Raw genomic sequence first — 101,576 nt, 5'->3', positions numbered from 1 at the left:
GCGCTACCTGACGAACTACTACAACCATCAGCGACCACACAGTTACAACGGATACAGAACGCCAGCGCAAGCCGAATCGCTGGCCGGATAAACCTAAACCAGTGTCCAGATTTTGTTGACCACTACAGTGCGGTACGCGGCGGTACGGCGGTGCGGCGGTGCGGCGGTGCGGCGATGCGGCGATGCGGCGCCCGGGCGCATGGGCACGTGGGGCGACGGTGGCTTTTCGTAGGAGCCCGCTTGCGGGCGATGGGGTTCGGTGCTGAGCCAAACCGCCCAGCGGGCGATGGGGTTCGCTGCTGGGCAAGCGCCTTCCAGCACTTGCGGTAGGCAGCGAATGCCGTGACTCAGCCCTCGCTGCCTATCAGGGCAGGCAGCTGCTCGGCGAGCTTCTCGTTGTTCAGCGGGGCGCGGATGAAGCCGCGCTGGCGGCCGTCCGGGCCGATGATGACGAGGTTGCCGCTGTGGTCGACGGTGTAGTTTTCCTGCGAGGTGTCGGCCGGAATGAAGGGGATGCCGACCGAGTTGGCGAGCGTCTGGATGGCGTCCAGCTCACCGGTCAGCCCGACAAATTCCGGCCCGAAGAAGCCGAGGTAGCGCTTGAGCTGCTCGGGCGTGTCGCGGTTCGGGTCGACCGACACCAGCACCGGTTGCAGCGCGTCGCGCGCTTGCTCCGGGAGCATGCCGCGCAGTTGGCGCAGCTCGGCCAGGGTCGCCGGGCAGATGTCCGGGCAGAAGGTGTAGCCGAAGAACAGCAGGCGCCAGCGGCCATCGAGTTCGTCCATCGCAACGGGTTGGCCGTCCTGGTCGACCAGCGTGACGTCCGGCACCTCGCGCGGCTGCGGCAGCAGGACGATGCCGGCATCCAGCAGCTCGGCCTGGTTCGGGCCGCGGTCGACCATCAGCACCTTGTACACCGTCAGCCCGATCACCAGCGCCACCAGCGCGGCCAGTATCAGGACGGTCTTCTGAACCTTGCTCATTGCAGCTCGCCTGTCAGAGATCGAACGGCAGATAGTGATCGACCAGCAGCGCGATGAACAGCAGGAACAGATACCAGATGCTGTACTTGAAGGTCTTGATCGCCGCATGTGGGCGGCTGTCGCGGTACAGCGCGAGCGACCAGTAGAGGAAGCGTGCGCCCAGCACCGCCGCGGCAGCGAGGTACAGCAAGCCGCTCATGTGGATGGCGAAGGGCATGAAGCTCACCGCCAGCAGCATCAGTGTGTAGAGGACGATGTGCACCTTGGTGTAATGCTCGCCGTGGGTGACCGGCAGCATGGGGATGTCCGCCTTGGCGTACTCGGCTTTGCGGTGGATGGCCAGCGCCCAGAAGTGCGGCGGCGTCCAGGCGAAGATGATCAGCACCAGCAGCAGCGGCTCGGCGGTGACGTGGCCAGTGACCGCGACCCAGCCGAGCAGCGGCGGTGCGGCGCCGGCGAGCCCGCCGATGACGATGTTCTGCGGCGTCGCGCGTTTGAGAAAGCCGGTGTAGATCACCGCGTAACCGATCAGCGAGGCCAGCGTCAGCCAGGCCGCCAGCGCGTTGGTGAAGGTCAGCATCAGCGCCATGCCGGCGATGCCCAGCACCAGCGCGAAGAGCAGCGCCGACACCGGCGCGACCCGCCCGACCGCCAGCGGCCGCTTGTGGGTGCGCGCCATGATCGCGTCGATGCGGCGGTCCACCACATGGTTGACCGCCGCCGCCGCGCCGGCGCAGAGCGCGATCCCGAGGTTGCCGAACACCAGCACCGTCCAGGGCACGCCGGCGCGGGTGGCGAGAAACATGCCGACCAGTGAGGTGATGAGCATCAGCACCACCACCCGCGGCTTGGTCAGTTCGAGGTAGTCGCGCCAGCCGGCCTGGGCCTGATGTTCGCGCAGCAGCGTGGTCATGGGCGTTACTCCTTGGTCATACCTGGGGTGCGCCCGGCGACACGGCGGTGCCGAGCCCCGTTCGCGCCGGGAGGGACGGTTGCGGCGCCGGCCGCGCGGACGTCGCCGTTCGCAGGCGGTAGTTGATCAGTACCAGGGTCAGCAGAAGCGCCGCGCCGCCCCCGTTGTGGGCCACCGCGACGGCCAGCGGCAGGTGCAGCAGGACGTTCGCCACGCCGAGGCTGAGCTGAATGCCCAGCGCCAGCAGCAGCCAGCGCGCCAGCGCGCCGCGCCCGTCGCGTTGCAGGCGCCAGGCGAGCAGCAGCAGCACGCCGGTAACCGTCAGCGCGCCGAGGCGATGGGTGACATGGATCGCGGTACGCGCCTCGCCGTCGAGCTGGCCGCCGAGGTAGTTGGGGCCGATGTGCTGGGTGAGGTTGAAGCCGCTGGCGAAGTCCATCTCCGGCCACCAGCGGCCGTGGCAGGTCGGCAGATCCAGGCAGGCGACGGCCGCGTAGTTGCTGCTGACCCAGCCGCCGAGCGCGATCTGCCCGATGACGATCAGCAGCGCGAGGCCGGCCAGCATCCGCAGGCGCCTCGGCGCCGGAATGGCGGGGCAGGGCGCATCGGCACGAGCCAGACGCAGCGTCAGCAGGAACAGCAGCGCGAGCGTGGTGAAACCGCCCAGCAGGTGCGCGGTGACGACCTGCGGCCAGAGTTGCAGCGTGACCGTCCACATGCCGAACGCGGCTTGGGCGATGACCACGGCGAGCAACAGCAGCGGCAGCTTCAACGGTTGGCCGGGGGTATGACGCCGGCGCACGGCCTGTACCGCCAATGCGAGGATGACCAGCCCGAGGGTGCCGGCGAAGTAGCGGTGCACCATCTCGTTCCAACCCTTGTGGACTTCCAGCGGCGCATCGGGGAAGCGCAGGGCCGCGAGGTTCTGCTTGTGCTCGCTCATCGGCACGCCGAGAAAGCCGTAGCAGCCCGGCCAGTCCGGACAGCCGAGGCCCGCGTGGGTCAGCCGGGTGTAGGCGCCGAGCAGCACGACCACGACCGCCAGCGCGGTGGCGATCAGCGCGAGGCGGTATCCGGGTCTGGCCATGCGCGTCTCCTTGCAATCGTTGGGAGTTAGGTGCCGATGAGCCGGCGCCGTTCCGCTTTTTTTCTCAGCCGATACGGGAAATCTTCAGCAAATGCTTGAGGTCCTCGAGGACGCCCTTGCCCGGCGTGCCGGCCGGATAGCGCAGCACCGGGTTGCCGTGCGGGTCGACGATCCACAGGTGCGGCGCGTCCGGCGTGCCGCTCTGGCGGTGGCGTTCGGCATCGAGCGGCTGCTGCAACAGCTGCGGGTATTCGCGTTGCAGCGTGCTGGCGTAGTCTCCGTCCACTGGCGCGGCGACGGCCAGCGCATGGACCACGCGATCGGCCTCGCGCCCCAGCCCGATGTTCACCTGCCGGGCGAGGTAGACCAGCCGCTGGCAGGCGTCGGCGCAGGCGTGCGGCGCGGTGACCAGCAGTTGCCAGCGATCGCTCGGCCGGTCCACGCCGAGGGCTTGCAGGCCGGTTTCGCCCGCCACCAGGGTGCCGTGATAGCTGCGCGCCTCGGGCACCCAGAAATCGAAGCGGTACATGAGCGTGGCGAGCACCATCGGGCCGACCACGACGGCGACGAGCAGCAGCAATTGCAGCCGCCCGCGGCGGCGCTCAGGTGGGGCGATGGTCGGGTTCATGGCGGTCATGTGATTTCCCCCTTGCCTGGTGCATCCCGAAGTAGACGAACAGCCCGAGCAGCGCGACGGCCAGCGCGAACCACTGCACGGCGTAGCCGACATGCTGCGCCGGGCTCATCGAGGTCACGGGCCAGTCGACGCGGTAGGCCGCCGGCCCCGGCGCCAGGCGTAGCTCATAGGCCGCGCCGTCGCGCCCGAGCAGTGCCCAGATGTCGGTGGTGTCGACGTAGTTGATCAGCTTCGGCCAGCCGTCGAGCATGCGCCGGGCCAGCACGAACGGCGCCTTGTTCGGCGCGTAGACCCAGGCGGCGAGCTTGAGCGGCTGCTCGGGCGTGTCGAAGCGCGGCGGCACGCGACGATCCGGCCAGGGAATCCAGCCGCGGTTGACCAGCACCCAGCGGCCACTCGGCCGGTCGTGAAAGGGCTGCAGCAGTTCGACGCCGACGCGCCCGTCGCGGGTGCGGCTGTCGAGCAGGAAGCTGTGCGCGGGATCGAAGGTGCCGTACAGGTTCACCCGCGCGTAGGCCGGGTCCTCGAGCGTAGCCAGCGCTGCGGGGTCGATGGCGTCGGCCTGCTGGCGCGCTTCCTGGCGGGCGAGGAGTTCGCGCTTCTGCTCGCCCCGCTCGAGCTGCCAGAACCCCAGCCACAGCAGCAACGGCACCAGCGCGAGCACCAGCAGCGTGGGCAGCATGCCCGGCTTGAAGCCGTTCACGGCCGGCCCCGAGGCGCCCGAACGCGCGGTCTATACTCCATTGGCCCCCCACCTTGCTGCTCGGAGTCGCTCATGCTCAAGGCGACGATTGTGTTGTTGTTAGTGGCCGTGATGGTCAGTCTGTTCAGTGGCCTGGTGTTCCTCGTTCGCGACGACAGCAGCCGGCGCCGTGTGCTGGCCGCGCTGACCGTGCGTGTCTCGCTGACCGCCGTGCTTGTCCTGCTGATCGGCTGGGGCTTCTACAGCGGCGAACTCAAACCCTCCTTCGCCTTCTGACAGGGCACCGCTGCGCGCCGCCTTGCGTGCCCGCGCGGCGCGGTGCGCGGCCTCCATGCGCCGTGTGCTGGTCCGGCGCCTAAAGCACATAGACGAACACGAACAGGCCGATCCAGACCACGTCGACGAAGTGCCAGTACCAGCTCGCCCCCTCGAAGCCGAAATGGTGCTCGGCGTTGAAATGCCCGCGCAGGATGCGCACCAGCATCACCGTCAGCATGATCACGCCCATCGTCACGTGCGCGCCGTGGAACCCGGTGAGCATGAAGAAGGTGGCGCCGTAGATGCCCGAGCCCAGCGTCAGGCCCAGCTCGGTGTAGGCGTGGATGTATTCCTCGGCTTGCAGCACGAGGAAGATCGCACCCAGCACCAGGGTGATCGCCAGGCCGATCTTGGTCTGCTTGCGGTTGTTCTTCTTCAGGCCGTGGTGCGCCCAGGTGAGCGTGAAGCTCGAGGTCACCAGCAGGATGGTGTTGATCAGCGGCAGGCCCCAGGCGCCGATCACGCCCTCGGGCGCCGGATACAGCTTCGGGTCGGGGTTGTTCAGCAGCGGCCAGCTGTATTCGAAGTCCGGCCAGAGCATGGCGCTGACACCCTTGGCGCCGTCGCCGTCGAGCCAGGGGCCGACCCAGAAGCGGATGTAGAACAGCGCACCGAAGAAGGCCGAGAAGAACATCACCTCCGAGAAGATGAACCAGCTCATGCCCCAGCGGAACGAGCGGTCCATCTGCGGGCTGTAGAGCCCGGCGCGGCTTTCCTTCACCACCGCGCCGAACCAGCCGAACATCATGTAGGCGATCAGCAGCGCGCCGATGAAGAAGATCAGCGGCCCGTTGGACTCGGCCCGGTCGGCCTTCAGGTCGTTGAACCAGCTGCCCAGCCCGTAGACGGTGATCAGCAGCGCCAGCGTCGCGATGATGGGCCACTTGCTTTGCGCGGGAACGTAGTACGTCTGGTGCGTTGACATGGGCAACTCCTTAGCCGCCGTTGTGGGCGAGGGCGGGCTGGCGGGACGTGATGTCGAACAGCGTGTAGGCGAGGGTCAGGTGGTGCACGTCGTCGGGCAGGTCGCGGTCGACGATGAAGCGCACCGGCATTTCGATGCGCTCGCCCGGTTGCAGCACCTGCTGGGTGAAGCAGAAACACTCGGTCTTGTGGAAATAGGCGGCGGCCTTGGATGGCGACACGCTGGGGACGGCCTGCGCGGCCATCGGCTTGTCGCTCGGGTTGTAGGCGACGAAGCGGACCTCGGTACTGGCACCGGGGTGCACCTCGATCTGGTCGGCCAGCGGTTCGAAGGTCCAGACCATCCCGGCGGCGTTGGTGGCCAGGAATTGCACGCGCACCTGGCGCGCCTCGTCGACCGTCTGCGTGCCCTCGTAGGCGCCCGCCGTCTTGCCGTTGATGCCGAAGGCCTGGCACATCACGTCGTAGATGGGCACCAGCGCGAAGCCGAAGGCGAACATCGCCGCGACCACCAGCACCAGGCGCAGCACCAGCTTGCGCAGCGGCAACTCGGCGTTCATGGACGGCCGCTCCTCATTCCAGCCCCTAGGGTGGGCTTCAGCCCACCGGCGGAGCGGCGAAGGCATTCCGGTGGGCTGAAGCCCACCCTACGCAACCGCAGGACAGCGGCGAGGCCGTTCGCCGGTATCACGGCGTGAGCTCCCCGCCGGTGCCCTTGCGGTGTTCGTGCACGTCGTTCATGTCCGGCGGCACCTGGAAGGTGTGGTACGGGGCCGGCGACGGCACGCTCCATTCCAGCCCTTCGGCACCGTCCCAGGGCTTGGCCGCAGCCGGCTCGCCGCCACGGATGCACTTGATGACGATGAACAGGAACAGGAGCTGCGTGGCGCCGAACATGAAGGCGCCAATCGACGACACCATGTTGAAGTCGGCGAATTGCAGGTTGTAATCCGGGATGCGCCGCGGCATGCCGGCCAGCCCGACGAAGTGCATCGGGAAGAACGCCAGGTTCATGCCGATGAATGAAAGCCAGAAATGCAGCTTGGCCAAGGTCTCGTCGTACATGTGGCCGGTCCACTTCGGCAGCCAGTAGTAGGCCGAGGCGAAGATGCCGAAGATCGCCCCCGGCACCAGCACGTAATGGAAATGCGCCACCACGAAGTAGGTGTCGTGGTACTGGAAGTCCGCCGGGGCGATCGCCAGCATCAGGCCCGAGAAGCCGCCGATGCTGAACAGGATCACGAAGGCCACGGCGAACAGCATCGGCGCCTCGAAGGTCAGCGACCCGCGCCACATGGTCGAGACCCAGTTGAACACCTTCACCCCGGTGGGCACGGCGATCAGCATGGTCGCGTACATGAAGAACAGTTCGCCCACCAGTGGAATGCCGACCACGAACATGTGGTGCGCCCAGACGATGAACGACAGGAAGGCGATGGCGCCGGTGGCGTAGACCATCGAGGTGTAGCCGAACAGCGGCTTGCGGCTGAACGCCGGGATGATCGAGCTGACGGCGCCGAACGCCGGCAGGATCATGATGTACACCTCGGGGTGGCCGAAGAACCAGAACACGTGCTGGAACAGCACCGGGTCGCCGCCGCCGGCCGCGCTGAAGAAGCTGGTGCCGAAGTGGATGTCCATCAGCATCATGGTCACCACGCCCGCCAGCACCGGCATCACCGCGATCAGCAGGAAGGCGGTGATCAGCCAGGTCCAGACGAACAGCGGCATCTTCATCAGCGTCATGCCCGGCGCGCGCAGGTTGAGCACTGTGGCGACCACGTTGATCGCGCCCATGATCGAGCTGATGCCCATCAGGTGGATGGCGAAGATGAAGAAGGTGACCGATTCCGGCGCGTAGGTGGTCGACAGCGGCGCGTAGAAGGTCCAGCCGAAGTTCGGCCCGCCACCCTCCATGAACAGCGTGCTGACCAGCAGGCCGAAGGCCGCCGGCAGCAGCCAGAAACTGAAGTTGTTCATCCGTGGCAGGGCCATGTCCGGCGCGCCGATCATCAGCGGGATCATCCAGTTGGCCAGCCCGACGAAGGCCGGCATCACCGCGCCGAAGACCATCACAAGCCCGTGCATGGTGGTCATCTGGTTGAAGAATTCCGGCTGCACGATCTGCAAGCCCGGCTGGAACAGCTCGGCGCGGATCACCATGGCGAAGGAGCCGCCGAGCAGGAAGGCGCAGAAGCTGAACCACAGGTACATCGAGCCGATGTCCTTGTGGTTGGTGGTCAGCAGCCAGCGCGAGAGTCCCTTGGCCGGGCCGTGGTGATGGTCATGCCCGGCATGTCCGTGGTCATCGATCACTGCACTCATCGCCGCGTCCTCTTATTGGGTGGCTTCTTCGGCCTGTTTGAAGGTGAGCACGTTCTGCGGCGTAACCATGTCGCCGAGCTTGTTGTTCCAGGCGTTGCGCTCGTAGGTCACGACGGCGGCGATGTCGACTTCCGACAGCTGTGGACCGAAGGCCGGCATCGCCGTGCCGGGCTTGCCATTGACGACGATGGCGATATGCCCCTCGAGCGGCCCGGTCGCCACGGCCGAACCGTCGAGCGCCGGGAACATCGGCGGCAGGCCCTGACCGTTGGCCTGGTGACAGGAGGCGCAGTTGGTCTGGTAGACCTGCTCGCCGCGCGCGACCAGCTCCTCGAGCGTCCACTCCTTGCTGGTCAGCTCGGCGAGCTTGGCGGCCTCGGCCTTGCGCTCGGCCATCCAGGCGGCGTAGTCCTCCGGCGACTTGACCTCGACCACGACCGGCATGAAGCCGTGGTCCTTGCCGCACAGCTCGGTGCACTGGCCGCGGTAGAGGCCGGGTTCCTCGACGCGGGTCCAGGCTTCGTTGATGAAGCCGGGGATGGCGTCCTTCTTCACGCCCAGCGAGGGCACCCACCAGGAGTGGATCACATCCGCCGCTGTGACCAAAAAGCGCACCTTGGCACCGGCCGGGATCACCAGCGGCTTGTCGACTTCGAGCAGGTAATGCTCGTCCTTCGGCGCCTCGTTGTTGATCTGCTCGCGCGGCGTGGTGAGGTTGCTGAAGAACTCGACATCCTCGCCCAGGTACTTGTAGTGCCATTTCCACTGGTAGCCGGTGATCTGGATGTCGACGTCCGACTCCTCGGCGTCGTAGATGTGGATGAGGGTGCGCGTGGCCGGCACCGCCATCGCGATGAGGATCAGCAGCGGGATGACCGTCCAGAGCACCTCGACGCGCGTGTTCTCGTGGAAGTGCGCCGGCTGCTGCCCGGTGGAACGGCGGTGCATGTACATCGACCAGATCATCACGCCGAACACCAGCAAGCCGATGACGACGCAGATCCAGAAGATGGTCATGTGAAGGTCGAATATCGACTGGCTGACGTCCGTCACGCCGGGCGTCATGTTCACTTCCCAGTCGGCGCGCGCCGCCGCGAACGGCAAGCACAATCCGAGGCCCATCCAGACACTTGGATGTCGCGACATTGCGGGTCCCCTTGTGGTTCTTGTTATCCCGCCGACTGGGTCGAGTCGTGCCGCGTGGCGCGGGCGGCCGGCGATGCCGGTCGCGACGGGCCGATTCCCTCGGTCCTGCCGCCGCTCGTCTGGTTCACGATCCGATGATCGAGGCCGGCCGCCCCCCGAAATGCCGGACGCCGGTCTCTACTGCACGCACAGTCGGACTCGATCAGGTACGCCTTACGCACTGGAGTATAGACAGCGTTCGGCACCTGGCAATTTGTCGCAGGCCGCTTCGTCGCCTCGCTGCAAGGTACGCGTTAGAGCGGCCGGGCGTCGCGCTCAGGCGAACCGGTGGTCGGCGGGCGCGGTGTTTCGCTTGGCGCGCCATCAGCGTGGTCGTTCTTGCGCAGGCCGCGGATGTTCATGGCGGCCAGGCACACCTGCAGGGTGATCAGCGCCCAGGCGCCGGCATACCAGCCCCAGATCACCCACAACAGGTTGCTCAAGAGGAAGCACCAGAAGCCGAACATGCGCCGCCCCGGGCGCAACGAGCCGATCAGCCAGGCCGCGACGACGGTCACCACCATCGCCGGCCACTGCAGCAGGTCGATCCAATCCATGTTTGTCTCCGAACCGTTCGAGAAACGGCCCGCTCGAGGCGGGCCGCGTTCGGTTCTGACAACGCCGGCGGGCGATCGCGCCGCTCCGTCGGGCGGACCGGGTTCAGCCTGCGCTGCGCGCGGTGCCGAGCCCGGCTCGTTGCCAGCCGCGACCTTCCAGCCGGCGTTGCAGCGCTCGGGGTGGAATGGTCAGGCTACCGCCGGCCAGCGTCGCCGAGCGGCCCCAGTCTTCGAGCAGCTCGAGGCAGGCATGATCGATGTAGGTCAGGCGATCGAGCGGCACGCGCAGATGGGTATCCGGAGCGATCCGCGCCAGCGTGCGGGCCAGCCGGGGGACCTGCAGGAAGGTCGCCGTGCCGGCCAGCCGCAGCTCCGCTTCACGCTCGCCGTGGAACCGCACGCTGATCTTCAGCCGCGAGGCGCCCCAGGCGAGCTTGACCAGCGTCAGCGCAAAGCCGGTCAGCACACCGGTGAGCAGGTCGGTGGCGACGATCATCAGGGTGGTGATCAGGTAGATCGCCACCGGCATCCGCCCGTAACGGCGCAGCCCGCGCAGGGCCTTCAGGTCGACCAGCTTGCAGCCGGTGAACACCAGCACCCCGGCGAGGCTGGCGATCGGGATGCTTTGCAGCACGCCCGGCAACAGCAGCACGAAGCCCAGCAGCCAGGCGCCATGTGCAACGGCGAGCCGGCCAGCCAGCCGACCACCAGGCCGCCAATGATCCCGGTGATCAGGCCCTTGGCCGGTGGCAGGCCGGAGGCGATGGCGATGCCCATGCACAGCGGCAGGGCGACGAGAAAGACGACCACCGAGGCCAGGGCGTCGCGAGGCAATGAAGCGTTCATGCGAGGTCTCCACGTTTTTCGGGGCGAGCGCGGCCTTCAGCGCGGTTTGCGCCGTCCCGGTATCTACGAGCGGGCGCGGCGACTCAGCGCGCCGCGGTGGCGGTCAGCGTGGGCTGTAGCGCGGCTTGGGCGTGGCCATCGGCAGCGGCGCGTCCTGCGAAATCGGGCGGAAGCCGCCGGTGTCCGCGTCATAGGCGCGGATCTCGCAGGTTTCGATGTCGTAGACCCAGCCGTGGATGAACAGCTGGCCGCTGGCCAGGCGTGCGGCGACGGAGGGGTGGGTGCGCAGGTGATCGAGCTGGGCGACGACGTTTTCTTCGGTCAGCACGCCGAGGGTGTCATGGGCCGCACCGCAGGGGCAGTTCTCGGCGACCACTTTCTTCGCCACTTCCGCGTGGGTCAGCCAGGCCTTGACGGTGGGCATGCGCTCCAGCGTCTCGGGATTCATCACCGCCTTCATCGCGCCGCAGTCGGAATGGCCGCAGATGATGATGTGCTGCACGCCGAGGGCCATCACCGCGAACTCGATGGCGGTGGAGACGCCACCGTTCATCTGGCCGTAGGGCGGCACCACGTTGCCCACGTTGCGGGTGACGAACAGATCGCCCGGCGAACTCTGGGTGATCAGCTCGGGAACGATGCGCGAATCGGCGCAGGTGATGAACATCGCACGCGGGTTCTGCGCATTGGCCAGGCGTTTGAACAGCGCTTCCTGGGTCGGGAAGATGTCCTGACGAAACCGCAGGAAGCCATCGACGATGTGCCGCAGGGCGGTGTCGGCGGATTCCTGGGTGTTTTCGTCAGGACCGGGCAGGGGGCCAGTGTTGGACATCGGTGTTCCTCCATCGAAGTGAGCCAGCCGACGATGCAGGGCCGTCGGCGCAGTTGTGACCCTGTGGTCACGCCGAGTTCAACCTAGTGGGCGGACATTAACCTAAGCTTACAAATGGCTCTAGGACGCGGCTTGGCGCCATCCCATGGCCAGCCCGCCTGGCCACTACAGCAGGGCCATCTGTTGGCCTGGCGGGGCGAAGCGGGAACAGTCCAGCCCGAAATGTTCTTCACGACGGTTGAAGCCCAGTCGTTTGCACGCCAGCTTGAAGCGCTGTGCCAGCAGGTCGGCGAACAACCCCTCGCCGCGCATGCGGCTGCCGAAGGTGCTGTCGTAGGCCTTGCCGCCGCGCGACTGGCGCACCAGGCTCATCACGTGCTCGGCACGCTGCGGGAAATGCTCGGCCAGCCAGCCCTCGAACAGCGGCGCCACTTCATGCGGCAATCGCAACAGCACGTAGCCGGCCGAGCGCGCGCCGGCGTCCCGCCCGGCTTGGAGCAGCGACTCGAGCTCCATGTCGTTGATCATCGGGATCATCGGCGCGCACATCACGCTCACCGGCACGCCGGACTCATGCAGCGTCTTCAGCGTGCGCAGGCGCGCCGAGGGGGAGGCGGCGCGCGGTTCCATGATGCGCTTGAGTTCGTCGTCCAGCGTGGTCAGCGACAGCGAGACGCTGACCAGCCGTTGCTCGGCCAGCGGCACCAGCAGATCGAGATCGCGCAGCACCAGCGAGCTCTTGGTGATGATGTGTACCGGGTGCCGGAAGCGCAGCAGGATGTCCAGCGCCTGGCGGGTGAGGCGCTGCTCGCGCTCGAGCGGCTGGTAGGCATCGGTGTTCACGCCCAGGGCCAGCGGTTGCGGCACATAGCCCGGTTTGGACAGCTCCTGCTCCAGGCGCTCGGCCAGGTTGGTCTTGGCGATCAGCCGCGTCTCGAAATCGATGCCCGGTGACAGGTCCCAATAGGCGTGACTCGGCCGGGCGAAGCAATAGATGCAGCCGTGCTCGCAGCCGCGGTAAGGGTTCACCGAACGGTCGAAGCCGACGTCCGGCGACTGGTTGCGGGTGAGCACCGTCTTGGCCTGTTCGAGGCGAACCTCGGTGGCGCGGGTCGGCGGCACGTCCTGTTCCCAGCCATCGTCATAGGCTTCGCTGCAGGTGGGCGCGAAGCGGTTGTGGGGGTTGGCGGCAGTCCCGCGACCGCGCGGCGTGGGGTTCTGGATGGGCATGGGCAAGGCTCGAATACTGTTCATGCGTACAGTGGTCCGATCGTCTGCGAATGACCAGCGAGCCGGATGGATGGCGGCCAGCCGGGGAATTTTTGCTCCCGATGCAGGACAAAGGGCGTACCGGAAACCAGCCGGGCCACCAGGGAACGGCCGCCGCCGCCCCGCTCGTTCGCCGCTAGGGAACACCTGCGCGAGCGACGCCACCTGCCAAGGGAGTGACAATGCACGCCACCGGATCCTTCCATACCCGCGAGAACAACTTCGACTTCCTCCGCTTCTTCGCCGCCGCACTGGTGCTCTTCGCGCATTGCTACCCGCTGGTCGGGCGCAAGATGGACGAGCCGCTGACGGTGCTCACCGGCTACGAGAAGGGTGGTGGTATCGCGGTGGGTATCTTCTTCGTGATCAGCGGCTACCTGATCACCGCCTCGTACCTGAACAGCCGCTCGCCGGGCAGCTTCCTGCTCAAGCGGGCGCTGCGCATCTTCCCCGCGCTGATCGTCGCGGTGCTGCTGTCGACCTTCGTTCTCGGGCCGCTGGTCACGACCCGGTCGCTGGACGGCTATCTCTCATCGCCCCTGACCTGGGACTATCTGAAGAACATCGCGCTGATCACCACCTACGAGCTGCCCGGCGTGTTCAGCCACAACGTCTACCCGGATGTGGTCAACGGCTCGCTGTGGACGCTGCCGCTGGAAGTGTTGATGTACATGGGCGTGATGGCGCTGGGGCTGGTGGGCTTTCTGCGGCGGGGGCTGATCTTCCTGCCGATCGTGGGGCTGGCGGTCGGGCACTTCTGGGCGCTCGATCGGTTCGGCATCGAATCCTTCTTCATCGAGCACATCTTCAAGCTGGGGCTCCTGTACTACTCGGGTGCGGCGCTTTACCTCTACCGCGACGCCATCCCGTGGCGCGGGTGGATCGCCGCGCTCCTGTTCGCCTCGCTGCTGATGACCTTTCAGACGTTCCTGGGCTCGGTGCTGTACTGCATCGCGCTGCCGTACCTGGTGATCTACCTGGCGTACGCGCCGCTGCCCTGGGTGTCCAGGTTCGGCAAGCACGGGGATTTTTCCTACGGGCTGTACATCTACGCCTTCCCGTTCCAGCAGCTGACGATGTACCTGCTGGGGCCGGATACCGGCATCGCCACGCTGGCGCTGGTGAGCTTCGTGCCGACGCTGATCCTGGCGGTGGCGTCGTGGCACCTGATCGAAGCGCCGGCGATGAAGCTCAAGCGGCTGTTCGCGGCGCCGGCGCAACCCGGGCGGGCGGCGCCAAGCTCCGAAGGCTGAGGCCTGGCGGCGGCGATCAGCCGCCGATCTGGTATTGCGAGGCGAGTTCGCGCAGCGCCGCCTCGGCGTCCAGCACCTTGGCGAGCGCCGCTTCGGCGCGTTCGCGGGGCAGCGACAGGCGATCGAACAGGGCCTGCGGAATCTCTTCCTCCGGGCCCGACCCGATGCCCGCATTGCGCAGCAGGCGCACCGCGAGGCAGACGAGGTTGGCGTAGGCCGCATGTTCGCCGGCGTAGTCCGGGTCCTGCTGGAAGCGCAGGGCGGCGGCCAGCTCCTCCGGCATGCCCCAGTAGCGCATCAGCCAGGCGCCGATCTGTTCGCGGGTGATGCCGAGCAGGTGCTGCTCCACGTGGCTGTGGTCGACGTGCGGGTTGATTTCCAGATGCCGGCAGATCAGCGAGAAGTGCGGCGGAAACACGTGCGCCAGCACCAGGTAGCCGAAGTTGTGCAGCAGGCCGGCGAGGTAGGCGAGGCCGATTTCCGGGCGCTGCTCGCGCGGAATGGCCCGCGCCAGCCCTTCGATCACCGCGGCGGTGTAGATCGCCTGCTGCCAGTAGGGCGTGGCCTGCTGGGGCTTGTCCTTGGGCAGGCTCAGCGTCTTGCCGAGGGCCAGGCCCAGCGCCAGGTTGATCACCAGGTCGAAGCCCAGCACGCGGACGATGGCGTCCTCCACCGAACGGATCTTGCCGGGTGCGGCGTAGTAGGGCGAGGCCGCCCAGCTCACCACCTGTGCGGCCAGCGCCGGGTCGGTCTCGACCACGCCGGTGATGTCCTCGACCGTCGCATCCGGGTTGACCCGCAGCTTGATGATGCGTTGCGCCGATTGCGGCAGCGGTGGAATCTCGATGGTCTCTTCCAGGCGCTGCTGGATGCGCCGCGCGGTGAAGGCCTGCACCGCCTGGGTGATTTCCGCGCGGTCATCGCCCGGGCGGTCCAGGTTCGGGCGGATCTGCGCCAGCGGCTGGGCGAACTGGCCGGCGCTGGCCTTGCTCAGCAGGCTTTTGAAGGCATCGGCGGAGATCTCCACCCAAAGGCCCGGCTGGCCCGACGCCACCAGCAGGCTGCCCTGTTGCAGCAGGTGGTCGTCGTACAGGCAGGGCGCGCTGATCAGCGGCGCCAGCCCCGGTAGAGCGCCATAGCCGTGGCTGTCGAGCATCCGATGCAGCCGCTCGGGCACGACCGCCGACAGGTCCCGGCCGGTCAGCTCGGAGAGCCGTGGCAGGCCCAGCAGCCGGTCCTGGCCGAAGAGCACCAGCAGCGGGCCGATCAGGTCGTCGAGCAGCACCGCCTGCACACGGCGGGCCGCCGGAAACGCATCGGGGGTGGTGTGCAACTGGTAGCTCAGGCCTTGCTTGTCGAGCAGTTGGGCAACGAGGGGCGGCAGCTCGGGGTGTACAGCGCTATCGGTGGCGAGATTCATCGGCGAGGGTCCGGCAGAGACGTGCCGGCAGTATAACCACAGCGCCCGCGGGGGTAGGCAACAACCGGTCGTCCCGTCAGACCTGTCCGTACTGCTGGCCGTGCCGCAGCCAGCGGTGCAGCAGCGGGCTGACGTGGTCCGGCCAGCGCGCCAGCAGCGTCTGCGCCGCGTCGCGCACGGCCGGCAGCAGGTCGGCGTCGCGCATCAGGTCGGCGACCTTGAACTGCAACAGGCCGGTCTGGCGCACGCCGAGCATCTCGCCGGGGCCGCGCAGCTCCAGGTCCTTCTCGGCGATGACGAAGCCGTCGCAGGTTTCGCGCATGATCGCCAGGCGCTCGCGGCCGATTTGCGACAGCGGCGGGTGGTAGAGCAGCACGCAGTGGCTCGCTGCGCTGCCGCGTCCGACGCGCCCGCGCAGCTGGTGCAGCTGGGCCAGGCCGAGGCGCTCGGGGTTCTCGATGATCATCAGGCTGGCGTTGGGCACGTCGACGCCGACCTCGATCACCGTGGTGGCGACCAGCAGTTGCAGCAGGCCCTCCTTGAATTCAGCCATCACCGCCGCCTTCTCGGCCGGCTTCATGCGCCCGTGGATGAGCCCGACGCGCAGCCCGACGAGGGCGGCGGAGAGGTCCTCGTAGGTGCTCTGCGCCGCCTGGCACGTCAGCTCCTCGGACTCCTCGATCAGCGTGCACACCCAGTACGCCTGCCGCCCTTCGGCGCAGGCCGAGCGCACCCGCTCGATCACCTCGAAGCGGCGGCTGTCGGCCACCAGCACGGTATTGACCGGCGTTCGTCCGGGCGGCAGTTCGTCGAGGATGGAAGTGTCGAGGTCGGCGTAGGCGCTCATGGCGAGCGTCCGGGGAATCGGCGTGGCGGTCATGATCAGCTGGTGCGGGCACAGGCGGCCGTCGATGCCTTTCTGCCGCAAGGCAAGGCGCTGCTGGACGCCGAAGCGGTGCTGCTCGTCGATGATCACCAGCGCAAGGCGGGCGAATTTCACCTCGTCCTGGAACAGCGCATGGGTACCGACCACCATCGGGCAACCGCCGGCGATCTTCTCCAGCGCCGTGGCCCGGGCCTTGCCCTTGAGCTTGCCGGCCAGCCAGGCGACCTCGATGCCGAGCGGCTCGAGCCATTTACAGAAGGTCAGGTAGTGCTGTTCGGCGAGGATCTCGGTCGGCGCCATCAGCGCGACCTGATAGCCGGCTTCCAGCGCCTGCAAGGCGGCGAGGGCGGCGACCACCGTCTTGCCGGCGCCGACGTCGCCCTGCACCAGGCGCAGCATGGGCTCGGGTTGCGACAGGTCGTAGGCGATCTCCGCGCCGACCCGCTGCTGCGCGCCGGTCGGCTGGAAACCGAGGTTGATCAGGTACTGCTGCGGCAGGCGCCTGGCGACCGGCAGGCGCGGTGCCTGCTGGCAGCGCACGCTCTCGCGCAGCTTCTGCAGCGAGAGCTGGTGCGTCAGCAGTTCTTCGAAGGCCAGCCGGTGCTGCGCCCAGTGGCGGCCTTCGGCGAGTTCGTCCAGGTCGGCGTCGGCCGGTGGGCGGTGCAGGTAGCGGATGGCGTCGTCCAGTTTGCCGAGCCGGTAGTCGCGGGCCAGCTCGGCCGGTAGCCAGTCCGGCAGGCTGTGCGGGCCGAGCCGCGCCAGCGCCTGGCTGGTGAGCTGGCGCAGGCGCTGTTGAGTCAGCCCTTCGGTGGTCGGGTAGATGGGTGTCAGCGTCTGTTCGACCGGCACGGCCTCGGTGGCGTCCAGCGCGCGGTATTCGGGGTGGTAGATCTCCAGCCCCGAGGCGCCCGGTCGCGCCTCGCCGTAGCAGCGCAACTGGGTGCCGCGCTTGAGGGCGTCCTTCTGCGCCTGGCTGAAGTGGTAGAAGCGCAGGCTCAGCGTGCCGCTGCCGTCCTGCAGCCGTACCAGCAGGCTGCGCCGCCGACCCATGACGACGTCGGCGCCGGCCACCACGCCTTCGATCACCGCGTCCTGCCCCGGTCGCAGGCTGCCGATCGGCACGATGCGGGTGCGGTCCTGGTAGCGCAACGGCAGGTGGAAGAGCACGTCTTGCAGCGTTTCCAGCCCCACCTTGGCGAGTTTCTCGGCCAGGGCGGCGCCCACGCCCTTGAGCGCGGTCACCGGGACGGCGGCCAGCTCGGTCATGCCTGGCGATTCCTGTCGGCGGTCGGCGCGGCGGTCAGTTGGGCTTGCCGACCGAGCACAGGCGGATGGAATCCGACAGCACCTCGATGGCCTTCGGCCTCGGGAAGCTGGCCCGCCAGGCGATGGCGACGGTGCGGTAGGGCGCCGGCGGCGTCAGCGGCCGCACTTCGATCACGCCGGGCGCGTAGTGATGGCTGTCGACCGCCGACAGCGGCAGGATCGACACGCCAAGGCCGGACGCGACCATGTGACGGATGGTTTCCAGTGAGCTGGACTCCACCGTGGTGTGGCTCGATGCTTCGCCGCGGCGGCTGGTGGTCGGGCAGGCCTCGAGCACCTGATCGCGGAAGCAGTGGCCTTCGCCGAGCAGCAGCAGGCTCTTGTCGTTGAGCATCTCGGTGTCGATGGTCTCGCGCTTGGTCCAAGGGTGATCGGCCGGCATCAAGGCGTAGAAGGGCTCGTCGTACAGCGGCTTGGTCAGCACGTCGGCTTCCTGGAACGGCAGCGCGACGATGATCGCGTCCAGCTCGCCGGTGCGCAGCTTGTCGCGCAGTACGTGGGTGAAGTTCTCTTCGATGTAGAGCGGCATGTCCGGCGCCACACGGTGCAGCTGCGGGATCAGGTGCGGAAAGATGTACGGCCCGACGGTATAGATGGCGCCGACCTTCAGCGGTGTGGCCAGCTGGTTCTTGCCGACCTGGGCCAGCTCGCGAATGCTCTGGGCCTGCTCCAGCACCTTCTGCGCCTGGGTGACGATGCCTTCGCCGACCGGCGTCAGGCGCACCGCGCTCTTGCTGCGCTCGAAGATCAGGATGCCAAGCTCGTCCTCGAGCTTCTTGACCCCGACCGAGAGGGTCGGTTGGCTGACGTGGCAGCGCTCGGCCGCGCGGCCGAAGTGCTGTTCCTGGGCGAGGGTGACGATATAGCGCAGTTCGGTCAGGGTCATAGCGTTTATCCATCAGACTGCTGCGAAGCATAGCCCCTGCCGACGCCTGAACCAACCGCGAAGACGATCAGGTTCGGGCTAGACTGCCAGCGCCGAACGAGAGAGGACGTGTCGATGCGAGAAAGCTGTGTGGTGATCGCCGGGTGCGGTGATCTCGGGTGCCGGCTCGGCGAGCGGTTGGCGGCGCAGGGGGCGGTGGTGCACGGGCTGCGCCGCGACGTGTCGCGGTTGCCGAAGTCCATTCGGCCGCTGCCCGGCGACCTGGGTCAGGCGCAGGCCCCGGCGGACTGGCCGCAGCGGGTCGATTTCCTGGTCTATGCCGCGTCCGCCAACCGGCATGACGAGTCCGGCTACCGCGAGGCCTATGTCGAGGGCCTCGAGCATGTGCTCGGCTGGCTCGCGCAGCGTGGTCAGCGGCCACGCCGGCTGCTGTTCGTCTCCAGCACTGGCGTCTACGGCCAGCACGAGGGCGAGTGGGTGGACGAATCGTCGCCGACCGAGCCGCGCGGCTACACCGGCCAGGTGATGCTCGAGGCCGAGCGTCGCGCGCTGGCCAGCGGCCTGCCGGCGACCGTGGTGCGCATGGCCGGGCTGTACCACCCGGATCGGCCCTGGTTGCAGAACCAGGTGCGCGAGGGGTTGCAGGTCGACCGCGATCCGCCGCAATACGCCAACCGCATCCACCGCGACGACGCGGCCAGCCTGCTGGCCTTTCTGCTGCAGGCCGAGATCAGCGGCCAGGCGCTCGACGATTGCTACCTGGGCGTGGATGACGACCCGGCACCGCTGGCGGAGGTGGTCGACTGGCTGCGCGAGCGCCTCGGCGTCACCCACTGGTCCGAGCAGCGGATGACCCGCCGCGCCGGCAGCAAGCGGTGCAGCAACGCGCGCGCGCGGGCGCTGGGCTGGGCGCCGGCGTATCCGAGCTACCGCGACGGCTATGCCGCACTGGGCGAGCCGTTCGCGTGAACGCCAACCGGCTGCTGGCGCGCCCCTGGCTGCCGGGCGTCGAGCTGTTCCATGCCGACTTTTCCGGCCAGCCCTTCGGCCGCCACAGCCATGACGCCTTCGCCATCGGCGCGATCCTGCACGGCGTGGGCGGCTACCAGTGCCGCGGCGCACGGCATGCGCTACCGGCCGGCACGCTGTCGCTGATGAACCCGCAGGAGCCGCACACCGGCCACGCCGAGTCGCCGCGGCTGGTCTATCGCATGCTGTACATCGAAGAGTCGCGCCTGCCCACGCTGCTCGGCCGCAAGCAACTGCCCCGCGGCTTCCGCGAGCTGAACCCCGCGGACGATGGCGCCGTGGCTGCCGGCCTTGCCGGGCTGGCGCGCGAATTCGAACGACACGATCCGCTGAGTCTGGAAAGCCGGCTGCTTGAGCTGCTGGAGCAGGTCTTCGTGCGACATGGCGGGTTGCGGCCGATGGCGGCGGCGCGCCGCGATGGCAGTACCGTGGCGGCGGTGCGTGAGCACCTTGAGGCGCACTATGCCGAGGCGATCAGCCTGCAAACCCTCGGCGAACAGTTCCAGCGTCATCCGCGGCACCTGATCGACGCCTTCCGCCAGGCCTACGGCGTGCCGCCACACACCTGGCTGTTGCAGCGCCGCGTGCGCGAGGCCAAGCGCCGCCTGCTCGATGACGAGCCGCTGACCGACGTCGCCCTTGGCCTGGGCTTCTACGACCAGGCGCATTTCACCACGACCTTCCGCCGCTTCACGGGCGTGACGCCCGGCCAGTTCCGCCTGACCGCCCGGGCCTGAGTTTCTTGCAAGACGGCTGCTCGCCAAGCCCTGCACGCTGGCCTCCCCGTTGAAGGAGGTGGTCATGGTCGGGCTGTTCCTGCTGGTTGCCGGCACCCACGCGGCGGCGCTGCTGTCGCCGGGGCCGGACTTCTTTCTGCTGATCCGCGCTGCGCTGATAGACGGACGCCGTCACGCCGACGGCTGCGCGGCTGGCATCGCGCTGGCCAACCTGCTGTCGATGATCCTCGTGCTGCTGGCGCTGGCCGCCCTGCCGCAAAGCAACGGCTGGCTGTGGCGTGGTTTGCAAATGGTGGGCGGCGCCTACTTCATGTGGCTCGGCTGCCAGGCGCTTCTGGCGCGGCGTTCGCTGGACTTGCCCGATGCCGAACGCGGGCATGGTGGGCGTTGGCTGCGCGGCTTCGGTCAGGGCCTGATCGCCAGCAGCCTCAATCCCAAGCTGCCGTTGTTCTACGCCGGGCTGTTCGGCGTGCTGCGCGAGGCGGACATGCCCGGCTGGGGACTCGGCCTCGCGATGGGCTGGATGACGGCCGTGGTGCTCGGCTGGGACATGGCGCTCGTCCGCCTGCTCGGCCACGCCCGCTGGCGCGGCTGGCTCCGGCGCCGCGTGCGGCTGCTCGACCGGCTCTGCGGCGCGCTCTTGCTGATCCTCGGTGGCTGGCTGCTGGTCACCGGTGTGCTGAGTTGATGTTCCAGCGACCGACGTGTCCGACAGCAGGGTGGATTCAGGCCCGCAGCGAACAATCCACCGGTGTCCTGCGCCGTGCACCGCTCGGTGCATTGCTGCGCGAATGCACCCTACGGGGATGCGTTCGATCGACGAAGGAGGTACAGCCCGTCGGCCCGCCGGCAACTCTCGCGGATGGGCGTTTACTAAAAATCGACACACGCCGCGGCAGGTCAGGCGAGGAGCGATAGCGAGGCGAAGGGAAATCACGGCGGCGTACCGGACACCCGACCAGGAGATTTCCATGAGAGCGCTACGCTGGCACGGCAAGCACGACATCCGCTGCGACAACCACGTCCCCGACCCGACCATCGAAGACGGCCGCGACGCCATCATCAAGGTCAGCTCCTGTGCCATCTGCGGCTCCGACCTGCACCTCTACGACGGTTTCATGCCCGGCATGCAGCACGGCGACATCGTCGGCCACGAATTCATGGGCGAGGTGATGGAGGTCGGCAAGGACAACAAGAAGCTCAAGGTCGGCGACCGCGTGGTGGTGCCGTTCACCATCGTCTGCGGCGAGTGCGACCAGTGCCGGCGTGGCAATTTCTCGGTGTGCGAGCGTACCAACCGCAACAAGGACATCGCCGACAAGGTCTTCGGCCACACCACCGCCGGCCTCTACGGCTACACCCACCTCACCGGCGGCTATGCCGGCGGACAGGCCGAATACGTTCGCGTGCCCTACGCCGACGTCGGCCCGGTGGTGATCCCCGACGGGCTGACCGACGACCAGGTGCTGTTCCTTGGCGACATCCTGCCCACCGGCTGGCAGGCCGCCGCTCAGTGCGACATTCAGCCGACCGACACCGTGGCCATCTGGGGCGCCGGCCCGGTCGGCCAGTTCGCCATCCGCAGCGCCGTGCTGATGGGCGCCGAGCAGGTGATCTGCATCGACAACGTGCCCGAGCGCCTGTCGATGGCGCGTGCCGGCGGGGCGATCACCATCAACTTCGACGAAGAGAGCGTCATCCACCGCTTGCAGGAGCTGACGCGCGGCAAGGGGCCGGAGAAGTGCATCGACGCGGTCGGCATGGAGTCCCATGCGGCGCGCTCGATCGACTCGATGTATGACCGCGCCAAGCAGGCGCTCTTCATGGAGACCGATCGCCCGCACGTGCTGCGCGAGATGATCTACGTCTGTCGTCCGGCCGGCATCCTGTCCATTCCCGGCGTCTACGGCGGCCTGCTGGACAAGATTCCCTTCGGCGCGGCGATGAACAAGGGCCTGACCTTCCGCATGGGCCAGACCCACGTCAACCGCTGGACCGACGACCTGCTCAACCGCATTCAGGACGGGCAGATCGACCCGACCTTCGTCATCACCCACAAGGTCAGCCTCGAAGAAGGACCGGACATGTACAAGGTCTTCCGCGAGAAACACGACGGCTGCATCAAAGTCGTGCTCAAGCCCTGAGGAGAAGCGTCATGCACACCCCCCGATTGGAATACCAGGACTATCGCGTCAACCATGACGCACGCAAGCTGGCCCGTAGCCTGGGCTGGTTCAGCATCGGTCTGGGACTGGCCGAGCTGCTCATGCCCGGCAAGCTGGCACGCGCCGTCGGCATGGAAGACAACGAAGGCCTGATCCGCCTCTACGGCCTGCGCGAGATCGGCACCGGCGTCGGCCTGCTGATGACCGACAACCCCGAGCCCTGGGTCTATGGCCGGGTGGTCGGCGACTCGCTCGACCTCGCCACCCTGGGCGTCGGCATGCAGCGCGGCGACAACCCGGTCGGCGCCGCCATCGCCGCGACCGCGGTGGCGGGCGTCACCGTGCTGGACCTCGCCTGCGCACGCGGCCTGGGCGAAGAACACCACCCCGTCACCCTCTACGACTACAGCGACCGCAGCGGCTTCCCCGAGCCGCCCGAGCGCATGCGCGGCCGCGCCGCCTACGGCAGCATCGACCGGCTGCCCCAGGTGCACGGCGCCGACGCGGCGGACCGGGAGACCGAAACCAGGCATTGAGGCGGGCTGGCCCACCACCGCACGGCACCGCCTCGGTGGCGGCCTTTCGGCGCGGTGAGCCGATCGCCAGCAAGCTGGCTCCTACAGGAAGCACCACGGTGTCGGCTTTTCGTAGGAGCGAGCTTGCTCGCGAAGCGGGCGAGACAGCGGGAACCATAGGGTGCATTCGCGAAGCAATGCACCGGTTTCCCCGTGGCGCGGCCCACGGCGGATTGTTCGCTGCGCGCCTGAATCCGCCCAACGGTTTCGGCCTTTCCCCACGGTGAGCTGATCGCCAGCAAGCTGGCTCCTACAGGAAGCACCGCGGTGTCGGCTTTTCGTAGGAGCGAGCTTGCTCGCGAAGCGGCGGGGGCGGCGGGAACCGTAGGGTGCATTCGCGAAGCAATGCACCGGTTTCCCCGTGGCGCGGCCCCCGGCGGATTGTTCGCTACGCGCCTGAATCCGCCCTACGGTCTCGGCCTTTCGCCACGGTGAGCTGATCGCGAGCAAGCTCGCTCCTACGAGCGTGTGCATGGCCGAAGCCAAGCATTGGCCCACGCCGGGCGGGCACGGCTCACCGAGCGCTCGGCAACGGCTTGCTTTCTGTAGGAGCGAGCTTGCTCGCGAACCCCGGCGCGTCCGAGGGCCGTAGGGTCCGTTCGCCAAGGCATCGGTCCGCGGTGCGGCGTTGCGCTGCCTCGCGTGCCTTTTGTTAAGGTTGGCGGCCCTTTCGCCCATCGGGGCCGGCCGTCTGGCGGCGCGTGCCTGTGGTGTCCATGTCTTCGATCGTCAATGTCGTCCTGCCCATCTTCGCGCTGATCCTGCTGGGTTACCTGTGCCGTCGCATCGATCGGCTCGGGCCGACGGCGGCCTCGGAGATCAACCGCTTCGTTGTCTGGCTGGCGCTGCCGTCGCTGCTGTTCACCGCCACGGCGACGGCGAGCTGGGAACAGATCTGGCACCCCGGCTTCGTGCTGTCGTTCAGTGTCGGCTGCCTCGCGGTGTTCGCGGCGACGCTCGCCTACCGCATGACGCAGGGTCGGTCGCTGGTCGATGCCAGCCTCGACGCCCTGTCCGCCTCCTACGCCAACACCGGCTACATGGGCATTCCGCTGTGCGTGCTGATCTTCGGCGAGGAAGGGCTGGAGCCGGCGCTGGTCGCGAGCCTCCTGGTGGTGTGCGTGCTGTTCGCGCTGTCGATCGCCTGTGTCGAGGCGGGCTTGCACCGCGATCAGCCGCTCGGACAGGCGTTGCGCAAGGCCGGCGGCGCGCTGATTCGCCATCCTCTGGTGGTCTCACCGCTGTTGGGCGTGCTCTGGGCGCTGACCGGCGTGCCGCTGCCGGCGCCACTGGCGCAGCTGCTCGATTGGCTCGGCGCGGCCACCGCGCCGGCAGCGCTGGTCTCGCTCGGGCTGTTCCTCGCGCAGCCGCAGACCGGCCGCAGCGACGGCGTCTGGCCAATCGTGGCGATCAAGCTGCTGGTGCAGCCGCTGGTGACCTGGCTGCTGGCGTTCGTGGTGTTCGACCTGCCGCCGCTGTGGGCGTACTCCGCGCTGCTGCTCTCGGCGCTGCCGACCGGCACCGGCCCCTTCATGCTCGCCGAGTTCTACCGGCGCGAGGCGGCGCTGGTGTCGCGGGTCATCCTCTACTCGACGCTCGTCTCGCTGCTGACGCTTTCGGCCGGCCTTTACCTGCTCGACCTCTAGCGGACGGCCGGGCGAGTAACCTCCAGCACCACCGCGGCGATGCGATCGCACTCGGTATAGGCGCCGTCGAGCAGCTCCTCGCCGAACACGTCCGGGTCCAGCTCGCGGTACTGCCAGGCCAGGCCGCGCCCTTCGAGCCGCTGGGTGATCTCTGTCAGGAAGGGATCGCGGTTGTTCTGCATCGCCACGCCGGTGTAGAGCAGCAGGGTGCCGCCCGGGCTCAGCCGTGGCAGCGCCGCCTCGACGATGCGCAGCGACAGCCCGGCGCCCAGCGGCCCGCCGCCATGCCGGTAGGCGCGCTCGCTCGGGTCAATCAGATAGGGCGGGTTGGCGATGATCAGGTCGAATTCGCCCGGCGCCTGATCCAGCAGGTCGCTGTGGCGCGCCTCCAGCCGTACGCCGGCCAGCTCGGCGTTGAGTCGGGTCAGGCGCAGCGCGGCGGGGTTGATGTCGACCGCCAGCACTTCGGCTTCGGGACATTCGCGGGCGATCAGCACGGCGCCGGCACCCGAGCCGCTGCCGATGTCCACCGCGCGCTGTACGCCAGCGCCGTGACGGGCGAGCCAGTCGCGCAGGGCATTGGCGTAACGGTAGGTATCGGGGCCGAAGAACACCGCGTCCGGCGCATCGGTCGGGAAGGCCGAATGCCAGAACAGCTCGCCGGCCAGGCTCGAGAGCCGCAGCGCGCTCTGCCAGTGATCATTGTTCTTCGGCTCGAGGATGCCGGCCGTGGCCATTAGCGCCATGGTCTGCGCGGGCAGCAGGTCAGCGGCGAAGGGCCGGCTCCAGCCGAATACACCGACCGCGTCCTCCGCCCGACGGTTCTGCGGGCGGCTGTTGACGCGGGAGTGGGTCATCGGGGTCGGGGTGATGAAGCGATAACCCTGCTGGCGCAGGGTCCTGGCGAGTTCCAGCAGCGCGTGATCCTGCGCGTCCGTGTCGGTCATGTCGGCGTCCGTCGGGTTGTTGTCAGTGCAGCAGGCGGGTGTAGATGCGGGTGGCCATCAGGCCGACCGGCGTGTGGTGATGGGCCGGCGACAGCAGCGGCACCAGCCGGCGCATCTTCTCGGCACGTGTCGGCAGGGCCGCCAGCTCGCGCTCGAGCAGGCGAAGTTCCTGGTCGAAGTCGCTATGCGGACGGGGCAGTCGCTGGTTGCCTTCGTCCGGCGTCGAGGTGTCGGCGCGGCTGTCGAGCAACCGCCGGCGCCCGTGAAACGCCGGCTGGCGCTGGGGCAGCGGGGCACCGCGTCGCGCGGCACCGTCCGGCTCGCCGGGCTGCCAGTCGCCGGCGATCCAGTCGTAGATCAGTTGCTGCTCCTGCGCGCTGAACACGCCGAACATCTCGGCCTGCTCGCCCTGGATCAGCTGCCAGAAGCGGCTGTCCTGCGGGTCCTGGTTGCGCTTGATCCAGCCGCGCTGTTCGAGCGTGGCGACGAATTCCGGCAGCCGGCCCGGCTCGGCCAGCCACTGGTTGACGCTGCGGCCGGCGAAGCGGATGTAATCGGAGTGGACGAACTGGCCGACCGCGCGCTTGCGCTCCAGCACCTTGAGCACTTCGTGTCCGGCGTCGAAAGCGTGGATCACCGACAGGGTGCTGGCGCCCAGCTCGTTGAGGCGGTAACCGTCGGCCACGCGCCGCAGGAACGCAGCCTGGTCGCCGACCTGCGGCAGCGCGGCCAGCAGCGCCTGCACGGCCTTCTTCGCATGCCCGGTATCGGCGTTGTCGACCGTGACGTGCAGGGTGAAGTAGTAGGGGTCGATGCCCAGCTCGGTCAGTTCGTAGCTGCTGATCAACAGGTGCAGCGGCAACTGCTCGTAACCGAGGTTGAAGCCGATGATCTCGGGCAGATAACGCTCGGCGTTCAGGCCCAGCGCCAGCTGGATGGCGCCCTGCACGAAGTGCTCGTCGTCCAGCCCGGCCCAGTCTTCGCAGCCCTCGCTGGCCAGCAGCTTGCGGTAGAGCACGACGTGGTTCTTCTCGGGCACGCCTTCGCCGAGCTCTTCCAGGTAGGTCTGGATCAGCTCGCCGAAGCGCGGGTCGTCCCAGCGCTCGACCAGCCCGAAGAGCCAGGCACCGTCGACCAGCTTGGTCGGCGCCACGCCACGCAGAAAGTGCAGCGCGTGGGCCTTGCTGCCGAAGTAGCGGCGCGGTGCGCCCTGGCGACGGGCTTCGAGGTACTGCTGATACTGCTGGCCGACCCGTTCGGTGTGGCGGGTGGCCCAGGGCAGCAGGTCGTTCGGGTCATGCGGCAGGTCGCAGGCGAGGCCCGCGGAGGCTTCCAGCTGGCTGTCGAGGTAGGCGGCAGCGCGAGCGATCGCCGCGGCGTCGGGTTTCGGGGCGAGCAGCGCGAAATACAGATCGCGCGACGGGGACGAGGTCGCGGCAGCGGCGGGGCGAAGCGGCTGCGACAGGGTACTGGCAGAAGTCACGGGCATGATCGACATCGTTGTCAGGGACACAGGTCCGATATCGATTCGGCCCGTGGGACGGCCTATTAGTTCGACCGCCCGTCGGGTCTGCCATCGGTCGAATGGTCGGCAAATGAGCGCAACTTATGGCGATGTGAGGGCTTCCTACCCGTAACGGCGGCTCGCGTCGGTCGCCCTCTCATCCCATTCTGGAAGGAGAACAGCATGCGTAAAGACAAGACCCCGGCCGAGAATCCGGAAGCCGTTCAGGGCCGGACCGAAGAGTCCGCCCGCACCCGTAAGCCGACCAACGGCGAAGTTGCCGGCGGTACGCGAGACGACGCCCCCGGCGGTGCGTACAACGTGCCGGAGAACATGATCGAGGAGGTGGGTGAGGAGAAGGCCGTTCGGGATCGTGCTCGGGACGCCTGATTGGTTTTGCCAGGCGCTGACGGATAGCGCCGGGATCGCCCGCAAGCGGGCACCTTCGGCTCGGACTGCAGGTGCGCCTTGCGCGGCGCGAATGTTTTTGTAGGGGCCCGCTTGCGGGCGATGCTCTTGTCTTTTGGCTTTGCGGGTCTGGGGTTTTGGACGCCGCACTTTCCTCGGCCTGGCCTACAGATTGCGCCCCGCACGGCGTCAAAGCTTGAAAGAACTGTAGGAGCCCGCTTGCGGGCGAAGCTTTTGTCTTTTGGCTTCACGATCTGGGGCTTTTGACGCAGCGCTTTCCTCGGCCCGGGACTTCAGGTTGCGCCTTGCACGGCGCGTCACTTTCTCTTGTCTCGCCAAGAGAAAGTAACCAAAGAGAAGGCGACCCCTGCATCCGGCCCCGGCTTTGCCGGGGTTCCCTCGCTCCGGTGCCGCTCCAGGGGCACGCCACGAAGGGCCATCCATGGCCCTCGCGGCTCTCGCGGCATCCCTGCCGCTCAACCCCCTCCACGACACCTGCGCTCGGCCTGCTGACGGGGCGAATTGGTGTGGCCTGATGGTTTGGGTGTGGCAAAGCAGAAAGCAGAGCAGCGCTGTTGTGATCTCGAGCGAGACAACCGTAGGGTGCATTCGCGAAGCAATGCACCGGTTTTGTTCGGCGGCGTTCTGTTGTGCCTTGCACTGCGCGAAATGTTTTTGTAGGAGCCCGCTTGCGGGCGATGCTCTTGTCTTTTGGCTTTACGATCTGGCGTTTTGGGCGTCGCGCTTTCCTCGGCCCGAACGACAGATTGCGCCCTGCACGGCGCGTCACTTTCTCTTGTCTCGCCAAGAGAAAGTAACCAAAGAGAAGGCGACCCCTGCATCCGGCCCCGGCTTTGCCGGGGTTCCCTCGCTCCGGTGCCGTTCCAAGGGCACGCCACGAAGGGCCATCCATGGCCCTCGCGGCTCTCGCGGCATCCCTGCCGCTCAACCCCTTCCACGACACCTGCGCTCGGCCTGCTGAAGGGGCGAGTGGTGTGGGCTGATGGTTTGGGTGTGGCAAAGCCAGAAAGCGAGGCAGAAAAGCAGAAGCCGAGCTGTTGTGGTCTCGAACGCGAGACAACCGTAGGGTGCATTCGCGAAGCAATGCACCGGTCTCGCATCGGCGGCGTTCTGTTGTGCCTTGCACGGCGCGAAATGTTTTTGTAGGAGCCTGGGGGACGCCTAGTCCTTGCGGGCGATGCTCTTGTCTTTTGGCTTTGCGGGTCTGGGTTTTGGACGCCGCGCTTTCCTCGGCTCGGGACTACAGGTTGCGCCTTGCACGGCGCCTCACTTTTCTTTGTCTGGGCAAAGAAAAGTAAAGCAAAAGAAAGCCCACCCCTGCATCCGGCCCCGGCTTTGCCGGGGTCCCCTCGCTCCGGTGCCGCTCCAGGGGCACGCCACGAAGGGCCATCCATGGCCCTCGCGGCTCTCGCGGCATCCCTGCCGCTCAACCCCTTCCACGACACCTGCGCTCGGCCTGCTGATGGGGCGAATTGGTGTGGCCTGTTGGTTTTGGTGTGGCAAGCCAGAAAAGTAGAAGCCGAGCTGTTGTGGTCTCGAACGCGGGAACATCCGTAGGGTGCATTCGCGAAGCAATGCACCGGTTTCGCATCGGCGGCGTCCCGGCGGATTGTTCGCTTCGCTCCTGAATCCGCCCTACGTCTGTGATGCAGCCATCACTGAACCATCAGCCACCGTAGGGTGGAAAACCGCAAAGCGTTTTCCACCACTTGCACGTCAACGAAACCTTTACCTGGCTGCCCCATGTTGTGCCCAACCGGCACGGGCGCAGGCTTCTGATTTCGCTTGCACCTCACTCCCAGACCACTCTGGACCACCCCCCTTTCATCCGGCCGACCGCAGGCGTTGCGCAGGGGGACGCGAGGCAGGACGCCGAGCGAGGCGCGGCGGGACAGGGATGTCCCGTCGCGACGTGCCCCCGGAGCGGCGCCGGAGTGAGGGCAGTCTGGCTGCGCAGCAGTCAGACCCGAATGACGGGGCGCGTTTTCTTTTGCTTACTTTTCTTTGCCGCGCGGCAAAGAAAAGTGAGGCGCCGTGCGAGGCGCAATCTGGAGGCCGAGCCGAGGAAAGTGCTGCGCCCAAAACTCCAGATCACGAAGCCAAAAAGCAAAAGCTTCGCCCGCAAGCGGGCTCCTACAAGTCTTCCAAACGCTTAGCGCTGTGCAGGGCGCAAGCTGTCGTCCGGGCCTAGAAAAGCGCGGCGTCGAAACGCCCATTCGAGACGCCCGGAAACGGCGTCGCCGGCCAGCGGCGCGTCCCTACGGCATGAACACCACATGCGACGGCCGGCTGATCGGCAGCGTCTGCACCGTCTCCCCGAGCAGCCCCGTCTTGGCATCGCGCTCGATCACCACCACCGTATCGCTGAGCTGGTTAGCCACCAGCATGTGCCGACCGTCGGGCGAGAGGGTGAATTCGCGGGGCTCCTGGCCGTCGGTCGGGCGGCGCTGGATTTCCCGCAGTGCGCCGTCCGGCTCGATGGCGAAGACCAGCAGGCGGTTCACCTCGCCGCGGTCGCTGACGTAGAGAAAGCGCCCGTCGTGTGATGGATGCACCGCCGCCGCCGAGTGCTTGCCGCCGTCGTTTTCGCCGATCAGGTCGACGAGCTGGCGCTGGGTCAGCACGCCGTCGGCATGGTCGAAGCGCGCGAGCTGGGCGGTCAGTTCCAGGGTCAGCCACGCCTGCTTGCCGTCCTCGCTGAACGCCAGGTGGCGCGGTCCGCTGCCGGGCGGGAGTTTCACGGCGGCGGGTTCGGCCGGTATGAGCGGACGCTCGGTGTTGGCCGGGTCGTAGCGGTAGACGAAGACCTTGTCGGCGCCCAGGTCGCTGACGAAGACGAACCGGCCGTCCGGCGAGGGCACTACCGAATGCACGTGCGAAGACTGCTGGCGCTCCGGGTGGACGCCGCTGGCCTGGTGCGTGGCGATCTGCGTCACCGGTTCGAGGGTGCCGTCCGGGTTGACCGGTATCACCGCGAGGCTGCCGCCCGGGTCTTCGGCGACCGCGTAGTTGGCGACGAACAGGTAGCGCCCGTCATGGCTGAGGCTGGCGTGGGTCGGGTGGTCGCTGAGGGTCGATTGCCGGTCGATCGGGGTCAGCGCCTGGCTGTCGGGGTCGATCGAAAAGCTGCTGGCTCGGCCGACCGGGTCGGCGTTGCCCGGTCCGTTCTCGTTCACCGCGAACAGGCGGTTGCGCGTGGCGTCGAGCACGAGCCAGGACGGGTTGTGGGCCTCCACCACCTGCACCGGCCGCGGGTCGATGCGGCCGCTGCCGGCGTCGAATCGATAGCGGTACAGCCCCTCGCTGCCGTCTTGCGTGTAGGTGCCGATCAGCAGGTCATGCATGGGCGCCCCCTGCGTGGCCGTGCCGATGAGCAGGAGCGCGGCGCCGAGGGCGGCGCGCGTCCGGGTGCGTAGGGACATATCGCGGTCCTCCGGTCATTGCGGTTGTTCCGGCAGTGCGTAGGCGAGCACGTAGTCGCCCTGTTCGGTGCCCAGCGAGCCGTGTCCGCCGGCCATGACCAGCACGTACTGGCGGCCATCGGCGCCGGCGTAGGTCATCGGCGTGGTCTGGCCGCCGGCCGGCAGCCGGCCCTTCCACAGCTCTTCGCCGGTCGCCACGTCATAGGCGCGCAGGTACTGGTCCAGCGTGCCGGAGAGGAAGCCCACGCCGCCGGCGGTGAGGATGGTGCCGCCCAGGCTCGGCACGCCCATTTCGATCGGCAGCGGGATGGGCGCGCTGTCGCGGATGGTGCCGTTCTTGCGCTTGTAGATGATCTCGCCGGTGGTCAGGTCGGCCGCGGCGATGTAGCCCCAGGCCGGCGCCTGGCAGGGCAGGCCGAGCGGCGACAACAGGGGTTGCAGGATCACCCCGAACGGCGCGCCCTTGTTCGGCTGCACGCCCTCGATCTCGCTGATGCGCTGGGCATTGCCGACTTTATCGCGCGGGACCAGTTGCGAGGTGAAGGCCATGTAGCTGGGGTTCATGAAGACGATCTGGCGCTGCGGGTCGACCGAGACGCCGCCCCAGTCGAATACGCCGAAGTTGCCGGGGTTGACCAGCGAGCCCTGGACCGAGGGCGGCGTGTAGATGCCGTCGTAGCGCAGGCCCTTGAATTCGATACGGCAGAGCATCTGGTCGAATGGCGTCACGCCCCACATGTCCTGTTCGGTCATCAGCGGCGGTTGCAGATCCAGCTTGGAGAAAGGCTGGGTCGGCGCCGCCCAGTCGCCTTTGGCGGCGCCCTGTGGCACCGGGCGTTCCTCGACCGGGATGATCGGCTCGCCGGTGCGGCGGTCGAGCACGTAGATGCTGCCCTGCTTGGTCGAGGCGATCAGCGCCGGTCGCGGCCCTTGCGCGGTTTCCACGGTGGTCAGGCTCGGCTGGCCGCCGACGTCCATGTCCCAGAGGTCGTGATGGGTGGTCTGGAACACCCAGCGCACCTCGCCGGTGGCGATGTCGAGCGCGGTGATGCCGGCGCTGAAGCGCTCCATCGGCGGCGTCCGGTGGCCGCCCCACTGGTCCGGCGTGGCGTTGCCCATCGGCAGGTAGATCAGGCCGAGGTCCTCGTCGACGCTCATGACCGACCACATGTTCGGCGAGTTGCGCGTGTAGATCTCGCCCGGCGGCAGCGGCTCGGTTTCTTCGGGGTTGCCGCTGTCCCAGTTCCAGACGAGCTCGCCGGTGCGCACGTCGTAGGCGCGGATCACGCCGGAAGGCTCGTCCAGCGACACGTTGTCGGTGACGTGCCCGCCGATGATCACCAGGTCGCGGGCGACCGAGGGCGGCGAGGTGGAGTAATAGCCGCCTGGGTTGAAGTCGCCGATGCCGGTGGCGAGGTTGACCGAGCCGCCGTCGCCGAAGCGCGGGCAGGGCTTGCCAGTGTCGGCGTTGAGGGCGATCAGCCGGGTGTCGGCGGTCGGCAGGAAGATGCGCTTGGTGCAGCGATCGGCCGGCATGTCCGGGCTGGCCGGCGGCACGGCGCCGTAGCTCGCTTCGTCGTGGTAGGCCACGCCCCGGCAGGTCATGTGCGCCCAGCCCTTGAAGCTCTCGGCATTCTGCGTGCTGAGCTTGGGATCGAAGCGCCAGATTTCCTCGCCGGTGTCGGGGTTCAGCGCGATCACCTGGCTGTGCGGCGTGCAGACGTAGAGCATGCCGTTGACCTTCAGCGGGGTGTTCTCGGCGGTTGTCTCCTGCGGGTCGTTCGGGCCGGGAATGTCGCCGGTGCGGAAGGTCCAGGCCAGTTCGAGCTGATCGACGTTTTCCGGGGTGATCTGATTGAGCGGCGAGTAGCGCTGGCCGAAGGCCGTTCGCCCGTAGGACGGCCAGTCGCCGGGCGCGGTGTCCGGCGCCGGGTTCTCGAGCCGGACCATCTCATGGCTCAGTTCGCCGTCGATCTCGCCGCGATCGGGCATGAACAGGCTGACCAGCGCCGCGATACCGGCGACCGCCACGCCCGCGCCGACCAGCTTCGTCCCGACACCCCCGCCCTGGCCGGGCGCGCCCAGCGGCCGGCGGAACCACGGCAGCAACAGCAAAATGCCCACCGCGAACCACAGCGCCAGGCGCGGCACCAGCTGCCACCAGTCCAGCCACACCTCCCATAGCGCCCAGACGCAGCTGCCCAGCAGGAACAGCCCGTACACCAGCAGCGCCGTGCGGCTGGCGACGAACAGCAGCACGCCGGTCGCCGCTACCGCCAGGCCTCCGATCAGGTAGTAGGGCGAGCCGTCGAGCATGACCAGGCGAATGCCGCCGATGAGCATCGCCAGGCCGGCGAGCAACAGCAGCAGGCCGAGCAGCGAGGGCAGCAGGCGGGCGCGTGAAAAGGGGCCGTGGGCCGTCATGGGAGTCTCCGTGTTGTTTCAAGGTATTGCCGACAGAGGGTCGATTCCCTGCGCGCGCGATGGTTCCGCAGGGTTCGGCGGCATGCGACCGGTGAATTTTTTTCGCGGTGCTGTCGATCGGCGCGCCGGCCGGACGACTAGAGGTAAATCGCCAAGGTGTCGGAGCCCCGCATGAACTACCTCTGCCTGATCTACCTGGCCCGCGAGGCGTTCGATCACCCGGTCGTCGCCGAGGCGCTCGACGAGCAGACCGACGCCTGCCTCGATACCTGGCGCCAGCGCGCCGTGCTGCTGGCCGGCGGGCCGCTGCAACCGTCCGAGACGGCCACCACGCTGCGTCTGCGCCACGGGCAGCTGCTGCTCGACGACGACCCCGTCGCGCCCGCCGATGAGCTGGTGCGCTTCTGCCTGATCGAGGCGCGCGACCTCAACGACGCCATTCGCCTGGCCGCCAGCCTGCCATGCGGCCGGCTCGGCGGCATTCGCATTCACCCCGTCGCGCCGAGCCGTACCCGCGACACCCTGACGACCCACCCCGCCAACCCCAACGAGAGGTTCACCTCATGAACACCACCGATCGCGCCACCGACCGAACCGCCGACGCCGCCGAGATCCGCCGTCTGACCGAAGATTGGGCGCGCGGCGCCAACGATCGCCGCCTGGAACCGGTGCTGGCGCAATACGCCGATTCGATCGTCGCCTTCGACTGCATCGGCCCGCTGCGCTTCACCGGCCTGGACAGCTACCGCCAGCATTGGCAGGCCTGCATGGAGATGTGCCAGAACGGCTTCTTCCGCATCGAAGACGTGCAGGTCGAGGTCGAGGGCGATCTCGCGTTCTGCCACTTCCTCGCCGAAGGCGGCGGCACCGACGACAAGGGCGAGACCTGCTCGGGCTGGATGCGCGGCACGCGCTGCTTCCGCCGACTGGACGGCGCGTGGAAAGTGGTCCATGAACACTGCTCCATGCCGTTCGATTCCGAGACCATGAGCGTGCCGGTCGAGCGGAAATCCTGATGACCTGACCGGCTCGTCCCGCAATGGGGCGAGGCACCCGGAGAGCCTTCGATGAAATACCTGTGCCTGATCTACTACCCCGAGTCGGCCGTCGACGCGATGAGCGACGAACAATGGCTGGCGCTGGTCGACCGCTGCCTGAGCTTCGGCGAATCGCTGCGCGGCAGCGGTCACATGCTCGACGGCGCGCCGCTGCAATCCGTACGCAGCGCCCGCACCGTGAGCGTCCGCGACGGCGCCGTGTCGGTGGTCGACGGTCCCTTCGCCGAGACACGCGAGCAACTGGCCGGCTTCTACATGATCGAGGCGGCCGACATGGACGAAGCCACCGCCATCGCCGCCCGCGTCCCGCCAGCCTATCTCGGGCGTGTCGAGGTCCGGCCGGTGCGCGAGTTGCCGAACCGTTGAATCGGCCCGCCGATGGCGCGCTCGATCTCGAGGCGCTGTATCGACGCGAATCGCGCCGGGTGCTGGCCACGCTGATCCGCCTGCTGGGTGATTTCGACCTGGCCGAGGAAGCCCTGCAGGACGCCTTCGCCGCCGCCCTGCGGCAATGGCCCGAGCAGGGCGTGCCGGACAATCCGCGCGCCTGGCTGGTGTCGGCCGGGCGCTTCAAGGCCATTGACGGCTTGCGCCGGCGGGCGCGCTTCGACGCCTCGCTGGGGCTGATCGCCGACCAGCTTGCCACCGATGCCGCGACCGACACGCTGGAGGCCGACGACGTGGAAGATGATCGCCTGCGGCTGATCTTCACCTGCTGCCACCCGGCGCTACCGGCCGATGCGCGCGTGCCGCTGACCCTGCGTGAGGTCTGCGGCCTGACCACCGAGGAGATCGCCCGCGCCTTTCTCGCCTCGCCGACGGCCATCGCCCAGCGCATCGTGCGGGCCAAGCGCAAGATCCGCGACGCGGCGATCCCCTACCAGGTGCCGGCACGCGCCGAGCTGCCGGAACGGCTCGATCAGGTGCTGCGGGTGATCTACCTGGTCTTCAACGAGGGCTACGCCGCCTCCGAAGGCGACAGCCTGGTGCGCGCCGACCTCAGCGCCGAAGCCCTTCGCCTTGGCGGGTTGCTGCTCGACCTGCTGCCGGACCCGGAAGTCGCCGGGCTGCTGGCGCTGATGCTGCTTAGCGAAGCCCGCCGCCCCGCGCGAACCGATGCCGCCGGCGCGCTGGTGCGCCTGTCCGATCAGGACCGCAGCCTGTGGGACCGCCAACTGATCGCGCAGGGCTGCCAACTGGTCGAGCGGGCGCTGCGTTCCCGGCGGTTCGGCCCCTACAGCCTGCAGGCGGCGATCGCCGCGGTGCACGCCGAAGCGGCCAGTGCCGAGACCACCGACTGGGCGCAGATCGTCGGGCTGTACGACCTGCTGCTGCGCCTGGAGCCGACGCCGGTCGTCGCCCTCAACCGCGCCGTGGCCATCGCCATGCTGCGCGGACCCGCGACCGGGCTGGCGCTGGTCGAGGCCCTGCTGGCCGACGGGCAGCTCGCCGACTACCACCTGGCCCACGCCACCCTCGCCGACCTGCATCGCCAGCTCGGCCACACCGAGGCGGCCCGTGTCGCCTACCGCCAGGCCCTCGCCCTTGCTCGGCTCGCGCCGGAGCGGGCGTTTCTCGAAGCGCAGCTGCGCGCGCTACCGGGCGCCTGACCGGGTCGGTCATCCCTTCCGGCGATACCTTCGGTCAGGCCCTGCCGTTTACAGCCTTTTTGACGCTGGCAAAGTGACACCAATCAGGGCTAATCTTGTGCAACAGATTTGTCTTGTACAACTCACGCACAAGTTAGAGGCTCAACAAATGCGCAGTTCGCTCGGGTTGGCCCAACGCCTCGGTTTGGGATTCGGTCTGGTACTTCTGCTGATGGTGGGAGTGGCCCTGGTGGGGGTTCAGCGGGTGGCCGTCATCGATGGCACCCTGGCGCGGGTCAGCGAAGGGGCGGCGCTCAAGCAGCGCTATGCGATCAACTTCCGAGGCAGCGTGCATGACCGCGCCATCTCGATCCGCGATGCCGTGCTGGTGCGCGATGACGCGGCGCTGGCCCGCCATCTGGAGGATATCCGCCGGCTCGCAGATGCCTATCAGGCCTCGGCCCAGCCCATGGATGACCTGTTGGCCGAACCGGGAACCACCGGTGAGGAGCGCCGCCTGATGCAGCAGATCCGCGCCATCGAGAGCGAGGCGCTGGGATTGACGGCGCGGCTGCTCGAGCAGCGCCGCGGTGGCGACCGGGTGGGTGCGCAGGCCGTATTGCTCAGCGATGTATCGCCGGCTTACGCCGAGTGGCTCAAGCGCATCAACGCCTTCATCGATTACCAGGAGGCCGACATTCGCCGCGATCTCGACGCCGTCGGCGAGACGGCCCATGCCTTCGGCTGGCTGATCATCGGCGTGACATTGCTGGCGGTGATCGTCGGCGTGCTCGTCGCCCTGGCGATCGTCCGGCATGTGCGCGCCACCCTCGGTGCCGAACCGACCGACGTGGCCGCCGCGATACGCCGCCTCGCGCAGGGCGAGCTGGGCCACGCCATCGACACGCGCTACCCCAACAGCGTCATGAGCGCACTGAAGGAAACCGGCCAGCGCCTGACCGACACCATCATCCAGGTGCGTACGGCGGCCGGCGACCTGTCCGTTGCCTCCAGCCAGCTCAGCGGCACGTCGGAGAACAACAACCGGCAGATCCGCCTGCAAGCCAGCGAGGCCGAGCAGGTCGCCACGGCCATCACCGAGATGGCGGCGACCGTCACCGAAGTGGCGGGCTACGCGGCGCAGGCCGCCGAAGCGACGCGCACCGCCGACGGCGAGGTCGAGAAGGGCAAGCGCGTGGTGGAGCAGACGGCCGGCGGCATTCAGGAGCTGGCCCGGATTCTCGAAGGCGCGGCGGAGACGGTGCGTACCGTCTCCCAGGACAGCGCCGACATCGAAGGCATCGTCGAGGTCATCAACAGCATTGCCGAACAGACCAACCTGCTGGCCCTGAACGCCGCCATCGAAGCGGCGCGGGCCGGCGAGCACGGCCGCGGCTTCGCGGTGGTGGCCGACGAGGTGCGATCGCTGGCCAACCGCACCCAGGGCTCGACCCGAGAGATCCGCGACATGATCGGCAAGTTGCAGGAGGGCGCTGGCAAGGCGGTCGAGGTGATGCAGACCAGCCGCTCGCTCGCCCAGCGCACCGTCGAGCAGACCCACGAGGCCGAGGCGGCATTGGCGCGCATTCGCCATGAAGTGGGCGCAATCACCGACATGAACGCGCAGATCGCCAGCGCCGCTGAGGAGCAGAGCAAGGTCGCCGAAGATGTGAACCAGAACATCAACCGGATCCACGGCGCCACCGTCGAAACCTCCGCCGGCTCCGACCAGGTCGCCGTCGCCAGCCGCGAACTGGCGGGGCTGGCGCGGCAGCTCAACGAGCGTGTGAGCTTCTTTCGCGTGGCGCACGACCGGTAGCGGCGCCCTGGTGGGTGGTTTTGTGTTTTTGCACGGTGCGGGTCCTTGGACCCGCGGGGCGGGGGCCTGCGATTCCGGCGTCTCGCTCAAGCGTTTGGACGCCAGGTTCTCTTCGGTCCGGCCGACGGTTGCGCCTTGCGCGACGCCGGAATTTTGGGCGTGTAGGAGCCCGCTTGCGGGCGATGCTTTTGTCTTTGGCTTCGCGGTCTGGTGTTTCGGACGCTGCGCTTTCCTTGGCCCGGACGACAGCTTGCGCTTTGCACCACGCCGAAGTTTGGTCGTTTGTAGGAGCCCGCTTGCGGGCGATGCTTTTGCTTTTTGGCTTCGTGATCTGGGGTTATGGACGCCGCGCTTTCCTCGGCCCGGACGACAGATCGCGCCTTGCACGGCGCGTCACTTTCTCTTGTCTCGCCAAGAGAAAGTAACCAAAGAGAAGGCGACCCCATCATCCGGGTCTGCCTGCTGCGCAGCCAGACTGCCCTCACTCCGGCGCCGCTCCGGGGGCGCGTCACGACGGGACGTCCTGTCCCGCCGCGCCTCGCTCGGCGTCCTGCCTCGCGTCCCCCTGCGCAACGCCTGCGTTCGGCCGGATGAAAGGGGGTTGGTTCGAGTGGTCTGAGAGTGAGGTGCAAGCGAAATCAAAAGCCTGCGCCCGTGCCGGTTGGGCACAACATGGGGCAGCCAGGTAAAGGCTTCATCGCCGTGCAAGCGGTGGAAAACGCGTTGCGGTTTTCCACCCTACGGTGGCTGACGTTTGAGTGATTGCCGCATCAGCCTGCATCAGATGTAGGGGCGGATTCAGGAGCGAAGCGAACAATCCGCCAGGGACGCCGCCAATGCGAAACCGGTGCATTGCTTTGCGAATGCACCCTACGTGTACGGTTGTCTCACGTTCGCGACCACAACAGCTTTGCTTTTCTGCTTTTCTGCTTTTCTGCTTTTCTGCTTTTCTGCTTTTCTGCTTTTCTGCTTTTCTGCTTCGCTCTCTGGCTTTTCCCACCCAAACTCTCAGGCCACACCAATTCGCCCCTTCAGCAGGCCGAGCGCAGGTGTCGTGGAGGGGGTTGAGCGGCAGGGATGCCGCGAGAGCCGCGAGGGCCATGGATGGCCCTTCGTGGCGTGCCCCTGGAACCGCACCGGAGCGAGGGGACCCCGGCGAAGCCGGGGCCGGATGCAGGGGCAAGCGGTTTTGGTTACTTTTGCCGCGATTGGCAAAAGTGACGCGCCGTGCAAGGCGCAATCGGTAGTTCGGGCCGAGGAAAGCGCGGCGTCCAAAACCCCAGATCGTGAAGCCAAAAAACAAAAGCTTCGCCCGCAAGCGGGCTCCTACGGCGCATCCCAGCATTCCGCGCCGTGCAAGGCGCAATCGGTAGTTCGGGCCGAGGGAAGCGCGGCGTCCAAAACCCCAGATCACGAAGCCAAAAAACAAAAGCTTCGCCCGCAAGCGGGCTCCTACGGCGCATCCCAGCATTCCGCGCCGTGCAAGGCGCAATCGGTAGTTCGGGCCGAGGAAAGCGCGGCGTCCAAAACCCCAGATCACGAAGCCAAAAAACAAAAGCTTCGCCCGCAAGCGGGCTCCTACGGTGCATCCCAGCACTCCGCGCCGTGCAGGGCGCAACCTGAAGGCCGGGCCGAAGAAAGCGCGGCGTCTAACGCCGCCTTTCCATGCCCAGCCCTCGGCTGGCTATCACACCATCCCAGGCCCTTCCTCATCGCCGTCACGCGAGGGGCGCGGGGCGAGCTGGAAATTGTCCGCCTCCTCGAGTGCGCTGGCCGCGACGCGGTCGATCATCTCCAGCGCTGGCGCCAGCAGCACCTGGGCGCGGGCTTCCTGGGTCGGGCGCGGCAGCGCGGCGATGGCGGCGAGCACTTCTTCACCGGGCACGGTTTCGTCTTCGAGCAGGCGCTCGGTGATGTGGTCGAGCGCGGCCTTCATCAGCTTCAGGCGCGCCTGGCACTCGGCCTCCAGCGTGCGCAGCAGCTGGTCGGCGGCCTGGATCGAGGCGCCGGAATCGAACTCGATGTTGGCTTCCCGCACCGCTTGCAGGCTGAGCAGGGCACCGCTCGGGCTCATGCCCAGCGCACCCACCATCGACAGGGCGATCTTGGACGCTTCCTGAAGATCCTGGCCGGCGCCGGACGAGACTTCATGGAAGTACAGCTGCTCGGCGCCACGGCCGGCCAGCAGCATCATGATCCGTGCGCGCAGCTCCGACTCGAGGTGCAGGCGCTTGTCTTCCACCGGCGTGACCAGCGTGACGCCCAGCGCCTGGCCGCGCGGCAGGATGGTGACCTTTTCGACCCGCCCGACGCGCAGGTCGGCGGCGATCAGCGCATGCCCGGCTTCGTGCACGGCGATGCGCTTGCGGTCGGTTTCCGACAGCGGCGTCACGCCCGAGGGTTGCTCGCCGATGCGGCAGGTCTCGATGGCGTCGACGACGTGGCTCATCTCCACCTGCCGCGCCTCGGCACGGGCGGCCAGCAGCGCGGCATGGTTGACGATATAGGCAATGGCGGCCGGCGTAAGGCCGACGGTGTTGCGCGCCAGCTGGGCGAAATCGAGGTCCGTGGCGGCCTTGATCTTGCCCGCATACAGGCGGAACAGCGCTTCCCGATCGCCCAGGCCCGGCAGGCCGACGGCGATGGTGCGGTCGAAGCGGCCCTCGCGCACCAGCGCCGGGTCGAGCGAGTTGGGGAAGTTGGTCGCACCGAGCACCAGCACGCCGCTGGCGGCGTCGAAGCCGTCCATCTCGGCGAGGAACTGGTTGATGATGCGGTTGCTCTCGGCATCGCTGGAGCGCTGCTGTTCGGCGCGCTTGCCGATGCCGTCGATCTCGTCGATGAAGATGATGCAAGGCGCCTGCTTGCGGGCCGAGCGGAACAGCGCCTTGACCTTCTGGATGCCGACGCCGAAGTACATCGAGGAAAAATCGCTGCCGGTGATCTGGATGAACGCCGCGTTCGATTCGGTCGCCAGGGCCTTGGCCAATTGCGTCTTGCCGGTGCCGGGCTCGCCGGTCAGCAGCACGCCCTTGGGCGGACGGGCACCCAAGGCGGCATAGGCGGCCGGGTCGCGCAGGTAGGCGGTCACGTCGCGCAGGGCCAGCTTGGCCTCGGCGGCGCCGATCACGTCATCGAAGCCGATGTCGGTACCGGCACGGGTGGCGCGGTAGGGCTGGTAACGGGCGATCGCGATGCCGATCGCCAGCAGGGCCAGCAATGCGATCGGCGAGTAGGGCAGCAGGCGTTCGTACCACGGCGTCTCGCCGTCGGTGTCGAACAGGCTGATCGGAAAACGCTCGCCGGACAGGCCCGCGTAGCGCGCAAGCAGCAGGTCGGCGACACGGCCGGACTGGTCCGGCACCCAGTAGCGCAGGCCGTCGGCGGTGGTGACGTAGAGCGCATCCTCACCGATCGCGGCGGTGGCGATGGTGCCCCGGGTCAGGTCGTCGAGCAGCACGGAGATGTCGCGACGGTTCTCGCGCCAGGCATCGGTGGACAACGCCAGGTCGTGCAGCATCGCCGCGACCGAGCCTTCGGCCGGCGGCGTCGCCGGGGTGGCGGGCTTGAACTGCCACACCGCCAGGACGACGGCGGCCAGCAGTACGAGTGCGCTGAGCGCAAGGCCGCGACGGCCCCGCAGCAGGGGTGACTTCTTCATCTCACATCCAGGCGGGCGAACCCACGCGAAGACAGATAACCGCCAGAGGGCGGACCACGATGCAGCGGGAAGCTCCCGCGATGCGCCAAGAGGGGCGCCAAGTCGGCCAGGCGCTGACGGGCTTATCGGCAGGCGTTCGAGGTCAGACAGGCCGTTGATCGGGTGGGGAACCCGGAACGCGGCGAGGATACGGCAACCGCTGGGGCTGTCGTGGTCGGGCGACGAATGGCGGGGCAGTAGGCGACGAACGCACCCTGACAGCGACGGATGGCCCCGCTGGTGAGACCATCCGTCGCAGGGCTGGATCAGGCGGCGGCGCCGATCGCCTCGCCGAGGCGATCGATGAGGGTGTCGATCTCGGTGCGGTCGATGATCAGCGCCGGCGACAGCGCCAAGGTGTCGCCGCTCGCCCGGATCAGCGCGCCCTGCTCGAAGCAGTGACGGAACACCTCGTAGCCGCGCTTGCCGACGCCCGCCTCGCTCGGCGAGAGTTGCACGCCGGCGACCAGCCCGACGCTGCGGATGTCGATCACGTTCGGCAGGCCTTGCAGCCGCCAGAGCGCATCCTGCCAGTAGCCTTCCAGCTCGACGGCCTTCTGGAACAGCCCGTCGCGGCGGTAAACATCCTGCGCCGCCAGGGCCGCGGCGCAGGCCACCGGATGGCCGGAGTAGGTGTAGCCGTGGAAGAACTCGATGGCGCTCTCGGGGCCGGTCATGAAGGCCTCGAACAGGGCCTCGTCGACGAACACCGCGCCCATGGGGATCGCACCGTTGGTCAGGCCCTTGGCGCAGGTGATGATGTCCGGCGTCACGCCCCAGCGCTGCGCGGCGAACGCCTCGCCGACGCGGCCGAAGCCGGTGATGACTTCGTCGAAGATCAGCAGGATGCCGTGCTTGCGGGTGATCTCGCGCAGCCGTTGCAGGTAGCCCTGGGGCGGCACCACCACGCCGGCCGAGCCGGACATCGGTTCGACGATGACCGCCGCGATGTTCTCCGCGCCGTGCAGCGTCACCAGCCGCTCCAGCTCGTCGGCCTTCTCGACGCCGTGTTCCGGCAGGCCGCGGGCGAAGGCGTTGCGCGAGAGGTCCAGCGTATGCGGCAGGTGATCGACCCCCGGTAGCAGCGAATTGCCGAAGGCCTTGCGGTTGTTGACCATGCCGCCGACCGAGATGCCGCCGAAGCCCACGCCGTGATAGCCCAGCTCCCGGCCGATCAGGCGGGTGCGGGTGCCCTGGCCAATGGCGCGCTGGTAGGCGAGGGCGATTTTCAGCGCCGTGTCGACCGACTCGGAACCGGAGTTGGTGAAGAACACCCGGTTCAGGTTCCCGGGGGTGATTTCGCTCAGCCGCTCGGCCAGTTCGAAGGGCAGCGGATGGCCCATCTGGAAGGTCGGGGCGAAGTCCATCTTCGCCACCTGCTTGCTGACCGCCTCGGTGATCTCCCGACGCCCGTGGCCCGCGTTGCAGCACCAGAGCCCGGCCGTGCCGTCGAGCACGCGGCGGCCATCGGTGGTGGTGTAGTACATGCCCTCGGCGCTTTCGAGCAGACGCGGCCCGGCCTTGAACTGGCGGTTGGCGGTGAACGGCATCCAGAAATGATCGGGCGAGGCGCGGTGATCCATGACGAAGCTCCGGCGGGGGTGGGTTGGCCTGAGTCTATGTTTAATAAATCGAACATAACAAGGCCGAAAATGGCTCGTCCGTAAAAAATATTGATAGCTTCTGGCCGGCTGGGCTAGGGTGCGCTTTCATCCTTGGACCCCATCCATGAGGACGCCCGCATGACCGCTTCGACCTTCGCCGACTGGCAACAGCGCGCCCGAGAACTGACCATCGAAAGCCGCGCCTTCATCGAAGGCCAGTACGTACCGGCCGCTGCCGGTGCCACCTTCGAGTGCATCAGCCCGATCGACGGTCGCGTGCTGGCGCAGGTCGCCAGCTGCGACCAGGCCGATGCCGACCGTGCCGTGGCCGTCGCGCGCCGAACGTTCGAGGCCGGCGACTGGTCGCGCATGGCGCCAGCCAAGCGCAAGGCGGTGATGATTCGCTTCGCCGAGCTGATCGAGGCCCATCGCGACGAGCTGGCGCTGCTCGAAACCCTCGACATGGGCAAGCCGATCAGCGATGCGCGCGGCGTCGACATCCCGGGCTCGGCCCGTGCCATCCGCTGGAGCGGCGAGGCGATCGACAAGGTCTACGACGAGGTGGCCGCCACGCCGCATGACCAGCTCGGCCTGGTCACGCGCGAGCCGGTCGGCGTGGTGGCGGCCATCGTGCCGTGGAATTTCCCGCTGATGATGGCCTGCTGGAAACTCGGCCCGGCGCTGGCCACCGGCAATTCGGTGGTGCTCAAGCCGTCGGAGAAGTCGCCGCTGACCGCGATCCGCGTGGCGCAGCTGGCGATCGACGCCGGCATTCCGGCTGGCGTGCTCAATGTGCTGCCGGGCTACGGCCACACCGTCGGCAAGGCGCTGGCGCTGCACATGGACGTCGACACCCTGGTCTTCACCGGCTCCACCCGCGTGGCCAAGCAGCTGATGATCTATGCCGGCGAGTCGAACATGAAGCGTGTCTGGCTGGAGGCCGGCGGCAAGAGCCCGAACATCGTCTGCGCCGATGCGCCGGACCTCGAGGCGGCCGCCAAATCCGCCGCCGGCGCCATCGCCTTCAACCAGGGCGAAGTCTGTACCGCCGGCTCGCGGCTGCTGGTCGAGCGCTCGATCAAGGACCGCTTCCTGCCGATGGTGGTCGAGGCGCTCAAGGGCTGGAAGCCCGGCAACCCGCTCGACCCGGCCACCAACGTCGGCGCGCTGGTCGATACCCAGCAGCTGGAAACCGTGCTCGGCTACATCGACGCGGGCCGCAGCGAAGGCGCGCAGGTGCTGGCCGGCGGCGGCCGCACGCTGCAGGAGACCGGGGGTTACTACGTCGAGCCAACGATCTTCGACGGCGTCAGCAATGCCATGAAAATCGCCCGCGAGGAGATCTTCGGCCCGGTGCTGTCGGTGATCGCCTTCGACGACCTCGACGAGGCCATCCGCATTGCCAACGACACCCCGTACGGGCTCGCCGCCGCCGTGTGGACGGCCAACCTGTCCAAGGCCCACCGTGCCGCCCGGGCCCTGCGCGCCGGCAGCGTGTGGGTGAACCAGTACGACGGCGGCGACATGACCGCGCCCTTCGGCGGCTTCAAGCAGTCGGGCAACGGCCGCGACAAGTCGCTGCATGCGTTCGACAAGTACACCGAGCTGAAGGCGACCTGGATTCAGCTCTGAAGGCTGGCAGCGGGCTGCGCCTGCCGAACAGCCGTCGCGTCGCCATCGGCTGAAATGCCCAGCACCTTGGCGCTCCCTTCGGGAGAGCATCGGGTGCCGGCGCGGTCCTGCCCACGAAAATAGCGGTCTTGCGCGGCCATCCCCTGCGCTGGCGCAGGATCGCCTGCCCAATCCGCATGGCCTCATTGCGGCTTTCCCTGCGTGAAAGCGGTGCGCGCGTCATCCGGTATCGGAACAGTCACCGCCGCAACTGACCGGTACAGGTGCTGAAAATCCCACCGCTGCACCGGCACAATTCGCCGCCCCTGTGACTACGTCCGCCACTGTTCCTGGCCGATGCTGATTACCCATCAGCCATGCCCGCCGCCGTGCGGGAAGGAGCCTTGGTCATGGAACAGGTGCTGCCCCGGCTCATTGCCCGGTTTCGGCCGTTCGACCCCTTCGGCCTGCTGTTACACGCGGCGCAACGCCTGGCCGTCTGGCGCCGGAACGCACGCACGCGCCGGCAGCTCGCTGCGCTGGACGAGCGCGCCCTGGCCGACGTGGGCATCAGCCGGGCGGCGCGCGAACAGGAGCTGAGCAAGCCCTTCTGGCGATGACGCAACGGAACGCGAGGGCGCTTCGGGCGGTCTTCAGCGTGACAACCCATTGAGGAGAATCGCCATGCTTCGTCGACTTGCCCCCCTTTGCGCCGTTTCGCTGCTGCTGGCCGGACAGGCCCAGGCCGAAAGCTTCATCGCCACCACCGACATGGTTGTCGGCGGCGCCATCCGCAGCCTTGAAGCCACCACCAACGCCACGGCGCAGGTGGACGACAAGATCGTGCTGGCCGCGCGCGAAGACGCCGCCGCCTTCGTCGCCAGCGAGGGCACCGTGCGTGGTGCTCACCTGGAAGCCGCGCTCACGCATATCCGCAGCCAGTCGCCGGATATCCAGGCGACCGACCTGCAGTTGGCGAGCGCCATCCTCGCGCAGTGAGGGCGGTACCGCGGTAGGCGTGGCGCGGGTCCGTCGTGAGGCCATGAGCCTGGCGATGGACCGGTGTCGGCCGGGAATGCGCTTGCCGCGCTTGTCTTGGCGCGGAGGAGCTTCGAGCGCCACGTTCCTCGGCCCGGCCTACAGATTGCGCCTTGCACGGCGCGTTTGGACGCTGAATTTAGCTGCCTTTTGTAGGAGCCCGCTTGCGGGCGAAGCTTTTGCTTTTTGCTTCGTGATTTGGGGTTATGGACGCCGCACTTTCCTCGGCCCGGCCTACAGCTTGCGTCTTGCACGGCGCCGGAATTTTGGATCGTATGTAGGAGCCCGCTTGCGGGCGATGCTTTTGTCTTTTGGCTTCGCGGTCTGGAGTTTCGGGCGCCGCGCTTTCCTTGGCCCGGCCTACAGGTTGCGCCTTGCACGGCGCGTCACTTTCTCTTGTTTCGCCAAGAGAAAGTAACCAAAGAGAAGGCGACCCCATCATCCGGGTCTTCGCTGTGCGAAGACTTCCCTCACTCCGGCGCCGCTCCGGGGGCACGTCACGACGGGACGTCCCTGTCCCGCCGCGCCTCGCTCGGCGTCCTGCCTCGCGTCCCCCTGCGCAACGCCTGCGTTCGGCCGGATGAAAGGGGGTTGGTTCGAGTGGTCTGGGAGTGAGGTGCAAGGCGAAATTAAAAGCCTGTAGTGGCCTAATTTTGAGCACGCGCCGGTTGGGCACAACATGGGGCGGCCAGGTAAAGGTCTCATCGCCGTGCAAGCGGTGGAAAACGCGTTGCGGTTTTCCACCCTACGGTGGTGGCGGTTCGGTGACAGGCCTAGTCCGTGGGCTTGGAGGACGTAAGGCGGATTCAGGAGCGAAGCGAACAATCCGCCGGGGACGCCGCCGATACGAATCGGTGCATTGCTTCGCGAATGCACCCTACGGTTGTCTCCCATTCGATACCACAACAGCTGCGCTTTCTCTTTTTCTGCTTTGCTTCTTGCTCTTCACACCCAAACCATCAGCCCACACCACTCGCCCCGTCAGCAGGCTGAGCGCAGGTGTCGTGGAAGGGGTTGAGCGGCAGGGACGCCGCGAGAGCCGCGAGGGCCATGGATGGCCCTTCGTGGCGCGCCCCTGGAACGGCACCGGAGCGAGGGAACCCCGGCAAAGCCGGGGCCGGATGCAGGGGCAAGCGGTTTTGGTTATTTTTGCCGCGATTGGCAAAAGTGACGCGCCGTGCAAGGCGCAACCTGTAGGTCGGGCCGAGGAAAGCGCGGCGTTCAAAACGCCTGAGCGAGACGCCGAGAATGAAAGCAAAAGCTTCGCCAGCAAGCTGGCTCCTACGGACCTGCAAGCTTTCGCGCCGTGCAAGGCACAATCGGTAGTTCGGGCCGCGGAAAGCGCGGCGTCCAAAACCCCAGATCGTGAAGCCAAAAGACAAGAGCATCGCCCGCAAGCGGGCTCCTACGGTGCATCCCAGCATTCCGCGCCGTGCAAGGCGCAACCTGTAGGCCGGGCCGAGGAAAGCGTGGCGTTCGAAACACCTGAGCGAGACGCCGAGAATGAAAGCAAAAGCATCGCCAGCAAGCCGGCTCCTACGTACCTGCAAAGCTTTCGCGCCGTGCAGGGCGCAACCTGCCCACCAGGCCCGGTACTGCCTGGTCGGACTAGCCGCCACGTACCGCTTTGGTTAGCCTTTGCCGCCGTTCTCCTCCGCGACAAGGTTGTTCATGCGTTCCCCTGTTTTCCTCCTCGCTCTGCTCTTCGTCGCCGGCCCGGCCGGTGCATTCGGCGTCACCACCGAAGGGGTCGCCGCGACGTCCTTCGTCAGCAGCCAGCTCACCAGCCTGCCATTCGACGATCGCCTCGCCCTCGCCCGGGACGATGCCGCGAGCTTCGTCGCCAGCGGTGGCGAGCTGGCTGGAGCCCGCCTGACCGAAGCCCTGCGCCTGCTGCGTGACACCTATCCCCAGCTTGATGCCAGCGATTTCGAACTGGCGCAGGCGTTGCTCGTCCAATGACCGTTCTGCTACGGAATGCCCCGATGCCTTTGATCAAAGCCCTGCCGCTGTTCGTCCTCCTGTGCGCCGCCGGCGTTCAGGCTCAGACGCTCGAAGCCACCAGCAACATCGTCGTCCGCGCGCTGGATCGCAGCGTCGACTTCACCTCCGACACCACCACCTCGATCCGCGACATGAAGGAAGTCGCCGCCGCCCGCGACGAGGCCGCGGCGTTCGTCGCCAGCGGGGGCGCCCAGCGCCATGCGCGCCTGGAAGCGGCTCTGCGCGAACTCCGCGAGCGCGTCCCGCAGGCGCGTAAAGCCGATGACCTGGCGCTGGCCGAGGCCATTCTCGCCCTGTGAACAGCCTGCGAGCGGCGCTGTTGCTGATCGGCCTGCTGTCGGTCGCCGATGCCGTCGCCGGGTTGCGGCTGGTGCTCGAGCCGCAGGGCCTCGGCCCCGCCGACATCGAGGCGACCCGCCTGCTGCTCGACGAGGCGCACGCCGCGCTGCCGCCCCGCTTCGTCGAGCGGCTCGATCGCTCGGTGCGGGTGCGCTGGTCCGACGATTTGCCGGCCAACGGCTATGGCCGGGCGGGTGGCGATCTGCTCGAACTCAACCGCGACCGGCTTGCTGCGCTGGTCGACGGTTCCGCCGCCTCCACGTCTACCGATCGTCCGCACGGCACGGTGCGCCGCGAACTGCTGGCGACGGTGCTGCATGAGCTGATGCACCTGTATGACCGCGCGCAGCGCTGGGATGACAGCACGCGCGCGCAGCTGGCCCGCTGCGGCTGGCGGGACGCCTCTACCGGACTCGTCGGCTTGCCCGCGGCGTGTCGCGGCCAGACCGACCGGCGCTTCACGCTGAGCGACGACCCGCGCCTGCTGGATCTCGCCGGCTGGCCGCAGCGCGTCGGCACGCGGGGCGAACGGGAAGCCGAGAATCATCAGGTCGCGCGCAGCCCCGATCCCTACGAGCGGCGTAATCCGCGCGAGTTCGTCGCGGTCAATTTCGAATACTTTCTGCTCGACCCGTCCTACCGGTGCCGCCGCCCCTCGCTGGCCCGCTACTTCGCCGAGCATTTCGGCTGGCGGCCGGCGGGCAAGCCCTGCCCGGACGGTTTGCCGATCCTCAATGCCGGCAGCGATTTCGCCCGGATGCCGCTGCTCAGCCTCGATCCGGCGCGGGTCTACGAAGTCGACTACCTGTTCGCCGAAGCCAACGATGCCTGGGCCAGCCGCTGGGGCCATACCATGCTGCGGCTGGTGATCTGCGCGCCCGGCCGCCCGCTCGGGCCGGACTGTCGGCTCGACCTGGCGCACCATCTGGTGCTGTCGTTTCGCGCGTTTGTCGGCGACGTGCAGCTGTCGAGCTGGGACGGGCTGACCGGCCAGTACCCCTCGCGGCTGTTCGTGCTGCCGCTCGATCAGGTGGTCGACGAGTACACCAAGGTCGAACTGCGCAGCCTGGCGTCGGTGCCGCTGCGGCTGACCCGCGAGCAGCTCGAGGCGCTGGTGGTGCGCAGTGCCGAACTGCACTGGAGCTACGACGGCGACTACTTCTTCCTGACCAACAATTGCGCGGTCGAGACGCTCAAGCTGCTGCGCAGCGGCACCGATCACCCGGCGCTGCGCGACCTCGACAGCATCATGCCCAACGGCCTGCTGGCCGTGCTCGGCGCGCGTGGCCTGGCCGACCTCGGCGTGCTCGAGGACCCGCGCGAGGCGCTGCGGCTGGGCTATCGCTTCGAGTCCTACCGGGATCGCTACCAGGCGATGTTCGCTATCGTCCGCGAGCGCCTCGGCGTGCCGCAGGCGTGGGTCGAGGATTGGCTCGATCTGCCGGCGACCGAGCGTGCGTCCTGGTTCGAGAAGGCCGACCTGCGTGCCAGCGCGGCGCTGCTGCTGGTCGAGCAGGCGGCGTTGCGGCAACAGGTGCTGCTGGCGCAGGACGAGCTGAAGCGGCGTTACCTGGATGCGCGGCAAGCCGGCGATGGCTCGCTGCATGAGGCCGACGGCGCCTTGCAGGCGATACTGGCCAACAGCGGCTTCCTGAGTCGTCCGGCGGAGCTGCTGGTGGATTCGGGGTACGGCCTGCCGCAGGCCCGGGAACGCGCGGAGCTGGAGCAGCGCAGCGCGCGCCGGCAGGCCGAACTGGCGCGGTTGAGCGACCAGCTCGACGAGGAAATCCAGAGCCTGCTGAGTCCCGAGCGCCAGGCCGCGCTCGAGGCGGTGCGGCAGAATCTCGCCTGGCTGCGCGACCACCTGCATGCATTGCATCGGGCGTCTGGCGGTCTGCAGCTACCCGGCGCTGCTGCCCGCTGACGGCGGAGCCTTTCGCGCAGACGAAAAAAAACCTCGAACTTCATTGGGGGAGGGGGAAGTTCGAGGTCCAAGTCCGGACCGCTAGGGCGGGGTCCAGAGATCTGCCAACACTTAACACAACAAGGAGCATCGAAAGGCCTTTTGGGCCTCTCGAAATCCTCTGACCGAGGTTGGCTGCGCTTAGTTCAATCCGCCCCGGAAAAAAGCCGAACCTGACCGAAATCGCCCCGCCAGACCGCGCGCCGCGGCCGTTCGGCTCATAACCGCAGGGTGGAAAGCCGCGCAGCGTTTACCACCACTTACACGCCCAGGTGAGACGCTCATGGGCGGGCCAGCACACGCGTGGATGAGGCTTCGCCATCATCCACCCCTACGTCCAGCCATTTGCGCCCTGTCTGTCAGTGCGCTTCGTCCCAGTTCAGCCCGACGCCGGCCTCGACCACCAGCGGTACGTCCAGCTGCGCGGCGCCGCTCATCAGCGGCCGAATGCGATCGCAGACCTGTTCGACCAGGTCCTCGCGCACTTCCAGCACCAGTTCGTCATGCACCTGCAGAATCACCCGAGCGTCGAGCGCCTCGTCCTGCAACCAGCGGTCCACGGCGATCATCGCGCGCTTGATGATGTCCGCCGCGGTGCCCTGCATCGGCGCGTTGATGGCGGTGCGCTCGGCCGCCTTGCGCATGGCGCCGTTCTTCGAGTGGATTTCCGGCAGGTACAGGCGGCGCCCGAACAGGGTCTCGACGAAGCCCTGCTCGGCGGCCTGGGCGCGCGTGCGTTCCATGTAGTCGAGTACGCCGGGGTAGCGGGTGAAGTAACGGTCGATGTAGGCCTGCGCCTCGCCGCGGCCGACGCCGATCTGCTTGGCCAGGCCGAAGGCGCTCATGCCGTAGATCAGGCCGAAGTTGATCGCCTTGGCACTGCGCCGCTGGTCGCCGCTGACCTCCTCGAGGGCGACGCCGAAGACTTCCGCCGCGGTGGCGCGGTGGACGTCCAGGTCGTTCTGGAAGGCGTGCAGCAGGCCGGCGTCCTGCGCCAGGTGCGCCATGATGCGCAGCTCGATCTGCGAGTAGTCCGCCGCCAGCAGGCGGTAACCCTTCGGCGCGACGAAGGCCTGGCGGATGCGCCGGCCCTCGGCAGTGCGGATCGGGATGTTCTGCAGGTTCGGGTCGCTCGACGACAGCCGCCCGGTGGCGGTGACGGCCTGGTGGTAGCTGGTGTGGATGCGCCCGGTGCGCGGGTTGATCTGCTGCGGCAGCTTGTCGGTGTAGGTGCCCTTGAGCTTGCTCAAGGACCGGTGCTGCATGATCACTTTCGGCAGCGGGTAGTCGCGCTCGGCCAGTTCGGCGAGCACGCCCTCGGCGGTGGACGGCTGGCCACCGGAGGTCTTCGACAGCACCGGGCAGCCGAGCTTGTCGTAGAGAATGGCGCAGAGCTGCTTGGGCGAGCCGAGGTTGAATTCCTCGCCGGCGATCTCGAACGCCTGGCGCTCCAGCTCGACCATCTTGTTGCCGAGTTCGACGCTCTGCTGACCGAGCAGCTGGGCGTCGACCAGCGCGCCGTTGCGCTCGATCCGCGCCAGCACCGGCACCAGCGGAATCTCGATGTCCTTCAGCACGCCGGCCAGCGACGGCGTCTGCTCCAGCTTGCCCCACAGCGTCTGGTGCAGGCGCAGCGTGACGTCGGCGTCCTCCGCCGAATACGGCCCGGCCTGCTCGATGGCGATCTGGTCGAAGGTCAGCTGCTTGGCGCCCTTGCCGGCGATGTCCTCGAAGCGGATGGTGCCGCGGCCGAGGTACTTGAGCGCCAGGCTGTCCATGTCGTGGCGGGTGGCGGTGGCGTCGAGCACGTAGGACTCGAGCATGGTGTCGAAGGCCAGGCCACGCAGCTCGACGCCGTAGTGCATCAGCACGTTCATGTCGTACTTGCCGTGCTGGCAGATCTTCACCCGCCCCTCGTCTTCCAGCAGCGGCTTGAGCGCGGCGAGCACGGCATCGCGGTCGAGCTGCTTCGGCACGCCCATGTAGCTGTGGCACAGCGGCACGTAGGCGGCCTTGCCCGGCTCGATGGCGAAGGACACGCCGACCAGCTCGGCGCGCTGGGCGTCGATGCTGGTGGTCTCGGTGTCGAAGGCGAAGCAGTCGGCCTGTTGCAGGGCGGCCAGCCAGCGGTCGAAGTCGGCCTGCTCGAGGATCGTCTCGTACTCGGCCTCGGCCTGGATCGAGCAGCCTTCGGGCTGGACATCGCAGTCTTCGCCGGCCGCCTTGGCCTCGCGCAGCAGCTCGTCGAGCCAGTTCTTGAATTCCAGTTCGCGGTAGAGCGCGATCAGCGCCTCGCGGTGCGGCTCGCCGGGCATCAGGTCGCCGACCTCGACGTCCAGCGCCACGTCGATCTTGATGGTCGCCAGTTCGTAGGACATGAACGCCGCGTCGCGGTGTTCTTCCAGCTTCGCCGCCAAGGATTTCGCGCCGCGGATCGGCAGGTCGCCGACCTTGTCCAGGTTCTCGTAAAGACCCTTCAGGCCACCCTCGATGCCGTTGAGCAGGCCGCAGGCGGTCTTCTCGCCCACGCCGGGCACGCCGGGGATGTTGTCGACCTTGTCGCCCATCAGCGCGAGGAAGTCGATGATCAGCTCCGGGCCGACGCCGAACTTGGCCTTCACGCCTTCGATGTCGTAGACGCTGCCGGTCATGGTGTTGACCAGCGTCACGTGCGGGCAGACCAGCTGGGCCATGTCCTTGTCGCCGGTGGAGATCACCACGTCGCGCTCGAGCGCGGCGCAGCGGCGCGCGAGGGTGCCTATCACGTCGTCCGCCTCGACCCCGTCGACGCACAGCAGCGGCAGGCCGAGCGCGCGGATGCTGGCATGCAGCGGCTCGACCTGGCTGCGCAGGTCGTCCGGCATCGGCGGACGGTGCGACTTGTACTCGGCGAACAGCTCGTCGCGGAAGGTCTTGCCCTTGGCGTCGAAGACCACCGCGAAGGGGCTGTCCGGGTACTGCTTGCGCAGGCTGAGCAGCATGTTCAGCACGCCCTTGACCGCACCGGTCGGCTTGCCGGTGGAGGTGGTCAGCGGCGGCAGGGCATGGAAGGCGCGGTAGAGGTAGGAGGAGCCGTCCACCAGGACGAGGGGCGCTTGAGTCATGGGAGGATCAACCTTTTCGGCGGGCCGGCGGCTAGAATTGCCACGTCACTGACCGGGAAAAGGGGCAAGGTTACCATGCGACACGCGAGATTCTGGATGCTGGCCGGCGTGCTGGCGCTGGCCCCGATGGGTGCCCTGGCGCAGGAATCGGTGGATGCCGAGCCGGACGTCACCATCCGTCAGGAGGGCGATCGCACGGTCGAGGAATACCGCGTCAACGGCTTCCTCTATGCGATCAAGGTCACGCCCAAGCACGGCAAGCCGTACTTCCTGGTGCGCGCCGACGGCGACAGCAACTTCATCCGCAGCGACCGGCCGGACATGCTGATCCCGGCGTGGAAAATCTTCAGCTGGTGAGGTCCGGATGTCCGTCTTCACCCCGCTGACCCGCGACCAGCTCGAGCCGTTCCTGGCGCCCTATCGGCTCGGCCGGCTGCGGGCCTTCGAAGGCATCGCCGCGGGCAGCGAGAACAGCAACTTCTTCGTCAGCCTGGACGGCGGCGAGTACGTGCTGACGCTGGTCGAGCGAGGCCCGCAGGCCGATCTGCCGTTCTTCGTCGAACTGCTCGAAGCGCTGCACCAGGCCGATCTGCCGGTGCCCTACGCGCTGACCACCGAGACGGGCGAGGCCCTGCGCGCGCTGGCCGGCAAGCCTGCGCTGCTGCAGCCGCGGCTGCCGGGCCGGCACGTGCACGACCCGGCGCCGGCGCATTGCACGCAGGTCGGCCAGTGGCTGGCGCGGCTGCACCTGGCCACCGCCGGGCGCGTGCTGGAGCGGCGCAGCGACCGCGGGCTGGACTGGATGCTCGACGCCGGCCCGCGGCTGCTGGCCGTACTTGAAGCCGGGCCGCGTGCGTTGCTGGAAGCGGTGCTCGGCGAGGTCGCGGCCCACAAGCCGGCGATCCTCGCGCTGCCGCGCGCCAACCTGCATGCCGATCTGTTCCGCGACAACGTGCTGTTCGAGGCCGGTCGGCTGACCGGCGTGATCGACTTCTACAATGCCTGCGCCGGGCCGATGCTCTATGACGTGGCCATCGCCGTGAACGACTGGTGCTCGTTGCCCGACGGCGCGCTCGACCCGATCCGCGCCGAGGCACTGCTCGCCGGCTATGCGGCGCTGCGGCCGTTCGTGGCCGAGGAGGCGGCGCATTGGCCGCGGATGCTGCGCATCGCCTGCGTGCGCTTCTGGCTGTCCCGCCTGATCGCCGCGCAGGCCCACGCCGGGCAGGCCGTGCTCATCCATGATCCCGCCGAATTCCAGCAACGGCTGGTCGCGCGCCAGCAGGTGAGCGTTGTGCTGCCGGGCGGGGCGCGTTAGCCGGCGCGGCGGCGCTGCCAGAGGCTGAAGATCGGCTCGGCGAGAAACATCACGAGAAACAGCCGCAGCACCTGAAGCGCCGTCACCAGCGCGACGGACAGTTGCAGGGCCTCGGCCGTGAGGCAGAGTTCAGTGATGCCGCCGGGCATCATCCCGAGCATCAGCGATGTGCCGTCCAGCCGGGCGACCGAGCCGAGCGCCAGCGCGAGCAAGGCGGCCGTCAGCATCGCCAGCAGGGTGAACAGCAGGATGCGCAGCAGGAAGGCCGGCGCGCTGCGGAAGAACGGCCGGTCGAAGTGGCACCCCAGCGAGCAGCCGATCAGCCACTGGCCGAGCTGGCCGGCACCGTCCGGCAGCCCCAGGTGAAGGTCGAATGTCACGCTGGCCACCGCGCAGGCCGTGAGCGGGCCGAGCATCCAGGGGTTCGGCTGGCCGGCCTTCTGCCACAGCATGGCCAGCAGCGCGCCGGTCGGCAGCAGCAGGGCGAGCCAGGCCCAGTCGACCGGCATCGGCGGCGCATCGACCGCCGGCAGGCTCCAGGTGAAGAGGGCCGGCACGATCAAGACCACCAGCAACAGGCGCAGGCTATGCGCCGCCGCGACGCGGGCCGGTTGCGCCTGATGGCGGTTGGCGAGGTTGACCATTTCGCTGGCGCCACCCGGCATGCTGGCGAAGAACGCCGTGGCGCGGTCGGTGCCGGTACGCATGAGGATGACGATGCCGATCAGGCTGAGCAGCAGCGTGCCCAGCGCGCCGGCGAGGATGACGCCGAAATGCGCCAGCACCTGCTGCATCACTTCGCTGGTGAAGTGCAGGCCGATGCCGCTGGCGATGATCCACTGCCCGGCCTTGCGCGCATGGGGCACGTCGGTCACCAGCCAGCCGGCGCAGCGCGCAAGGATGACCGCCAGCAGCGAGCCGATCATCCACGGCAGCGGCCAGCCGGCGAGGGTCGCCAGCCAGCCGCCGAGGGCACCCACCAGCGGCGTGCCCCACCAGGCCGGTAACCTGCCTGCGATCATGGCGCGGGCTGGGTCTCGGCGCCTTTGTCATGCACGCGGCGGCGCGTTGCACGCCACCAGCGCAGGCCCGGCAAGGCCAGCATCAGGATGGCCAGCGCCCAGAGGATCAGCGTGATCGGGCTGCTCCAGAGGATCGCCAGGTCGCCGTTGGAAATCGACAGCGCACGGCGCAGGTTGCTCTCCATCATCTCGCCGAGCACGAAGCCCAGGATCAGCGACGACAGCGGGAAGTCCAGCTTGCGCAGGATGTAACCGAACACGCCGAGGCCGATCATCAGCACCAGGTCGAAGGTGGTGCTGTGCACGGCGTAGACGCCCACCAGGCTGACCACCGTGATCGCCGGGACCAGCACCCAGTTGGGTACGGCCAGCATGCGGGAAAACAGGCCGATCAGCGGGATGTTCATCAACAGCAGGATGACGTTGCCGATGAACAGCGAGGCGATCAGGCCCCAGACCACGTCGGGCTGCTGTTCGAACAGCAGCGGGCCGGGCGTGATGTTGTAGAGCGTCAGCGCGCCGATCATCACCGCGGTGGTGCCGGAGCCGGGCACGCCGAGGGTGAGCATCGGGATCAGCGAGCCGCACGCCGAGGCGTTGTTGGCCGCTTCCGGCGCCGCCACGCCGCGCAGGTCGCCATCGCCGAAGCGGCCGCTGGCACCGGCCATGCGCTTCTCGGTCATGTAGGTAACCGCACTGGCGATGGTCGCGCCGGCGCCCGGCAGCGTGCCGATGACGAAGCCGACCACGCTGCTGCGCAGCATGGTGCCGACGGTCTGGGTGTATTCCTTGAGGTTGAACAGCATGCGGCCGCTGGCCTTGACCGCCTGCTGGCCGGCGTGGGTCTGTTCGAGCATCAGCAGCACTTCGCTGACCGAGAACAGGCCGATCACCACGATCACGAACTGGATGCCGTCCGACAGGCTGACGCTGCCGAAGGTGAAGCGGTAGACGCCGGTGGTCGAGTCGACCCCGACGGTCGCCAGGCCCAGGCCGATCAGGGCCGACATCAGCGTCTTGACCGGCTTGTCGCCGACCATGCCGCCCAGGCAGGCGATGGCAAAGACCATCAGCACGAAGTATTCAGCCGGCCCGAAGGCCACCGCCCACTTGGCCAGCAGCGGGGCGAACGCGACCACGCCGCAGGTGGCGATGATGCTGCCGGTGAAGGAGCTCACCGCCGAGAGCGACAGGGCGATGCCTGCCTTGCCCTGACGCGCCAGCGGGTAGCCGTCCAGGGTGGTCATGATGGCCGCGGCATCGCCCGGCACGTTCAGCAGGATCGCCGAGATGCGCCCGCCGTATTCGCAGCCCAGGTACACGGCCGCGAGCAGGATCAGCGCGGTTTCCGGCGGCAGGCCGAGCGCGAAGGCCAGCGGCAGCAGCAGCGCCACCCCGTTGATCGGGCCGAGGCCGGGCAGCAGGCCGACGATGGTGCCGACGAAGGCGCCGAACAGCGCCACCAGCAGGTTGGTCGGACGCAGGGCGACGTCGAAGCCCTGCATCAGGAAATTCAGGGTTTCCATGTCAATTCTCCAGCAGGCGGAACACGCCCAGCGGCAGGGGTACATCGAGCAGCACATCGAACAAGACGTAGAGCAGCACGCCCATCAGCACGCCGCTGATCACGCTCGGCACGGGCCGGCCATTGAACAGCAGGCCGAGGGTGCAACCGGCCAGCGCGGTGCTGAGCACGAAGCCGAGCGGCTCGAACAGGAAGGCGTAGGCCAGCAGCACGAGGATGCACAGCACGACCTTGCGGGCGATCGCCCAGTCGATCGGTGGGGTCGGCTCGCCCTTGGGCTTGACCAGCAGCCAGAGGGCGCCGGCGGCCATCAGCCCGAGCAGCAGCAGCGGGTAGGCACGCGGCCCGACCGGGTCGTAGGCGAAGGGGGCCTCGAAGCCCCAGGCGAGCACCGCCAGACCGGCACAGGCGAGCAGCCAGATGCCGGCGAAGAGTCTCACGTACATGGTGGTTACCTCGGGAAGTGGCCCGGCCGCCGCACGTGCGGCGGCCGGGTGTGCAGCGGCTTACTTGACCAGGCCGAATTCGGCGGCCAGGTCCTTGTAGTCCTTGACCTGCTTGTTGACGAAGGCGGTCAGCTCGTCGCCGGTCATGTTCAGCGGGAAGAGGTCGCGCTGCTCACGCAGTTCGGCGAACTCGGGGCGCGCCAGCAGCGTGTCGAACCGGGTCTTCCACCAGTTGTACTCTTCGTCGCTGACTTCCGGGCCCATGTAGAAGCCGCGGATCACCGGCCAGCTGATGTCGTAGCCCTGCTCCTTGGCGGTCGGGATACTGTCCAGATCGCCCGGCAGGCGCTCGTCGGACAGCACCGCCAGCACGCGGATCTTGCCGGCTTCGAGCTGCGGCGCGACTTCGCCCAGGCCGCTGGAGGTGACCTGCACGTGGCCGCCGAGCATGGCGGTCAGCGTCTCGCCGCCGCCCTCGAAGGCCACGTAGCGCAGCTTCTTCGGGTCGACGCCGGCTTCGCGGGCGATCAGCGCGGTCTGCATCCAGTCCTGGCCACCGATGGTGGCGCCGGCGCCGAAGACCACCGAGGCGGGGTCCTTCTTCATGGCTGCGATCAGGTCGTCGAGGTCCTTGTAGGGCGAATCGGCGCGCACCGAGATGGCGCCGTAGTCGGTGCCGATGCCGGCCAGCCAGCGCACGGCGTCTTCGTCGTAGCGACCGAACTTGCCCTGCGCCAGGTTCAGCAGCGAACCGCTGGAAAACGCGGTGATGGTGCCGGGTTCGTCCGGACGCTGCGCGACCACGGCGTTGTAGGCCACCGCGCCGACGCCGCCGGGCATGTAGGTCACGCGCATCGGCTCTTCCAGCAGGCCGGCGTTCTTCAGGCCGCTCTGGGCGAGCTTGCAGGTCAGGTCGAAGCCGCCGCCCGGCTTGGCCGGGGCGATGCACTCGGGACGGTTCGGTTCAGCCATCAGCTGGCTGGACAGCAGGAGGCAGGATGACAGCGCGGCCAGGCGGCCAAGGGTGCTTTTCATGGTTTTCTCCGTCGGTTCTTGTTGTGGTTACCAGAGGGGGAGCGCGTAGCTGACGATCACCCGCACTTCATCGGCGTCGCGGGCGAAGTCCGAGCGCAGGGTCGCGTGGCGCAGGCGCACCGCGACGTCCTTGAGCGGACCCTGCTGCACGACGTACTTGAGTTCGACGTCGCGCTCCCATTCCGAGCCGCGCTCGTCGCTACCGATGATGCGTGCGTCTTCGCCGGAGACGTAGCGGGTCAGGAAGGTCAGACCCGGCACGCCGATGGCGGCGAAGTTGTAGTCGTAGCGGGCCTGCCAGGAGCGCTCGTCCGGGTTGGCGAAGTCGTTGATCTGCACGAAGTTGACCAGGTACGGGTTGGTGCCATCGACATAGGCGAACCCGGTGTCGCCGCTCATGTCCTGGTAGCCGAGGCTCAGCTTGTGGCCGTCCAGGGCATAGCCGAGCATGCCGTTGAGGGCGCGGTTGTCGACCTCGCCACCGTTGGACGCGCCGTAATCGTCGCTGATCGACAGGCGCAGGTCCGCGCTCAGCGCGCCGGGGCCGAGCGGGTAGGCGGCCAGCAGGCCGACGAAGTGCTGGCGGTAGATGTCGTCCAGCTCGGCGAAGTGGTAGCGCGCGGTCAGATTTTCGTTCAGGGCGTAGTCGAAGCCGGCGAGGTTCAGGTAGTCGGCCTCGGCGCCGACGAAGCGGCCGTTCTTGTCGTTCAGCGCGAGGCTTTGCGAGTCGGTGGAGTCACGACCCTTGACCTCGTCCATACGGCCGCCGGTGAAGGTCAGCCCGTCGATTTCTTCGGAGACGAGCAGGCCGCCTTCGAACACCTGCGGCAGGATGCGGCCGTCGTTCGGCGCCAGCGTCGGCAGTTCGGGGATCAGCGTGCCGAGCTTGAGGACCGTCTCGGACACCTTCACCTTGGCGGTCAGGCCGAGCTTGCTGTACTCGTCGACGGCCCGCTCGCCGTCGGTCGGCAGCAGGCCGGTGCCGGTGCGGTCGGGGCTGGAATCGAGCTTCAGGCCGAGCATGCCCAGCGCATCGAGACCGAACCCGACGGTGCCTTCGGTGTAGCCGGACTCGATGTTGAGGATGAAGCCCTGCGCCCACTCGTCGCGCTTGGACTGGCCATCGCCTTCGCGGAAATCGCGATTGAGGTAGATGTTGCGTGCTTCGAGCGTCGCCTGGCTGTCTTCGAGGAAGGCGGCCTGCGAAAGCGGCGCGAGCATGACGGTGGCGATCGCCAGGGCGAGCCGGGCAGGGATGCGATGCGGTCTGACGGCAGTCAGCATTGAAACCTCCACTGTTGTTCTTGTTGTCTTGCAGCAAGGCTGCCAAGGGGATGGATCGAGCCATCGGGGCGGATGCTAGGCCGGCAAGCTTTCGTCAGCCTTTCAGGCCCGAACCGGCTGCGGCGTCGCGTCGCGGCAGCGGCTACACTGCGCAGCCGAATCAGGTACGAGGGAACGGCGATGCGGATTCTGCTGGTCGAGGACCACCCCCAACTGGCCGAAAGCGTGGCGCAGGCGCTGCGCGCCGCGGGCTGGACGGTCGACCTGCTGGCCGACGGCGTGGCCGCCGACCTGGCACTGGCGAGCGAGGACTACGCGCTGGCGATCCTCGATGTGGGCCTGCCGCGGCTCGATGGCTTCCAGGTGCTTGGCCGCCTGCGCGAGCGCGGCAAGCGGCTGCCGGTGCTGATGCTCACCGCGCGCACCGACGTGAAGGACCGGGTGCACGGCCTGAACCTCGGCGCCGACGACTACCTCGCCAAGCCGTTCGAACTGTCGGAACTGGAGGCGCGGGTCAAGGCGCTGCTGCGCCGCAGCGTGCTCGGCGGCGAGACCCAGCAGCGCTGCGGGCCGCTGGTCTACGACCTCGGCACGCGCCGCTTCCTGCTCGACGGGCAGCCGCTCAGCCTGACCTCGCGCGAGCAATCGGTGCTGGAGGCGCTGATCGCCCGCCCCGGCCGGGTGATGAGCAAGGACCAGCTCGCCGCCCAGGTGTTCGGCCTGGACGAAGACGCCAGCGCCGAGGCTATCGAGATCTACATCCATCGGCTGCGCAAGAAGCTCGAAGGCAGCCCGGTGCGCATCGTCACCTTCCGCGGGCTTGGCTACCTGCTCGAGGCCCAGGATGGCTGACCGGCGCGGCGGTTCGGTGTGGTGAGGCGCGAAGCGGTCGGCAGCCTGCGCGGGCGGCTGCTGCGGCGGCTCGCCGGGCTGCTCGCGCTACTCATGGTGTTCAGCGGCTGGAGCGCCTACTGGAATGGCCGCGAAGCCGCCGACACGGCCTATGACCGCACGCTGCTGGCCTCGGCGCGGGCCATCGCCGACGGGCTGATCGCCCAGGACGGCGAACTGCGGGCGAACGTGCCCTACGTCGCGCTCGACACCTTCGCCTACGACAGCGCCGGACGCATCTACTACCAGGTGCTCGACCCCGCCGGGACGCTGGTCTCCGGCTACGAGCACCTGCCGGCGCCGCCGCCCGGCACGCCGCGCACCGATGATTACCCGGCGCTGGCGCGCTTCTACGACGGCGAGTACCGCGGCGAGGGCGTGCGCCTGGTGAGCCTGCTGCAGCCGGTGACCGAGCCGCAGCTCAACGGCATCGCCGAGATTCGCGTGGCCGAGACGCTCGGCGCGCGCGAGCGAATGGCGCGCAGCCTGCTGACCGATACGCTCTGGCGGATCGGGCTGCTGGCGCTGGGCGCCCTGCTGCTGGTCTGGCTGGTGGTATCGGCCGCGCTGCGGCCGCTGCATCGGTTGAGCGAGGCGGTCGAGGAGCGCCGGCCGGATGATCTGCGCCCCTTGCCGCTGGTCGACGTGCACCTCGAACTCAAGCCGCTGGTGTCCTCGCTCAATCACTTCACCGAGCGCCTGCGCGCGCAATTCGAGCGCCAGGCGCAGTTCATCGCCGACGCCTCGCATGACCTGCGCACGCCGCTGGCGGCGCTCAAGGCGCGGGTCGAGCTGGGCCTGCGCGAACGGGAGCCGGCGCACTGGCGCGAAACGCTGGAAGACGCCGCGCAGCACACCGAGCGGCTGACCCACCTGGCCAACCAGTTGCTGTCGCTGGCGCGCATCGAGAGCGGCGCCCAGGCCATCGCCGAGGGCGGCGCGGCGCGTCTGGACCTGGCGGCGCTGGCACGCGAGCTGGGCCTGGCGATGGCCGCGCTGGCGCACAAACGGGGGGTCGCGCTGGCGCTGGAAGCCGAGCGACCGGTGTGGGTGCTGGGCGAGCCGACGCTGCTCAACGAGCTGCTGAACAACCTGGTCGACAACGCCCTGGCGCACACGCCGGCCGGCGGCAACGTGGTGATCCGGGTGCTGGAGCCGGGTGTGCTGGAGGTCGAGGATGACGGCCCCGGCATTCCGCCCGACGAGCGCGAAAAGGTCTTCGCCCGCTTCTACCGACGCGATACCCAGAGCAAGGGTGCCGGATTGGGGCTGGCCATCGTCGGGGAAATCTGCCGCGCGCATCGTGCCGAGATCGAACTGGCCGATGGCCGGCACGGCGGCCTGCGGGTGCGGGTGCGGTTCGGGGAACCGCCGGCCTGATCGCTAGAGCGACGACACCGCCGCCGTCGGCAGCGGGTCGCCGGCGTCCGGGTCGTCGATGGCGACCCGGTTGCGGCCGTCGCGCTTGGCGGCATACAGCGCACGGTCCGCGCTCGCCAGCAGGCTTGACGCCTCGAGCGGGCGATTCGGGCGGGACCAGGCGACGCCCACGCTGACGCTCAGGTCGACCGGTTCGCCTTCGTGCAGCGGCAGCAGCTCGGTGACGGCGCGTCGAATGCGCTCGCCGACGCGGTAGCCGCCGGCCGCGTCGCAACCGGGCAGCAGCACGGCGAACTCCTCGCCGCCGTAGCGCGCCGCCAGCTCGCCCTGGCGCTGCGCATGGGATTGCAGCACGGTCGCCAGCGCTTGCAGGCAGAGGTCGCCGAACGGATGGCCGTAATGGTCGTTGAGCTGCTTGAAGTGGTCGACGTCGATCGACAGCAGGGCCACCGGCTGGCCGGATTGGCGCGCCCGCGCCAGTTCGGTGTCCAGCGCGGCATCGAAATGGCGGCGGTTGCACAGTTGCGTCAGGGGGTCGGTGATGCTCAGGCGGGCGAGCTGCGCGTTGGCCTGCTCCAGCCCGCGCTTGGCCTGCTCCAGCGCAAGGGTCCGCTCGCGTACGCGGCTTTCCAGGGCTTCGTTGGCCTGCCGCTGGATGTCCAGCGCCTGCTGTTGCGCCAGCAACCGTTCGCCGCGCTCGATCGCCAACTGGCGGGAGCTGGCCAGCGCGGCGGCCTGTGCTTCCACGCGCTCGCGCCGTTCGCGGTTGATGCGCTCGGCCAGGGCCACCGACAGCAGCACGCATTCGATGAAGATGCCCAGCAACTGGCTGTCGAGCGTGAAACCGTTGAGCGGCAGCAGGCCGTCGAGGGCCAGCAGGTGCATCACGGTGAAGACGATCAGCGACGCCCACGCGAGGGTGAACAGCGCCGCCGAGCGATTGCCGCGTATCCACAGGTACAGCGGCACGAGCAGCCCGGTGAGCGACGTCAGCAGGGCGACTGCCTGCACGCCCAGGTAATGGCCGGCCTTCGGATAGACCACCAGGACGGTCACCAGCAGTCCCCAGTAGGCCAGCGTCAGTGTGTTCAGGTGCTTGGGCCAGCCGCCATGCCGGGCCAGCTCGAGAAAGCGCCGGGCGAACAGGTTCGCCGTCAGGAAGCACAGCGCGGCGGACAGGCCATAGAACCGGCGGCCGGTCTCGTCGCTCGCCTCCCACAGGTACAGCGGCCCGATCCCGGTGAGGCTCAGCGTGTAGCCGACGATGGCGGCGAGATAGGCGACGTAGAGCAGGTAGCTGAGGTCGCGGGTGAAGAGGAACAGGCTGGCGTTGTACAGCAGGATCACCAGCAGGCCGCCGAAGAACAGGTTGATCAGGGCCATCTCCCGCTCGGTTTCGCGCGCCAGCGCCTCGCCGTCGAGAATGTGCAGCGGCAGCACCATGGGCTCGACCGATTCGACCCGCAGGTAGGCGATCGCCGACTGCCCCGGGTCCAGGTGCAGCGGAAAGACCAGGTGCCGGGAGGCCACGGGTCGCTGCTCGACCGGCACGGCGTCACCGGCCCGCATCGGCCGGCTCCAGCGGTTCTCGTCGGGATACCAGATGCGCAGCCGGACCTCGTCGAGCACCGGCCAGCGCACCCGCAGGTACCAGGAACCGCCGACGAACAGGCTGCGCTCGACCGCGAAACGCAGCCAGACCTGCCGCTCGTCGCGGATCGACCGGCTTTCGCCAAGCGGCCGCCAGCGGTCGGCGAAGGCGGGGCTGGCGAGGTCTTCGAGGCTGGCCTCGGGTGCGCCGGTGAGGATTTCGATATGCGTGGGGGTGACCCGGTGGACACCGGTGCCGATCGTGACCGGCGCGGGCGCGGCCAGCAGGACGCCCGCGCCCGGCAGCAGCGAAAGAAGGGACAGCAGCAACAGATGCGACAGCAGACGCATGCGAGCGATTCCGACCTGGCCACGAGGCCCCAGGCAGGCCGTGGGAGTCATACGGTGGTGGCTACGCGCCATCAGAGACAGTTTATCGGCACCCTCCAGGGGAACGGTAGCCCATCGATCGCTTCCCTGCGGTGCCCGACCCCGAATCCGGCGCCAGTCCGTGCCGGTGGTCGGCGCGGCCGGCACCGGCACGAGCGATAGCCGACTCTTATAGGAACGGCACGCCGCCGGCAAGGTCCCAATCGGGTCGTGCATCGGCGCCTCAGCGGTTAGACTTCGGGTCCGGTCGCAGCTCACGAGGTGCGCGGCGGGAACCTAAAACAACCAGAAAGGAGATATCCCATGAAAGGCAAATCCTTGGCATGGGCCCTGTCGGCTGCGCTAGCGGGAACCACCCTGGCCGGCACTGCACAGGCTGAAGAGAAGTTCGTCACCATCGGTACGGGCGGCCAGACGGGGGTTTACTACGTCGCCGGCCAATCGATCTGCCGTTTCCTCAACCGCGCCAGCGAAGAGATCAAGTGCAACGCGCCGGCCAGCGGCGGCGGCGTCGCCAACGTCAACGGTCTGCGCAGCGGCGAGTACAACTTCGGCGTCATGCAGTCGGACCACCAGTTCAAGGCCATGAAGGGCCTGGAGCCGTTCAAGAACGAAGGCGCGATGGACGACCTGCGCGCGGTGTTCTCGCTGCAGGACGAAGTCTTCACCGTGCTGGCACGCAAGGACGCCAACATCGACGAGTTCGATGACCTCAAGGGCAAGCGCGTCAACATCGGCAACCCGGGCTCCGGCCAGCGCGACACGCTCGAGGAAATCATGCGCGTCAAGGGCTGGGACCAGTCGGCCTTCGCGCTCGCCGCCGAACTCAAGCCGGCCGAGCAGGCCAGCGCGCTGTCGGACAACAACATCGACGCCATGACCTACTTCGTCGGTCATCCGAACGGCGCCATCCAGGAAGCGACGACCACCGTCGACGCCGTCCTGGTCCCGGTGACCGGCCCGGACATCGACAAGCTGCTGACCGAGAAGCCCTACTACACCAAGGCCGAGATTCCAGGCGGCCTGTACAAGGGCAACCCAGAGCCGACTCAGTCGATCGGCGGCAAGGCGGTGCTCTCCACCTCGGCCAAAACCGATCCGGAAGTGGTCTACCAGCTGGTCAAGTCGGTGTTCGAGAACATCGAGCGCTTCCAGCGTCTGCACCCGGCGTTCCAGAACCTCAAGCCGGAAGACATGATCAAGGTCGGTCTGACCGCGCCGCTGCACGAAGGCGCCAAGCGCTACTACCAGGAACGCGGCTGGTTGTAAGGCTTTAGCCCACAGGCTCCGCTTCATTTGCCGAAACCCGCGCCACGCAGGCTGCGTGAAAACTACTGCGCTCGGTTAGGACGCGTTAAAAACAAGCTCGGAATGCTCATTTACAGCTCGTAAACTCCGCTTCCTCGCTTGTTTTTGCCTTGCCTAACCTTCGCTCGCGACGTTTTCACGCAGCCTGGACGGCCGCGGGTTTCGTCGTTCTAGTTCCCGATGCAGGCTCGATTCGCATGCAGAACCAAAACCTTTCCACCGAGGACCTGATCGCCCAGGACGTCGGTGCGCGTAACCCCGACGGCCTCATGGCCCAGCTGATCGCGATGCTGGCCCTGGCCTGGTCACTGTTCCAGCTCTGGATCGCCTCGCCGCTGCCGTTCATTTTCGGCACCGGCGTCTTCAACAGCACCGAAGCACGCTCGATTCACCTGGCGTTTGCGCTGATGCTGGCCTTTCTGGTGTACCCGGCGTTCAAGCGTTCACCGCGCAACCGGGTCCCGCTGACGGACATCGTGCTCGGCCTGCTCGCCGCCGCGAGCGCCGCGTACCTTTTCGTCTTCTACGAGCAGCTGGCCGATCGGCCGGGCAGCCTGACAACAAGCGACCTGGTCGCGGCCTGCTTCGGCATTCCGCTGCTGCTCGAAGCCACACGCCGTGCCCTCGGCCCGCCGTTGGCAATCATCGCCATACTTTTTCTGATCTACAGCCTCGCCGGACCCTGGATGCCGGACCTGCTGGCGCACCGCGGGGTCAGCTTCACCGCGCTGGCCAACCATCAGTGGATCACCACCGAGGGTGTGTTCGGCATCGCGCTGGGCGTGTCCACCAGCTTCGTGTTCCTGTTCGTGCTGTTCGGCGCCCTGCTCGAGCGGGCCGGCGCCGGGCATTACTTCATTCAGCTGGCCTTCAGCCTGCTCGGTCATCTGAAGGGCGGCCCGGCCAAGGCGGCGGTGGTGGCCTCCGGCATGACGGGCCTGATCTCCGGCTCGTCGATCGCCAACGTGGTGACCACCGGTACCTTCACCATCCCGATGATGAAGCGCGTCGGCTTCTCCGCAGAGAAGGCCGGGGCTGTGGAAGTGGCCTCGTCGGTCAACGGGCAGATCATGCCGCCGGTGATGGGCGCGGCGGCCTTCCTGATGGTCGAGTATGTCGGCGTGCCCTACGTCGAGATCGTCAAGCATGCCTTCCTGCCGGCGATCATTTCCTACATCGCGCTGTTCTACATCGTCCATCTCGAGGCCCTGAAGCTCGGCATGCAGCCGATCGGCAGCCGGCCGCACAAGACCTGGCTGCGCCGGCTGACCGGCTTCGTGTTCGGCGTGGCGCTGATCAGCGGCCTGTCGCTGGCGGTGTACTACGGCCTCGGCTGGCTCAAGCCGCTGCTCGGTGACAACGCCCTGGCCGGCATCGGCGTGCTGGTGGCGATCGCCTACCTCGCGCTGCTCAAGGTGGCGGCCAGCAACCCGCCGCTGCCGGCCGAAGACCCGGACGCGCCGATCGAAAAGCTGCCGGTCACCCGCGCCGTGCTGCTCTCGGGCCTGCACTTCCTGCTGCCGGTGGTGGTGCTGGTCTGGTGCCTGATGGTCGAGCGGCTGTCACCCGGCCTGTCGGCCTTCTGGGGCTCGGTGATCCTGGTGTTCATCCTGCTGACGCAACGGCCGCTGCTGTCTTGGATGCGGACCGACGGCGCGCACGAGCATGGCACCTTCAAGGACGGCGTGATCGACCTGCGCGAAGGCCTGATCGCCGGCGCGCGCAACATGATCGGTATCGGCATCGCCACCGCGGCGGCCGGCATCATCGTCGGCGCGGTGTCGCAGACGGGCGTCGGGCTGGTGCTCGCCGACCTCGTCGAGCTGCTGTCGATGGGCAACCTGCTGCTGATGCTGATCCTCATCGCCATCTTCAGCCTGATCCTCGGCATGGGCTTGCCGACCACGGCGAACTACATCGTGGTGTCCAGCCTGCTGGCGCCGGTGGTGGTTTCCCTCGGCCAGCAGAACGGCCTGATCGTGCCGCTGATCGCGGTGCACCTGTTCGTCTTCTATTTCGGGATCATGGCCGACGTGACGCCGCCGGTGGGGCTGGCCTCCTTCGCCGCCGCCGCGGTCTCCAAGGGCGATCCGATCAAGACCGGTCTGACGGCCTTCTACTACAGCCTGCGCACGGCGGCGCTGCCGTTCCTGTTCATCTTCAACACCGATCTGCTGCTGATCGACGTCGGCTTCTGGCATGGCGTGCTGATCTTCATCATCGCGACGGTGGCGATGCTGATCTTCGCCGCGGGCACCCAGGGCTACTTCATCGTGCGCAACCGCTGGTACGAGAACGTCCTGCTGCTGCTGGTGGCCTTCACGCTGTTCCGTCCGGGCTTCTGGATGGACATCGTGCATGACCCCTACCGCGAGGTGCCGCCGGCGGAGCTGGCGCAGGCGCTCGATCGGGTCGGCGAGGACAGCCAGCTACGGCTGCGCATCCGTGGCGAGGACCTGGTCGGCGACGTCCGCGAATTCAGCGTGATCGTGCCGATTCCCGAGGGTGCCAATGGCCAGGAGCGCCTGGACAAGCTTGGCCTCGCGCTCTACGAGGATGACGGTCGCGTGCTGATCGACACGGTCGGCTTCGGCAGTCCGGCGGAGCAGGCCGGCCTGATGTTCGATCAGGAAATCCTCGCCGTCCGCGCCCCGACCGACCGCTTCGCCAAGGAGTGGATGTGGATACCGGGGCTGCTGCTGCTCGCCGGCATCGTGCTGCTGCAACGGCGGCGCGCGGGACACGCCGGCACCTGAGCCGGCGGGCCTGGCGGCGCTCCGGTCGCCAGGCCCTTCCTTGCTGCCTCCTGCCGTGACGGTGCCGTCTAGGCGCAGACGTCCTCCGTCCACCGCCTGACCAGGCGCCGCTCATGGCGGCTGCACAGCTGCCGTGTCAGCGGGCTTTCCGGGATCAGCTCGCAGTCGGGGTTTTCCGGCGAGGTCAGCCGAAACCGGCGCAGCACCCCCAGCGGTTGCCGGTCCGAGCCATAGAAGGCGATGACCCGGATCTCCAGCGTATGAAACTGCCAATCGCCGATCGGCTGGTGCCCCGCCAGGCGGATGCCATGCTGCTCGGCCACCCGCCGCAGCAGCGACTGGAAGGTGCCGACATGAGCGAAATCCCCGGTGCGCAGCGGCCCCTGGTGCGTCGCCTGGTACAGGGCGGTGTCCTGCGGCAGGTCGTCGTCGTGGCTCTGGCGAATGTCGGTGGCATCGCCGAACAGGTCGCCGCGCGAGGTCTCCAGGCGCACGATCAGCTGGTTCAGGAACATCGGCTCGGCGCTCATGTTGGAAATCAGGCAGAGCGAGCCGAGCCCCTTGCCGGCGCCGCGGTTGATGATCAGGTTCGGTCGCCGCTGCCGCTTGAAGTTGGCCAGCAGCAGGTGGGCATAGAACACCCAGACGATCAGCGTGCAGGTCGAGATCAGCAGGGCGATGAGCTGATGGTGGCGTTGGAGCCAGTCGAGCATTGAAACCTCTCGTGTCGGTCGGCGGCGCCTGCGCCGCAGGCGGCTGGCATGGATCGGTCATGAAGTGGACTCGCCGGTCGGGCGAGCGTTCGCCGCTATCCGCTCGCACCTCCGGGCGACGGGCGAGTCACCGTCGGCGCGGGTAACGGTGGCATCCTCTTGCTACCCTTGCGCTTCGTCTCGATGCGGTCCCGCCATGCTCAGCCTCTACCACGCCCCCGATCTGGAAACCCTCGGCACCCTGGCCACCCGCCTGCTGGCCCAGCCGCTGCGCGACCCGCTGGCACCGGCCGTGGTGGTGGTGCCGAGCCAGGGTATGGGCCGCTGGCTGGGGCTGGAGCTGGCACGCAGCCAGGGCATCGCCATGCAGCTCGAGACCCAGCTGCCGGCCCGCTTCGTCTGGGAACTGTCGCGCCGGGTGCTCGGGCAGTTGCCGGAGCAATCGGCCTTTACCCCGCAGGTGCTGACCTGGCGTCTCTATGGCTGGCTGGTCGAGCCTGCGAACCTGGAACTGGCCCCCCGGCTGGCGCGTTACCTCGACGGCGGCGACGTGCGCCGACGGCTGTCGCTGGCCAGCCGGATCGCCGACGTGTTCGACCAGTACCTGCTGTACCGCGACGACTGGCTGGCCGCCTGGGAGCGCGGCGAGCTGCTCGACCTCGGCCCTGACGAAGCCTGGCAGGCGCTGCTCTGGCGCGAACTGACACGCGACGGCCACCCGCACCGCGCGCGCCTGCTCGGCGACCTGCTGGCGCGGCTGTGGCGCGACGAGCCGATCGAGGGGCTGCCCGAGCGGCTGCTGGTGTTCGGCATCAGCAGCCTGCCGCCGCATCACCTGCGTGTGCTCGAAGGGCTGGGCCGGCACATCGACGTGGTGATCTTCGCGCTGAACCCCAGCCGGGAAGCCTGGGGCGAGATCCGCGACGTGCGCGAACTGGCGCGCTCGGAAACGGCCTCGGAGGACTGGTACCTGGATGTCGGCAACCCCCTGCTCGCCAGCCTCGGCAAGCAGGGGCGGGACTTCTTCGACAGCCTGTTCGGCCTGATCGGCGATCGCGGGGTAGAGACCGGCCTCTACGCCGACGACGCCGACCTGCCCGACGACAGCCTGCTGCACGGCCTGCAGCACGACATCCAGCGGCTGCGCACCCGCCAGCCGGCGGAGCGTCTGCCGCTCGCGGCCACCGATCGCTCGCTGGAGGTGCACGTCGCGCACTCGCCGCTGCGCGAGGTGGAAATTCTGCATGACCAACTGCTCGCGCGCTTCGCCAGCGACCCCACGCTGACGCCGGATCAGGTGGTGGTCCTGACGCCGGACATCGAGCGCTACGCGCCCTTCATCGAAGCGGTGTTCGCCGCCCGCGAAGGCGTGCCGCGCGTGCCGTACAGCCTGGCGGACCGCAGCGTGCGGGCCGAGGCGCCGCTGATCGAAGCCTTCCTCGATCTGCTCGGCCTGCCGGAAAGCCGCTTCACCGCCGAACAGGTGCTCGGCTGGCTGGAGCAGCCGGCCATCGCCCGGCGGGCCGGGATCGAGGCCGAAGACCTGCCGCTGCTGCGCGACTGGCTGCGCGAGGCCGGTGTGCGCTGGGGCTGGGATGACGACCACCGCCGGCGACTCGGCCTGCCGGCGGAGACGGCCTTCACCTGGCGCCAGGGGCTCGATCGCCTGCTGCTGGGCTTCGCCGCGCCGCCGCAGCTCGCGGGGGACGGTGCGCCGCTGCTGGGCGATCACTGGCCGCTGGATGCGCTCGAAGGCGCGCGCGGGCAGTTGCTCGGCCGGTTGGCGGGGTTCGTCGAGCGCTTGGCCGGCTGGGCCGACCAGCTGGCAAGGCCGCGTTCGCTGGCCGAGTGGGCGGATGACCTGCAACGCCTGATCGACGCGCTGTTCGACGAAAACGAAGCCGCCGACACCCTCCTGCTGCTGGCGCAAAGCGCCGCCGCGCTACGCCAGCAGGGCGAAGCGGCCGGCCTTGTGGCGCCGGTCGAGCTCGAGCTGGTGCGCCAGCAGCTCATGGCCGCGCTGGACCAGGGCGGCGGCGCATCGGGCTTTCTCACCGGCGCGGTGACCTTCGGCACCATGGTGCCGATGCGCAGCCTGCCGTTCCGCCTGGTCTGCCTGCTCGGTCTGGACGACGGCGCCTTTCCACGCCGCAACCCGCCGGCCGGTTTCGACCTGATCGCCCGCCATCCCCGGCGCGGCGATCGGGCGCGGCGGCTCGATGACCGCTATCTGCTGCTGGAAACGCTGCTCTCGGCGCGCGAGGCGCTGTACCTGTCTTACGTCGGCCGCGACCCGCGCGACAACGCCGAGCTGCCGCCCTCGGTGCTGATCAGCGAGCTGCTCGAAGCGATCGACATGACGGCCAGCGTGCCGGACGGCAAGGGCAGGGCGAGTGCCCGCATCGTCGTCGCCCACCCCTTGCAGCCGTTCGCGCCGGGCAACTTCGAGGATGGCGTGCGCGCCGGTTTCGCCGCGCCCTGGTTCCGTGCCGCTCGCCGCCTGGCCGAGCCGGCGGCGCTGGCGCCCCAGCCGTTCGCCGGTCGCCTGGGCGAGCCGGACGAGGCCTGGCTGACGCTGGAGCCGTCGCAACTGGTGCAGTGCTTCCGCCATCCCGCGCGGTTTCTGCTCGAGCAGCGGCTTGGCTTGCGTCTCGCCGACGAAGAACAGGCGCTGGCGGCGGACGAGCCCTTCGAACTGGAGCTGCCCGCCTGGAACGGCCTGAGGCACCTGGCGCTGGAGGCGATGGCCCACGGCTGGTGCGACGAGGACGAGCGCCGCATGGCCTGCGCCGCCGGCTGGCTGCCACCCGGCGAGATGGGCCAGGCGCTGTGGGGCAAGCTGCGCGGACCGGTGCGGGCCTTCGCGCCGCGGCTGTTCGAGCAACGCCCGAACGACACGCCCCAACCCCTGGCCGTCGACCTCGAGCTGGCGGGGGTGCGCATTCATGGCTGGCTCGATGGCGTGACGCCGGCCGGCCTGTTCGGCTGGAAGCTCGGCCGCCTCGGCGAGTGGGACCTGCCGGGCTTCTGGCTGCGCCACCTGCTGCTCAACCTCTGCGCCACGCCGGGCATCGAACGGCGCAGCCTGATGCTCTCGCCGGCCGGCGACTGGACCCTCGGCCCGCTGGCCGATGCGCGCCAGTTGCTCGAACCCTGGCTGCAGGCCTACCGCAGCGCCATCTGCGAGCCGCTGCCCCTGCTGCCGCGCAGCAGCCACGCGTTCGCCCAGGGCTATCGCCGCCCGGCACGCGGAACCGAGCCGCTCGATTGCGCCCGCAAACGGGCCCGCGACGCCTGGCTCGGCGGCGAGTTCAGCCCTGTGCCCGGTGACTGCCAGGACCCCTGGTTCGCCCTGGCCTTCCGCGATCGAGACCCGCTCGACGCGCGCTTCGAGGCCCTGGCCGAGCAGCTCATCGGCCCGGCGCTGGACGCGTTGAGCGCACCGGAGGACGACGCATGACCCTGAACCTCCTCGACTCCCCGTTCGACGGCCGCCGGCTGATCGAGGCCAGTGCCGGGACCGGCAAGACCTGGACGCTCACGGCGCTCTACGCGCGCCTGCTGCTGGAGCGGCAGCTGTCGGTGGGCCAGATCCTGGTAGTCACCTACACCACCGCGGCCACGGCCGAGCTGCGCGAGCGCATCCGCAGTCGGCTGGCCGAGCTGCTGGCGGTGTACGACGGCGTGCCGAGCGATGATGCCTTTCTCAACCAGCTGCACGCGCGTCACCCGGACGAGGCCTCCCGGCGCCGGCTGCTGCTGGCCGTGCATGGCTTCGACGAGGCGGCGATCTTCACCATCCACGGCTTCTGCCAGCGCGCGTTGCAGGATGCCGCGTTCGAGGCGGGCGGCGATTTCGACAGCGAGCTGACCGCCGACGACCGCGAGCTCATCGACGCGCTGCTCGCCGATGCCTGGCGCAGCGAGTTGGCGGAGGCCGATCCGGCCTGGGCGCGATTCCTGGCGCGCAGCCGGATCACCCCGCTGTGGCTGCGACAGCGCCTGCGCGGCCATCTGGGCAAGCCCTACCTGCGGGTCGAGCCGGACGCGGCGCCCGTCCCCGCCGAACTCGAGGCGGTCGAGGCCGCCTGGCAGCGTGCGGCGGCGTTGTGGCAGCAGGCCGGCTCGGCCTGGGTCGCCGAGCTGCTCGCGCATGGCGGTCTGAGCCAAAGCACGCACAAGACCGGCAAGTTCGCCCTCTGGCGCGCCGAACTGGAGGCCTACTTCGCCGATCCGGCGGTCATGTTCGATCTCCCAGAAGGCGCGGCCAAGCTGGGCGTCCGGGCGTTGCACAAGGCCTGCAAGAAAGGCTTCGATGCGCCGGCATGCGAGCTGGCGCAGGCCCTCGATGAACTGGCGGACGAGGTGGCCCAGGCGCTGCCGGCCGGCCAGCAGCGGCTCGTCGCCTTGCAGGTGGCGCTGCTGGCGCGCCTGGACCGCGAACTGCCGGCGCGCAAGGCGGCGCAACGGCTGCTGGCGTTCGACGACTTGCTCAATCGGCTGCATGAAGCGCTGGCCGGGCCCGGCGGCAAGGACCTCGCCGCGTCGCTGCGTGCGCAGTATCCGGTGGCGTTGATCGACGAGTTCCAGGACACCGACCCGATCCAGTACGCCATCTTCGACCGCGTCTATGCGCAGGGTGAAGCAGGCTCGCTGTGTTTCGTCGGCGACCCGAAGCAGGCGATCTACGCCTTCCGCGGCGCCGACCTGGCGACCTACCTCTCGGCCAAGCGCGCCGCCGAGTCACCGTACGAGCTGCCGACCAACTACCGCTCCACGCCGGCGCTGATCGAGGCGTTGAACCGGGTCTTCGATTTTCCGGCGTCCTTCGCCCAGGACGGCTTGCGCTACCGGGCCGTCGAGGCTGCCGACAAGCCACGGCCCGTTCTGCGTCTGGACGAGGAGGCGCAGGCCGTGGCGCCGCTGCACCTGGTATGGCTCGGCGACGAGCCGCTCGGGAAGGGCGAAGCGGCCGAGGCGGCTGCCGTCGACTGCGCACGGCGCATCGCCCGGCAATTGGCGGCGGCCGGCGAGGGGCGCGCGGGCTTCGAGCGTGACGGGCAGCTCACGCCGCTGAAGGGCGGCGACATCGCCGTGCTGGTGGCCAACCACCGGCAGGCCGGCCTGATCGCCGAGCAACTGGCGGCGCGCGGCGTGCCCAGCGTGCGGCGTGGCCGCGACAGCGTCTGGCAGAGCGAGGAGGCGGCCGAGCTCGCCGCGGTGCTGGCGGCCTACGCCGAGCCGGGTCGCGAAGGCCTGTTGCGTTATGCCCTGGCGACACGGTTGCTCGGGCGCACCGCCGCCGATCTCGCGCGCTGCCAGGACGTTCCGCAGCAGTGGGACGCCGAGCGTGAGGCGGCCGAGCGCTATCACCAGCTCTGGCAGCAGCAGGGCTTCATGCGGGTGTTCCGTGCCTGGCTCGACGAGCAGGGCGTGGCCGAGCGGTTGCTGGCGCGCGTTGACGGCGAGCGCCGGCTGACCAACCTGCTGCACCTGGGCGAGCTGCTGCAGGCGCAAAGCCTGCTGCGCCCGGGGCTCGAACCGCTGCTGGCGTGGTTCAACGCGCAGCGGGCCAGCGAAGGGGGCGGCGAGGAGGCATTGCTGCGCCTGGAAAGCGATGCCGAGCGGGTGCAGATCGTCACCATCCACACCAGCAAGGGTCTGGAATACCCGCTGGTGTTCTGCCCCTTTCTGTGGGACGGCCGGCTGCTCGGCAAGCACCGCGACAGCGCCCGCTGCCACGCCGAGGACGGCACGCCGCTGCTGGACCTGGGCAGCGAGCGGCTGGAGGAGCGCCTCGAAGCCGCCCGCCGTGAAACCTTCGCCGAGCAGCTGCGGCTGGCCTACGTGGCGCTGACCCGCGCGCGCGATCGCCTCTGGCTGCACTGGGGACCGGTGAGCCTGCCCAAGGCGAAGAAGGACGGCAGCCTGCCGGACGAGGGGCTGCACACCAGCGCGCTGGCCTGGCTGCTGCATGGTCGCGACCTGCCGGGGGATGACCCGCTGGCCGCGCTGGGCGCGCACCTTGCCAGCCTTGATGGCGCCGCCCTGCGTCAGGAAATCGAACAGCTCGCCGCCGCCAGCGCGGGCACGCTGGCCTGCGTCCCGCCGACCGACACCGAGGCCAGTACCGAGGGCAGCCTGCGCGCCGTCCCGCCTCGCCGCCTGTCGCTGCTCGAGCGCACGCTCCAGAGCGCCTGGCGGATCGGCAGCTTCTCCGGGCTGGCCGCCGGCATGCACATGGAAGCGCCCGACCGCGACACCCTGGCCATCCCCGACGCCTCGGCCGAGCCGGGTGCCGGGTTCTTCGCCTTCCCGCGGGGCGCGCGCGCCGGCACCTGCCTGCACGCCATCCTCGAAGACTGGGCACGCGGCAAGGCGCCGCTGGCCGAGCTGGTCGAACCGGCCTTGCGCGCGCACGGCCTGTCGCCCGAGTGGGCGCCGCTGGCGACCGCGCAGTTGCAGCAGGTGATCGAGATGGATCTCGACGGCAATGGGCTGCGTCTGGCCGACCTGGCCCCGGCGCGGCGCCTGCCCGAGCTCGGTTTCACCTTTCCGGTACGCCAGCTCGACGTGGCGCGCCTGCGCAGCGTGCTGACCGATCCGGCGCACGGCCTGCCCGCGCCGCTGCGCGAGGCGGCGAATCGGCTGGAGTTCGACAGCCTGCGCGGCTTTCTCAAGGGTTTCATCGACCTGACCTTCGAGCACGACGGCCGCTGGTACATTGCCGACTACAAGTCCAACTGGCTGGGCCCGGATGCGAGCTACTACGGCGGCGACCGCCTGCTCCAGGCGCTGGCCGGCGAGCACTATTACCTGCAATACCTCATCTACCTGGTCGCGCTGCGCCGTTTCCTGCGCCAGCGCCTGGCCGATTACGACGACACCTGTCTCGGCGGCGCCTTCTACCTGTTCCTGCGCGGCATGCCCGAGGCCGGCGTCTACGTCGCCCGCCCCGACGATGCGCTGCTCGATGCGCTGGACCAGCTGTTCGAGGAGGGCCACTGATGCGCGTTGCCAGTGCCCGTTTGCCCGCTACCACTCGCGTCCGGCACGCCGTAGGAACCCGCTTGCGGGCGATCGACGCATCCTCGCGGTTGCGCAAGGCGGGTGACCGTCGGTACACGCCAACCGCCGGGCCCGTCCGGCGGACAGAAGCGTGCCCACCCCGCACAAGCGGCATCGCGCTCGTCCCGAGCCCGCCGGCTCAAACACCACCGGCTCAAAAAGGAATACCGACGGGGAGGTCGGCACCATGATCGATCCTGCGCAATGGCCCCTCGGGCCGCTCGAGCGCGCCTTCGTCGCCAGCCTCGAGCGCCTGGAGCCGGCGGTCGAGGCCGAGGTGCTGCTGGCCGCGGCGCTGTGTTGCGAGGCCCTGGGGCGGGGCGACGTCTGCCTGCCGCTGGCGCGCATCGCCGGCACGCGGCCCTGGCCCGAGCTGGCGGTCGTCCTCCCGGCGCTCGACGCGTGGCAGGCGACGCTGCGGGCGTCGCGGGTGGTCGGTGCCCCCGGCGACTACGCCCCGCTGATCCTCGATGGCGGGCGGCTGTACCTGGCGCGCTACCACGCCTATGAGGCCCAGCTCGCCGAGCGGCTGCTGGCCCGTGCCGACGCGCTGCCCGAGGTGGATGACGACCGCCTGGCCGACAGCCTGGCGCGGCTGTTCGCGTTCAACCAGCAGCGCCCGGACTGGCAGCGTCTCGCCGCGGCCCAGGCGGTTCGGCGCAACCTGGCGGTGATCTCGGGCGGCCCTGGAACCGGCAAGACCACCACGGTGGTGCGCCTGCTCGCCGCGCTGATCGAACAGGCCGGCAACGCGTCGCTGGCCATCGGCCTGGCGGCCCCGACCGGCAAGGCCGCGGCCCGTATGGCCGAAGCCATCCGCAACGCCAAGGCCGATCTGCCGGTGAGCGATGCGGTGCGCGCCGCGCTGCCCGACGAAGCCCGCACGCTGCACCGCCTGCTCGGCAGTCGCGGCGACAGCCCGAGGGTGCGCCACGATGCCGCCCATCCGCTGCCGCTCGATGTGCTGGTGGTCGACGAAGCGTCGATGGTCGACCTGGCGCTGATGGCCAAGCTGGTCGCCGCGCTGCCGCCGCGGGCGCGGTTGATCCTGCTCGGCGACAAGGACCAGCTCGCCGCGGTCGAGGCGGGCGCGGTGTTCGCCGAACTCTGCGAGGGGCGCGGTTTCGATGATGCCGAGGCCGCTGAGCTGGAGCGCCTGACAGGGCAGGCGGTGCCCGTCGAGCCGCCGACCTCGCGACTGGGCGACGCGGTGGTGTTGCTCACCCACAGCCACCGCTTCGCCGGCGACAGCGGGATCGGCGAGCTGGCGCGGCGGATCAATGCCGGTGACGCCTCGGGCACGCTGGCGCTGCTGAAAGAGAGCCGTCCCGACCTCTCATGGGCGTCGATGCCGCAGGCCGGCGCCCTGGTCGACCGGCTCGAACAGGGGTATCTCGCCTACCTCGAGGCGGCGCGCGAGGGCGAGCCGGCGCAGGCGTTCGAGGCCTTCAATGGCTTTCGCGCGCTTACCGCGCAGCGCGACGGGCCGTTTGGCCTTCGGGGGCTGAACGAGGCCCTGGAGGCGCGCTTCCGGCGGCGGCTCGGCGTTTCCGCCCGCGATCGCTGGTATGCCGGCCGGGCGGTGATGGTGCGGCAGAACGACTACGCGCTCGGCCTGTTCAACGGCGATATCGGTCTCTGCCTGCCGACCGCGCGGGGCCTGCGCGTGTTCTTCGAAAGCGCCGAGCAGACGGGCGCCGGCCACCGCGCCTTCACCCCGGCGCGACTGCCGAGCCACGACAGTGCCTTCGCCATGACGGTGCACAAGAGCCAGGGCTCGGAGTTCGCCGAGGTGCTGCTGGCGCTGCCCGACCGGCCGAGCCCGCTGCTCACCCGTGCGTTGCTCTACACCGGGATCACCCGCGCCAAGCGCAAGGTCGAACTCTGGGCGCTGCCGGCGCGCCTCGCCGAGGCGGTGACGACCCGTGCCGAGCGCGCGGCCGGCCTGGCCGAGCGGCTGGCGGCCAGCGCTCCGGCATCGACGTCCGCAGCACCGGCATCGAGCGCGGCTGCGTCGCCGACGGCTGCGGATCAGCTCAGTTTGTTCTGAGGCCTCAGACGGATTGTTCGCTTCGTGCCTGACTCCGCCCTACGTCGCTGAGGCGTTGGTGTAACCGCTCGCGTCGACACGGTGGAAAACGCTGCGCGGTTTTCCACCCTACGCCGTCTCGGGCATCGGTAGGGTGGATGACGGCGAAGCCTCATCCACGCAGGCAGGGCACAGTCACGGGCTTGGCGCCTAGAGCGCCGTCATGATCAGCGGCAGGCTGGCGGCGGCCAGGAGGGTCTGCAGGGTGATGATCCCGGCCATCAGGTGGCCGTCGCCGCCTAGCTGGCGGGTCAGGACGTAGGCGGTCGGGGCGGTCGGCAGGGCGAAGAACAGGATCAGCAGCTGGCTCTCCTGCACGGGCAGATGCAGCGCCAACGCGACGGTCCAGGCCAGCAGCGGCATGGCCAACAGGCGCAGCCCGCTGTTCCAGGCCAGGGCCGGGACTTCGCCACCCAGCTCCTGCGGCTTGAGGGCGGCGCCGACGCACAGCAGGCCGAGCGGCAGGCTGGCGGCGGCGAGCAGGCCGAGCAGGCGGTCGCTGCCGCCCGGCAGTTCGAGGCCGGCGAGGTTGTAGAGCACGCCGGCGACGCAGGCGAGGATCAGCGGGTTCTTCACGATCGGCAGCAGCAGCCCGCGCAGGCTGACGCCGTGCTCGGCGGTCAGCGCCCAGACCGACATGACGTTCACCGTGGGCACCATCAGCGCCAGCATCAGCGCCGCCATCGCCAGCCCGTCGGGGCCCATCAGCGTGCCGACCGCGGCGAGGCCCAGGTAGGTGTTGAAGCGCAACAGGCCCTGGGTGATGGCGCCGAAGCGCGCCGCCGGCCAGCCGCGCAGGCGCTTGAACAGCAGCAGCCCGGCCCAGGCCAGACCCAGCGCGAGCAGCACGGCGACGGCCAGGCGTGGCAGCGCCGGATTATCCAGCGGCGCGGTCGCGAGGCTGTTGAACAGCAGCGCCGGGAACAGCAGGAAATAGTTGATGCGTTCGGCGCCCGGCCAGAACTCGGCGCTCGGGAAGTCGCGGCGTCGCAGCAGGTAGCCGCCGATGATGAGCGCGAACAGCGGCCATAGGGCCTGGAGCAGCGTGGACAAGGGTCAGGTCCGTCCGGCGGTCGTGGATCGGAAGGTGGGCGCGGTCAGCCGCGCCGCGGCGTCACCGGCCGGGTGCGGCCATAACCGTCGATCGCGACGAAGACGAACACCGCCTCGGTGACCTTGCGCCATTCGCTGGACACCGGATCGTCGCTCCACACCTCGACCAGCATGCGGATCGAGCTGCGGCCGACCTCCAGCGTCTGGGTATAGAAGGAGAGCTGCGCGCCGACCGCCACCGGCACCATGAACGCCATGCGATCGATCGACACCGTGGCCACGCGGCCGGCGGCGACCCGGCTCGCCATCGCGGTGCCGGCCAGGTCCATCTGCGAGACCAGCCAGCCGCCGTAGATGTCGCCAAAACCGTTGGTTTCGCGCGGCAGCGCCGTGATCTGCAGGGCGAGGTCACCCTGGGGAATGGGGTCTTCCTGTTCGTAATCGTTCATCGTCGACTCGCGGCGCTGTTGTTATGGCGCGAAGCACGTATTCGCGGGCCGGCCGAGTATACCGGCAGGCCCGCGAGCCAGCGAACGGCTGCTGCGTGAATTGTTGGCGACGCCCGGGCGGTCATCCAACTGTCACATTGCGTTCATAGAGTGGTCACGCGGCCTTCCGATACTGGCCACCGTTCCAACATCACTGACACATCTGCTAGGAGCAAGTATGAAACTCAAGCGTTTGATGGCAGCCATGACCGTCGTGGCCGCAGGCGTGGGCGCTTCCAGTGCGATCGCTGCGGTCGACCCGGCGCTGCCGACCTACGAAAAGACCACCGGCGTCTCCGGCAATCTGTCCAGTGTCGGTTCGGACACCCTGGCCAACCTCATGACCCTGTGGGCCGAGGACTTCAAGCGCCACTACCCGAACGTCAACATCCAGATCCAGGCAGCCGGTTCGTCCACCGCGCCGCCGGCGCTGACCGAAGGCACTTCCAGCCTCGGCCCGATGAGCCGTCAGATGAAGGACCAGGAAATCCAGGCCTTCGAAGAGAAGTACGGCTACAAGCCGACCGAAGTACCGGTCGCCATCGACGCCCTGGCCGTCTACGTCCACAAGGACAACCCCATCGAGTCGCTGACCATGGAACAGGTCGACGCCATTTTCTCCAGCACCCGCCTGTGCGGTGGCGACAAGGACATCAAGACCTGGGGTGACCTGGGCCTGACCGGTGACTGGGCCAACCGCCCGATCCAGCTGTTCGGCCGTAACTCGGTATCCGGCACCTACGGCTACTTCAAGGAAGAAGCGCTCTGCAAGGGTGACTTCAAGGCCAACGTGAACGAGCAGCCGGGCTCCGCTTCGGTGGTGCAGTCGGTTTCCAGCTCGCTGAACGGCATCGGTTACTCGGGCATCGGCTACAAGACCTCCAGCGTCAAGGCCGTGCCGCTGTCCAAGGGCAATGGTGAGGCATTCGAAGCGAACGAAGAGAACGCCGTCGCCGGCAAGTTCCCGCTGGCTCGCTTCCTCTATGTCTACGCCAACAAGGCGCCGAACAAGCCGCTGAACCCGCTGGAAGCCGAGTTCCTGAAGATGGTCCTGTCGCAGGAAGGCCAGCAGGTCGTGGTCAAGGATGGCTACATCCCGCTGCCGGCTCGCGTCGCCGAGAAGGCGAGGGCTGAGCTGGGCGTCAAGTAAAACGGGCGGGGTCCGCCCCGGCTGTTTCGAATCCCGCTTGTGCTGCTGGCGCGAGCGGGATTTCTTCGTTACCACGATGTAACGCAACTGTCACATAGCCCCGCTAGGGTGTCGCGCATGAATAACCTGGCCCACACTTCCATGACTTCAGAAGGCACGCAGCGGATCGATTTCAACACCGATGCCCTCAGGCGCAAGCGGCGCATGAGAGCGTTGAAGGATCGCCTGACCGGTTGGTATGTCTCGATCGGCGGCCTTGGCGTCCTGGTCGCGATCACCCTGATCTTTTTCTACCTGTTTTATGAAGTGGCGCCCCTGTTCCAGGGCGCCACCATCGAAGAGCGCGAGCCGCTCCAGGCGCCCTGGCTGCAGGAAGAGGGCGAGCGTCCGCTGATGCTCTCGCTGGAAGAGCAGAACATGGTCGGCATGCGCCTGGACAGCGCGGGCGAGGTGGTGTTCTTCGACACCAAGGATGCGCGCGTCATCAGCGAGTTCCGTCTGCCGATACCGCAAGGCGTACAGATCGTCTCCCACGGGCAGGACGTTCCCGGTAGCCAGCGTACGGTCGTCGGTTTGAGCAACGGCCAGGCGCTGGTGTTCGAGCACAGCTACAAGGTGAGCTTCCCGAACAACGTCAAGACGCTCACGCCGGTGCTTGAGTACCCCTTCGGCGAGACGCCGCTGACGCTCGACCCGCAGGGCCGCCCGCTGGATCACGTCGGCGCGGCCGTCAATGACGAGACGCTGATCCTGGCCGGCTCGACCGGCACCGAGCTGCACGTGCTGCGCCTGGCCAGCGAAGAAAACATGATGACCGGCGAGGTCACGCTCGAAGAGGAGCGGATCCGCCTGCCAGTGGTGTCCGATCCGGTGCAGGCGATCTTCGTCGATCCGCGCCAGCAATGGCTCTACGTCCTCAATGGCCGTGCCGCGGCGAACGTCTTCGACCTGCGCGAGCAGGTGCTCAACGGGCGCTACAAGCTGCTCGACCAGGCCGACAACCGCGTGACCGCCAGCTCCATGCTGCTTGGCGGCGTCTCGCTGCTGATCGGCGACGCCAAGGGCGGTGTCGGCCAGTGGTTCATGGTCAGTGATCCGGACGGGGATGAGCGGCTGCATCAGGTACGTTCGTTCGAACTGGGGCAGGCTCCGATCGTCGAGATCGTGCCGGAAGAGCGGCGCAAGGGATTCCTGGCCCTGGACGAGACCGGCCTGCTCGGCGTCTTCTACACCACCTCGCACCGCCATCTGCTGTCGGTCGACATCGCCGAGAGCCCTGAAGCGCTCGCCATCTCGCCGCGTGCCAATCGCGTGATGGTCGAGGACGGCGCGACCCTGCGCAGCTACGACCTGGACAATCCGCATCCAGAGGTGTCCTGGGACGCGCTGTGGGGCAAGGTCTGGTACGAGAACTACGACGAGCCCAGCTACATCTGGCAGTCGACCTCCGCCAGCGGTGACTTCGAGCCCAAGCTGAGCCTCTCGCCGCTCGCCTTCGGCACGCTCAAGGCGGCGTTTTACGCGATGATTCTCGCCGCGCCGCTGGCGGTCGCCGCGGCACTCTACACAGCCTACTTCATGGCCCCGGCCATGCGCCGCAAGGTCAAGCCGGTGATCGAGCTGATGGAGGCCCTGCCGACCGTCATCCTCGGGTTCTTCGCCGGGCTGTTCCTCGCGCCCTTCCTCGAATTGCACCTGCCCGGCATCTTCACGTTGCTGATCCTGATGCCGCTGGCGATCGTCGGCACCGGCTTCGGCTGGAGCCGGTTGCCCGAATCGATCCGGCTGCGCGTCCCGCCGGGCTGGGAAAGCGCCATCCTGATTCCGGTGGTGGTCTTCGTCGGCTGGTTCTCCTTCGCCATCAGCGGGCACATCGAGGCCTGGCTGTTCGGCGGCAACATGCCGCTGTGGCTGAGTCACGAGATGGGGGTGACCTTCGATCAGCGCAACGCGTTGGTGGTGGGTATCGCGATGGGCTTCGCGGTAATTCCGAACATCTACTCGATCGCCGAAGACGCCGTGTTCAGCGTGCCCAAGAGTCTGACGTTCGGCTCGCTGGCGCTCGGCGCCACGCCGTGGCAGACGCTCACCCGCGTGGTCATCCTGACCGCCAGCCCGGGCATCTTCTCGGCGCTGATGATCGGCATGGGCCGCGCGGTCGGCGAGACCATGATCGTGCTGATGGCCACCGGCAACACGCCGATCATGGAAGCCAACATCTTCGAAGGCATGCGCACCCTGGCCGCCAACGTCGCGGTCGAGATGCCGGAGTCCGAGGTCGGTGGCACGCACTTCCGCGTGTTGTTCCTCGCCGCGCTGGTGCTGCTGATGTTCACCTTCGTCATGAACACCCTGGCCGAGGTGATTCGGCAGCGGCTGCGTACGAAGTACTCGTCGCTCTGAGCCTGAGGATTACGCAATGACTGACAAGCGCAAAACCCGGCAGGGCTGGTTCCAGAGCGGCTCGCCGTGGATATGGATGAATGGCGGGGCCGTTTCGATCGCCGTCGTGATGACCCTCGGCCTGCTGGCGGTGATCGCCGTGCGCGGCCTGGCCCACTTCTGGGCGTCCGACCTGATCGAAGCCCGCTACGTCATCCCCGGCGAGCAGCCGCGGCCGCTGATCGGCGAGGTGGTCGAGAGCGAGGAAGTACCACGGGAACGCCTGGCGGGCGCCGGCCTGCCGGTCGAGAACGAAGGCTCCGAATTCATGGTTCGCAAGCTGATCAAGGTCGGCAACCGCGAGCTGGGTGCGGATTTCGTCTGGGTCGTCGACAACTGGCTCGAGGATGTGAGCAAGCCGAAGGACCTGGTGGCGATCGAGCGGCGCGAGTGGGGCAACTTCTACGGGCGCCTGCTGGCGGTCAAGGAGCAGGGGCAGGTGGTCGCCGAGGGCGGCGCGGCCTGGCCGGCGCTGCAGGAGCGGCTCGAGCGCGCCAAGGACCTTCATGATCAGCTCAACCGCGTCGAGCGGGTCGATATCGGCGCCATCAACTACGGCATGGAGCGGCTGCGTCTGAAGGCGCGCGAGCTCGAGCTGGAAGGCGCGCTGAATGCCGAGGCCCAGGCCGAGCTGGATCGCCAGCGCAGTGAGTTCCAGGAACAGTACCGGGCGCTGGAAGACCAGCTCGCCAAGCTCAACCAGGCCCTGGCGCGCGACAGCATCGTGGTGCAGCCCAGCACCGGTCAGGAGATCGAGCTGAACCTGGCCAAGGTGGTGGACATCCACCGGCCCAACGCGATGTCGACCGGCGAGAAGCTGAGCTTCTACGCGGCGAAGGTCTGGGAGTTCGTCAGCGATGAGCCGCGCGAGGCCAACACCGAGGGCGGCGTGTTCCCGGCCATCTTCGGTACCGTGCTGATGGTCATGATCATGGCGGTGATCGTCACCCCGTTCGGCGTGATCGCCGCGGTGTACCTGCGCGAATACGCCAAGCAGGGTCCGCTGACGCGGCTGATCCGCATCGCGGTGAACAACCTCGCGGGCGTTCCGTCGATCGTCTACGGCGTGTTCGGTCTGGGCTTCTTCGTCTACGTGCTGGGCGGCTCGATCGACGATCTGTTCTACCGCGAGGCCGCCCCGACGCCGGTGTTCGGCACGCCGGGCCTGATGTGGGCGTCGCTGACGCTGGCGATCCTGACGCTGCCGGTGGTGATCGTCTCGACCGAAGAGGGCCTGGCGCGCATCCCGCGGATGATCCGCGAGGGCTCGCTGGCGCTCGGTGCGACCAAGTCCGAAACGCTCTGGCGCGTCGTGATCCCGATGGCCAGCCCGGCGATGATGACCGGCCTGATCCTCGCGGTGGCGCGCGCCGCCGGCGAAGTGGCCCCGCTGATGCTGGTGGGCGTGGTCAAGCTGGCGCCGACCCTGCCGCTCAACGGCAACTACCCCTATCTGCACCTGGACCAGAAGATCATGCACCTGGGCTTCCACATTTACGACGTGGGCTTCCAGAGCCCGAACGTCGAGGCGGCGCGCCCGCTGGTCTACGCGACGGCCTTCCTTCTGGTGCTGGTCATCGCGGTGCTGAACTTCGCGGCGGTGTACATCCGCAACCACCTACGCGAGAAGTACAAGGCGCTTGATCATTAACAGCAGCCGCAAGCCTCGAGCCGCGCGCTTCATGCCGAAGCAACGCTGCCTGACTTGACGCTTTACAGCTTGCAGCGTGCAGCTGCGAACGGAGTGAACCTCATGCAAACCCCCACCCACGGCATCGACATTTCCGCGCTCGGGCGCGACAAGCGCAGCCTTCGGCTGGCGGACGAGACCGTCGCCATCGAGGTTCCGCAACTGAGCCTGTTCTACGGACAGAAGCAGGCGCTGTTCGACATCAGCCTGAACATCCCGAAGCAGCGCGTGACCGCCTTCATCGGCCCGTCCGGTTGCGGCAAGTCGACCTTGCTGCGCTGCTTCAACCGCATGAACGACCTGGTCGACGGCTGCCGCATCGAAGGCGTCATCAACCTCGACGGCACCAACATCTACCGCAAGGGCGAAGATGTCGCCGACCTGCGCCGCCGCGTCGGCATGGTGTTCCAGAAGCCCAACCCGTTCCCCAAGAGCATCTACGAGAACGTCGTCTACGGCCTGCGCATCCAGGGCATCAAGCAGAAGCGCGTGCTCGACGAGACCGTCGAATGGGCGCTCAAGGGCGCGGCGCTGTGGGAAGAAGTGAAGGACCGCCTGCACGAATCCGCGCTGGGCCTTTCCGGCGGCCAGCAGCAGCGCCTGGTGATCGCCCGCACCATCGCCGTGCAGCCCGAAGTGCTGCTGCTCGACGAACCAAGCTCGGCGCTCGACCCGATCTCGTCGCTGAAGGTCGAAGAGCTGATCTACGAACTCAAGGCCAAGTACACCATCGTCATCGTCACCCACAACATGCAGCAGGCCGCGCGCGTTTCGGACTACACGGCGTTCATGTACATGGGCAAGCTGATCGAGTACGGCGATACCGACACGCTCTTCACCAATCCGGCGAAAAAGCAGACCGAGGATTACATCACCGGACGCTATGGTTAAGCGCACGGGGCGCGCCAGCTCGAAGTCAGGACTTAAAGCTGGCGGCAAGGGCAGACATTCGGGCTTCAAGCTTTCGGCTTCAAGCTTCCAGCTTTCGCGGAGCGAACCATGATCAGCAAAGACAGCCATACCCAACACATTTCCCAGCAGTTCAACGCCGAGCTTGAAGAGGTACGCAGCCACCTGCTGGCGATGGGCGGCCTGGTGGAAAAGCAGGTCAACGACGCGGTGATCGCGCTGATCGAGGCCGATTCCGGGCTCGCCGAGCAGGTCCGCGAGGTCGACGACCAGATCAACATGATGGAGCGCAACATCGATGAGGAGTGCGTGCGCATCCTCGCCCGACGTCAGCCGGCGGCCTCCGATCTGCGGCTGATCATCAGCATCTCCAAGTCGGTCATCGACCTGGAGCGCATCGGTGACGAGACCACCAAGATCGCCCGTCGCGCCATCGAGCTGTGCGAGTCCGGCGAATCGCCGCGCGGCTACGTCGAGGTGCGCCACATTGGCGACCAGGTGCGCAAGATGGTGCAGGAAGCGCTGGACGCCTTTGCCCGCTTCGATGCCGATCTGGCCCTCTCGGTGGTGCAATACGACAAGACCGTCGACCGCGAGTACAAGACGGCGCTGCGCGAACTGGTGACCTTCATGATGGAAGATCCCCGTTCGATCTCGCGTGTGCTGAGCGTCATCTGGGTGCTCCGTTCGCTCGAACGCATCGGCGACCACGCGCGCAACATCGCCGCCCTGGTGATTTACCTGGTACGCGGCACCGATGTGCGGCACATGGGCCTGGCGCGCATGCAGGCCGAAGTCAGGGGCGAGTGATCGCATCGCGACGGACGAAGGTACGTCCGTCGGATGGAGGCGAGCGCGACGGCGACTGGCGCTCGCTTGCCATTTAAAAAACTTGACTCACCTCGCTTGCTCCGCACACTGACGGCCTTGCAGCCGGTCGGAGTCTGGAGCCTCGGATGAGCAAAATCAGTGTGCTGGTGGTCGATGACGCGCCCTTCATCCGGGATCTGATGAAGAAGGCGTTGCGAACACTGTTTCCGGGTATCCGGGTCGAAGAGGCGGTCAACGGGCGCAAGGCCCAGCAACTGCTCGGCCGAGATGCCTTCGACCTGATCCTCTGCGATTGGGAAATGCCGGAAATGTCGGGCCTCGAACTCCTGACCTGGTGCCGCGCGGAGGCAGCGACCAAGACCACGCCGTTCATCATGGTCACCAGCCGCGGCGACAAGGAAAACGTCATCCAGGCGATCCAGGCCGGCGTTTCGGACTACATCGGCAAGCCGTTTTCGAACGAGCAGCTGGCGGCGAAGGTGCGCAAGGCCCTGGCCCGCGCCGGCAAGCTCGACGCCCTGCAGGCGGCCGACTCGCGGCCCGCCATGACCGGCATGACCAACGACTCGCTCAACGCGCTGACCGGCGGCAAGGCCGAGGTGGTCCGCCGTGCGCCGGCTGCGCCAGCGCCAGCGGCAGCGGCTTCCGCTGCGCCCGCCACCAAGGCCGCCGCACCCGCCGGCCGTGGCCAGGGCCAGTTGCGGCTGGCCTCCGGCACGCTCGAGTGCGTGATCAAGGCGATCAGCCTCAAGGAGGCGTTGCTGATCATCAAGCGCACCGACACCCTGCCGCAGGTGCTGGAAGCTGCCGTGCTGGACCTCGAACAGGGCGAGGCCGACATCGCTCGGCTCAACGGCTACCTGCACGCCATCGCCGCGCTCGAGCCCAAGCCGGACAGCGAATGGTTGCAGGTGACCTTCCGCTTCGTCGACCGCGACCCGCAGAAGCTCGACTACCTCTCGCGGCTCATCGCCCGAGGCACCGGCCAGCGACACTATGTACCGGGGGCCTGAGGCCGCCGGTCGGTCACGCGAACGAACCAAGCGGACGGCATCACACAACCGCCGGGCGGCGGCTGCGCAGCGGGCCAGGGGCCTGCTATCGTCGGCCTCCTTCTTCACCTGACCAGACGCTTGCCGACATGCTAGGCCGACTTCTGCTGCTCTCGCTCCTCGTAGGCCTGGCCGCGCCCGCCAGCGCCCTGACCATCTACAAGTACACCGATGCCAACGGCGTGGTGACCTACAGCGACCAGGCGGCGCCCGGTGCCCAGGTGTTCCGCTTCCGTGATCGCATGGTCGAGCGGACCGACGCCCAGGTGAAGCTCGAGACGCGCAAGCATGCCGGCGGTGAAACGCTGGTGCTGCGCAACGACCTCTACGCGCCGGTGGACGTCGAACTGGCGCTGGAGAACGTGCAGAACGCCGTGGGCGCGCCGGCCAAGCCGATCCGCTGGGTGCTGCCGCCGCGCAGCCAGATCCGCCTGGCCACCCTCGCGCCGCGCGACGCGACGCAGCCGATCCGCTACAAACCGCGCCTGCGCTATGCGCTGGGCGATCCCCGCTTGCAGCCTTCGCTGTACCGCTACCCGCTGCCGTGGCGCGGCGGCCCGTTCCGCCTGACCCAGGGCGCCAACGGCAAGTACAGCCATTTCACGCCGAAGGGACGCTACGCCCTCGACATCGCCATGCCGGAGGGCACGCCGATCGTCGCGGCCCGTGGCGGTGTGGTGGTGAAGATCGAGAACGACCAGACCGGGCGCGGCGACAACCCGTCCGGCAACTTCGTACGCGTCCTGCACGACGACGGAACGATGGGGGTCTATCTGCACCTGATGCGCGGCTCGGTCGGCGTGCGCGAGGGCCAGCGGGTCGAGACCGGCAGCCTCCTCGCCCGCTCGGGCAACACCGGCAACAGCACCGGCCCGCACCTGCACTTCGTGGTCCAGCGCAACGTCGGCCTGGCGGTGGAGTCGATCCCCTTCGAATTCGCCCAACCGGTCAACAGCCTGCCGAACTTCGCCGTCGGCGGGGATTGAAGCGGGCACGGCCTGTAAGGGTCACCGGTTGGCAGGCAACAGTGGATCGAATGGTTGCCCAACGGTGGATAAGCCTGCGGCGTTATCCACCCTACGAAGCCGAAGCCATCCGACGCGCTGCCCACCATACGGCGGCAGCTTCAGCCGGCGATCAGTGGGTCTTCAACACCTTCGCGAGGACGATCTTCGGCCCTCGCATCTTCTTGACGATGATGCGCAGCCCGTCGGTGAGCAGCACGTCGTCTTCCTCGGGTACGCGCTTGAGGGTTTCGTAGACCAGGCCGGCCAGGGTGTCCGCCTCGATGTGATCGAGGTCGACGTCGAGCAACCGCGCGACCTTGAACAGCGGGGTATCGCCGCGCACCAGCAGCTTGCCCGGCTGGTAGGCCAGGATGCCGCGCTCGGCCTTGCGGTGTTCGTCCTGGATGTCGCCGACCAGCACTTCCAGCACGTCTTCCATCGTCAGGTAGCCGATGACCTTGTGATCGCCTTCCTCGACGAGCACGAAGTGCGAGCCGCCCCGGCGGAACTGTTCCAGCAGCGAGGTCAGCGCCAGGTGCTTGGACACGCGATCCAGCGGGCGCAGCAGCTCGTCGAGGTCGAACGGCTCGTCAGCCGCCAGCGACAGCAGCAAGTCCTTGATATGCAGCAGGCCGGTGTACTCGCCCTTGACCGCGTCATAGACGGGGTAACGGCTGTACTTGTGGCGACGGATCACCTCGAGCACTTCGCTGAGTGGCATGGACTGCTCGAGCTGGACCAGGTCTTCGCGCGAGTTGGCCCAGTCGACGACTTCCAGCTCGCCCATTTCGACGGCCGAAGCCAGCACCCGCATGTCCTGGTCGGACGGGTCCTGGGCGCGGCTGGAATGCAGGATCAGCTTGAGCTCGTCGAGACTGTAGTGGTGCTCGTGGTGCGGCCCCGGCTCGCCCTGGCCGGCGAAGCGCAGGATGGCATTGGCGCTGGCGTTGAGCAGGTAGATCGCCGGGTACATGAGCCAGTAGAACAGGTACAGCGGCGCGGCCGTCCACAGCGACAGCAGTTCCGGCTTGCGGATGGCCCAGGACTTGGGCGCCAGCTCGCCCACCACGATGTGCAGGTAGGAAATGATGAAGAACGCGGTGAAGAAGGCGATCCCGTGGATCACCGCTTCGTTGTCGATGCCGATGAGGGCCAGCAGCGGTTCGAGCAGGTGCGCGAACGCGGGCTCGCCGACCCAGCCCAGCCCCAGCGAGGCGAGGGTGATGCCCAGCTGGCAGGCCGAGAGGTAGGCATCGAGCTGGTTGTGCACGGTTCGCAGGATGTGCCCGCGCCAGCCGTGCTCGGCGGCGATGGCTTCGACCTTGGTCGCGCGCAGCTTGACCATGGCGAATTCGGCGGCGACGAAGAAACCGTTGAGCAGGACGAGGAAGAGGGCAAACAGGATCAGGCCGAGATCGGCGAAGTAACTGGGGGCGACGTAACTAGGGGAGGGGTCCATGGGGGTTCGTAGTGATTTTGGGAAGACCGAGGATGGGGGGCAGGGCAGGCAATTTCAAGTCGCCGACAGCCGCCGCCCGTCGATGGCGGCGCTCAGGGCGCCAGTTGGCTCGATTGGAAATGGCAGATGAAGACGCTGCCCTGGCCGGGTGTGCTGGTGATGTCGAGCCGTCCGCGATGGCGCAGCAGCACATGCTTGACGATGGCCAGCCCCAGCCCGGTGCCGCCGGTGCTGCTGGCGCGGCTGGAGTCGACCCGGTAGAAGCGCTCGGTCAGGCGGGGCAGGTGCTTGCTTTCGATGCCGATGCCGGTGTCCTGCACGCTCAGGTGGCCGCCCTGGTCGTCGGCCCACCAGCGGATGCGGACTTCCCCTCCCGCCGGTGTGTACTTGATCGCGTTGAACACCAGGTTGGAGAAGGCGCTGCGCAGCTCGCTCTCGCTGCCCTTGAGCGGCACGGGCTCGGCGTCGAGGGTGATGCGGTGACCTTGCTCGCCCGATAGCGCCACGGCGTCGGCCCGGATCGCGGCGAGCAGCTGGTCGATGGCGACCGGCTGGTTGTGCGCGGGGTAGCTGGTGGCTTCGAGTTTCGCGAGCAGCAGCAGGTCGCTGAGCAGGTGCTGCATGCGACCGGCCTGCTGGTCCATCTGCTGCAAGGCGCGGCCCCAGCGGGGGCTGAACTGGTCCTGGTTTTCCAGCAGCGTCTCCAGGTAGCCGGCGATCACCGTCAGCGGCGTGCGCAATTCATGCGACACGTTGGCGACGAAGTCCTTGCGCAGTTGCTCGAGCTGGTGAAGGCGGGTGACGTCGCGCACCAGCACCAGGTGCTCGCTGTTGCCGAAGCGGGTGAAGTGGTACTGCAGCTGCAACTGCTGGGTGACCGGCGATGGCAGTTCGAGCGGTTCCTGGTAGCGGCCCGCCTCGAAGTAGTCCTTGAACGCCGGATGGCGCACCACGTTGGAGACCGGGTGGCCGGTGTCGTGCGGGTCCTTCAGGCCGAGCAGCCGCTCGGCGGCCGGGTTCCACCACTCCAGGTTGCCATCGCTGTCGAGCAGCAGGATGGCGTCGCGCAGGGCGGCGGTCGATTCCTGGGCGCGATCGATGATGCCCTGCAAGCGGGTACGGGCGCGCTGCTCCTGGCGCTGCATCTGGTACACGCCGTCGAACACCTCGCCCCACAGGCCGTGGGCATCCGGCGGCGGCTCTTCCGGCCCGCGCTCGCGCAGCCAGCGCTGCAGCTTGGACAGCTGCACGAGCGTCCAGCCGAGGTAGCAGGCCAGGCCCAGCACCAGCGCCCAGGCGTATTCGCCGGTCAAAAGGCCGAGCAGCAGGCAGGCGGCGATCACCATCAGCAGGCCCCGCACGATGGAGCCGCGCCAGTCTTGATTCAATCGAAGCGCTCCCGCGCAGCAGGTGAGGGCCGGTGTTCAGCCCTTGGTGGAAAACCGATAGCCCGTGCCGCGCACGGTCTGGACCAGATTCTCGTAGACATCGCCCAGCGCCTTGCGCAGGCGGCGGATGTGGACGTCGACGGTACGTTCCTCGACATAGACATTGCCGCCCCAGACCTGATCGAGCAACTGGCTGCGCGTGTAGGCGCGCTCCTGATGGGTCATGAAGAACTGCAACAGACGGTATTCGGTGGGGCCCATTTCGGCCGGCTTGCCGTCGATGGTCACGCGATGGCTGATCGGGTCGAGCAGCAGGCCGCCAACCTCGATCGGCACCTCGCTGTCGGCCGGCGCGGCACGGCGCAGCACGGCCTTGAGACGGGCGACCAGCTCGCGCGGCGAGAACGGCTTGGTGATGTAGTCGTCTGCGCCGACTTCGAGGCCCTGGATCTTGTTGTCCTCCTCGCCCTTGGCGGTGAGCATCACGATCGGGGTGTCGGCGGTGAGGGTGTCGCGCTTGAGCCGGCGAGCCAGCTCGATGCCCGAGGTGCCGGGCAGCATCCAGTCCAGCAGGATCAGGTCCGGCTGGCGATCGACGATCAGGGCGTGCGCCTGCTGGGCGTTTTCGGCCTCCAGGCATTCATAGCCGGCCATCTCGAGCGCCACGGCGATCATTTCGCGAATGGCCGCTTCGTCGTCAACGATCAGGATGTTCTTGCCATTCATGGTCAAGCCTCGGGTCGTCTTTTTGTCGTCGGGCATTAGATAACGGAATTGTTGCATCGGTGTGACAACTCCGCCGCAGGCGTTTCGCTTGCCGTGCCTGAATCCCAAAATATGGGAGTGTAACTCGCATATTGAGATAAACGGATCGCCGCACTAAGGTGTGCCGCAGGAGATACCCATGACCCAAGAAAACAACAAAGACGCTCCCCTCGGTGCCCAGGCGCTGTTTCGCGGCCTGGCCGTGATCGATGCCGTGGCCCACGGCGCCGACAGCCTCGCGGCGATCGGCGCCGCCATCGGCTGCACGCGCAGCACCACCCACCGGCTGGTGGCCGCGCTGGCGCAGGCCGACTACCTGCGTCAGGAGCCGTCGGGCTATCGGCTCGGCCCGCGGTTGATCGAACTCGGCTACCTCGCCCGTGCGCAGATGCCGCTGATCAAGCTGGCCCGCCCGCACCTGCAACAGCTCGCCGATGCCACGCAGGACACCGTCCACCTCGGCGTACGCGAAGCCGGCGACGTGCTTTACATCGACAAGCTGCCCAGTAGCCGGGGCCTGGAGATGCGCTCGCGGATCGGCCTGCGCATGCCACTCGCCCTGACCGGCATCGGCAAGGCGCTGATGCTCGACCTGCCGGCCGCCGAATGGCGCGAGCTCTACGACGAGGGTCTGCAGCGTCGCGCCGGCCAGAGCGGGCTGCGCGAGGCGTTCACCCCGTGGGACGAGTACCACGCGCAGATGGCCGAGTACGCCGCCGGCGGCTTCAGCTTCGATCTCGAGGAGAACGAGCTGGGCGTGCGGTGCGTGGCGGCGCCGATTCGCGATGCGGCCGGCGAGATCGTCGCCGCGCTCAGCGTCGCCAGCGCCATCCCCTACATGCCGGAGAGCCGGCTACATGAACTTCGGCCGAGCGTGTTGCGTTGCGCGGCGGCCGTTTCCACGGAACTCGGCTGGAGACCCCGATGAGCCCACCGCGTCTGATCGCCCTCGACTGGGGCACCTCGTCCCTGCGCGCCTACCTGCTCGGCGCCGGCGCCCAGGTGCTGGACTCCCGGACGCGAAACTGGGGCATCCAGCACACCCCGGACCGCGACTTCGCCCGGGCCTACCAGCTGCTGATCGGCGACTGGCTGGAGCGCTGGCCCGAGCTGCCGGCACTGGCGGCGGGCATGATCGGCAGCCGCCAGGGCTGGCTCGAGGTGCCCTATGTGCCCTGTCCGGCGGACGAGCGCAGCCTGGCCGAGGGCCTGCGGGTGATCGACACCGGCCGCGGAGCCCTGCACCTGGTGCCCGGCGTGATGCAGGGCGGCGCGCGGCCCAACGTGCTGCGCGGCGAGGAGACCCAGGTGGTCGGCGCGCTGGCGCTGGACCCGGCGCTGCGGGACGACGCCCTGCTGGTGCTGCCCGGCACCCACAGCAAGTGGGCGTCGATCCGCGAGGGCCGGCTGGTCGGCTTCGACACCTACCTCACCGGCGAGCTGTTCGCCTTGCTGCGCGACCATTCGATCCTCGGGCGACCGGCACTCGAAAGCGGCGCCGAAGCCTCGCCAGCGGCGTTCGCCTGGGGCTTGCGCATGGCCCGCGACGCCGAGCACGGGATCGCCGACCAGTTGTTCAGCGTGCGCAGCCTGGTGCTGTGCGGCCAACTGGCGCCGGCCCATAGCCTCGATTACCTGTCGGGCCTGTTGATCGGCGAGGAGCTGCGCGGCGCGCTGGCCGGATCGGCCGGGTCGCGCGCGCTGGTGCTGCTCGGCGATCCGGCGCTCTGCCAGCGTTACCGCGATGCCCTGGGCCAGTTCGGCCATGCCGGCGTGCGGATTCTCGACAACGCCGGCGTGGCCGGCCTGTGGCGCGTCGCCGAGGCGGCGGGCCTGCTGACCGACGAGGCGCTTCGCCGTGCTTGAGACCTACCTGCGTGACCTGCCGCTGATCGCGATCCTGCGAGGACTCACTCCCGCCGAAGCGGTGCCGATCGGACGTGCCCTGTACGACGCCGGCCTGCGGATGATCGAAGTGCCGCTCAACTCGCCCGAGCCGCTCGACAGCATCCGTCGGCTGGTCGATGCGCTGGGCGAGGGCTGCCTGATCGGCGCCGGCACGGTGCTGAGCGAGGCCCAGGTCGAGGCGGTCGCCGAAGCCGGTGGCCGCCTGATCGTCTCGCCGAACATGAACCCGGCGGTGATCCGCGCCAGCCGTGCCGCCGGGCTGGTCAGCGCGCCCGGGGTGGCGACGCCGAGCGAAGCCTTCGCCGCGCTCGAGGCCGGCGCCGACGTACTCAAGCTGTTCCCCGCCGAGCAGCTCGGGCCGGCCGTGCTCAAGGCCTGGCGCGCCGTGCTGCCGGCAGGCTGTCCGCTCGTGCCCGTCGGCGGCATCACGCCCGAGGGCATGGCCGCCTACCGGCAGGCCGGCGCCAGCGGCTTCGGGCTGGGCTCGGCGCTGTATCGGCCCGGCCAATCCGCCGAGGCGGTCGGCCGCAACGCAAGGGATTTCGCCAACGCCTGGCACGCGCTGGCCCGCTAGTTCCAGCCGGCGCACACCGCGTCCGGCCGGAAGCAGTACCACAACAATAAAAGGAGAACTGTTATGCCCAAGACTCTGAAGAACCGCCTGTCCCGTGGCCTGCGCGCGGGCGTCCGGGCCGCCGCGGTCGTGCTGTCGCTGGCGGCCCTGCCGGCCTTCGCCGCCGAATGGCCGACCCGTCCGGTCACCATCGTCGTCCCGGCCGGTGCCGGCGGCGGCTCCGACGGCACCGCGCGGATCCTGTCGAAATACCTGAAGGAAGAATTCGGCCAGCAGTTCAACGTGCTCAACCTCGGCCAGGGCGGCGGCGTGGTCGGCATCAACCGTATCGTCAATGCCGAGCCCGACGGCTACACCCTCGGCGTGCTCTTCAACTTCGCGCACTACAAGGAGATGGGCCAGGCCGATTTCACGCTCGATGACTTCACTCCCATCGCCCAGTACAACTTCGATCCCGCGGGCTTCCAGGTGCGCGACGACTCGCCGTTCAAGACCGTCAATCAGGCGCTCGATGCGATCAAGGCCGATCCGGCGAAGTACACCATCGCCTGCGCCGGCGGGTGCGGCGGTTCCTGGCCGGTGGCCGTGGCGACCTTGCTCGACCGCTGGGGCGTGGACCTGGCCAAGGTGCGGATGATCCCGGGGCAGGGCGCCGCGGCCGCCATGCAGGACCTGGCCGCCGGTGGCGTCGACTTCGTGCCCAGCTCGCTGCCCGAGGCCGACGCCATGCTCAGGACCGGCACCGTGCGCAGCCTGGCGGTCTTCGGCCCCGAGCGGCAGGAGAACTTCCCGGACGTCCCCTCGCTGAAGGAAGCGACCGGGCTGGAACTCGAACTCGGCTCCTTCCGCGGCCTGGTCGCGCCGGCCGGCCTGCCGGACGACATCCGCGCCAAGCTCGAGGCGGCCATGAAGGCGATTTATGCCAACCCCGAGTGGCAGGCCGACATGAAGGCCCGCGGCTTCAACCCGCAGTGGCGTGACTCCGAGGCGTTCGCCGACTACCTCAAGCAGCACACCGCCGACGTCCAGGCGCTGTTCGCCAAGATGGACCTGTAACCGCCCGCCAGCACGGAGTCGCCGCCATGAAACTGTCCGACCTGACCTGGGGAATCCTCTGCCTGGCGCTCGGCCTCGGCGTGTTCATGATCGCCAATGGCATGGAGAAATCGCCGTACTTCCAGTACGGGGCCGGTTTTTACCCCTCGATCATCGGCACGATGCTGATGCTCGTGGGCCTGGTGCTCGCCAGCAAGGGCATCGCGGCGGCCCGTGCCGGCCGCGACTCGCTGTGGTTCAGCCTGTGCGACTGGTGCCGGTCGCCGGGCCACTGGCTGAACCTGGGCCTGGTGATCGGCGGCCTGCTGGCATTCCTGGCGCTCGTCGAGCCGCTCGGTTTCCTGCCCACCGGCTGGCTGTTGCTCGCCGGGCTCGGTGCGCGCTTCACCGGGCGACCGTTGCTGGCGATGGCCAGCGCCGTGGGCGTGATCGGCTTTCTCTATCTGTTCTTCCAGCAGGTGATGGGCGTGCCGTTGCCGCAGGGCCTGCTGGCCAACCTCGGAGGGCTGTGAGATGGACGTCATCCTCGACGCGCTCAGCCAGGTCTTCACGCTCAAGGTGCTGGGCATCATGGCGGCGAGCGCCCTCTACGGCCTGATGGTGGGCGCCATTCCAGGCCTCACCGCTACCCTGGCCGTGGCGCTGATGGTGCCGATCACTTTCTTCATGGACCCGGTCCCGGCGATCGCCGCGATCGTGACCATGGCGGCCATGGCGATCTTCGCCGGCGACCTGCCCGCGGTCTTGCTGCGCATGCCCGGCACGCCGGCCTCGGCGGCCTACACCGACCAGGCCTACCGCTTCACCCAGGCCGGGCGAGGCGAGTACATCCTCGGCATCAGCGCCTGTACCTCGGCCATCGGCGGCAGCATCGGCGTGCTGGCGCTGATGTTCGGCGCGCCGCTGCTGGCGCGCTTCGCGCTCAACTTCAGCTCGTTCGAATACTTTTGGCTGGCCACGCTCGGGCTCACCGCCGCGATCATGGTCGGCGGCACGCAGGTGAGCCGCAGCGCGGTGTCCCTGCTGCTCGGCCTGCTGGTGGCGAGCGTCGGCATCGACCCGGTGTCGGGCGAGACCCGCTTCACCTTCGGCAGCGACGCGCTGCTCGGCGGCTTCGGCTTCATCCCGGTGATCATCGGCCTGTTCGCGGTGGCTGAAATCCTGCGCTACTGCACCCGCAGCGTCAGTGAACGCGAGCTGCCGCAGGTTCCGCAGCAGCCGCTGTACTGGCGCGCCCTGTGCGATGCGCTGCGGCACAAGCTCGGCATTCTGCGCGGCTCGGTCACCGGCACGCTGATCGGTGCGCTACCGGGCGCCGGCGCCGATATCGCCGCCTACATCGCCTACGCCATGGGGCGCCGTCATCGCGGCGCCACCGCCACCGACGAGGGCGCGGTGGCGCAGATCGCCCCGGCCACCGCGGCGAACAACGCGGCGGTCGGCGGCAGCTTCATTCCGGCCACGGTGTTCGGCATTCCGGGCGATTCGCTGACCGCCATCGTCATCGGCGTGCTGCTGATGAAGGGGCTCAATCCCGGGCCGACGATCTTCACCGACAACGCCAGCATGATCAACGCGGTGTTCCTCGCCTTCCTGCTGGCCAACCTGATGCTGATTCCGTTCGGCTTTCTCTCGGTGCGCCTGTTCAAGCAGGTGCTGCGCATCCCGCAGGGCCTCCTGATGCCGTCGATCCTGCTGTTCGCGATGGTCGGCGCCTACGCCGTGGAGAACAGCCTGTTCGCGGTCGTGACCATCCTGGTCTTCGGCGTGCTCGGCTTCCTGCTCGAGGAGAACGACTTCCCGCTGGCGCCGATGATCCTCGGCATCGTCCTCGGGCCGCTGCTGGAGGAAACCTTCGTCACCTCGATGATGCGTTCGAACGGCAGCTTCCTCGCCTTCTTCGAACGCCCCGTGTCCCTGACGCTGGCGCTGATCACCGCGGCCGTCTGGCTGGCGCCGCCGCTGCTGCGGTTGTGGCGCGAACACCGCACACCCCGTCCCGCCCTCACCGACTAAGGAGCATCCATGTATTTCGACGACCTCAAGGGCAAGCGTGTCCTCATCACCGGCGCCACGCTCGGCATCGGTCTGGCCACGGCCAAGGCGTTCGCCGCGCTCGGCGCGCATGTCGGCATCACCGCGCGCAATCGCCCGGCCAACCTCGATGCGCTGCTGACCGAACTGTCCGCGCACGGCGCCGAAGCGGCGTTCTTCGCCGGTGACCTGAGCCGCAGCCAGGACTGCATCGACACCGTCGCGGCATTCGTCGGGCGCTTCGGCGGCCTCGACGTGCTGGTCAACAACGCCGGCGCGCTGCTCGAGCGGCGCGGTCTCGAGAAGATCGACGACGCCTTCTTCGATGCCATGGTCGACGTGAACATGCGGTCGGCGTTGCTGGTCACCCGCGAGGCGATCCCGCACCTGCGCGCCTCGGCCAAGGCCAGCGGGCAGAGCGCCTCGGTGATCACCACCGGCTCGATCGCCGCCTACAACGGCGGCGGCCCGGGCGCGAGCCTTTACGCCGCCGCCAAGGCCTGGCTGCACAACGTGCAGCGCAACTGGGTGCGCGAGTTCGCCGGCGACAACATCCGCTTCAACGTGGTCGCGCCGGGTACGGTGGATACCGCCTTCCACGCCGACAAGGACGAGGCCGCGCGTGCGCAGGTCAATGCCACCATCCCGCTCGGCCGCTTCGGCACCTCGCAAGAGATGGCACCGGCCTACCTGTTCCTCGCCTCGCACGCCTGCAGCGGCTACATCACCGGCCAGACGTTGGACGTCAACGGCGGCCAGGCGATGCCATGAGGAGCGCGCGATGAACACTCCGGTTGCCGCACCCCCGCTGGCCTACGGGCCGCCGATCGATTTGGAGACCGCAAGCCGCGTCGCCGACGCCGCCCGCGCGCATGCGCAGGCCAACGGCTGGGCGATGGTGATTGCCGTGACCGACGCCGGCGGCCATCTGGTGCTGCTCCAGCGCATGGATCACGCCGCGCATGGCAGCGTCGAGGTGGCTCAGCGCAAGGCCGCCACCGCGGCGGCGTTCAAGCGCACCACCAAGGGGTTCGAGGAAACCCTGGCCAGCGGCGGCGCGACCTTGCGGCTGTTGTCGATGCACAACGCCATCCTCATGGACGGCGGCATCCCGCTGATCGAGAACGGCAGGCTGGTGGGCGCGATCGGCGTCTCCGGCATGCACCCGAGCCAGGATGGCGAGGTCGCCGACGCGGGCGCGCGCATCCTGAACGGCTGAGAGTGCTGCGAGGTGAAAAGTCCGTCCCGGCAGTGCCGCGACGGGCTTTCTTATGCGCGCGTTGCGTAGTCCAGCATGATGCCGAAGAGGATCGCCAACCCAGCCCAATGGTTATGCAGGAACGCTTTGAAGCAGGCCTGCGGCTTGCGCGAGCGGGTGCTCCAGAACTCCCACGCAAAACAGCCGGCGGCGACGACCAGCCCCAGGTGGAACCACTGGCCCAGCTCGAAGCGCACGCCGGCGAGGATCAGGCAGAACAGCGCCAGGCCCTGGAGGGTGGCGATGATGACGCGATCGGCCTCGCCGAACAGGATCGCGGTCGAGCGAATGCCGATCTTCAGATCGTCCTCGCGGTCGGCCATGGCGTAGTAGGTGTCGTAGCCCACGGTCCAGATCAGGTTGGCGATGAACAGCAGCCACGCCTCGGCCGGCAACTGGCCGGTCTCGGCGGTGAAGGCCATCGGCATGCCCCAGGAGAAGGCCGCGCCGAGCACCACCTGCGGGTAGAAGGTGTAGCGCTTCATGAAGGGGTAGAGCGCCGCCACGCCCAGCGCGCCGAACGACAGCCAGACGGTGGCGGCGTTGGTCAGCAGCACCAGCCCGAAGCTCAGCGCGACCAGCACCGCGAAGAGAATCCAGGCCTCCTTCGGCGTGACCCGCCCGGTGGCCAGCGGACGTTCCTTCGTACGCGCGACGTGCCCGTCGAAGTTGCGGTCGGCGAAGTCGTTGATCACGCAGCCGGCCGCGCGCATCAGCACCACGCCGAGGACGAAGATGACCACGTTCTTCACACTCGGCGAGCCCTCGCCGGCGATCCACAACGCCCAGAGCGTGGGCCACAGCAGCAGGTAGGTGCCGATCGGCCGGTCCAGCCGCATCAGCTGGATGAAATCCCAGGCGCGCGGATGCAGGCGGTTGGACGATTGCAGGAGCTTGAGGAACATGGCGGCTCTCCGTTCGCGGCCGGACGTCGACGGCAGGCGTGGGCGATGGCGGGATTATACGGAGCCGCGCCGGCCCGGACAGGGAGCGGTCGTCAGGCCTGACGGCGAACCCGCGCCCAGAAGGGCGGAAGGAACACCTCGGCGACCAGCACCGCCAGCGCACCCTGGCTGAAGCGCGACCGGCGCGCCCACAGGCCGTCTTCGTGTACCGGCTCGGGCAGCCAGGCGGCCGGATACTGGCAGGCTTCGAGCGGACCACGCGCAAAGGCACGGTCACTGAACAGCAACTCGCCGAGCGAGCGGCTGCCCAGGTGCTGAAGATCGAAGCCCGAGGCGATCAGGGCCTCGCGCCCGGCCACGCTGCGGGCGTAGACCCAGGGGCGGTCGTGACCGAGCAGAAAGACTTCGCGGACCCAACCCCGGCTACCAGGTGGCAGCCAGAGCGCTTCGCACTCGTCGCCACGCAACGGCTGCCATCCCTCGGCCAGCGGCTGAACGCTGAAGGCACCCTCGGCGAGATCGGTGAGGCGACGGGTGAGCGAGCCGCGGTCTTCGTACAGCCAGGTGTGCAGCACGGGATCGAGCGGGAGCGGGCGACGGTCGGCGCTGAGCCAGGCGGGAGTTTCGGGCACGGGAGCGGGCATGGTTGGGAAAGGGCGGGAGTCTAGCATAGGGTGTACACGGGTATTTTTGACCCGCACTTTCCGCGTTTCGGACTACAGATTGCCCCTGCACGGCGTGAAAGCTTGAAAGACTGTAGGAGCCCGCTTGCGGGCGATGCTTTTGTATTTTGGCTTCACGATCGGGAGTTTTGGACGCCGCGCTTTCGTCGGCCCGACCTACAGATTGCGCCTTGCACGGCGCCTCACTTTTTTCAGTCGCGAAAAAAGTAAGCAAAAACGCTTGCCCCTGCATCCGGCCCCGGCTTTGCCGGGGTTCCCTCGCTCCGGTGCCGTTCCAGGGGCACGCCACGAAGGGCCATCCATGGCCCTCGCGGCTCTCGCGGCATCCCTGCCGCTCGACCCCTTCCACGGCACCTGCGCTCGGCCTGCTGACGGGGCGAATTTGTGTGGCTTGATGGTTTGGGTGGGAAAAGCCAGAAAGCGAAGCAGAAAAGCAGAAGCCGAGCTGTTGTGGTCTCGAACGCGAGACAACCGTAGGGTGCATTCGCGAAGCAATGCACCGGTCTCGCATCGGCGGCGTTCTGTTGTGCCTTGCACGGCGCGAAATGTTTTTGTAGGAGCCTGGGGGACGCCTAGTCCTTGCGGGCGATGCTCTTGTCTTTTGGCTTTACGATCTGGCGTTTTGGGCGTCGCGCTTTCCTCGGCCCGAACGACAGATTGCGCCCTGCACGGCGCGTCACTTTCTCTTGTCTCGCCAAGAGAAAGTAACCAAAGAGAAGGCGACCCCTGCATCCGGCCCCGGCTTTGCCGGGGTTCCCTCGCTCCGGTGCCGTTCCAAGGGCACGCCACGAAGGGCCATCCATGGCCCTCGCGGCTCTCGCGGCATCCCTGCCGCTCAACCCCTTCCACGACACCTGCGCTCGGCCTGCTGAAGGGGCGAGTGGTGTGGGCTGATGGTTTGGGTGTGGCAAAGCCAGAAAGCGAGGCAGAAAAGCAGAAGCCGAGCTGTTGTGGTCTCGAACGCGAGACAACCGTAGGGTGCATTCGCGAAGCAATGCACCGGTCTCGCATCGGCGGCGTTCTGTTGTGCCTTGCACGGCGCGAAATGTTTT

Annotated in this window: 81 protein-coding genes and 2 pseudogenes; 44 read left to right on the top strand and 39 right to left on the bottom strand. The window is 68.1% G+C overall.

From position 1 onward, the window contains the following. Positions 1 to 347: 347 nt before the first annotated feature. The 5 genes from D7325_RS18370 to D7325_RS18350 form a co-directional block, all read right to left on the bottom strand. Positions 348 to 983, bottom strand: coding sequence for an SCO family protein (locus D7325_RS18370; protein WP_120997904.1), 636 nt, complete (start codon positions 981 to 983; stop codon positions 348 to 350). Between the two features lie 13 nt (positions 984 to 996). Further along, complete coding sequence (gene cyoE, locus D7325_RS18365; protein WP_120997903.1) at positions 997 to 1,896, bottom strand: heme o synthase; 900 nt, start codon at positions 1,894 to 1,896, stop codon at positions 997 to 999. Positions 1,897 to 1,912: 16 nt separating this feature from the next. Beyond that, positions 1,913 to 2,983, bottom strand: a complete 1,071-nt coding sequence (locus D7325_RS18360) for a COX15/CtaA family protein (RefSeq protein WP_120997902.1) — start codon at positions 2,981 to 2,983, stop codon at positions 1,913 to 1,915. A gap of 64 nt (positions 2,984 to 3,047) precedes the next feature. After that, positions 3,048 to 3,620 carry a hypothetical protein gene (locus tag D7325_RS18355; RefSeq protein WP_120997901.1) on the bottom strand — a complete coding sequence of 191 codons (573 nt, stop codon included), beginning with the start codon at positions 3,618 to 3,620 and terminating at the stop codon, positions 3,048 to 3,050. Beyond that, complete coding sequence (locus D7325_RS18350) at positions 3,586 to 4,323, bottom strand: SURF1 family protein (RefSeq protein ID WP_120997900.1); 738 nt, start codon at positions 4,321 to 4,323, stop codon at positions 3,586 to 3,588. The genes D7325_RS18355 and D7325_RS18350 overlap by 35 nt, the downstream gene beginning before the upstream one ends. Before the next feature lie 72 nt (positions 4,324 to 4,395). Here D7325_RS18350 and D7325_RS18345 point away from each other — a divergent pair, with 72 nt between their 5' ends. Then, entirely contained in the window at positions 4,396 to 4,599 is a 204-nt protein-coding gene (locus D7325_RS18345) for a twin transmembrane helix small protein (protein WP_120997899.1), read from the top strand. Positions 4,600 to 4,678: 79 nt separating this feature from the next. Here the strand turns inward: D7325_RS18345 and D7325_RS18340 are convergent, their stop codons facing one another. From D7325_RS18340 to D7325_RS18300, 9 genes and pseudogenes are all read right to left on the bottom strand, one after another. Next, positions 4,679 to 5,566, bottom strand: coding sequence for a cytochrome c oxidase subunit 3 (locus tag D7325_RS18340; RefSeq protein WP_120997898.1), 888 nt, complete (start codon positions 5,564 to 5,566; stop codon positions 4,679 to 4,681). 10 nt (positions 5,567 to 5,576) lie between these two features. After that, a complete protein-coding gene (locus tag D7325_RS18335) occupies positions 5,577 to 6,125 on the bottom strand; it encodes a cytochrome c oxidase assembly protein (protein ID WP_120997897.1) in 549 nt (182 codons plus the stop codon). A gap of 127 nt (positions 6,126 to 6,252) precedes the next feature. Continuing rightward, the gene (gene ctaD / locus D7325_RS18330) at positions 6,253 to 7,890 is read right to left on the bottom strand and encodes a cytochrome c oxidase subunit I (protein ID WP_120997896.1); all 1,638 of its coding nucleotides are present in this window, start codon (positions 7,888 to 7,890) and stop codon (positions 6,253 to 6,255) included. Between the two features lie 12 nt (positions 7,891 to 7,902). Further along, a complete protein-coding gene (coxB, locus tag D7325_RS18325; protein ID WP_120997895.1) occupies positions 7,903 to 9,036 on the bottom strand; it encodes a cytochrome c oxidase subunit II in 1,134 nt (377 codons plus the stop codon). A 293-nt stretch (positions 9,037 to 9,329) separates the two neighbouring features. Next, positions 9,330 to 9,632 (bottom strand): hypothetical protein, encoded by a 303-nt coding sequence (locus tag D7325_RS18320; RefSeq protein WP_120997894.1) that lies wholly within the window; start codon positions 9,630 to 9,632, stop codon positions 9,330 to 9,332. Positions 9,633 to 9,735: 103 nt separating this feature from the next. Continuing rightward, a pseudogene (locus D7325_RS18315) lies at positions 9,736 to 10,314 on the bottom strand (SulP family inorganic anion transporter); the annotation flags it as partial. A 47-nt stretch (positions 10,315 to 10,361) separates the two neighbouring features. Beyond that, positions 10,362 to 10,409: pseudogene (locus tag D7325_RS19445) on the bottom strand (hypothetical protein); the annotation flags it as partial. A gap of 172 nt (positions 10,410 to 10,581) precedes the next feature. Then, positions 10,582 to 11,310, bottom strand: coding sequence for a carbonic anhydrase (locus D7325_RS18305; RefSeq protein ID WP_120997891.1), 729 nt, complete (start codon positions 11,308 to 11,310; stop codon positions 10,582 to 10,584). Between the two features lie 165 nt (positions 11,311 to 11,475). Beyond that, on the bottom strand, positions 11,476 to 12,540 hold the full coding sequence (locus tag D7325_RS18300) for a PA0069 family radical SAM protein (RefSeq protein ID WP_120997890.1): 1,065 nt from the start codon (positions 12,538 to 12,540) through the stop codon (positions 11,476 to 11,478). 221 nt (positions 12,541 to 12,761) lie between these two features. Here D7325_RS18300 and D7325_RS18295 point away from each other — a divergent pair, with 221 nt between their 5' ends. Then, positions 12,762 to 13,832, top strand: coding sequence for an acyltransferase family protein (locus D7325_RS18295; protein WP_120997889.1), 1,071 nt, complete (start codon positions 12,762 to 12,764; stop codon positions 13,830 to 13,832). A gap of 16 nt (positions 13,833 to 13,848) precedes the next feature. Here the strand turns inward: D7325_RS18295 and D7325_RS18290 are convergent, their stop codons facing one another. The 3 genes from D7325_RS18290 to D7325_RS18280 all read right to left on the bottom strand — a co-directional run bounded on the left by D7325_RS18290 (position 13,849) and on the right by D7325_RS18280 (position 18,350). Next, positions 13,849 to 15,252 (bottom strand): aminoacyl-tRNA deacylase and HDOD domain-containing protein, encoded by a 1,404-nt coding sequence (locus tag D7325_RS18290; RefSeq protein ID WP_120997888.1) that lies wholly within the window; start codon positions 15,250 to 15,252, stop codon positions 13,849 to 13,851. A gap of 76 nt (positions 15,253 to 15,328) precedes the next feature. Beyond that, complete coding sequence (gene recG / locus D7325_RS18285; protein WP_281273544.1) at positions 15,329 to 17,476, bottom strand: ATP-dependent DNA helicase RecG; 2,148 nt, start codon at positions 17,474 to 17,476, stop codon at positions 15,329 to 15,331. Next, positions 17,439 to 18,350 carry a hydrogen peroxide-inducible genes activator gene (locus tag D7325_RS18280; protein WP_120997886.1) on the bottom strand — a complete coding sequence of 304 codons (912 nt, stop codon included), beginning with the start codon at positions 18,348 to 18,350 and terminating at the stop codon, positions 17,439 to 17,441. The genes recG and D7325_RS18280 overlap by 38 nt, the downstream gene beginning before the upstream one ends. A 114-nt stretch (positions 18,351 to 18,464) precedes the next feature. On the opposite strand from D7325_RS18280, the gene D7325_RS18275 reads away from it, so the two are divergent. From D7325_RS18275 to D7325_RS18250, 6 genes are all read left to right on the top strand, one after another. Then, positions 18,465 to 19,319 carry an NAD(P)H-binding protein gene (locus D7325_RS18275; RefSeq protein ID WP_120997885.1) on the top strand — a complete coding sequence of 285 codons (855 nt, stop codon included), beginning with the start codon at positions 18,465 to 18,467 and terminating at the stop codon, positions 19,317 to 19,319. After that, positions 19,316 to 20,116: a helix-turn-helix transcriptional regulator gene (locus D7325_RS18270; RefSeq protein ID WP_120997884.1), complete on the top strand. Its 801-nt coding sequence runs from the start codon at positions 19,316 to 19,318 to the stop codon at positions 20,114 to 20,116. The genes D7325_RS18275 and D7325_RS18270 overlap by 4 nt, the downstream gene beginning before the upstream one ends. Before the next feature lie 64 nt (positions 20,117 to 20,180). Beyond that, positions 20,181 to 20,804, top strand: coding sequence for a LysE family translocator (locus tag D7325_RS18265; protein WP_120997883.1), 624 nt, complete (start codon positions 20,181 to 20,183; stop codon positions 20,802 to 20,804). Positions 20,805 to 21,087: 283 nt separating this feature from the next. Beyond that, positions 21,088 to 22,260, top strand: coding sequence for a zinc-dependent alcohol dehydrogenase (locus tag D7325_RS18260; protein WP_120997882.1), 1,173 nt, complete (start codon positions 21,088 to 21,090; stop codon positions 22,258 to 22,260). An 11-nt stretch (positions 22,261 to 22,271) separates the two neighbouring features. Further along, positions 22,272 to 22,817 (top strand): transcriptional regulator, encoded by a 546-nt coding sequence (locus D7325_RS18255; protein ID WP_120997881.1) that lies wholly within the window; start codon positions 22,272 to 22,274, stop codon positions 22,815 to 22,817. A gap of 755 nt (positions 22,818 to 23,572) precedes the next feature. Continuing rightward, positions 23,573 to 24,502 carry an AEC family transporter gene (locus tag D7325_RS18250; RefSeq protein WP_120997880.1) on the top strand — a complete coding sequence of 310 codons (930 nt, stop codon included), beginning with the start codon at positions 23,573 to 23,575 and terminating at the stop codon, positions 24,500 to 24,502. Here the strand turns inward: D7325_RS18250 and D7325_RS18245 are convergent. Next, positions 24,499 to 25,449 carry a methyltransferase gene (locus D7325_RS18245; protein WP_120997879.1) on the bottom strand — a complete coding sequence of 317 codons (951 nt, stop codon included), beginning with the start codon at positions 25,447 to 25,449 and terminating at the stop codon, positions 24,499 to 24,501. The genes D7325_RS18250 and D7325_RS18245 overlap by 4 nt on opposite strands. Before the next feature lie 22 nt (positions 25,450 to 25,471). After that, a complete protein-coding gene (locus D7325_RS18240) occupies positions 25,472 to 26,938 on the bottom strand; it encodes an iron-containing redox enzyme family protein (RefSeq protein WP_120997878.1) in 1,467 nt (488 codons plus the stop codon). Positions 26,939 to 27,136: 198 nt separating this feature from the next. Between D7325_RS18240 and D7325_RS18235 the strand changes: the two genes are divergently transcribed. Further along, complete coding sequence (locus D7325_RS18235; RefSeq protein WP_120997877.1) at positions 27,137 to 27,343, top strand: hypothetical protein; 207 nt, start codon at positions 27,137 to 27,139, stop codon at positions 27,341 to 27,343. Between the two features lie 2,297 nt (positions 27,344 to 29,640). Here the strand turns inward: D7325_RS18235 and D7325_RS18225 are convergent. Then, entirely contained in the window at positions 29,641 to 30,804 is a 1,164-nt protein-coding gene (locus tag D7325_RS18225) for a lactonase family protein (protein ID WP_120997876.1), read from the bottom strand. A gap of 15 nt (positions 30,805 to 30,819) precedes the next feature. Next, positions 30,820 to 33,228, bottom strand: a complete 2,409-nt coding sequence (locus D7325_RS18220; protein WP_120997875.1) for a glucose/quinate/shikimate family membrane-bound PQQ-dependent dehydrogenase — start codon at positions 33,226 to 33,228, stop codon at positions 30,820 to 30,822. A gap of 171 nt (positions 33,229 to 33,399) precedes the next feature. On the opposite strand from D7325_RS18220, the gene D7325_RS18215 reads away from it, so the two are divergent. From D7325_RS18215 to D7325_RS18195, 5 genes are all read left to right on the top strand, one after another. After that, positions 33,400 to 33,795: a YciI family protein gene (locus D7325_RS18215; protein WP_120997874.1), complete on the top strand. Its 396-nt coding sequence runs from the start codon at positions 33,400 to 33,402 to the stop codon at positions 33,793 to 33,795. Next, entirely contained in the window at positions 33,792 to 34,244 is a 453-nt protein-coding gene (locus tag D7325_RS18210) for a YybH family protein (RefSeq protein WP_120997873.1), read from the top strand. The genes D7325_RS18215 and D7325_RS18210 overlap by 4 nt, the downstream gene beginning before the upstream one ends. A gap of 51 nt (positions 34,245 to 34,295) precedes the next feature. Further along, complete coding sequence (locus tag D7325_RS18205) at positions 34,296 to 34,652, top strand: YciI family protein (protein ID WP_120997872.1); 357 nt, start codon at positions 34,296 to 34,298, stop codon at positions 34,650 to 34,652. After that, positions 34,649 to 35,896, top strand: a complete 1,248-nt coding sequence (locus D7325_RS18200) for an RNA polymerase sigma factor (protein WP_120997871.1) — start codon at positions 34,649 to 34,651, stop codon at positions 35,894 to 35,896. The genes D7325_RS18205 and D7325_RS18200 overlap by 4 nt, the downstream gene beginning before the upstream one ends. 148 nt (positions 35,897 to 36,044) lie before the next feature. Then, positions 36,045 to 37,694: a methyl-accepting chemotaxis protein gene (locus D7325_RS18195; protein ID WP_120997870.1), complete on the top strand. Its 1,650-nt coding sequence runs from the start codon at positions 36,045 to 36,047 to the stop codon at positions 37,692 to 37,694. Positions 37,695 to 39,381: 1,687 nt separating this feature from the next. Here D7325_RS18195 and D7325_RS18190 read toward each other — a convergent pair. Beyond that, a complete protein-coding gene (locus D7325_RS18190; protein WP_120997869.1) occupies positions 39,382 to 41,355 on the bottom strand; it encodes an AAA family ATPase in 1,974 nt (657 codons plus the stop codon). A gap of 305 nt (positions 41,356 to 41,660) precedes the next feature. Then, complete coding sequence (gene aptA, locus D7325_RS18185; RefSeq protein ID WP_120997868.1) at positions 41,661 to 42,977, bottom strand: omega-aminotransferase AptA; 1,317 nt, start codon at positions 42,975 to 42,977, stop codon at positions 41,661 to 41,663. A gap of 159 nt (positions 42,978 to 43,136) precedes the next feature. On the opposite strand from aptA, the gene D7325_RS18180 reads away from it, so the two are divergent. The 3 genes from D7325_RS18180 (at position 43,137) to D7325_RS18170 (ending at position 45,608) form a co-directional block, all read left to right on the top strand. Then, positions 43,137 to 44,630, top strand: coding sequence for an aldehyde dehydrogenase (locus tag D7325_RS18180; RefSeq protein ID WP_120997867.1), 1,494 nt, complete (start codon positions 43,137 to 43,139; stop codon positions 44,628 to 44,630). A gap of 389 nt (positions 44,631 to 45,019) precedes the next feature. After that, positions 45,020 to 45,229 carry a DUF1127 domain-containing protein gene (locus tag D7325_RS18175; protein ID WP_120997866.1) on the top strand — a complete coding sequence of 70 codons (210 nt, stop codon included), beginning with the start codon at positions 45,020 to 45,022 and terminating at the stop codon, positions 45,227 to 45,229. Positions 45,230 to 45,293: 64 nt separating this feature from the next. Further along, on the top strand, positions 45,294 to 45,608 hold the full coding sequence (locus D7325_RS18170; protein WP_120997865.1) for a DUF2388 domain-containing protein: 315 nt from the start codon (positions 45,294 to 45,296) through the stop codon (positions 45,606 to 45,608). Between the two features lie 998 nt (positions 45,609 to 46,606). On the opposite strand, the gene D7325_RS19150 is transcribed toward D7325_RS18170, so the two are convergent. Continuing rightward, positions 46,607 to 47,044, bottom strand: a complete 438-nt coding sequence (locus D7325_RS19150) for a hypothetical protein (protein WP_162988072.1) — start codon at positions 47,042 to 47,044, stop codon at positions 46,607 to 46,609. A gap of 274 nt (positions 47,045 to 47,318) precedes the next feature. On the opposite strand from D7325_RS19150, the gene D7325_RS18160 reads away from it, so the two are divergent. Genes D7325_RS18160 through D7325_RS18150 form a run of 3 tightly spaced genes read left to right on the top strand, consistent with a single transcriptional unit; the run spans position 47,319 to position 49,914 of the window. Next, complete coding sequence (locus tag D7325_RS18160) at positions 47,319 to 47,609, top strand: DUF2388 domain-containing protein (RefSeq protein ID WP_120997864.1); 291 nt, start codon at positions 47,319 to 47,321, stop codon at positions 47,607 to 47,609. Positions 47,610 to 47,632: 23 nt separating this feature from the next. Beyond that, a complete protein-coding gene (locus tag D7325_RS18155) occupies positions 47,633 to 47,950 on the top strand; it encodes a DUF2388 domain-containing protein (RefSeq protein ID WP_120997863.1) in 318 nt (105 codons plus the stop codon). Further along, positions 47,947 to 49,914, top strand: a complete 1,968-nt coding sequence (locus D7325_RS18150; RefSeq protein WP_120997862.1) for a DUF7844 domain-containing protein — start codon at positions 47,947 to 47,949, stop codon at positions 49,912 to 49,914. The genes D7325_RS18155 and D7325_RS18150 overlap by 4 nt, the downstream gene beginning before the upstream one ends. 398 nt (positions 49,915 to 50,312) lie before the next feature. Here the strand turns inward: D7325_RS18150 and polA are convergent, their stop codons facing one another. Beyond that, on the bottom strand, positions 50,313 to 53,057 hold the full coding sequence (gene polA / locus D7325_RS18145) for a DNA polymerase I (RefSeq protein WP_120997861.1): 2,745 nt from the start codon (positions 53,055 to 53,057) through the stop codon (positions 50,313 to 50,315). A gap of 75 nt (positions 53,058 to 53,132) precedes the next feature. Here polA and D7325_RS18140 point away from each other — a divergent pair, with 75 nt between their 5' ends. Both D7325_RS18140 and D7325_RS18135 read left to right on the top strand, forming a co-directional pair. Next, positions 53,133 to 53,414, top strand: a complete 282-nt coding sequence (locus D7325_RS18140) for a DUF2782 domain-containing protein (protein ID WP_120997860.1) — start codon at positions 53,133 to 53,135, stop codon at positions 53,412 to 53,414. 7 nt (positions 53,415 to 53,421) lie between these two features. After that, entirely contained in the window at positions 53,422 to 54,375 is a 954-nt protein-coding gene (locus D7325_RS18135) for a homoserine kinase (RefSeq protein ID WP_120997859.1), read from the top strand. Here the strand turns inward: D7325_RS18135 and D7325_RS18130 are convergent. The 5 genes from D7325_RS18130 to D7325_RS18110 are packed head-to-tail and all read right to left on the bottom strand — an operon-like array spanning position 54,372 to position 59,687. Continuing rightward, positions 54,372 to 55,397: an AbrB family transcriptional regulator gene (locus D7325_RS18130; protein ID WP_120997858.1), complete on the bottom strand. Its 1,026-nt coding sequence runs from the start codon at positions 55,395 to 55,397 to the stop codon at positions 54,372 to 54,374. The genes D7325_RS18135 and D7325_RS18130 overlap by 4 nt on opposite strands. Further along, on the bottom strand, positions 55,394 to 56,923 hold the full coding sequence (locus D7325_RS18125; RefSeq protein WP_120997857.1) for a tripartite tricarboxylate transporter permease: 1,530 nt from the start codon (positions 56,921 to 56,923) through the stop codon (positions 55,394 to 55,396). The genes D7325_RS18130 and D7325_RS18125 overlap by 4 nt, the downstream gene beginning before the upstream one ends. A 1-nt stretch (position 56,924) precedes the next feature. After that, positions 56,925 to 57,368 (bottom strand): tripartite tricarboxylate transporter TctB family protein, encoded by a 444-nt coding sequence (locus tag D7325_RS18120; RefSeq protein WP_120997856.1) that lies wholly within the window; start codon positions 57,366 to 57,368, stop codon positions 56,925 to 56,927. 60 nt (positions 57,369 to 57,428) lie between these two features. Continuing rightward, entirely contained in the window at positions 57,429 to 58,403 is a 975-nt protein-coding gene (locus D7325_RS18115; RefSeq protein ID WP_120997855.1) for a Bug family tripartite tricarboxylate transporter substrate binding protein, read from the bottom strand. 27 nt (positions 58,404 to 58,430) lie between these two features. Next, positions 58,431 to 59,687: an OprD family porin gene (locus D7325_RS18110; RefSeq protein WP_120997854.1), complete on the bottom strand. Its 1,257-nt coding sequence runs from the start codon at positions 59,685 to 59,687 to the stop codon at positions 58,431 to 58,433. Between the two features lie 180 nt (positions 59,688 to 59,867). Here D7325_RS18110 and D7325_RS18105 point away from each other — a divergent pair, with 180 nt between their 5' ends. After that, a complete protein-coding gene (locus tag D7325_RS18105; RefSeq protein ID WP_120997853.1) occupies positions 59,868 to 60,539 on the top strand; it encodes a response regulator in 672 nt (223 codons plus the stop codon). A gap of 21 nt (positions 60,540 to 60,560) precedes the next feature. Beyond that, a complete protein-coding gene (locus D7325_RS18100) occupies positions 60,561 to 61,958 on the top strand; it encodes a sensor histidine kinase (RefSeq protein ID WP_425452331.1) in 1,398 nt (465 codons plus the stop codon). A 3-nt stretch (positions 61,959 to 61,961) separates the two neighbouring features. On the opposite strand, the gene D7325_RS18095 is transcribed toward D7325_RS18100, so the two are convergent. Further along, on the bottom strand, positions 61,962 to 63,899 hold the full coding sequence (locus D7325_RS18095; protein WP_120997852.1) for a sensor domain-containing diguanylate cyclase: 1,938 nt from the start codon (positions 63,897 to 63,899) through the stop codon (positions 61,962 to 61,964). Positions 63,900 to 64,241: 342 nt separating this feature from the next. Between D7325_RS18095 and D7325_RS18090 the strand changes: the two genes are divergently transcribed. Beyond that, positions 64,242 to 65,207: a TAXI family TRAP transporter solute-binding subunit gene (locus tag D7325_RS18090; protein ID WP_120997851.1), complete on the top strand. Its 966-nt coding sequence runs from the start codon at positions 64,242 to 64,244 to the stop codon at positions 65,205 to 65,207. Between the two features lie 236 nt (positions 65,208 to 65,443). Continuing rightward, entirely contained in the window at positions 65,444 to 68,002 is a 2,559-nt protein-coding gene (locus tag D7325_RS18085; RefSeq protein WP_120997850.1) for a TRAP transporter permease, read from the top strand. Positions 68,003 to 68,070: 68 nt separating this feature from the next. Here D7325_RS18085 and D7325_RS18080 read toward each other — a convergent pair whose 3' ends face one another. Beyond that, positions 68,071 to 68,715, bottom strand: coding sequence for a hypothetical protein (locus tag D7325_RS18080; protein ID WP_120997849.1), 645 nt, complete (start codon positions 68,713 to 68,715; stop codon positions 68,071 to 68,073). A gap of 196 nt (positions 68,716 to 68,911) precedes the next feature. On the opposite strand from D7325_RS18080, the gene recC reads away from it, so the two are divergent. The 3 genes from recC (at position 68,912) to recD (ending at position 77,833) form a co-directional block, all read left to right on the top strand. Continuing rightward, positions 68,912 to 72,175: an exodeoxyribonuclease V subunit gamma gene (gene recC, locus D7325_RS18075; RefSeq protein ID WP_120997848.1), complete on the top strand. Its 3,264-nt coding sequence runs from the start codon at positions 68,912 to 68,914 to the stop codon at positions 72,173 to 72,175. After that, positions 72,172 to 75,723, top strand: coding sequence for an exodeoxyribonuclease V subunit beta (gene recB, locus D7325_RS18070; RefSeq protein WP_120997847.1), 3,552 nt, complete (start codon positions 72,172 to 72,174; stop codon positions 75,721 to 75,723). The genes recC and recB overlap by 4 nt, the downstream gene beginning before the upstream one ends. Before the next feature lie 247 nt (positions 75,724 to 75,970). Next, a complete protein-coding gene (gene recD, locus D7325_RS18065) occupies positions 75,971 to 77,833 on the top strand; it encodes an exodeoxyribonuclease V subunit alpha (protein WP_120997846.1) in 1,863 nt (620 codons plus the stop codon). A 189-nt stretch (positions 77,834 to 78,022) separates the two neighbouring features. On the opposite strand, the gene D7325_RS18060 is transcribed toward recD, so the two are convergent. Beyond that, positions 78,023 to 78,925: an AEC family transporter gene (locus D7325_RS18060; RefSeq protein ID WP_120997845.1), complete on the bottom strand. Its 903-nt coding sequence runs from the start codon at positions 78,923 to 78,925 to the stop codon at positions 78,023 to 78,025. Between the two features lie 44 nt (positions 78,926 to 78,969). Beyond that, complete coding sequence (locus D7325_RS18055; protein ID WP_120997844.1) at positions 78,970 to 79,374, bottom strand: acyl-CoA thioesterase; 405 nt, start codon at positions 79,372 to 79,374, stop codon at positions 78,970 to 78,972. A 217-nt stretch (positions 79,375 to 79,591) separates the two neighbouring features. Here D7325_RS18055 and D7325_RS18050 point away from each other — a divergent pair, with 217 nt between their 5' ends. The 7 genes from D7325_RS18050 to D7325_RS18020 all read left to right on the top strand — a co-directional run bounded on the left by D7325_RS18050 (position 79,592) and on the right by D7325_RS18020 (position 88,473). Next, the gene (locus tag D7325_RS18050) at positions 79,592 to 80,563 is read left to right on the top strand and encodes a PstS family phosphate ABC transporter substrate-binding protein (protein WP_120997843.1); all 972 of its coding nucleotides are present in this window, start codon (positions 79,592 to 79,594) and stop codon (positions 80,561 to 80,563) included. A gap of 117 nt (positions 80,564 to 80,680) precedes the next feature. After that, positions 80,681 to 82,966, top strand: a complete 2,286-nt coding sequence (locus D7325_RS18045) for an ABC transporter permease subunit (protein WP_120997842.1) — start codon at positions 80,681 to 80,683, stop codon at positions 82,964 to 82,966. A gap of 16 nt (positions 82,967 to 82,982) precedes the next feature. Continuing rightward, positions 82,983 to 84,656, top strand: a complete 1,674-nt coding sequence (pstA, locus tag D7325_RS18040) for a phosphate ABC transporter permease PstA (RefSeq protein ID WP_120997841.1) — start codon at positions 82,983 to 82,985, stop codon at positions 84,654 to 84,656. A gap of 102 nt (positions 84,657 to 84,758) precedes the next feature. Then, on the top strand, positions 84,759 to 85,586 hold the full coding sequence (gene pstB / locus D7325_RS18035) for a phosphate ABC transporter ATP-binding protein PstB (RefSeq protein WP_120997840.1): 828 nt from the start codon (positions 84,759 to 84,761) through the stop codon (positions 85,584 to 85,586). Between the two features lie 108 nt (positions 85,587 to 85,694). Continuing rightward, positions 85,695 to 86,414, top strand: a complete 720-nt coding sequence (gene phoU, locus D7325_RS18030; protein WP_120997839.1) for a phosphate signaling complex protein PhoU — start codon at positions 85,695 to 85,697, stop codon at positions 86,412 to 86,414. Positions 86,415 to 86,560: 146 nt separating this feature from the next. After that, positions 86,561 to 87,448 carry a response regulator gene (locus tag D7325_RS18025; RefSeq protein ID WP_120997838.1) on the top strand — a complete coding sequence of 296 codons (888 nt, stop codon included), beginning with the start codon at positions 86,561 to 86,563 and terminating at the stop codon, positions 87,446 to 87,448. A 128-nt stretch (positions 87,449 to 87,576) separates the two neighbouring features. Continuing rightward, complete coding sequence (locus D7325_RS18020; RefSeq protein WP_120997837.1) at positions 87,577 to 88,473, top strand: peptidoglycan DD-metalloendopeptidase family protein; 897 nt, start codon at positions 87,577 to 87,579, stop codon at positions 88,471 to 88,473. Positions 88,474 to 88,624: 151 nt separating this feature from the next. Here D7325_RS18020 and D7325_RS18015 read toward each other — a convergent pair whose 3' ends face one another. The 3 genes from D7325_RS18015 to phoB form a co-directional block, all read right to left on the bottom strand. After that, the gene (locus D7325_RS18015; RefSeq protein WP_120997836.1) at positions 88,625 to 89,953 is read right to left on the bottom strand and encodes a hemolysin family protein; all 1,329 of its coding nucleotides are present in this window, start codon (positions 89,951 to 89,953) and stop codon (positions 88,625 to 88,627) included. 92 nt (positions 89,954 to 90,045) lie between these two features. After that, positions 90,046 to 91,341 carry a phosphate regulon sensor histidine kinase PhoR gene (gene phoR / locus D7325_RS18010; protein ID WP_120997835.1) on the bottom strand — a complete coding sequence of 432 codons (1,296 nt, stop codon included), beginning with the start codon at positions 91,339 to 91,341 and terminating at the stop codon, positions 90,046 to 90,048. Between the two features lie 36 nt (positions 91,342 to 91,377). Next, positions 91,378 to 92,067, bottom strand: coding sequence for a phosphate regulon transcriptional regulator PhoB (phoB, locus tag D7325_RS18005; protein ID WP_120997905.1), 690 nt, complete (start codon positions 92,065 to 92,067; stop codon positions 91,378 to 91,380). Positions 92,068 to 92,245: 178 nt separating this feature from the next. Between phoB and D7325_RS18000 the strand changes: the two genes are divergently transcribed. The 8 genes from D7325_RS18000 (at position 92,246) to D7325_RS17965 (ending at position 98,897) form a co-directional block, all read left to right on the top strand. Then, the gene (locus D7325_RS18000; RefSeq protein ID WP_120997834.1) at positions 92,246 to 93,034 is read left to right on the top strand and encodes an IclR family transcriptional regulator; all 789 of its coding nucleotides are present in this window, start codon (positions 92,246 to 92,248) and stop codon (positions 93,032 to 93,034) included. Next, a complete protein-coding gene (locus D7325_RS17995) occupies positions 93,031 to 93,972 on the top strand; it encodes a 2-dehydro-3-deoxygalactonokinase (RefSeq protein ID WP_120997833.1) in 942 nt (313 codons plus the stop codon). The genes D7325_RS18000 and D7325_RS17995 overlap by 4 nt, the downstream gene beginning before the upstream one ends. Next, on the top strand, positions 93,965 to 94,588 hold the full coding sequence (locus D7325_RS17990; protein ID WP_120997832.1) for a 2-dehydro-3-deoxy-6-phosphogalactonate aldolase: 624 nt from the start codon (positions 93,965 to 93,967) through the stop codon (positions 94,586 to 94,588). Before D7325_RS17995 ends, D7325_RS17990 begins: the two co-directional genes overlap by 8 nt. 63 nt (positions 94,589 to 94,651) lie before the next feature. Further along, on the top strand, positions 94,652 to 95,644 hold the full coding sequence (locus D7325_RS17985) for a Bug family tripartite tricarboxylate transporter substrate binding protein (RefSeq protein ID WP_120997831.1): 993 nt from the start codon (positions 94,652 to 94,654) through the stop codon (positions 95,642 to 95,644). A gap of 26 nt (positions 95,645 to 95,670) precedes the next feature. Next, the gene (locus D7325_RS17980) at positions 95,671 to 96,156 is read left to right on the top strand and encodes a tripartite tricarboxylate transporter TctB family protein (RefSeq protein WP_120997830.1); all 486 of its coding nucleotides are present in this window, start codon (positions 95,671 to 95,673) and stop codon (positions 96,154 to 96,156) included. Between the two features lies 1 nt (position 96,157). After that, complete coding sequence (locus tag D7325_RS17975; RefSeq protein ID WP_120997829.1) at positions 96,158 to 97,660, top strand: tripartite tricarboxylate transporter permease; 1,503 nt, start codon at positions 96,158 to 96,160, stop codon at positions 97,658 to 97,660. A gap of 9 nt (positions 97,661 to 97,669) precedes the next feature. After that, positions 97,670 to 98,449 carry an SDR family NAD(P)-dependent oxidoreductase gene (locus D7325_RS17970; RefSeq protein ID WP_120997828.1) on the top strand — a complete coding sequence of 260 codons (780 nt, stop codon included), beginning with the start codon at positions 97,670 to 97,672 and terminating at the stop codon, positions 98,447 to 98,449. A 10-nt stretch (positions 98,450 to 98,459) separates the two neighbouring features. Then, positions 98,460 to 98,897 (top strand): GlcG/HbpS family heme-binding protein, encoded by a 438-nt coding sequence (locus D7325_RS17965; RefSeq protein WP_120997827.1) that lies wholly within the window; start codon positions 98,460 to 98,462, stop codon positions 98,895 to 98,897. A 50-nt stretch (positions 98,898 to 98,947) separates the two neighbouring features. On the opposite strand, the gene ubiA is transcribed toward D7325_RS17965, so the two are convergent. Together ubiA and D7325_RS17955 are read right to left on the bottom strand one after the other, a co-directional pair. After that, entirely contained in the window at positions 98,948 to 99,841 is an 894-nt protein-coding gene (gene ubiA, locus D7325_RS17960; RefSeq protein WP_120997826.1) for a 4-hydroxybenzoate octaprenyltransferase, read from the bottom strand. A 92-nt stretch (positions 99,842 to 99,933) separates the two neighbouring features. Further along, complete coding sequence (locus tag D7325_RS17955) at positions 99,934 to 100,473, bottom strand: chorismate lyase (RefSeq protein ID WP_425452330.1); 540 nt, start codon at positions 100,471 to 100,473, stop codon at positions 99,934 to 99,936. Positions 100,474 to 101,576: the final 1,103 nt, after the last annotated feature.

It is taken from the genome of Stutzerimonas urumqiensis (assembly GCF_003640395.1).
Classification (GTDB): Bacteria; Pseudomonadota; Gammaproteobacteria; order Pseudomonadales; family Pseudomonadaceae; genus Stutzerimonas; species Stutzerimonas urumqiensis.
This window is presented reverse-complemented; position numbering and strand designations above follow the sequence as displayed.

Coding starts and splice junctions, on each gene's coding strand:
- D7325_RS18370 (WP_120997904.1), bottom strand. CDS start 983: ATGAGCAAGGTTCAGAAGACCGTCCTGATACTGGCCGCGCTGGTGGCG.
- cyoE (WP_120997903.1), bottom strand. CDS start 1,896: ATGACCACGCTGCTGCGCGAACATCAGGCCCAGGCCGGCTGGCGCGAC.
- D7325_RS18360 (WP_120997902.1), bottom strand. CDS start 2,983: ATGGCCAGACCCGGATACCGCCTCGCGCTGATCGCCACCGCGCTGGCG.
- D7325_RS18355 (WP_120997901.1), bottom strand. CDS start 3,620: ATGACCGCCATGAACCCGACCATCGCCCCACCTGAGCGCCGCCGCGGG.
- D7325_RS18345 (WP_120997899.1), top strand. CDS start 4,396: ATGCTCAAGGCGACGATTGTGTTGTTGTTAGTGGCCGTGATGGTCAGT.
- D7325_RS18340 (WP_120997898.1), bottom strand. CDS start 5,566: ATGTCAACGCACCAGACGTACTACGTTCCCGCGCAAAGCAAGTGGCCC.
- D7325_RS18335 (WP_120997897.1), bottom strand. CDS start 6,125: ATGAACGCCGAGTTGCCGCTGCGCAAGCTGGTGCTGCGCCTGGTGCTG.
- ctaD (WP_120997896.1), bottom strand. CDS start 7,890: ATGAGTGCAGTGATCGATGACCACGGACATGCCGGGCATGACCATCAC.
- coxB (WP_120997895.1), bottom strand. CDS start 9,036: ATGTCGCGACATCCAAGTGTCTGGATGGGCCTCGGATTGTGCTTGCCG.
- D7325_RS18320 (WP_120997894.1), bottom strand. CDS start 9,632: ATGGATTGGATCGACCTGCTGCAGTGGCCGGCGATGGTGGTGACCGTC.
- D7325_RS18305 (WP_120997891.1), bottom strand. CDS start 11,310: ATGTCCAACACTGGCCCCCTGCCCGGTCCTGACGAAAACACCCAGGAA.
- D7325_RS18300 (WP_120997890.1), bottom strand. CDS start 12,540: ATGCCCATCCAGAACCCCACGCCGCGCGGTCGCGGGACTGCCGCCAAC.
- D7325_RS18295 (WP_120997889.1), top strand. CDS start 12,762: ATGCACGCCACCGGATCCTTCCATACCCGCGAGAACAACTTCGACTTC.
- D7325_RS18290 (WP_120997888.1), bottom strand. CDS start 15,252: ATGAATCTCGCCACCGATAGCGCTGTACACCCCGAGCTGCCGCCCCTC.
- D7325_RS18280 (WP_120997886.1), bottom strand. CDS start 18,350: ATGACCCTGACCGAACTGCGCTATATCGTCACCCTCGCCCAGGAACAG.
- D7325_RS18275 (WP_120997885.1), top strand. CDS start 18,465: ATGCGAGAAAGCTGTGTGGTGATCGCCGGGTGCGGTGATCTCGGGTGC.
- D7325_RS18265 (WP_120997883.1), top strand. CDS start 20,181: ATGGTCGGGCTGTTCCTGCTGGTTGCCGGCACCCACGCGGCGGCGCTG.
- D7325_RS18260 (WP_120997882.1), top strand. CDS start 21,088: ATGAGAGCGCTACGCTGGCACGGCAAGCACGACATCCGCTGCGACAAC.
- D7325_RS18255 (WP_120997881.1), top strand. CDS start 22,272: ATGCACACCCCCCGATTGGAATACCAGGACTATCGCGTCAACCATGAC.
- D7325_RS18250 (WP_120997880.1), top strand. CDS start 23,573: ATGTCTTCGATCGTCAATGTCGTCCTGCCCATCTTCGCGCTGATCCTG.
- D7325_RS18245 (WP_120997879.1), bottom strand. CDS start 25,449: ATGACCGACACGGACGCGCAGGATCACGCGCTGCTGGAACTCGCCAGG.
- D7325_RS18240 (WP_120997878.1), bottom strand. CDS start 26,938: ATGCCCGTGACTTCTGCCAGTACCCTGTCGCAGCCGCTTCGCCCCGCC.
- D7325_RS18235 (WP_120997877.1), top strand. CDS start 27,137: ATGCGTAAAGACAAGACCCCGGCCGAGAATCCGGAAGCCGTTCAGGGC.
- D7325_RS18225 (WP_120997876.1), bottom strand. CDS start 30,804: ATGTCCCTACGCACCCGGACGCGCGCCGCCCTCGGCGCCGCGCTCCTG.
- D7325_RS18220 (WP_120997875.1), bottom strand. CDS start 33,228: ATGACGGCCCACGGCCCCTTTTCACGCGCCCGCCTGCTGCCCTCGCTG.
- D7325_RS18215 (WP_120997874.1), top strand. CDS start 33,400: ATGAACTACCTCTGCCTGATCTACCTGGCCCGCGAGGCGTTCGATCAC.
- D7325_RS18210 (WP_120997873.1), top strand. CDS start 33,792: ATGAACACCACCGATCGCGCCACCGACCGAACCGCCGACGCCGCCGAG.
- D7325_RS18205 (WP_120997872.1), top strand. CDS start 34,296: ATGAAATACCTGTGCCTGATCTACTACCCCGAGTCGGCCGTCGACGCG.
- D7325_RS18195 (WP_120997870.1), top strand. CDS start 36,045: ATGCGCAGTTCGCTCGGGTTGGCCCAACGCCTCGGTTTGGGATTCGGT.
- D7325_RS18190 (WP_120997869.1), bottom strand. CDS start 41,355: ATGAAGAAGTCACCCCTGCTGCGGGGCCGTCGCGGCCTTGCGCTCAGC.
- aptA (WP_120997868.1), bottom strand. CDS start 42,977: ATGGATCACCGCGCCTCGCCCGATCATTTCTGGATGCCGTTCACCGCC.
- D7325_RS18180 (WP_120997867.1), top strand. CDS start 43,137: ATGACCGCTTCGACCTTCGCCGACTGGCAACAGCGCGCCCGAGAACTG.
- D7325_RS18175 (WP_120997866.1), top strand. CDS start 45,020: ATGGAACAGGTGCTGCCCCGGCTCATTGCCCGGTTTCGGCCGTTCGAC.
- D7325_RS18170 (WP_120997865.1), top strand. CDS start 45,294: ATGCTTCGTCGACTTGCCCCCCTTTGCGCCGTTTCGCTGCTGCTGGCC.
- D7325_RS18160 (WP_120997864.1), top strand. CDS start 47,319: ATGCGTTCCCCTGTTTTCCTCCTCGCTCTGCTCTTCGTCGCCGGCCCG.
- D7325_RS18155 (WP_120997863.1), top strand. CDS start 47,633: ATGCCTTTGATCAAAGCCCTGCCGCTGTTCGTCCTCCTGTGCGCCGCC.
- polA (WP_120997861.1), bottom strand. CDS start 53,057: ATGACTCAAGCGCCCCTCGTCCTGGTGGACGGCTCCTCCTACCTCTAC.
- D7325_RS18140 (WP_120997860.1), top strand. CDS start 53,133: ATGCGACACGCGAGATTCTGGATGCTGGCCGGCGTGCTGGCGCTGGCC.
- D7325_RS18135 (WP_120997859.1), top strand. CDS start 53,422: ATGTCCGTCTTCACCCCGCTGACCCGCGACCAGCTCGAGCCGTTCCTG.
- D7325_RS18130 (WP_120997858.1), bottom strand. CDS start 55,397: ATGATCGCAGGCAGGTTACCGGCCTGGTGGGGCACGCCGCTGGTGGGT.
- D7325_RS18125 (WP_120997857.1), bottom strand. CDS start 56,923: ATGGAAACCCTGAATTTCCTGATGCAGGGCTTCGACGTCGCCCTGCGT.
- D7325_RS18120 (WP_120997856.1), bottom strand. CDS start 57,368: ATGTACGTGAGACTCTTCGCCGGCATCTGGCTGCTCGCCTGTGCCGGT.
- D7325_RS18115 (WP_120997855.1), bottom strand. CDS start 58,403: ATGAAAAGCACCCTTGGCCGCCTGGCCGCGCTGTCATCCTGCCTCCTG.
- D7325_RS18110 (WP_120997854.1), bottom strand. CDS start 59,687: ATGCTGACTGCCGTCAGACCGCATCGCATCCCTGCCCGGCTCGCCCTG.
- D7325_RS18105 (WP_120997853.1), top strand. CDS start 59,868: ATGCGGATTCTGCTGGTCGAGGACCACCCCCAACTGGCCGAAAGCGTG.
- D7325_RS18095 (WP_120997852.1), bottom strand. CDS start 63,899: ATGCGTCTGCTGTCGCATCTGTTGCTGCTGTCCCTTCTTTCGCTGCTG.
- D7325_RS18090 (WP_120997851.1), top strand. CDS start 64,242: ATGAAAGGCAAATCCTTGGCATGGGCCCTGTCGGCTGCGCTAGCGGGA.
- D7325_RS18085 (WP_120997850.1), top strand. CDS start 65,444: ATGCAGAACCAAAACCTTTCCACCGAGGACCTGATCGCCCAGGACGTC.
- D7325_RS18080 (WP_120997849.1), bottom strand. CDS start 68,715: ATGCTCGACTGGCTCCAACGCCACCATCAGCTCATCGCCCTGCTGATC.
- recC (WP_120997848.1), top strand. CDS start 68,912: ATGCTCAGCCTCTACCACGCCCCCGATCTGGAAACCCTCGGCACCCTG.
- recB (WP_120997847.1), top strand. CDS start 72,172: ATGACCCTGAACCTCCTCGACTCCCCGTTCGACGGCCGCCGGCTGATC.
- recD (WP_120997846.1), top strand. CDS start 75,971: ATGATCGATCCTGCGCAATGGCCCCTCGGGCCGCTCGAGCGCGCCTTC.
- D7325_RS18055 (WP_120997844.1), bottom strand. CDS start 79,374: ATGAACGATTACGAACAGGAAGACCCCATTCCCCAGGGTGACCTCGCC.
- D7325_RS18050 (WP_120997843.1), top strand. CDS start 79,592: ATGAAACTCAAGCGTTTGATGGCAGCCATGACCGTCGTGGCCGCAGGC.
- D7325_RS18045 (WP_120997842.1), top strand. CDS start 80,681: ATGAATAACCTGGCCCACACTTCCATGACTTCAGAAGGCACGCAGCGG.
- pstA (WP_120997841.1), top strand. CDS start 82,983: ATGACTGACAAGCGCAAAACCCGGCAGGGCTGGTTCCAGAGCGGCTCG.
- pstB (WP_120997840.1), top strand. CDS start 84,759: ATGCAAACCCCCACCCACGGCATCGACATTTCCGCGCTCGGGCGCGAC.
- phoU (WP_120997839.1), top strand. CDS start 85,695: ATGATCAGCAAAGACAGCCATACCCAACACATTTCCCAGCAGTTCAAC.
- D7325_RS18025 (WP_120997838.1), top strand. CDS start 86,561: ATGAGCAAAATCAGTGTGCTGGTGGTCGATGACGCGCCCTTCATCCGG.
- D7325_RS18020 (WP_120997837.1), top strand. CDS start 87,577: ATGCTAGGCCGACTTCTGCTGCTCTCGCTCCTCGTAGGCCTGGCCGCG.
- D7325_RS18015 (WP_120997836.1), bottom strand. CDS start 89,953: ATGGACCCCTCCCCTAGTTACGTCGCCCCCAGTTACTTCGCCGATCTC.
- phoB (WP_120997905.1), bottom strand. CDS start 92,067: ATGAATGGCAAGAACATCCTGATCGTTGACGACGAAGCGGCCATTCGC.
- D7325_RS18000 (WP_120997834.1), top strand. CDS start 92,246: ATGACCCAAGAAAACAACAAAGACGCTCCCCTCGGTGCCCAGGCGCTG.
- D7325_RS17995 (WP_120997833.1), top strand. CDS start 93,031: ATGAGCCCACCGCGTCTGATCGCCCTCGACTGGGGCACCTCGTCCCTG.
- D7325_RS17985 (WP_120997831.1), top strand. CDS start 94,652: ATGCCCAAGACTCTGAAGAACCGCCTGTCCCGTGGCCTGCGCGCGGGC.
- D7325_RS17980 (WP_120997830.1), top strand. CDS start 95,671: ATGAAACTGTCCGACCTGACCTGGGGAATCCTCTGCCTGGCGCTCGGC.
- D7325_RS17975 (WP_120997829.1), top strand. CDS start 96,158: ATGGACGTCATCCTCGACGCGCTCAGCCAGGTCTTCACGCTCAAGGTG.
- D7325_RS17970 (WP_120997828.1), top strand. CDS start 97,670: ATGTATTTCGACGACCTCAAGGGCAAGCGTGTCCTCATCACCGGCGCC.
- D7325_RS17965 (WP_120997827.1), top strand. CDS start 98,460: ATGAACACTCCGGTTGCCGCACCCCCGCTGGCCTACGGGCCGCCGATC.
- ubiA (WP_120997826.1), bottom strand. CDS start 99,841: ATGTTCCTCAAGCTCCTGCAATCGTCCAACCGCCTGCATCCGCGCGCC.